This window comes from Desulfovibrio oxyclinae DSM 11498 (assembly GCF_000375485.1).
Classification (GTDB): Bacteria; Desulfobacterota; Desulfovibrionia; order Desulfovibrionales; family Desulfovibrionaceae; genus Pseudodesulfovibrio; species Pseudodesulfovibrio oxyclinae.
Window position 1 is genome coordinate 340,736 of sequence record NZ_AQXE01000001.1, and the last position, 112,732, is coordinate 453,467.

Annotated in this window: 110 protein-coding genes, 5 tRNA genes and 1 other RNA gene (2 of these 116 cut by a window edge); 71 read left to right on the forward strand and 45 right to left on the reverse strand. The window is 58.6% G+C overall.

The window, feature by feature from the left end; all coding sequences use genetic code 11:
- From B149_RS0101770 to B149_RS0101875, 22 genes are all read left to right on the forward strand, one after another.
- Positions 1 to 47, forward strand: the 3' portion of a protein-coding gene (locus B149_RS0101770) for an ArsR/SmtB family transcription factor (RefSeq protein WP_026167391.1). It extends 310 nt beyond the left edge of the window; only the last 47 of its 357 coding nucleotides appear in the window; the start codon falls outside the window, past its left edge; its stop codon occupies positions 45 to 47.
- A 105-nt stretch (positions 48 to 152) separates the two neighbouring features.
- Positions 153 to 1,211, forward strand: coding sequence for an SO_0444 family Cu/Zn efflux transporter (locus B149_RS0101775; protein ID WP_018123443.1), 1,059 nt, complete (start codon positions 153 to 155; stop codon positions 1,209 to 1,211).
- 81 nt (positions 1,212 to 1,292) lie between these two features.
- Positions 1,293 to 2,225 (forward strand): ABC transporter substrate-binding protein, encoded by a 933-nt coding sequence (locus tag B149_RS0101780; RefSeq protein ID WP_018123444.1) that lies wholly within the window; start codon positions 1,293 to 1,295, stop codon positions 2,223 to 2,225.
- Position 2,226: 1 nt separating this feature from the next.
- Positions 2,227 to 2,958, forward strand: coding sequence for an ABC transporter ATP-binding protein (locus tag B149_RS0101785; protein ID WP_018123445.1), 732 nt, complete (start codon positions 2,227 to 2,229; stop codon positions 2,956 to 2,958).
- Positions 2,955 to 3,707 carry an ABC transporter permease gene (locus B149_RS0101790; protein ID WP_018123446.1) on the forward strand — a complete coding sequence of 251 codons (753 nt, stop codon included), beginning with the start codon at positions 2,955 to 2,957 and terminating at the stop codon, positions 3,705 to 3,707. The genes B149_RS0101785 and B149_RS0101790 overlap by 4 nt, the downstream gene beginning before the upstream one ends.
- 15 nt (positions 3,708 to 3,722) lie before the next feature.
- The gene (locus B149_RS0101795; protein ID WP_018123447.1) at positions 3,723 to 4,706 is read left to right on the forward strand and encodes a PhoH family protein; all 984 of its coding nucleotides are present in this window, start codon (positions 3,723 to 3,725) and stop codon (positions 4,704 to 4,706) included.
- Positions 4,703 to 5,146, forward strand: a complete 444-nt coding sequence (gene ybeY, locus B149_RS0101800) for an rRNA maturation RNase YbeY (protein ID WP_018123448.1) — start codon at positions 4,703 to 4,705, stop codon at positions 5,144 to 5,146. Before B149_RS0101795 ends, ybeY begins: the two co-directional genes overlap by 4 nt.
- Positions 5,143 to 6,681 (forward strand): AlbA family DNA-binding domain-containing protein, encoded by a 1,539-nt coding sequence (locus tag B149_RS17695; protein WP_018123449.1) that lies wholly within the window; start codon positions 5,143 to 5,145, stop codon positions 6,679 to 6,681. The genes ybeY and B149_RS17695 overlap by 4 nt, the downstream gene beginning before the upstream one ends.
- A gap of 255 nt (positions 6,682 to 6,936) precedes the next feature.
- Complete coding sequence (argF, locus tag B149_RS0101810) at positions 6,937 to 7,836, forward strand: ornithine carbamoyltransferase (protein ID WP_018123450.1); 900 nt, start codon at positions 6,937 to 6,939, stop codon at positions 7,834 to 7,836.
- Positions 7,837 to 7,866: 30 nt separating this feature from the next.
- On the forward strand, positions 7,867 to 9,102 hold the full coding sequence (locus B149_RS0101815) for an argininosuccinate synthase (RefSeq protein WP_018123451.1): 1,236 nt from the start codon (positions 7,867 to 7,869) through the stop codon (positions 9,100 to 9,102).
- Position 9,103: 1 nt separating this feature from the next.
- Positions 9,104 to 10,489, forward strand: coding sequence for an argininosuccinate lyase (gene argH, locus B149_RS0101820; protein ID WP_018123452.1), 1,386 nt, complete (start codon positions 9,104 to 9,106; stop codon positions 10,487 to 10,489).
- An 8-nt stretch (positions 10,490 to 10,497) separates the two neighbouring features.
- The gene (locus B149_RS0101825) at positions 10,498 to 11,040 is read left to right on the forward strand and encodes a hypothetical protein (RefSeq protein ID WP_018123453.1); all 543 of its coding nucleotides are present in this window, start codon (positions 10,498 to 10,500) and stop codon (positions 11,038 to 11,040) included.
- A 200-nt stretch (positions 11,041 to 11,240) separates the two neighbouring features.
- Complete coding sequence (gene ftsH / locus B149_RS0101830) at positions 11,241 to 13,277, forward strand: ATP-dependent zinc metalloprotease FtsH (protein ID WP_018123454.1); 2,037 nt, start codon at positions 11,241 to 11,243, stop codon at positions 13,275 to 13,277.
- Positions 13,278 to 13,298: 21 nt separating this feature from the next.
- On the forward strand, positions 13,299 to 14,159 hold the full coding sequence (folP, locus tag B149_RS0101835; protein ID WP_018123455.1) for a dihydropteroate synthase: 861 nt from the start codon (positions 13,299 to 13,301) through the stop codon (positions 14,157 to 14,159).
- A gap of 9 nt (positions 14,160 to 14,168) precedes the next feature.
- Complete coding sequence (cdaA, locus tag B149_RS0101840; protein ID WP_018123456.1) at positions 14,169 to 14,924, forward strand: diadenylate cyclase CdaA; 756 nt, start codon at positions 14,169 to 14,171, stop codon at positions 14,922 to 14,924.
- 3 nt (positions 14,925 to 14,927) lie between these two features.
- On the forward strand, positions 14,928 to 15,833 hold the full coding sequence (locus B149_RS0101845; protein WP_018123457.1) for a CdaR family protein: 906 nt from the start codon (positions 14,928 to 14,930) through the stop codon (positions 15,831 to 15,833).
- A gap of 11 nt (positions 15,834 to 15,844) precedes the next feature.
- Entirely contained in the window at positions 15,845 to 17,197 is a 1,353-nt protein-coding gene (glmM, locus tag B149_RS0101850) for a phosphoglucosamine mutase (protein ID WP_018123458.1), read from the forward strand.
- A gap of 9 nt (positions 17,198 to 17,206) precedes the next feature.
- Positions 17,207 to 18,079 (forward strand): UTP--glucose-1-phosphate uridylyltransferase GalU, encoded by an 873-nt coding sequence (gene galU, locus B149_RS0101855; RefSeq protein WP_018123459.1) that lies wholly within the window; start codon positions 17,207 to 17,209, stop codon positions 18,077 to 18,079.
- A complete protein-coding gene (locus B149_RS16190) occupies positions 18,067 to 18,828 on the forward strand; it encodes a hypothetical protein (RefSeq protein WP_018123460.1) in 762 nt (253 codons plus the stop codon). Before galU ends, B149_RS16190 begins: the two co-directional genes overlap by 13 nt.
- Positions 18,829 to 18,831: 3 nt before the next feature.
- A complete protein-coding gene (gene priA / locus B149_RS0101865; RefSeq protein WP_018123461.1) occupies positions 18,832 to 21,171 on the forward strand; it encodes a replication restart helicase PriA in 2,340 nt (779 codons plus the stop codon).
- Positions 21,172 to 21,287: 116 nt separating this feature from the next.
- The gene (locus tag B149_RS0101870) at positions 21,288 to 21,788 is read left to right on the forward strand and encodes an OmpH/Skp family outer membrane protein (protein WP_169332893.1); all 501 of its coding nucleotides are present in this window, start codon (positions 21,288 to 21,290) and stop codon (positions 21,786 to 21,788) included.
- A 4-nt stretch (positions 21,789 to 21,792) separates the two neighbouring features.
- Positions 21,793 to 23,058 (forward strand): SH3 domain-containing protein, encoded by a 1,266-nt coding sequence (locus tag B149_RS0101875; RefSeq protein WP_018123463.1) that lies wholly within the window; start codon positions 21,793 to 21,795, stop codon positions 23,056 to 23,058.
- A gap of 6 nt (positions 23,059 to 23,064) precedes the next feature.
- Here B149_RS0101875 and B149_RS0101880 read toward each other — a convergent pair whose 3' ends face one another.
- From B149_RS0101880 to B149_RS0101920, 9 genes are all read right to left on the reverse strand, one after another.
- On the reverse strand, positions 23,065 to 23,487 hold the full coding sequence (locus B149_RS0101880; RefSeq protein WP_018123464.1) for a hypothetical protein: 423 nt from the start codon (positions 23,485 to 23,487) through the stop codon (positions 23,065 to 23,067).
- Positions 23,488 to 23,676: 189 nt separating this feature from the next.
- Positions 23,677 to 24,441, reverse strand: a complete 765-nt coding sequence (locus B149_RS0101885) for an amino acid ABC transporter ATP-binding protein (protein ID WP_018123465.1) — start codon at positions 24,439 to 24,441, stop codon at positions 23,677 to 23,679.
- A complete protein-coding gene (locus tag B149_RS0101890; RefSeq protein WP_018123466.1) occupies positions 24,441 to 25,460 on the reverse strand; it encodes an amino acid ABC transporter permease in 1,020 nt (339 codons plus the stop codon). Before B149_RS0101890 ends, B149_RS0101885 begins: the two co-directional genes overlap by 1 nt.
- 9 nt (positions 25,461 to 25,469) lie before the next feature.
- On the reverse strand, positions 25,470 to 26,261 hold the full coding sequence (locus B149_RS0101895) for an amino acid ABC transporter substrate-binding protein (RefSeq protein WP_018123467.1): 792 nt from the start codon (positions 26,259 to 26,261) through the stop codon (positions 25,470 to 25,472).
- Between the two features lie 220 nt (positions 26,262 to 26,481).
- The gene (gene trhA / locus B149_RS0101900) at positions 26,482 to 27,126 is read right to left on the reverse strand and encodes a PAQR family membrane homeostasis protein TrhA (RefSeq protein ID WP_018123468.1); all 645 of its coding nucleotides are present in this window, start codon (positions 27,124 to 27,126) and stop codon (positions 26,482 to 26,484) included.
- Between the two features lie 75 nt (positions 27,127 to 27,201).
- Positions 27,202 to 27,828 (reverse strand): Vat family streptogramin A O-acetyltransferase, encoded by a 627-nt coding sequence (locus B149_RS0101905; protein WP_018123469.1) that lies wholly within the window; start codon positions 27,826 to 27,828, stop codon positions 27,202 to 27,204.
- Between the two features lie 86 nt (positions 27,829 to 27,914).
- Positions 27,915 to 27,991, reverse strand: a tRNA-Met gene (locus tag B149_RS0101910).
- A gap of 65 nt (positions 27,992 to 28,056) precedes the next feature.
- A tRNA-Met gene (locus B149_RS0101915) sits at positions 28,057 to 28,133 on the reverse strand.
- A 95-nt stretch (positions 28,134 to 28,228) separates the two neighbouring features.
- Positions 28,229 to 28,305 (reverse strand) — tRNA-Met (locus B149_RS0101920).
- Positions 28,306 to 28,395: 90 nt separating this feature from the next.
- On the opposite strand from B149_RS0101920, the gene B149_RS0101925 reads away from it, so the two are divergent.
- The 3 genes from B149_RS0101925 to B149_RS0101935 are packed head-to-tail and all read left to right on the forward strand — an operon-like array spanning position 28,396 to position 30,069.
- Complete coding sequence (locus tag B149_RS0101925; protein WP_018123470.1) at positions 28,396 to 29,121, forward strand: glycosyltransferase family 2 protein; 726 nt, start codon at positions 28,396 to 28,398, stop codon at positions 29,119 to 29,121.
- A gap of 1 nt (position 29,122) precedes the next feature.
- On the forward strand, positions 29,123 to 29,368 hold the full coding sequence (locus B149_RS0101930) for a hypothetical protein (RefSeq protein WP_018123471.1): 246 nt from the start codon (positions 29,123 to 29,125) through the stop codon (positions 29,366 to 29,368).
- Positions 29,368 to 30,069 carry a TVP38/TMEM64 family protein gene (locus tag B149_RS0101935; protein ID WP_018123472.1) on the forward strand — a complete coding sequence of 234 codons (702 nt, stop codon included), beginning with the start codon at positions 29,368 to 29,370 and terminating at the stop codon, positions 30,067 to 30,069. Before B149_RS0101930 ends, B149_RS0101935 begins: the two co-directional genes overlap by 1 nt.
- A 57-nt stretch (positions 30,070 to 30,126) precedes the next feature.
- On the opposite strand, the gene B149_RS0101940 is transcribed toward B149_RS0101935, so the two are convergent.
- Positions 30,127 to 30,726, reverse strand: coding sequence for a phosphatase PAP2 family protein (locus tag B149_RS0101940; RefSeq protein ID WP_018123473.1), 600 nt, complete (start codon positions 30,724 to 30,726; stop codon positions 30,127 to 30,129).
- Positions 30,727 to 30,737: 11 nt separating this feature from the next.
- A complete protein-coding gene (locus tag B149_RS0101945; RefSeq protein WP_026167392.1) occupies positions 30,738 to 31,655 on the reverse strand; it encodes a DUF1848 domain-containing protein in 918 nt (305 codons plus the stop codon).
- Between the two features lie 109 nt (positions 31,656 to 31,764).
- On the opposite strand from B149_RS0101945, the gene B149_RS0101950 reads away from it, so the two are divergent.
- Both B149_RS0101950 and B149_RS0101955 read left to right on the forward strand, forming a co-directional pair.
- On the forward strand, positions 31,765 to 32,871 hold the full coding sequence (locus tag B149_RS0101950; protein ID WP_040372096.1) for a glycosyltransferase family 4 protein: 1,107 nt from the start codon (positions 31,765 to 31,767) through the stop codon (positions 32,869 to 32,871).
- Positions 32,868 to 33,857, forward strand: a complete 990-nt coding sequence (locus B149_RS0101955) for a glycosyltransferase family 4 protein (protein WP_018123476.1) — start codon at positions 32,868 to 32,870, stop codon at positions 33,855 to 33,857. The genes B149_RS0101950 and B149_RS0101955 overlap by 4 nt, the downstream gene beginning before the upstream one ends.
- Before the next feature lie 56 nt (positions 33,858 to 33,913).
- Here the strand turns inward: B149_RS0101955 and B149_RS0101960 are convergent, their stop codons facing one another.
- Positions 33,914 to 34,873 carry a UDP-glucuronic acid decarboxylase family protein gene (locus B149_RS0101960; RefSeq protein ID WP_018123477.1) on the reverse strand — a complete coding sequence of 320 codons (960 nt, stop codon included), beginning with the start codon at positions 34,871 to 34,873 and terminating at the stop codon, positions 33,914 to 33,916.
- Between the two features lie 141 nt (positions 34,874 to 35,014).
- Between B149_RS0101960 and B149_RS0101965 the strand changes: the two genes are divergently transcribed.
- The 4 genes from B149_RS0101965 to B149_RS17700 all read left to right on the forward strand — a co-directional run bounded on the left by B149_RS0101965 (position 35,015) and on the right by B149_RS17700 (position 38,866).
- Positions 35,015 to 35,722, forward strand: coding sequence for a 2-phosphosulfolactate phosphatase (locus tag B149_RS0101965; protein WP_018123478.1), 708 nt, complete (start codon positions 35,015 to 35,017; stop codon positions 35,720 to 35,722).
- Positions 35,715 to 37,040 carry a GGDEF domain-containing response regulator gene (locus B149_RS0101970; protein ID WP_018123479.1) on the forward strand — a complete coding sequence of 442 codons (1,326 nt, stop codon included), beginning with the start codon at positions 35,715 to 35,717 and terminating at the stop codon, positions 37,038 to 37,040. The genes B149_RS0101965 and B149_RS0101970 overlap by 8 nt, the downstream gene beginning before the upstream one ends.
- Positions 37,041 to 37,215: 175 nt before the next feature.
- The gene (locus tag B149_RS0101975; protein WP_018123480.1) at positions 37,216 to 38,415 is read left to right on the forward strand and encodes a GAK system CofD-like protein; all 1,200 of its coding nucleotides are present in this window, start codon (positions 37,216 to 37,218) and stop codon (positions 38,413 to 38,415) included.
- Positions 38,416 to 38,446: 31 nt separating this feature from the next.
- Positions 38,447 to 38,866, forward strand: a complete 420-nt coding sequence (locus tag B149_RS17700; RefSeq protein WP_018123481.1) for an amphi-Trp domain-containing protein — start codon at positions 38,447 to 38,449, stop codon at positions 38,864 to 38,866.
- Positions 38,867 to 39,075: 209 nt separating this feature from the next.
- Here B149_RS17700 and B149_RS0101985 read toward each other — a convergent pair.
- From B149_RS0101985 to B149_RS16200, 4 genes are all read right to left on the reverse strand, one after another.
- Positions 39,076 to 39,162 (reverse strand) — tRNA-Leu (locus tag B149_RS0101985).
- Positions 39,163 to 39,211: 49 nt separating this feature from the next.
- Entirely contained in the window at positions 39,212 to 40,231 is a 1,020-nt protein-coding gene (locus tag B149_RS0101990; protein ID WP_018123482.1) for an alpha-hydroxy-acid oxidizing protein, read from the reverse strand.
- A gap of 15 nt (positions 40,232 to 40,246) precedes the next feature.
- The gene (locus B149_RS0101995) at positions 40,247 to 41,044 is read right to left on the reverse strand and encodes a sulfite exporter TauE/SafE family protein (RefSeq protein ID WP_018123483.1); all 798 of its coding nucleotides are present in this window, start codon (positions 41,042 to 41,044) and stop codon (positions 40,247 to 40,249) included.
- Between the two features lie 13 nt (positions 41,045 to 41,057).
- Entirely contained in the window at positions 41,058 to 41,729 is a 672-nt protein-coding gene (locus B149_RS16200) for a FadR/GntR family transcriptional regulator (RefSeq protein WP_018123484.1), read from the reverse strand.
- A 140-nt stretch (positions 41,730 to 41,869) separates the two neighbouring features.
- Here B149_RS16200 and B149_RS0102005 point away from each other — a divergent pair, with 140 nt between their 5' ends.
- Positions 41,870 to 42,439 (forward strand): type I restriction enzyme HsdR N-terminal domain-containing protein, encoded by a 570-nt coding sequence (locus tag B149_RS0102005; protein ID WP_018123485.1) that lies wholly within the window; start codon positions 41,870 to 41,872, stop codon positions 42,437 to 42,439.
- Here the strand turns inward: B149_RS0102005 and B149_RS0102010 are convergent.
- On the reverse strand, positions 42,436 to 42,645 hold the full coding sequence (locus B149_RS0102010) for a ferredoxin (protein WP_018123486.1): 210 nt from the start codon (positions 42,643 to 42,645) through the stop codon (positions 42,436 to 42,438). The genes B149_RS0102005 and B149_RS0102010 overlap by 4 nt on opposite strands.
- A 50-nt stretch (positions 42,646 to 42,695) precedes the next feature.
- Here B149_RS0102010 and B149_RS0102015 point away from each other — a divergent pair, with 50 nt between their 5' ends.
- The 12 genes from B149_RS0102015 to B149_RS0102070 all read left to right on the forward strand — a co-directional run bounded on the left by B149_RS0102015 (position 42,696) and on the right by B149_RS0102070 (position 54,316).
- On the forward strand, positions 42,696 to 43,688 hold the full coding sequence (locus B149_RS0102015; RefSeq protein WP_018123487.1) for a phosphotransferase family protein: 993 nt from the start codon (positions 42,696 to 42,698) through the stop codon (positions 43,686 to 43,688).
- Positions 43,664 to 44,599: an ABC transporter ATP-binding protein gene (locus B149_RS0102020; RefSeq protein WP_018123488.1), complete on the forward strand. Its 936-nt coding sequence runs from the start codon at positions 43,664 to 43,666 to the stop codon at positions 44,597 to 44,599. The genes B149_RS0102015 and B149_RS0102020 overlap by 25 nt, the downstream gene beginning before the upstream one ends.
- Before the next feature lie 24 nt (positions 44,600 to 44,623).
- The gene (locus tag B149_RS0102025) at positions 44,624 to 45,844 is read left to right on the forward strand and encodes an ABC transporter substrate-binding protein (protein WP_018123489.1); all 1,221 of its coding nucleotides are present in this window, start codon (positions 44,624 to 44,626) and stop codon (positions 45,842 to 45,844) included.
- Positions 45,831 to 46,709 (forward strand): ABC transporter permease, encoded by an 879-nt coding sequence (locus tag B149_RS0102030; RefSeq protein ID WP_018123490.1) that lies wholly within the window; start codon positions 45,831 to 45,833, stop codon positions 46,707 to 46,709. Before B149_RS0102025 ends, B149_RS0102030 begins: the two co-directional genes overlap by 14 nt.
- Positions 46,709 to 47,491, forward strand: a complete 783-nt coding sequence (locus B149_RS0102035) for an ABC transporter permease (protein WP_018123491.1) — start codon at positions 46,709 to 46,711, stop codon at positions 47,489 to 47,491. Before B149_RS0102030 ends, B149_RS0102035 begins: the two co-directional genes overlap by 1 nt.
- A gap of 12 nt (positions 47,492 to 47,503) precedes the next feature.
- On the forward strand, positions 47,504 to 48,712 hold the full coding sequence (locus tag B149_RS0102040; protein ID WP_018123492.1) for a PAS domain S-box protein: 1,209 nt from the start codon (positions 47,504 to 47,506) through the stop codon (positions 48,710 to 48,712).
- 306 nt (positions 48,713 to 49,018) lie between these two features.
- A complete protein-coding gene (locus B149_RS0102045) occupies positions 49,019 to 49,804 on the forward strand; it encodes an ABC transporter substrate-binding protein (RefSeq protein WP_018123493.1) in 786 nt (261 codons plus the stop codon).
- An 83-nt stretch (positions 49,805 to 49,887) separates the two neighbouring features.
- Entirely contained in the window at positions 49,888 to 50,544 is a 657-nt protein-coding gene (locus tag B149_RS0102050; RefSeq protein WP_018123494.1) for an amino acid ABC transporter permease, read from the forward strand.
- A 9-nt stretch (positions 50,545 to 50,553) separates the two neighbouring features.
- Positions 50,554 to 51,291 carry an amino acid ABC transporter ATP-binding protein gene (locus B149_RS0102055; RefSeq protein ID WP_018123495.1) on the forward strand — a complete coding sequence of 246 codons (738 nt, stop codon included), beginning with the start codon at positions 50,554 to 50,556 and terminating at the stop codon, positions 51,289 to 51,291.
- 14 nt (positions 51,292 to 51,305) lie between these two features.
- Complete coding sequence (kamA, locus tag B149_RS0102060; RefSeq protein WP_018123496.1) at positions 51,306 to 52,619, forward strand: lysine 2,3-aminomutase; 1,314 nt, start codon at positions 51,306 to 51,308, stop codon at positions 52,617 to 52,619.
- A 7-nt stretch (positions 52,620 to 52,626) separates the two neighbouring features.
- A complete protein-coding gene (gene ablB / locus B149_RS0102065; protein WP_018123497.1) occupies positions 52,627 to 53,451 on the forward strand; it encodes a putative beta-lysine N-acetyltransferase in 825 nt (274 codons plus the stop codon).
- The gene (locus tag B149_RS0102070; RefSeq protein ID WP_018123498.1) at positions 53,420 to 54,316 is read left to right on the forward strand and encodes a YitT family protein; all 897 of its coding nucleotides are present in this window, start codon (positions 53,420 to 53,422) and stop codon (positions 54,314 to 54,316) included. Before ablB ends, B149_RS0102070 begins: the two co-directional genes overlap by 32 nt.
- 139 nt (positions 54,317 to 54,455) lie before the next feature.
- Here the strand turns inward: B149_RS0102070 and B149_RS0102075 are convergent, their stop codons facing one another.
- The 4 genes from B149_RS0102075 to B149_RS0102090 form a co-directional block, all read right to left on the reverse strand.
- Positions 54,456 to 56,702 (reverse strand): carboxyl transferase domain-containing protein, encoded by a 2,247-nt coding sequence (locus tag B149_RS0102075; protein WP_018123499.1) that lies wholly within the window; start codon positions 56,700 to 56,702, stop codon positions 54,456 to 54,458.
- A gap of 4 nt (positions 56,703 to 56,706) precedes the next feature.
- Complete coding sequence (locus tag B149_RS0102080; protein ID WP_018123500.1) at positions 56,707 to 58,122, reverse strand: biotin carboxylase N-terminal domain-containing protein; 1,416 nt, start codon at positions 58,120 to 58,122, stop codon at positions 56,707 to 56,709.
- Positions 58,123 to 58,495: 373 nt separating this feature from the next.
- A complete protein-coding gene (locus B149_RS0102085) occupies positions 58,496 to 59,317 on the reverse strand; it encodes an AsmA family protein (protein ID WP_018123501.1) in 822 nt (273 codons plus the stop codon).
- Between the two features lie 83 nt (positions 59,318 to 59,400).
- Positions 59,401 to 60,369, reverse strand: coding sequence for a zinc dependent phospholipase C family protein (locus B149_RS0102090; protein WP_018123502.1), 969 nt, complete (start codon positions 60,367 to 60,369; stop codon positions 59,401 to 59,403).
- A gap of 71 nt (positions 60,370 to 60,440) precedes the next feature.
- Between B149_RS0102090 and B149_RS0102095 the strand changes: the two genes are divergently transcribed.
- Positions 60,441 to 60,965: a hypothetical protein gene (locus tag B149_RS0102095; protein ID WP_018123503.1), complete on the forward strand. Its 525-nt coding sequence runs from the start codon at positions 60,441 to 60,443 to the stop codon at positions 60,963 to 60,965.
- A 1-nt stretch (position 60,966) separates the two neighbouring features.
- On the opposite strand, the gene B149_RS0102100 is transcribed toward B149_RS0102095, so the two are convergent.
- The gene (locus B149_RS0102100) at positions 60,967 to 61,407 is read right to left on the reverse strand and encodes a DUF2721 domain-containing protein (RefSeq protein ID WP_018123504.1); all 441 of its coding nucleotides are present in this window, start codon (positions 61,405 to 61,407) and stop codon (positions 60,967 to 60,969) included.
- Positions 61,408 to 61,557: 150 nt separating this feature from the next.
- Here B149_RS0102100 and thyX point away from each other — a divergent pair, with 150 nt between their 5' ends.
- Together thyX and dnaA are read left to right on the forward strand one after the other, a co-directional pair.
- Complete coding sequence (gene thyX / locus B149_RS0102105; RefSeq protein WP_026167395.1) at positions 61,558 to 62,298, forward strand: FAD-dependent thymidylate synthase; 741 nt, start codon at positions 61,558 to 61,560, stop codon at positions 62,296 to 62,298.
- Positions 62,299 to 62,877: 579 nt separating this feature from the next.
- Complete coding sequence (gene dnaA / locus B149_RS0102110) at positions 62,878 to 64,212, forward strand: chromosomal replication initiator protein DnaA (protein ID WP_018123506.1); 1,335 nt, start codon at positions 62,878 to 62,880, stop codon at positions 64,210 to 64,212.
- A gap of 16 nt (positions 64,213 to 64,228) precedes the next feature.
- Here dnaA and tsaB read toward each other — a convergent pair whose 3' ends face one another.
- The 16 genes from tsaB to B149_RS0102190 form a co-directional block, all read right to left on the reverse strand.
- A complete protein-coding gene (gene tsaB, locus B149_RS0102115) occupies positions 64,229 to 64,999 on the reverse strand; it encodes a tRNA (adenosine(37)-N6)-threonylcarbamoyltransferase complex dimerization subunit type 1 TsaB (RefSeq protein ID WP_018123507.1) in 771 nt (256 codons plus the stop codon).
- Positions 64,974 to 66,038 (reverse strand): RIP metalloprotease RseP, encoded by a 1,065-nt coding sequence (gene rseP, locus B149_RS0102120; protein ID WP_018123508.1) that lies wholly within the window; start codon positions 66,036 to 66,038, stop codon positions 64,974 to 64,976. Before rseP ends, tsaB begins: the two co-directional genes overlap by 26 nt.
- A 33-nt stretch (positions 66,039 to 66,071) precedes the next feature.
- Positions 66,072 to 67,274, reverse strand: coding sequence for a 1-deoxy-D-xylulose-5-phosphate reductoisomerase (locus tag B149_RS0102125; protein WP_018123509.1), 1,203 nt, complete (start codon positions 67,272 to 67,274; stop codon positions 66,072 to 66,074).
- Positions 67,275 to 67,292: 18 nt separating this feature from the next.
- Positions 67,293 to 68,099, reverse strand: a complete 807-nt coding sequence (locus tag B149_RS0102130) for a phosphatidate cytidylyltransferase (protein WP_018123510.1) — start codon at positions 68,097 to 68,099, stop codon at positions 67,293 to 67,295.
- A gap of 72 nt (positions 68,100 to 68,171) precedes the next feature.
- The gene (locus tag B149_RS0102135; RefSeq protein WP_018123511.1) at positions 68,172 to 68,894 is read right to left on the reverse strand and encodes an undecaprenyl pyrophosphate synthase; all 723 of its coding nucleotides are present in this window, start codon (positions 68,892 to 68,894) and stop codon (positions 68,172 to 68,174) included.
- Between the two features lie 7 nt (positions 68,895 to 68,901).
- A complete protein-coding gene (gene frr / locus B149_RS0102140) occupies positions 68,902 to 69,456 on the reverse strand; it encodes a ribosome recycling factor (RefSeq protein ID WP_018123512.1) in 555 nt (184 codons plus the stop codon).
- Between the two features lies 1 nt (position 69,457).
- The gene (gene pyrH, locus B149_RS0102145) at positions 69,458 to 70,180 is read right to left on the reverse strand and encodes a UMP kinase (RefSeq protein ID WP_018123513.1); all 723 of its coding nucleotides are present in this window, start codon (positions 70,178 to 70,180) and stop codon (positions 69,458 to 69,460) included.
- 85 nt (positions 70,181 to 70,265) lie between these two features.
- A complete protein-coding gene (gene tsf / locus B149_RS0102150; protein ID WP_018123514.1) occupies positions 70,266 to 71,087 on the reverse strand; it encodes a translation elongation factor Ts in 822 nt (273 codons plus the stop codon).
- Positions 71,088 to 71,115: 28 nt separating this feature from the next.
- Entirely contained in the window at positions 71,116 to 71,859 is a 744-nt protein-coding gene (rpsB, locus tag B149_RS0102155; protein WP_026167397.1) for a 30S ribosomal protein S2, read from the reverse strand.
- 150 nt (positions 71,860 to 72,009) lie between these two features.
- Positions 72,010 to 72,909, reverse strand: coding sequence for an isoaspartyl peptidase/L-asparaginase (locus B149_RS0102160; RefSeq protein ID WP_018123516.1), 900 nt, complete (start codon positions 72,907 to 72,909; stop codon positions 72,010 to 72,012).
- The gene (gene rarD / locus B149_RS16205; protein ID WP_018123517.1) at positions 72,909 to 73,820 is read right to left on the reverse strand and encodes an EamA family transporter RarD; all 912 of its coding nucleotides are present in this window, start codon (positions 73,818 to 73,820) and stop codon (positions 72,909 to 72,911) included. Before rarD ends, B149_RS0102160 begins: the two co-directional genes overlap by 1 nt.
- 240 nt (positions 73,821 to 74,060) lie before the next feature.
- Positions 74,061 to 74,873, reverse strand: coding sequence for a substrate-binding periplasmic protein (locus B149_RS0102170; protein ID WP_018123518.1), 813 nt, complete (start codon positions 74,871 to 74,873; stop codon positions 74,061 to 74,063).
- Between the two features lie 120 nt (positions 74,874 to 74,993).
- Positions 74,994 to 76,583 (reverse strand): sigma-54-dependent Fis family transcriptional regulator, encoded by a 1,590-nt coding sequence (locus B149_RS0102175; protein ID WP_018123519.1) that lies wholly within the window; start codon positions 76,581 to 76,583, stop codon positions 74,994 to 74,996.
- A gap of 11 nt (positions 76,584 to 76,594) precedes the next feature.
- Entirely contained in the window at positions 76,595 to 77,188 is a 594-nt protein-coding gene (locus B149_RS0102180) for an indolepyruvate oxidoreductase subunit beta (RefSeq protein WP_018123520.1), read from the reverse strand.
- Between the two features lies 1 nt (position 77,189).
- Entirely contained in the window at positions 77,190 to 79,028 is a 1,839-nt protein-coding gene (gene iorA, locus B149_RS0102185) for an indolepyruvate ferredoxin oxidoreductase subunit alpha (protein ID WP_018123521.1), read from the reverse strand.
- A gap of 25 nt (positions 79,029 to 79,053) precedes the next feature.
- Positions 79,054 to 79,704, reverse strand: a complete 651-nt coding sequence (locus B149_RS0102190) for a YfgM family protein (protein ID WP_018123522.1) — start codon at positions 79,702 to 79,704, stop codon at positions 79,054 to 79,056.
- A gap of 514 nt (positions 79,705 to 80,218) precedes the next feature.
- Between B149_RS0102190 and B149_RS0102195 the strand changes: the two genes are divergently transcribed.
- Both B149_RS0102195 and nadD read left to right on the forward strand, forming a co-directional pair.
- Positions 80,219 to 81,478, forward strand: coding sequence for a glutamate-5-semialdehyde dehydrogenase (locus B149_RS0102195; protein ID WP_018123523.1), 1,260 nt, complete (start codon positions 80,219 to 80,221; stop codon positions 81,476 to 81,478).
- Positions 81,479 to 81,610: 132 nt separating this feature from the next.
- Positions 81,611 to 82,261 carry a nicotinate (nicotinamide) nucleotide adenylyltransferase gene (gene nadD, locus B149_RS0102200; RefSeq protein ID WP_018123524.1) on the forward strand — a complete coding sequence of 217 codons (651 nt, stop codon included), beginning with the start codon at positions 81,611 to 81,613 and terminating at the stop codon, positions 82,259 to 82,261.
- A 421-nt stretch (positions 82,262 to 82,682) separates the two neighbouring features.
- Here the strand turns inward: nadD and B149_RS0102205 are convergent, their stop codons facing one another.
- From B149_RS0102205 to B149_RS0102220, 4 genes are all read right to left on the reverse strand, one after another.
- Complete coding sequence (locus tag B149_RS0102205) at positions 82,683 to 83,660, reverse strand: 4Fe-4S binding protein (protein ID WP_026167399.1); 978 nt, start codon at positions 83,658 to 83,660, stop codon at positions 82,683 to 82,685.
- A 148-nt stretch (positions 83,661 to 83,808) separates the two neighbouring features.
- Complete coding sequence (locus tag B149_RS0102210; RefSeq protein WP_018123526.1) at positions 83,809 to 84,099, reverse strand: hypothetical protein; 291 nt, start codon at positions 84,097 to 84,099, stop codon at positions 83,809 to 83,811.
- A 292-nt stretch (positions 84,100 to 84,391) separates the two neighbouring features.
- Positions 84,392 to 85,192 (reverse strand): nucleoside triphosphate pyrophosphohydrolase, encoded by an 801-nt coding sequence (gene mazG, locus B149_RS0102215; protein WP_018123527.1) that lies wholly within the window; start codon positions 85,190 to 85,192, stop codon positions 84,392 to 84,394.
- 14 nt (positions 85,193 to 85,206) lie between these two features.
- The gene (locus B149_RS0102220) at positions 85,207 to 85,797 is read right to left on the reverse strand and encodes a CvpA family protein (RefSeq protein WP_018123528.1); all 591 of its coding nucleotides are present in this window, start codon (positions 85,795 to 85,797) and stop codon (positions 85,207 to 85,209) included.
- 185 nt (positions 85,798 to 85,982) lie between these two features.
- On the opposite strand from B149_RS0102220, the gene rfbC reads away from it, so the two are divergent.
- From rfbC to qrcD, 6 genes are all read left to right on the forward strand, one after another.
- A complete protein-coding gene (gene rfbC / locus B149_RS0102225) occupies positions 85,983 to 86,558 on the forward strand; it encodes a dTDP-4-dehydrorhamnose 3,5-epimerase (RefSeq protein WP_026167401.1) in 576 nt (191 codons plus the stop codon).
- The gene (locus B149_RS0102230) at positions 86,555 to 88,003 is read left to right on the forward strand and encodes a mannose-1-phosphate guanylyltransferase/mannose-6-phosphate isomerase (protein WP_018123530.1); all 1,449 of its coding nucleotides are present in this window, start codon (positions 86,555 to 86,557) and stop codon (positions 88,001 to 88,003) included. Before rfbC ends, B149_RS0102230 begins: the two co-directional genes overlap by 4 nt.
- A 155-nt stretch (positions 88,004 to 88,158) precedes the next feature.
- On the forward strand, positions 88,159 to 88,917 hold the full coding sequence (locus B149_RS0102235) for a cytochrome c3 family protein (protein ID WP_018123531.1): 759 nt from the start codon (positions 88,159 to 88,161) through the stop codon (positions 88,915 to 88,917).
- 14 nt (positions 88,918 to 88,931) lie between these two features.
- Positions 88,932 to 90,959, forward strand: coding sequence for a menaquinone reductase molybdopterin-binding-like subunit QrcB (gene qrcB, locus B149_RS0102240; RefSeq protein ID WP_018123532.1), 2,028 nt, complete (start codon positions 88,932 to 88,934; stop codon positions 90,957 to 90,959).
- An 11-nt stretch (positions 90,960 to 90,970) separates the two neighbouring features.
- Entirely contained in the window at positions 90,971 to 91,777 is an 807-nt protein-coding gene (gene qrcC / locus B149_RS0102245) for a menaquinone reductase iron-sulfur cluster-binding subunit QrcC (protein ID WP_018123533.1), read from the forward strand.
- Between the two features lie 14 nt (positions 91,778 to 91,791).
- Positions 91,792 to 93,033, forward strand: coding sequence for a menaquinone reductase integral membrane subunit QrcD (gene qrcD / locus B149_RS0102250; protein ID WP_018123534.1), 1,242 nt, complete (start codon positions 91,792 to 91,794; stop codon positions 93,031 to 93,033).
- A 188-nt stretch (positions 93,034 to 93,221) separates the two neighbouring features.
- On the opposite strand, the gene B149_RS0102255 is transcribed toward qrcD, so the two are convergent.
- The gene (locus B149_RS0102255; protein ID WP_026167403.1) at positions 93,222 to 94,193 is read right to left on the reverse strand and encodes a YbgA family protein; all 972 of its coding nucleotides are present in this window, start codon (positions 94,191 to 94,193) and stop codon (positions 93,222 to 93,224) included.
- Positions 94,194 to 94,234: 41 nt separating this feature from the next.
- Positions 94,235 to 94,504: a FeoA family protein gene (locus B149_RS16210; protein WP_018123536.1), complete on the reverse strand. Its 270-nt coding sequence runs from the start codon at positions 94,502 to 94,504 to the stop codon at positions 94,235 to 94,237.
- Positions 94,505 to 94,718: 214 nt separating this feature from the next.
- Between B149_RS16210 and carB the strand changes: the two genes are divergently transcribed.
- The 8 genes from carB to B149_RS16215 are packed head-to-tail and all read left to right on the forward strand — an operon-like array spanning position 94,719 to position 105,273.
- A complete protein-coding gene (gene carB, locus B149_RS0102265; protein ID WP_018123537.1) occupies positions 94,719 to 97,952 on the forward strand; it encodes a carbamoyl-phosphate synthase large subunit in 3,234 nt (1,077 codons plus the stop codon).
- A 23-nt stretch (positions 97,953 to 97,975) separates the two neighbouring features.
- A complete protein-coding gene (purF, locus tag B149_RS0102270) occupies positions 97,976 to 99,397 on the forward strand; it encodes an amidophosphoribosyltransferase (protein ID WP_018123538.1) in 1,422 nt (473 codons plus the stop codon).
- Positions 99,398 to 99,405: 8 nt separating this feature from the next.
- Positions 99,406 to 100,416 carry a KpsF/GutQ family sugar-phosphate isomerase gene (locus B149_RS0102275; protein ID WP_018123539.1) on the forward strand — a complete coding sequence of 337 codons (1,011 nt, stop codon included), beginning with the start codon at positions 99,406 to 99,408 and terminating at the stop codon, positions 100,414 to 100,416.
- Between the two features lie 11 nt (positions 100,417 to 100,427).
- On the forward strand, positions 100,428 to 100,991 hold the full coding sequence (locus tag B149_RS0102280; protein ID WP_018123540.1) for a zinc/iron-chelating domain-containing protein: 564 nt from the start codon (positions 100,428 to 100,430) through the stop codon (positions 100,989 to 100,991).
- Positions 100,992 to 100,998: 7 nt separating this feature from the next.
- A complete protein-coding gene (locus tag B149_RS0102285; protein ID WP_018123541.1) occupies positions 100,999 to 103,344 on the forward strand; it encodes a penicillin-binding protein 1A in 2,346 nt (781 codons plus the stop codon).
- Between the two features lie 22 nt (positions 103,345 to 103,366).
- Positions 103,367 to 104,158, forward strand: a complete 792-nt coding sequence (locus B149_RS0102290; RefSeq protein ID WP_018123542.1) for a PhzF family phenazine biosynthesis protein — start codon at positions 103,367 to 103,369, stop codon at positions 104,156 to 104,158.
- Positions 104,159 to 104,161: 3 nt separating this feature from the next.
- The gene (locus B149_RS0102295) at positions 104,162 to 104,509 is read left to right on the forward strand and encodes a phenylpyruvate tautomerase MIF-related protein (protein ID WP_018123543.1); all 348 of its coding nucleotides are present in this window, start codon (positions 104,162 to 104,164) and stop codon (positions 104,507 to 104,509) included.
- Entirely contained in the window at positions 104,506 to 105,273 is a 768-nt protein-coding gene (locus B149_RS16215) for a substrate-binding periplasmic protein (protein ID WP_018123544.1), read from the forward strand. The genes B149_RS0102295 and B149_RS16215 overlap by 4 nt, the downstream gene beginning before the upstream one ends.
- A gap of 13 nt (positions 105,274 to 105,286) precedes the next feature.
- Here the strand turns inward: B149_RS16215 and B149_RS0102305 are convergent, their stop codons facing one another.
- Positions 105,287 to 107,266, reverse strand: coding sequence for a peptidase U32 family protein (locus B149_RS0102305; protein WP_018123545.1), 1,980 nt, complete (start codon positions 107,264 to 107,266; stop codon positions 105,287 to 105,289).
- A gap of 23 nt (positions 107,267 to 107,289) precedes the next feature.
- On the opposite strand from B149_RS0102305, the gene B149_RS0102310 reads away from it, so the two are divergent.
- The 8 genes from B149_RS0102310 to B149_RS16220 form a co-directional block, all read left to right on the forward strand.
- Positions 107,290 to 108,069, forward strand: a complete 780-nt coding sequence (locus B149_RS0102310) for an iron-sulfur cluster-binding protein (RefSeq protein ID WP_018123546.1) — start codon at positions 107,290 to 107,292, stop codon at positions 108,067 to 108,069.
- An 8-nt stretch (positions 108,070 to 108,077) separates the two neighbouring features.
- On the forward strand, positions 108,078 to 109,004 hold the full coding sequence (locus tag B149_RS0102315; RefSeq protein ID WP_018123547.1) for a dihydroorotate dehydrogenase: 927 nt from the start codon (positions 108,078 to 108,080) through the stop codon (positions 109,002 to 109,004).
- A gap of 89 nt (positions 109,005 to 109,093) precedes the next feature.
- Positions 109,094 to 109,183, forward strand: a tRNA-Ser gene (locus B149_RS0102320).
- A 302-nt stretch (positions 109,184 to 109,485) separates the two neighbouring features.
- Positions 109,486 to 109,581, forward strand: an RNA gene (gene ffs, locus B149_RS18190) — signal recognition particle sRNA small type.
- 61 nt (positions 109,582 to 109,642) lie between these two features.
- Positions 109,643 to 110,563, forward strand: coding sequence for a bile acid:sodium symporter family protein (locus tag B149_RS0102325; RefSeq protein ID WP_018123548.1), 921 nt, complete (start codon positions 109,643 to 109,645; stop codon positions 110,561 to 110,563).
- A 176-nt stretch (positions 110,564 to 110,739) separates the two neighbouring features.
- Complete coding sequence (locus B149_RS0102330) at positions 110,740 to 111,489, forward strand: DUF4198 domain-containing protein (protein ID WP_018123549.1); 750 nt, start codon at positions 110,740 to 110,742, stop codon at positions 111,487 to 111,489.
- Between the two features lie 202 nt (positions 111,490 to 111,691).
- Entirely contained in the window at positions 111,692 to 112,399 is a 708-nt protein-coding gene (locus tag B149_RS0102335; protein WP_018123550.1) for a TVP38/TMEM64 family protein, read from the forward strand.
- A 15-nt stretch (positions 112,400 to 112,414) separates the two neighbouring features.
- Positions 112,415 to 112,732, forward strand: the start of a protein-coding gene (locus B149_RS16220) for a (Fe-S)-binding protein (RefSeq protein ID WP_051069477.1). Its footprint extends 753 nt past the window's final position; 318 of the gene's 1,071 nt are visible here — the first part of the coding sequence; the start codon lies at positions 112,415 to 112,417; its stop codon lies off the right edge, out of view.

Genomic DNA, 112,732 nt, shown 5'->3' on the forward strand with positions numbered 1-112,732 from the left:
AAGCGCTGCTCAAGCAGGGCTTTGCCCACATTTCCGAGGAGGCGTAAGCCTCCTCGCCTTTTTTCACCCACGGAGACGTGGGTGATTTCAGTTTGACATCTGAGCATACGTGCATATATTGCCCTTAAAGACAGACCGAAAGGGTATAATTTATGTTGACAGAAATCATATTTGAATCGTGGCACGTTCTGGTGGAAGCAGCGCCGTTTGTGCTCCTTGGTTTTTTTGTGGCCGGGTTGCTCAAGGCTTATGTTCCCGATGCGTTCATGGCCAAACACCTCGGTGGCAAGGGGCCGGGCCCCGTGGTTAAAGCAGCGCTGTTCGGCATCCCGCTGCCGCTTTGCTCATGCGGAGTCCTTCCGGCTGCGCTCGGTCTGAGGCGTCAGGGCGCCAGCAAGGGGGCCGCCACATCGTTCATGATCTCCACACCGGAAACAGGCGTTGACTCCATCGCCGTAACCTACGCGCTGCTGGACCCGATCATGACCGTCATCAGGCCGGTGGGGGCCTTTTTTACCTCCATAGTTGCCGGGCTTTTGGTCAATATGGGTCCTGCCGAGGAGGAAAAGCCCGAGCCGCTGGAAAACCTCGTTCACAGCGGATGCGGGTGCAGTTCCGGCTGCTGCGATGATGAGCCGAAAAAGGCCGGATCATGGCAGCGTTTCCGAGGCGGAATGGATTATGCGTTCGGCGAGATGATCGCGGACATCGGGAAGTGGCTCATGATAGGCGTGGTGCTCGCCGGAATTATCGCCGCGCTCATTCCGGACGGATTCATCGAGAACAATATCGGCCACGGCCTGCTGCCGCTGTTCATCATGCTGCTGGTCGGCCTGCCTCTTTACGTATGTGCCACCGCATCCACCCCCATCGCCGCCTCGCTGGTGCTCAAAGGGCTTTCTCCCGGTGCCGCGCTGGTCTTTCTGCTGGCCGGTCCCGCCACCAACGGGGCGACGCTCACCGTCATGTTCAAGGCGCTCGGTCGCAGGGCGGCGTTCGCCTACCTGTTCGCCATCGCGGTTTGTTCCATTGCGCTGGGATGGCTGACCGACAGACTGTATGTGGGCCTCGGACTTGATATCACGGCTGTGCTGTCCGATGTGGACGAGGCAGTCCCCGAATGGCTCGGAACCGCCTCGGCAATCGCGCTGCTTCTGCTTATTGCGTGGAACATGCTGCCGAATCGGCGACACAGCCACGATTGTTGCTGATAGGGTACCGAACAGCCTCGGCTTTCTTTTCATTCGGCCACTTCCGTGCTACTGAACGTCAAATTGATACGGAGTGGCCGAATGAAAACGAAATTGCTGGTACTGCTTATCCTTCTGCTCACGGCGCTGCCTGCGCGGGCCGATGAATCCCTCACCAAGATACGTTTCGGTATCCTTCCGGTTCTCGATACGCTTCCGCTTCAGGTTGCCGCCGCCGAGGGCCTGTTTCACGAGAACGGACTTGACGTGGAGTTGGTGACCTTTGCTTCGGCACTTGAGCGGGATACCGCTTTGCAGGCCGGACAGCTCGACGGCTTCTTCGGCGACCTCATCGCCACTTACATGCTCATCGACAAAGGCGTGCCCATGCGCATCGCCTCCACCTCGTACAGCACCCGGCCGGGGCAGCCCATGTTTGCCATAGTCGCTTCGCCGGAGCGGAAAGGCGTGGGACTTGACGGGCTGAAAGGCGCGAAGATTGCCATTTCCAAGTCCACCATCATCGAATATCTGCTCGACAGGATTCTGGAGCGCAAGACGTTGCCGCGCGACTACTTCCGGCGTGTGGAAATCAAGAAGATTCCCATCCGGCTTCAGATGCTTCTTTCCAACGAAATCGATCTGGCATTGTTGCCGGAACCCCTCGTATCCCTGACACGATTCAAGGGCGGCAGCATGGTGGTCACCGCCGAAACGCTCGGCATTCCGCTGACGGTGCTGAATCTGCACCGTCGGTATTTCGAGGGAAAGGCAAAGCATTACTTGAGTTTTATGTCCGCTTACGTCGAGGCGCTGGTGTTGCTGCGCAAGCATCCTGAAAAGTACCGCGAGCTCATGGCGGTGAGCTGCCGCATTCCGCCGCCGCTGGCTCCCGATTTTCCCATTTACGATTACCCCATGCCCAGCCTGCCATCCGCGCAGCAGTTGGACTCGGTTCAGGACTGGATGATCGAGCATGATCTCCTCGACGAAAGGATTCCCAGAGACTGGGCCGTCTCGCCGGTCGCCCCCTGATATGCTTGAAGCCGATTCGCTGAGTAGACGCTTCGACGGCCGTACCGTTCTTGACAACGTCTCCTTTTCCCTCGGGGAAGAGGAGACGCTTGCCGTGGTCGGGCCGTCCGGCTGTGGCAAGACCACGCTTTTGTACATGCTCTGCGGCCTGAGTGCGCCGGACGCCGGGCAGGTGCTGCTTGACGGGAATCCGGTGAGCCGTCCCCGGAATGATATCTCCATCATTCTTCAGGACTACGGGCTGCTGCCGTGGAAGACCGTTCGCGACAACGTGGCCATGGGCCTCAAGGTGCAGGGAGTTTCCAAGGCGAAGCGCAGGCGCGAAGCCGAGGTCCGGCTTGATGAGCTGGGGATGCTTGAACGGGCCGATGACTATCCCGGCACCCTGTCCGGCGGTGAACAGCAGCGGGTGGCGATCGCCCGGGCCTTTGCCACGCGGCCGCGGCTCATGCTGCTGGACGAACCGTTTTCCTCTCTCGATGCCCTGACGCGCGAAAAGCTTCAGCAGACCATGCTCGACGTCTGGGAACGTCGGCGCGTTCCCTCCGTTCTGGTGACGCACAGCCTTGAGGAGGCAGTCACGCTTGGCAGGCGGATACTGGTGCTTGGCGGTTCACCGGCTACTCCGGTGGCCTGTCTCGACAACCCCGGTTTCGGTGATCCCGCACTCAAGACCACTCCAGAAGGGTTCGCGCTGCTTGGCGAGTTGCGTCGCACACTGGAGGGCATATGAAGGGAATGCTGCGTTACGCCGTGGTCCTGTTGGTGCTCGGGCTTCTCTGGAAGGGCGCGGCAATCGCTCTGGGCGGACGAATACTGCCCGATCCGCTGGAAGCCCTGTCGGCCTTTGTGCAGGCAGCTGGCACTGCCGCTTTCTGGAAGCACTTCGGCGCAAGCGCATGGCGGGTATTAGCTGCCATGGGGCTTGCGTGGATCACGGCCTTTCCGCTGGGACTGCTCATGGGCAGCGTCCGGCGCGTGGACGCCATGCTTGCTCCCTTCGTCTTTCTGACCTATCCGATTCCCAAGATCGTGCTGCTGCCGGTGTTCCTGCTGGTCCTGGGGCTCGGTGACGCGTCCAAGATCGTCATGATCTCTCTGATCCTCGGCTATCAGATTCTCGTGACGACCCGCGACGGCGTGCGAGCGATTCACCCGAGGTACTTCGATTCGATCCGTTCCATCGGCGGTGGAAAGCGGCATCTGTTGTTCGATGTGCTGGTCCCGGCCGCACTGCCGCATGGATTCACTTCGCTCCGGCTCGGGACGGGGGTGGCTGTGGCGGTGCTTTTTTTCGTTGAATCCTTTGCCACCACCAGCGGACTCGGTTATTTGATTATGGACGCGTGGGGCGCCATGGATTACGTGAGAATGTTTACGGGAATCATCGGCATGAGTCTTCTCGGCGCGGCCCTTTATGAAGCGGCCGATTGTCTGGAGAAAAAAGTCTGCCGCTGGATGTTCCTGAGAAAAAAGAGCTGATTTGGAGAGATTTACTTGACCACGAGAAAGCTGGAATTCGACGACAGCAACCGGGCCGCCATTCTTTTCGGCCCAGAAAACAACCATCTGCGCCTTGTTAGCGAACGTTTCAATGTACGCATCGAGTCGCGGGGCAGCATGGCCGTGATTTCCGCCAAGCCCGGCTCTGAAACGGCTGGAAGCGAGGTGGACACCGCGGCCCGCGTGCTCACGCAGCTTTACGGTATGCTTCGCAAGGGACGCAAGCTCGCACCGCAGGACGTGGACCTTGCCTGCCGCGTTATCGACCGTGATCCCTCCGCGGAACTGCACCGCGTCTTTCGGCAGGAAGTGGACGCCGGCTCGCCCAAGCGGCAGATCACGCCCAAAACCGTCAATCAGCGCAACTATCTGGACGCCATCCGCAACAGCGACCTGACCATAGCCGTGGGGCCCGCCGGAACCGGCAAGACGTATCTGGCCGTGGCCATGGCCGTGGGGGCGTTGCTCCGCAAGGAGGTCAAGCGCATCGTGCTGACCCGTCCGGCTGTGGAAGCGGGGGAGANACTCGGCTTCCTGCCCGGTGATCTGGCGGAGAAGGTCAACCCGTACCTGCGTCCGCTGTACGACGCTCTCAACGACATGCTCGACTTCGAAAAGGTGCAGGAGCATCTGGAAACCGGGGTGATCGAAGTCGCTCCGCTGGCCTTTATGCGCGGTCGCACCCTCAACGATGCCTTCATCATTCTCGACGAGGCCCAGAACACCACCTCGGAACAGATGAAAATGTTCCTGACGCGGCTGGGCTTCGGCTCCAAGGCGGTGGTCACGGGCGACCTGACGCAGATCGATCTGCCGCGCGACAGCCGTTCGGGACTCCTGCACGCCCGGTCGGTGCTCAAGGGCGTGGAGGGTATCGTGGTCTCCGAGTTCGATGACCGCGACGTGATCCGGCATCCGTTGGTGGGCCGCATCGTCAGCGCCTACGACAAGTCGGAAGCGGAGGAAGCCAAGCAGTGAGCGTGGATATAGTCCGCAATGCGCCCGCCGATCCGAGCTTTCCGCTGGGCAACGGCGAACTGCACGACCTGTGCGACGATATCCTTTCCTCGCTTGGGTTGGATGATGGTTTTTTCGAGTTGCGGCTTGTGGACGATTCGGAAGTGGCTGCCCTCAATTCCTCTTTTCTGGGCTGTGAAGGTCCTACCAATGTCCTGAGCTTTCCTGCACGGGAGGGGGCGGCGGAAGAAGGTGAAGACGGCGACCGGTACCTTGGCGAGGTGGCGCTTTCCGTGGATACGCTGGGCCGCGAAACCCGTCTGTACGGGCAGGATCCGCGCGAACACCTTTCCCGACTGCTGGCCCACGCAATTCTTCATCTTGCCGGATATGATCACGGCGAAGAGATGGAAGCGCTCACCGAGCTTGCGGTCGCCGCCGTTTCCGGGGAGGCCGCATGAAGTGGGCCGGAGGCAGGTCGCTTTACCGCACGCTGGTGATCTGCGTGATTCTCGCGGCGCTGGCCGTGGGCTTCCTCGCGGTATGGGGCGTCCGCTCGTTTCGCGAAGACGCGGCGGCAATGGCCGTCGAGAATTCTGTGAAGGGACTGGCCGGAACCGTCTCCGTGCTGGTGAATGTCCTCTCCGAGACCGGGGAGCGTCAGCAATTCAGCGGTCTCGACGATGATCAGGTACGCCGGCGCGTGATGAAGGTCATGCGTGACCGTACACTCATGTCGGGCATTCTCGTTTCCGACGAGTCCGGGCTGGAGATGGCGGTCCTGCGGGAAGGGGAGATGCTGGCTTCCGGTTACCCGCTTGACGGGACGTTCCGCTGGAATGTCTCGAAGGAGGACCGTCAGCGGTTGCCGGATATTAATCTGGACTCCCTTGAGCATCGTCTTCAATCCGAACGCGCCGCGCTGAAGCCCGGTCAGTTCAGCTGGACCAGTGCCTACACTTTTCATGGACACGGTGAATCGTGGATGACCGTTTCCTGGCTGCTGGGCGAAAAGGGCCGGATGCTCACATTCATCCTGCCGGTCTCAGTCGTTGTGGATCAACTCGCCCGGGCCGACAGGGGCGAAGCTCAGAAGCTTTTCCTTTTCTGGGAAACAGAGCGCTTCATGGACATCCCCAAGGTTGAGGATGGCGAAACCCCATCGCCCCAGGCTGCCGTGTCGCCGGATGAACTCAGAGATCCGGTGGCGGCAAAGGCCGCGGAAATGCTCATGCAGGACCATGGACTGCGCGGCAGCCCGTTCCGCTTTCGTGTGAGCGGGCAAGTATGGTGGGGTGGCTCAAGACCGCTCTCCGCGTTTGGCGACAGCATGTACCTCGGCGTCGCCATGCCTCAGAGCAGCGTCAATACCGAACTGTCCGGGGACCGCTTCATCTACGGCTTTGGCGGGGCCATCGTTTTGGCGGCCATGCTGGCTCTGTATCTTCTCAGGCGGTATCGGAGCCGCATTGAAGGGCTGGGACTCAGGCAGGCCTATGCCAGCCCGGAAGATGTACGGGCGTTGATCGACGGCGGGGAAAACGAGCGCGTTGAGTTCAAGCAGACCCTTCGCTTCAACGTCAAGGCCGGCAAGAACGGGCGGGAGATCGAGCTGGCTTCGGTCAAGACCGTCACCGCGTTTCTCAACTCGCGTGGCGGAACCCTGCTGATAGGCGTGAGTGACTCCGGCGAGGTGCTCGGGCTGGATGATGACAAGTTTGAGAATGATGATCGCGCGTTGCTGCATTTCAACAATCTTCTCGGGCAGCATGTGGGCGTGCACTTCCAGCCGTTCGTCAATGCTCGCGTGGTGCACTTGGATGGCAAGAGTGTTATCCGCGTCAACTGCGTGCGCGCGGACGCCCCGGCGTTTCTGGTCAACGGGCAGACCGAGGAATTCTATGCCCGGTCCGGTCCGGCCAGTCGCAAACTCACGGTTCGGCAGTTCTACGAATATCTCAGAAGTTCTCGCAGCAGATTTGGCGGCCATCGCTGATAAATAGGGCATATGCGCCATTTTGCGATTCGTTTTTGCGCAATCCGTTATCCATTTGAGCGAATACGCCTGTCGGTGGCGTCGCGGCAGTCAAAAATTCTGTCTCCGAGGCCGTATCTTCGCAGTCGCGGAAGTCCACGCGAGTCGCGGCTTTGCGGGCTTCTTTAGGATGTCTGGTCTTTACAATCGGACGTGATTGGGCCAGACTCCATCGTTTACGCACCACATACAGGTTTAGAACGACGGAGAGTACCAATGGCAAACCACTTTCTGACCATTCTTGATTTCCCGAGGGACGAAGCATTCGAAATGCTTAAACGCGCCCACGAGATGAAGCGCAATTCGTTGCGTCCCGATGTCCTTTCCGGGAAGACCATCCTGCTGATTTTCGAGAAGGCCTCCACGCGCACCCGCGTTTCCTTCGAGGTCGGCGTCCGTCATCTGGGTGGCAACGCGGTGTTCATCGCATCCCGCGACTCCCAGCTCGGCCGCAGTGAACCCCTTGAGGACACCGCGCGCGTGCTGGCCCGATACGCCGACGGTTTGGTGGTGCGAACCTTCGGTCAGCACAAGCTCGATGTGCTGGCCGAGTACGGCGACATCCCCATCATCAACGCCCTCACCGACGAGTATCATCCCTGTCAGGTGATGAGCGACATGCTGACCATGTACGAACGCACTCCCGATCTGGAGAAACTCAAGGTCGCATGGATCGGTGACGGCAACAACATGGCCCATTCCTTCATCAACGCCAGTGCCATGTTCGGCTTCGAGCTGGCTGTGGCCTGCCCGGAAGGGTACGACCCGGATCAGGAGATCGTGGACAAGGCCATGGATCTCGGCGCAAAGGTGACCTTCACCCGCGATCCGGCCAAGGCCGCCGAGGGCGCTCACTACATCAACACCGATGTGTGGGCCAGCATGGGACAGGAAGAAGAGCAGAAGCTTCGCGAAGTGGCCTTTGATGGCTTCATCGTGGATGAGTCGCTCATGGCCAAGGCCGCGCCGGACGCCAAGTTCATGCACTGCCTCCCCGCCCATCGCGGAGAAGAGGTCAGCGCCGAAGTGTTCGAATCGGCCGCATCCATCGTCTTCGATCAGGCGGAAAACCGCCTGCACATGCAGAAGGCGATCATGGAAAAGGTCTTCAGATAGCAAACAAGAGACGAATGGAGAAATATAGAAATGGGTAAGATCGATAAGGTCATTCTGGCCTACTCCGGAGGACTGGACACCTCCATCATCCTGAAATGGATCAAGAACGAGTACAACTGCGAAGTCATTACCATGACCGCCGACCTCGGTCAGGGCGAAGAGATGGACGGCATCGAAGAAAAGGCCGAGGCCACCGGCGCCTCCAAGGCCTATGTGGAAGACCTGCGCGAGGAATTCGTGCGCGACTATGTCTTCCCGTCCTTCCGCGCCGGTGCGCTTTATGAAGGTCGCTACCTGCTCGGAACCGCCATCGCCCGTCCGCTGATTTCCAAGCGTATGGTCGAGATCGCCGAACTCGAAGGCGCTCAGGCCGTGGCCCACGGCGCCACCGGCAAGGGGAACGACCAGGTTCGCTTCGAACTCGCCACCATGGCGCTGAATCCGCGTATCGGCACCATCGCCCCGTGGCGCGACTGGGACCTCAAGTCCCGCACGGACCTCATCGAGTACGCCAAGGCCAACGACATTCCCATTCCCGTGAGCCGCAAGAAGCCGTGGTCCATCGATGCCAACCTGCTGCACACCTCCTTCGAGGGCGGCGAGCTGGAAGACCCGTGGAACGCTCCCGGGCCGGATTGTTACCGCAATATCCTGCCCATCGAACAGTGCCCGGACGAGCCCGAGGAAATCACCATCGATTTCGAAAAGGGTGATCCGGTCGCCATCAACAACGTCAAGCATTCTCCCGCCGCGCTGCTGGCCAAGCTCAACGAGATCGGCGGCAGGCACGGCATCGGCCGCGTAGACATGGTCGAGAACCGTTTCGTGGGCATGAAGTCCCGCGGCGTGTACGAGACCCCGGGCGGCACCATCATGCATATCGCCCATCGCGACCTTGAAGGCCTGACCATGGACCGCGAAGTCATGCACATGCGTGACTCCATGATCCCCAAGTACGCCGAGATGGTCTACTACGGCTACTGGTTCAGTCCCGAGCGCGAGGCCATGCAGGCCATGATCGACAAGACGCAGGAGAAGGTCACCGGTACGGTGCGCCTGAAGCTCTACAAGGGCAACTGCATTCCCCTCGGCCGCAAGTCCCCGTACTCCCTGTACAACGCTGATCTGGCCACCTTTGAGGAAGACACCGTCTACGATCAGGCCGACGCTGCCGGTTTCATCAAGCTTGTGGGCCTGCGCCTGAAGGGTCGCATGCAGCAGAGCAAATGGGGCGGCCGGGAAACCGACGAATCCTGCGAGAGCTGAGATGGCTGAAAAGAAAATGTGGGGAGGCCGGTTCGCCGAGGCGACGGCCACCCTCATGGAAGAATATTCGGAATCCGTTTCCTTCGACTGGCAGCTCTTTGCCGGAGACATCCGCGGTTCTCAGGCCCATGCGCGCGTACTCGCCAAGCAGGGCTTCCTGACCGAGGACGAGGCGCAGGCCATTGTCGAAGGACTGGACAAGGTGCGCGAGGAAGTGGAATCCGGCGATTTCGAGTGGGACACCTCCATGGAGGACGTCCACATGAACGTGGAATCCCGCCTTACCGAAATCATCGGGCCCTTGGGCGGCAAACTGCACACCGCGCGCAGCCGCAACGATCAGGTCGTGCTTGATTTTCGCCTGCATGTATCCACCCGTCTTCGCGTGTGGCGCGATCTGCTCAGGCAGGTCGTCCGCGCCTTTGCGGACCAGGCGGAAGCGCATCAGAAGACCATCCTGCCGGGATGCACACATTTCCAGCCCGCGCAGCCGGTGGTTTTGGCGCATCATCTTCTGGCCTATTGTCAGATGTTTATGCGCGACGCCGAACGCATCGACGATTGCCTCAAGCGAACGGAAGTCTCACCGCTCGGTGCGGCGGCGCTGGCCGGGACCACGCATCCGGTCAATCCGCAGGCCGTGGCTGATGACCTCGGACTCGACGGTGTGTTCGCCAACAGCATGGACGCGGTTTCGGACCGCGACTTCGTGCTGGAGGCGCTCTTCACCGGTTCCGTGGTCATGGCGCACCTGTCGCGCTTTTGCGAAGAGATCATCATCTGGGCCAACCCCAACTTCGGCTTCGTGAAGCTGCCGGACGCCTACTCCACCGGCTCCTCGATCATGCCGCAGAAGAAGAACCCGGACGCCTGCGAGATCATGCGCGGCAAGACCGGGCGCGTGTTCGGCTCGCTCATGAGCCTGCTGACCGTGCTCAAGGGGCTGCCCATGACTTACAACCGTGACCTTCAGGAAGACAAGGAGCCTTTTTTCGATACGGACCGCACTGTGGCGACGTCGCTGGCGGTCATGGCCGACATGATGCCCGGATTCGTCTTCGTTCCCGAGCGCATGCGGGCCACCGTCGAGAAAGGCTTTCTCAACGCTACGGAACTGGCCGACTATCTGGCCGCCAAGGGCGTTCCTTTCCGCGAGGCGCATCACATCACAGGTGCGGCAGTGGCCCATGCCGAAAAGGCCGGGAAGGGACTGGAAGCTCTCACCCTTGACGAATTCCGCCAGTTTTCGGACAACATTGCTGAAGACGTTTTTGATGTGCTGGACTACGACGCGTGCATTCGTCGCCGGACCTCTCCGGGCGGAACCGGGCCGGAGTCGGTCTCCGGTCAGCTCGGCGCAGTGCGGGCATGGCTGCAAAGCGTCTAGGAGAAATGATGGCTCTCACCGACACCGACATCGGCATCCTGCGGGACATTCAGAACTACGCTCGAATAGAGCGGTATCTGGGAATGCTCCCGGCAAAGCTGGCTTCCGTGTATTCCGAAGGAGCGCTGGAAGGGCTGATGGAAGCCGGGTTGGTGGACGAAGGGACCATTTTCACCAATTGCGGATCCAATCCGAGTGGCTACCGGCTGACGGACGAGGGGCGGGCCGCCCTGTTCAACGAAGGCGGGCAGGATGCTGGCAAGCGTTGGCGCAAGCTGACCGAGGCCAAGCACCCCGATGCCGAAATGCTCGACGCCGAAACCCTCGACGTTCTCGTGGATATATACCATCTGAGCAAATTGCGTCGCTCGGGCGGGCTGGTTCGCAAGGAGCTTCTTGAGGATTACGAACGTGCCAGCCTCAGCGCGCTGTACGATCTGGGCCTGATCTTCTGGGTCAAGCTCAAGGGGCGCGGCGTCGAGAGCGGCAAGGGATACATCATATCAGACCGCGCCGTCCGCCTGCTCAAGCTCGTGGGAGAGATCGACTGACGCGGTTGCCCGTGGACACGAATTGCGATAGATACCTGATTGGGCGAAATGATCGCGCCGAAAGTGCCGTTTTTTGTCCGAACCTCTTGCAATTATGTGCAGGAGTCTTATGAAGGTCGTTGATAAACACACGACCGAACGCCCATAGGGCGAAACGCTTCAACGATAGCCAATCGCATCCGCTTACCGAGGAGTCATCCTTGAACAATTTCACCAAGAATCTCGCAATATGGCTGATCATCTCAGTGTTGATGGTCGTTCTCTTCAACCTGTTCAGCCAACAACCGTCGCCAAACGTCAAGATGAACTACACCGAGTTCCTCCAGCGCGTGAATTCCGGCGACATTCTTTCCGTCAAAATACAGGGACAGTCCATCACCGGCGTCACCTCGGCGGACAAGCGTTTCCAGACGTTTGCCCCGGATGACCCGAACCTCGTGAACAACCTGATCAATCAGGGCGTGCAGGTTGAGGCTGAACCGCCGGATGACGGACCGTGGTACATGACGCTGCTTGTGTCGTGGTTCCCCATGCTGCTTCTCATCGGGGTGTGGATTTTCTTCATGCGCCAGATGCAGGGCGGCGGCGGAGGTGGCCGGGGAGCAATGAGCTTCGGCCGATCACGGGCAAAACTCATCAATCAGGAAAGCGCCAAGGTCACCTTCGACGATGTGGCCGGCGTGGACGAGGCCAAGGAAGAGCTTTACGAAGTCGTTCAGTTCCTGAGCGACCCGCGCAAGTTCACCCGACTCGGCGGTCGCATCCCCAAGGGTGTGCTGCTCGTCGGTTCTCCGGGTACCGGTAAGACGCTCATGGCTCGTGCTGTGGCGGGTGAAGCGGGCGTGCCCTTCTTCTCCATCTCCGGTTCCGACTTTGTCGAGATGTTCGTCGGCGTGGGTGCATCCCGCGTGCGCGACCTTTTCGAGCAGGGCAAGAAGAACGCCCCGTGCCTCATCTTCATCGACGAAATCGACGCGGTCGGTCGTCAGCGTGGTGCCGGTCTCGGCGGCGGGCACGACGAACGTGAACAGACCCTGAACCAGCTTCTGGTCGAGATGGACGGCTTCGAGTCCAATGAAGGAGTCATCCTCGTTGCGGCCACCAACCGTCCCGACGTTCTGGACCCGGCCCTGCTGCGTCCCGGTCGTTTCGACAGGCAGGTGGTGGTGCCCACCCCGGACCTGCGCGGTCGCGAACGCATCCTTCAGGTGCACGCCCGCCGGACACCGTTGGCTCCCGAAGTCGATCTCGGCGTCGTGGCGCGCGGTACTCCCGGATTCTCCGGTGCCGACCTTGAGAACCTCGTGAACGAGGCGGCTCTGCACGCGGCCAAGAAAGACAAGGACCGCGTGGAGATGGAGGACTTCGAGGAAGCCAAGGACAAGGTCATGATGGGCAAGGAGCGCCGCAGCGTCATCCTTTCCGACGAGGAGAAGCGCATCACGGCCTATCACGAAGGTGGTCACGCGCTGGTGGCGAAGCTGCTGCCGGGCACCGACCCCGTCCACAAGGTTTCCATCATCCCGCGCGGTCAGGCCATGGGCGTGACCATGCAGTTGCCGGTGGACGACCGCCACAGCTACAACCGTGAATATCTCGAAAACCAGATTGCCATGCTTCTCGGCGGCCGCGTGGCCGAAGAGGTCGCCATCGGCTCCATCACCACCGGAGCCAGCAACGACATCGACCGCGCCACCAAGATCGCCCGCAACATGGTCTGCATGTGGGGCATGAGTGAAAAGCTCGGCCCCCTGAGCTTCGGCGACAATCAGGAGCAGGTTTTCCTCGGCAAGGAACTCATTCACGACAAGAACTATGGCGAGGAGACCGCAAAGGTCATCGACGCCGAAGTTCGTCGTTTCGTGGAAGAGGGGCACGACAAGGCCCGCTCCCTGCTGAAGGAAAAGCGCGATGTGCTGGACAAGATCGCTGACGCTCTGCTTGAGCGCGAAACCATCACCGGCGCTGACATCGATCTGCTCATGGAAGGCAAGGAACTGCCGCCCGCACCCATCATCAACGAGCCGAGCGACTTCGGGTCCGGCAAAAAGGATGGCGGTGCAGGATATACTCCGGTCAGCGAAAAGAGCTCCGGTTCCGATAACAGCGGTTCCGCAGACTCCGGTGACGATGAGTTCATTCTTGAGGACGCCGAAGACAAGGACGATTCCGGTTCCGGTGACTCCGGCTCTGGGGACGACTCCGGTGACTCCAATGGCGGCTCCAAGCTCCAGTAACAGCGCATCGTCGACGATCGTATGAAACAAACCGTTTGGACCATCAAGGGGGGCAGGGTCATAGGCCCTGCTCCCTTTTTCATTGCCGGGATAGTCAACGTCACTCCGGATTCCTTTTATGACGGCGGGCGCAGTGCCGTCGCGGAATCCGCGGTGGCGCACGGTGAGCGGCTGGCGACAGAGGGCGCGCATATTCTTGATGTAGGCGGGGAAAGCACACGCCCGTATTCGGACCGCGTGGAAACCGATCAGGAACTTGCGAGGGTTATCCCGGTTATCCGCGGGTTGGCGGGGCGGACCATGGCCGGTCCGGAAGGGGATTTCACCCCGATCATTTCCGTGGATACGTACAAGGCGGAAGTGGCCGCCCGGTCCCTTGAGGCCGGAGCCGACATCGTCAACGACGTCTCGGCCTTCGAGTTCGACCCGGAATTGCTTGACGTGCTGGCACAGTACAAGCCCGGATATGTGCTCATGCACAGCCTCGGAAGGCCCGAAGAGATGCAGGACGCACCCGCCTACGACGACCCGGTGGACGAAATCATATCCTTTTTCGAGAAGAAGCTTACGATACTGGATAAAGCCGGTGTTCCGTTTGATCGCATTGTTCTGGATCCGGGCATCGGCTTCGGCAAGCTTCTGGAGCACAATCTGGCCATTCTTGCAGACACTGAGCGTTTCCTGAAACTGGGGCTGCCGGTGTACATGGGGCTTTCCAACAAGTCTCTGTGGCAGGGGCTGCTCGGTCTCGACGTGGACGAACGGCAAAATGCGACGCAGGCCGGAACCGCCGTGACCGCCATGAAGGGCGCTGCCATCCACAGGGTGCACGAAGTGGCTGCCGCGAGGCAGACGTTGACCATTGTGCACGCTCTGACATAGGAATAAGTGATGTTCGAGCTTTTCGGGATTCAGTTCGCGTGGCAGGCCGCTCTCGACATCGGCATCGTCGCGTTCATCTACTACAACCTCATCCTGCTCGTGCGCGGTACCCGGGCAGTGGCGGTCGTTTACGGCCTGTTGCTGGTGTTGGTCATCTATTTCGTTTCCAGCAGGTTGAATCTCTTCACACTCAACACACTTCTGGGCGAGTTTCTGAACTCGTTCTTCCTCGTCATCATCATCCTGTTTCAGAAGGATATCCGAAAAGGCCTCTCGCAACTCGGTACCGGCCGTTTCTGGTTCATGAAGAGCCAGCAGATAGAGGAAAAGATCCTTGATGAACTGGTGTTGGCCGTCATCGGCATGGCCAAGGAGCGGGTCGGGGCCATAATCGTTCTCGAAAAAAACGTGCCGCTTGGAGATATCATCGAGCGCGGCGTAGAGATCGACTCGCGCATCAAGGCCGAGCTGCTGCGTACCATTTTTCATCACGACACGCCGCTGCACGACGGGGCCGTCGTCATCCGCGGGGGACGCATTAGCGCGGCATCCTGTATTCTGCCCCTGTCCGGTAAGCTCAGGGGCAACACCATGTTCGGGACGCGCCACCGCGCCGCCCTCGGCATCAGCGAAAGTTCGGACGCCATCACCATCGTGGTTTCCGAGGAGCGCGGCGAAATCTCCATCGCCATCGGCGGACGTCTGACAACCAGTCTTGACGAGGTGCGGCTGCGCCGGGTCGTCAAGAACGCTCTGGAGCGATAGTTCATGCGCAAGAACTGGCAATATATGCTGCTGGCTGTCGTCATGGCCGTGTTTTCCTGGTTTCTGGTCAACGGCCAGGAACGTGTCGAAACGGTGGTGGACATGTCGGTGATTATGAGTAATCCGCCCGAAGGGCTGATGGTGGACACCGGCTTCGTGGATACCATTCAGGTCAGGTTGCGCGGACCCAAGGGCCTGCTGCGCACCCTCGACAACAAAAGGCTTGTCTACGATGTGGATGCGCGTAACTTCCGCGCAGGGCAGAACGTGGTGGACATCAATGTGGACCGCATCCCGGTGCCGTCCTCGTTCGATATCGTCGAGCTGACGCCTAATCGATTGACCCTTGTGGTTGACCGCATCGCCACCAAGACCGTCGATGTGGAAGCCCAGTGGCGGGGCGAACTCAACAATTTCTATGTCTTTGACCGCATTGAGGTCACCCCGTCGCAAATCCGTTTGCGCGGCCCGGAAACGAGGCTGCGGAAAATCACGGATACCGAAGTGATCATGAAGGAAAATTTCCCGCGTGATGTGCCGACCTCATGGGTCGAGCATCTCGCGCTCGACCTGCCGGAAGAGGTGGAGGCCACGCCTTCGCAGGTCAAGGTGGAAGCGTTTTTCAAACCCAAGACCCGGGAGATATGGGTCAAGATGCCCCTTGAGGTTGAGTCGCCGCAGGGAATGACGCTGAGGCCGAGGCAGGATTACGTGCGGATGCTCATCGAAGGGCCGCTGATGATGTTCAGGGACAACGCGTTCCGCAAGGACATCCATGTGACCCTGGAGCCCGGTCAGGATCTGTCGCCCGGCGAAAGACAGATGGATTACACGGTCACCGTTCCCGAGGGCGTGGTGGTCAAGAAGCGCAACCCCGACAGGATTGGGGTCATCATAAAGAAGGATTGATTGGAGTACCCATGAACCAGAGACTTTTCGGAACCGACGGCCTGCGCGGACAGGTCAATATATTCCCCATGACCGCCGAGGTCGCGCTGCGTCTCGGCCTTGCCGCAGGCCAGTATTTCCGCAACGGCAACAAGCGTCATCGTGTTGTCATCGGCAAGGATACGCGCCTTTCGGGGTACGTCTTCGAAACCGCCCTGACCTCCGGATTCTGTGCCAACGGCATGGACGTCTTCCTCGTGGGTCCTATGCCCACGCCGGCCATTTCCTTTCTGACGCACAGCATGCGTGCGGATCTTGGCGTGGTCATTTCGGCTTCGCACAATCCGTTCATGGATAACGGAATCAAGTTCTTTGACCACAAGGGCTACAAGCTGCCTGATTCGGTGGAGGACGAGATCACCGCGCTGGTCATGAATCAGGACACGCAATGGGAGTACCCCGCAGCGGAACAGGTGGGCAAGGCACAGCGCATCAAGGACGCCGCCGGTCGCTACATCGTCTACCTCAAGCACAGCTTTTCCAATTCTCTTACGCTCGACGGCATGAAGATCGTGCTGGACTGTGCCAACGGGGCGGCCTACGGCGTGGCTCCTTCTGTTTTCGAGGAGCTAGGAGCAAAGGTCATCCGTGTGGGCGTGGACCCGGACGGGGTGAACATCAACAGCAAGTGCGGCTCACTTTATCCCGAGGTCATCTCGCAGAAGGTGCGAGAGGAGAAGGCCGACATCGGACTGGCGCTCGACGGCGACGCCGACAGACTCATCGTCTGTGACGAAAACGGCCGGATTCTGGACGGCGACCAGATCATGGCCCTTTGTGCGCACGAACTCATGAACAAGGACATGCTTCCAGGCGGAATGCTGGTGGCGACGGTCATGAGCAACATGGCGCTTGAACTTTTCATGCAGGACTGCGGTGGCTGCCTGCTGCGTACCCCCGTGGGCGACCGCTACGTCGTTGAAGCCATGCGCCGAAAGGGCGCAGTGCTTGGCGGGGAGCAGTCCGGGCATCTCATTTTCCGCGAATACAGCACAACGGGTGACGGGCTGCTTGCAGCGCTGCAATTGTTGCGTATAATGAGAGAGATGGACAAGCCTCTCTCAGATCTGGCGACATTGCTCGAACCGCTCCCTCAGATTCTCAAGAACGTGCACGTGGAGCGCAAGATTCCGTTCGACGAGGTCCCCAAGGTTCAGGAGGCCGTCCGCAAGGTTGAGGACGCGCTTGCCGGAAAGGGCCGTGTCCTGTTGCGCTACTCCGGCACCGAGGCCGTGGCTCGCGTCATGGTCGAGGGAGAGAATCCGGACAAGGTCGAAATGTACGCTGACGACATCGTCGAAGCACTCAAGAAGCATTTGCGTTAGGAGGCATCAATGCAGGTCAAGAAAGCTGTCATTCCCGTAGCAGGCTGGGGCACTCGCTCGCTGCCCGCCACCAAGAACATTCCCAAGGAAATGCTGCCCATCTTCCGCAAGCCCATTGTGCAGTACATCGTCGAAGAGGCCATCGGAGCGGGGCTTTCCGATGTCGTCTTCGTCAACAACCAGAACAAGAAGATCATTGAGGACCACTTCGACCGCAACTTCCTGCTTGAGCAGGTTCTGGAGCGCGGCGGCAAGGAAAAGCTGCTGAAGGAAGTTCGCGAGGTCGCCGAGATGGTCAATATCATTTCCGTCCGGCAGAAGCAGCAGCTCGGCCTTGGCCACGCCGTCCTGTGCGCCAAGGAAGTCTGCAAGACCGAGCCGTTCGCCGTCATGCTCGGCGACGACCTGATGTTCGGCATGAACGCTGGCATCTCCCAGCTGCTGGAAGCGGCCGAGACCGAAGGCAAGGCCGCGGTCGGCGTCATCGAGGTTCCGGAAAACAAGGTGCACCGTTACGGCATCATCTCCGGCGAAGAGTTCGCGCCCGGCGTGTTCAATGTGGACAAGCTGGTTGAGAAGCCCAAACCCGAGGATGCCCCGTCCAATTATGCCATCACCGGTCGTTACGTGCTGCTGCCCGAGATTTTCGATATTCTCGAAAAGCAGGGCGTCGGCGTCGGTGGCGAGATTCAGCTCACCGATGCGTTGCAGGGGCTTGCCGACCAGGGCAAGCTCATCGCGGTCAAGCTTCAGGGGCAGCGTTTCGACGCGGGCGACTGGATTGAATACCTCACCGCGAACATTTACTTCGCGTTGCATGACGAAGAATTGCACGACGAGCTGGTGACCCGGATTCAGGAGATCCTTCCGTGCAAAGAATAATCGCGTTCGTTCTGGCGGCGGTCATGGTGCTTTCCGCGACCGCCGCCTTTGCTTTCACCCCGGATGACAAGGAACTTACCTCGCGTCTGGGCAAAGCGTACGGCGCATTGCAGTCGTGGCGCGTTGAGATGAGTTTCCCCGAGTTTCCGGATGTTCGGGCCACTGTATGGCAGCACGGTCCGCGCTGGAGGCAGGAGTGGCGTTCTGCGTCAATGAGCGCAGAAGCCGTGGCGGTCGGCTCCGTTTCGGGTGTTGGCGCGGCCTGCCCTTCCGATTTTCCGCTGCCGCCGACACTTTTCTGGAACATGCCCGGTCAGGTAGCGTATTGGAAATCCGCAGGAGTGGATAACGCCACAGGCGGGTTCGGCTTTGCGGGCGACCATCCGAGCCTGATAATCGGGGCCGATCCGGGTGACGAGTCGAAGCCGCAGGTCTGGCTGGACAACGAGACCATGGCCCTGCTCAGGGTGCGCCTTGCGAGCTCGGGCGGATTCATGGACATCCGCTTCCGCCAGTACTCCTTCAAGGGTGGTTTTCAGGTCCCCGAGGCCGGAGAGGTGCAAGTCCCCTCAGGCCGTACTGTGGAATTTGCGCTTGAATGGACCGATCTCAACGGTGCAGCCGACCCGGCCCTGTACGATGCGTCAGCAATCCGTTCCGCCGCCATGACCGGCGACTGCCCCGCGCCTCCGGCTCCTTTCGATACGCTCGCGGTCGGGCTTTCCGCAGTACCTGTTCGGCAGGAGTAGGCCATGTCCGGCATGTGGCGGGTGGCAATCGTTTCGCCGCCGTATCAGACCCTTACCTATCTTGCGCCTGAACGACCCGGCGACGTCGAGACCGGGATGCGTGTCATCGTTCCCCTCGGAAGGATGCGCCGTGTCGGCGTGGTCATCGGACCTCAGGACGAAGCTCCCGAAGGCGTGAAGTTGCGCCGTATCATGTGGCCGTTGGAAATCTGTGCCATGTTTACCCATGACCATCTGGAAATGTGCGCCAGTCTTGGTGTGCGGCAGATGGAGCCGGTGGGGCGGATACTTGAAGCCTCGCTGCCTCGCGGACTTCGTACGGCTGATGTTGTTTTTCGGCTCGATTGCGGGCCGGGCGAGTCTTTTCCCGCTTCCATGCGTCCCGGCGATCTCTCCGGTTGCTCACCTTCGAATAAGGATCGCCTTGCGCAAATGTGGCGGGAAGGGCGTATGAGGGTTCGTCTCGATCCCAAACGCGAGGCCGAAGAGCGGTTCGCAAGACTTGCCGCCGACCCGCCATGGTCGGTGCGTCCCAACGCCAAGCGGCAGCTTTCGGTGCTGGAGTACCTGCACGATAATGGCGCCACAAGTATATCATGGCTCAAGCACTCGCTTGGCGACGGTGCGCCGCAGGCAGTTCGGGCGCTGGCCAAGTCCGGGCTGGTGAGCATCGGTGATGATGAACCGCCCGAGGAAGCTCCACTGTGCGCGGAACCGCCGAAATTGCATGACCCCACTCCACAGCAGGCCGAAGCCCTTGAACGCTTGATTCCCGCGCTTGATACCGGGGGGAGTCATTTGCTGCACGGCGTGACCGGCAGCGGCAAGACGCTTGTATACGTGAATCTCATCCGCAGTTGTCTGGAGAAGGGGCGCTCCGCGCTGATACTGGCTCCGGAAGTGGCTATCGCCTGTCAGCTGCATCGGGCGGTGAGCGACGCGCTGCCTGGTGTGACCGTACTGTACCATCACGGCTACCTCAGTCCGTCGGTGCGTGAGAATATCTTTCGGCAGGCGGCCAGCGCACCCGGACCCGTCTGCGTGGTCGGCACCCGTTCATCCCTTTTTGTGCCGCTGCGGAGCCTCGGTCTCGTGGTGGTGGACGAGGAGCACGACGAATCCTATAAGCAGGAAGAGCGGCTGGCCTATAATGCCAAGGAAGTGGCCCATTTTCTCACAAGCCGTTCAGGCGCGCTTCTGGTGCTTGGCTCGGCAACCCCGGATGTGAAGACCTTTCACGCGGGTGATCAGGGGCGTATCCCGGTCCATTCCATGGCCGACAGGGCCGGAGCCGGAGAGCTGCCCGCTGTGCAGCTGGTGAACATTGCGGGTATCAAGGATCCGTCGGTTCACTTCGCGCCCGAAGTGGTGGAAGCCATGCGCGAGACGGTGGAGAAGGGCGAGCAGGTCATCGTGATGCTCAACCGCCGCGGATACGCACCGGTCATGTATTGCACTGATTGCGCCGAAGCCATCCGCTGTCCCGAGTGCGAGGTGGGCATGACCTACCACAAGGGCAGGGAACGGGTGCTTTGCCATTATTGCGGTCTTTCGCTGGACTATCCCCTATTGTGCCGTAACTGCGGCGGCGCGAATTTCATTCCCATGGGCGAAGGCACGGAACGTCTTGAAGAAGCGCTGGAAAAGGCGCTGCCCGAAGAAACGGGCATCCTGCGCATGGACCGCGACACGGTCCGTCGGCAAGACGCCATGGAGCGGATCCTCGGCCAGTTTCGTGATGGCGAAGCGCAGGTGCTGGTCGGCACCCAGATGCTTTCCAAGGGCCACGATTTTCCAAGCGTCACGCTGGTTGTCGTCGTTGACGGCGATCTGGGGCTGAACCTGCCCGACTATCGCTGCACGGAACGCACGTTCCAGTTGCTGGTGCAGGTGTCCGGACGCGCCGGACGCGGTGAAAAGCCCGGCAGGGTCCTTATTCAGACACGAAACCCCGAGCACCCCGTTTGGAACGAGGTCGTCTCGGCGGACTATCACTCGTTTTTTGAGCGCGAGATCAAGCGGCGAAAGATGTTCAGCTATCCGCCGTTTGCCAACCTTGGGCTGATTCGCATGAGTTACCCTGACGGCTGGGATCAAGGCCCCGGGGCGCTGACCGCCGTGAGCGCGCTTATACGTGAGCGATCGGTGGAGCTTGGCATCACCGCCTTGGGCCCGGCTCCGGCACCCATGGGAAAGCTGCGTGGCAGGAAGCGGTTCAATTGCCTTCTCAAGGGCGGAACGTGGCAGGCCATGCGCGAGCTTTTCGCCATGGTCCGCAGCGCGGCCCGACCACACGCCGAGATGCGGGTGTCGCTGGATCTGGACCCGGTCAACATGCTCTGATGCTCTTTGCCGACAACCGTTTATTCGGCCCGGCGATGGCTCAACAAGCCTCTCGACAGCCGCAGGGCGAAGCGGTACAACCGGAACCCATGAAAAAACGCAACAACGGGGACGTCATGTCCAGAATCATATCATGCGCAGCGGCCTTACTGATCGTGCTGCTTCTTGCCGCTCCGGCCATGGCGCGGGTAGGCTTTGTCAATCCGCAGGTCATCGTCAGTGAATCCGAAATCGGCAAGCTGGCACAGGACGATTTGGCCCGTCTCGGCAGGCTCAAGGATACCCGCATCCGCGAAAGCGCCGAGCAGATCAACGCACTCAAGGCCCAGATCGATCAAGGGTTGCTCTCGGAGAAAGAGCGCGACATGCGAGAAGACCAGCTTAAGCGGCTGCTTCGCGAGCATGAGAAGCTGGTGACCGACAGCAATCTCGAACTGCGAGAGCAGGAGCGAAGGCTCATCGAGTTCATCATGAAGCGCGCGGACAAGATTCTGCGTTCGCTGGCCGAAAGCAGAGGGTTCACCATGATACTCACGGACCCGGAAGCCATCGGCTACATCAATCTTTCCGTGGATCTTACCGACGAAGTGCTCAAGGAACTGGACAAGGGGGATTAGGACTGTGGCAAAAAAGACTTTCGTACTTCCGGTTCTTGTGTCCTTGATTCTTTGTCTTTTTGCCGCCGAAGCACAGGCCTTCGGCGAAATCCGGTATCCTGACCGCCCTCTGAACCTGAGGCAGAAGCGTGACGCCGACTCCGGCTGGGTCGGCTTGCTTCGCGCCGGGCAGAAAGTCCGCATCGCATGGGTCAAGGACGGCTGGGCAGCCATTTTTGAGCCGTGGATGACGGACGGCGACACCGCTCGCGTGGCCGGATACGCCAACACGAAATATCTTAAGAAACGACGCGGCAAGGTGGAAGAAAAACCATGGGGTGAGTGGAGGCGGACCAAGACGAAGCTGAACTACCGTTCCGGTCCCGAGCGTGGCGCCAAACGGCTCGGCGTACTGGACAGTGGAGTGGTTCTGCGGACGGACTTTCCCGAAGACGGCTGGGTTGCGGTCTTTGAACCCAAAGCCACAATCCGCAGTCGGATGAACTCCTTCGGCTGGGTCAAGGAAGACTACCTTGCAACGGCTTCGCGTCCGAGTACGAAGGCAACATCCTCACAGATCGCCACCAAATCCACCTCCAAGGCGGACCAGAAGCCGGTTGCCGTTTCCCGTCCGGATACGTCCGAACCGTCTTCGGCCGATTGGGGACGCATCCTTCGGGCGCCCATGGAACTGAATCTGCGCAGAGAACGCGCCGGCGGTTCCAAGTATGCCACGACCATCCCCAAAGGGCAGGCCGTCAAAGTCGATTTTCTGAAAGAGGGCTGGTACGCGGTGTTTTCCCCGTCTGCCAAAGTCCGCAAGGAATCCAGAGCGTTGGGATATGTCCTGCGCCGCCTGATTGAACCGGAGGCCGCCGGTGCGCAGCCGACCATAACGAGCAAGGCCGACAGTGGCCGCAAGACCATCGTCATTCCGCGCAAGCCCACGGCCAAGGTGCACAAGGCCGCTCCCAAGGTGGACAAGCGCGCGCACGGATTCCGCTACGGTGTCATGGAGCGAGCCCAGTCAACCATGCTGGGCGTTCCTGTTGAGATCGTGAAAGTCTATCTTGAAGTGGATCGACTGCCCAAAGCGCAGTCCATGAGGGATTTTGCCAACACGCTTTGGAAGGAGTTCCGCACGAGCGGGCGTGAGCTTCGGCTGGAAATATACCTGCCGGAGATGAATCTGGACGGGCTGTCCTTCATTTCGGCGCGCTACACCTACCAGAAGGAAGTGGAGTTCTGGGCCCGGAAAGCAACGCTCTACGGGACCCGTTTCCTCGACTGATCCGCGTTAGGCGTACTCGTGGTCCGTAAAGAGCGGAAGTTCCTTCGCAGTATTGCGAGGGGCGGGCCTGTCTTCCTGAACGGTTTCAAGGAAGATGCTCTTGCAATGACAGCACTCCCAGCGCGGACCGCGCTCCTGAAGGTTGATGAGCAGTCCGTCCCGGTCGTAGCAGACCTGACAAAAGGGACCGGAGAGTTCTCCTTCCTCTTCCAGCCAGTACTTTCTGCCATCGAACTTGACCCGTTCCGAAAGGTCCAGAACTTCGGCGACTTCTCCCAGCTGTTTTTTCAGGGCGTCGTTTTCCTCGCAGACGGCGAGATATTCGTCCTGAAGGCTTTTGAGCAGCACTTCGGCCTCCCTGTAGCGACCGCCCTTGCAAAGGTCCAGTACGCGCTTGAAGCCGGTTGCATTCGCCAATTTGGTAACCATGTCTTATACCCCCGGATAAACCTTGTGTCGTCATTCCCTTGATCGGTTAACCCGCCGAAAACTTTAGGGTATGGAAGAGACGCATTTTTTGGTGGCCTGTTGAGGGTGCAACCGCTCGGTTTGATGAACTTTTTTTGGGACAAAAAAGGCGGGCTCCCGGAGGAGCCCGCCTGATTGAGCGTGATTGGTTCAAAAAATCTTGTCGATGAAGCTTTGCACGCGCGGATCCTTGCATTCTTCGCGGAAAAATTGATCCGGAGGTCCCTGGGCCAGAAATCCGCCGTCCTCCATGAAGACCACATTGTCGGCTATCTCGCGGGCAAAACCCATGTTGTGCGTCACGATGATCATGGTCATGCCCTCTCGTGCCAGCTGTTTGATGGCGTCGAAGACTTCTCCCACAAGTTCCGGGTCCAGCGCGGAGGTCGGTTCGTCGAAGAGCATGAGCTTGGGCTTCATGGAAAGGGCGCGGGCGATTGCGGCCCGTTGCTTCTGTCCGCCGGAAAGGGAGGCCGGGTGTCTGTCCGCAAATCCGGCCATGCCTACCTTGCCGAGCATGTCCATGGCAATCTCGCGTGCCTCGGACTTGCTGTTGCCCAGCACGGTGACCTGTCCTTCCATGGCGTTTTCAAGCACGGTCATGTGCGGAAACAGATTGAAATGCTGGAAGACCATGCCGATCTGGGTGCGCAGGCGGCAGATGTTCCGGGCACGGTCGAGGACTTTTTCGCCCTTGTGCTCGCGGTAGCCGACCTCTTCTCCCTCGAAGCGGATGGTTCCGGAGTCGATGGTTTCCAGAAAGTTGACCGTGCGCAGCAGGGTGGATTTTCCCGAACCGGAAGGGCCGATGATGACGGTCTTCTCGCCGGGATTCAGCGAAAGGCTGACGTTGTCCACGGCCCGGTGCGAGCCGAAGGCCTTGACGATATCGTTGAGTTCGAGCAGCGGTTGCATCAGCGTTTCTCGTAAGCGCCGACCTTGGCTTCGAGGCGCTCGAAGCCGAGGGTGAAGACGGTGGTGAAAAGAAGGTAGATTCCGGCGGCGAGGCCGAGAACCGTAATGTTGAACGAGGCGTTGAAGAGCTGGTCCGCAGTGCGCATCAGCTCGACCATGGCGATGGTGGAGACCAGTGCGGTGTCCTTGATGAGCGCGATGAACTCGTTGCCCACCGGCGGCAGGATGACCCGGTAGGTCTGCGGGATGATGACCCGTCGCATGGCCTGCCAGTAGGTCATGCCCATGGCTTCCGCGGCTTCCATCTGACCATGGTCGATGGACAGGATGCCGCTGCGGATGATCTCCGCAAGGTACGCCGAATAGTTCAGCCCGAGCCCGAGCAGGGCGGCAGTCACCGGCTTGAGGGTGATGCCCAGCGCAGGCAGGCCGTAATAGATGAAAAAGAGCTGCAGCAGCAGCGGAGTGCCCCGGAAGAGCCAGATGATGAACCAGCACAGGCGGCTGACGGACTTGACCGTGCCGATACGGCCCAGCGCAATGAGCAGCCCGCCGATGGGCGAGACGATCATCGTGCAGACCACCAGTAGCAGGGTCATGAGGCTGCCCTTGAGCAGGTGCGGGACAAATTTGGCGGTGTCCTTCAGGAACTGCCGCCATGCGGGCATCATGGCTTCCTCGACGGAACTGCGGAACTGCCGTGCCTCAATGTTGTCCGGGTAGACTTCCAGCAGTTCGTCTATGATGCGCAGGGCGGCGTCATAGTCCTTGGCGGCGTACTTCAGGCGGGCGGCCTGCATCCGGCTGGATACGAACTGGCCCTGATCCCCCTCCGGGCCGGGCGCGGGAATCTGAAGGTAAACCTCAACGGCGCCGTCGAGATCGCCGGTGACCATGATGTCGTTGGCCTTGCGCATGAGCGCGTCGGCATCCGCTGCCGGGGCGGCGGTGCCGAGGGAAAGAACGAGGAGCGCCGCCAGCGCGGCGCTCCCCAGTATTTGTGCGATGCGTGAGTTCACGGTGCGTGCTTACCAGTCTTCCGGGTTGGTGACGTCTTCGCCAAACCACTTGCGGGAGATTTCACCCATGGTTCCGTCGGCGATCATGGCGTCGATGGTTTCCTGAATCTTGGCGCGCAGGGCGTTGTCTTCCATGCGGAACGCCACGCCGAAGGCTTCCTTGGTGATGTATCCGGGCAGCGCGCGGAACTTACCGGGGCGGGAAGCCATATAGTAGCGGCCGGTTACGTTATCCACCACCACGGCGTCGAGGCGATCGGCTTCGAGGTCAAGGAAAGCCTTGGGGTTGGTGTCGTACTCGCGGATTTCAGAGGCAGCCTTGGGCAGCTTCTTCGCGGCTTCCAGAGCCGGGGAGCCGGCCTGCACGCCCACGATCTTTCCGCCGAGGTCTTCGTGCTTCTTGATGTCGGCCTCATCCATACGGACCGCGGCGATCTGGCCGTCCATGATGTAGGGCTTGGTGAAGGCGACCTTTTTCTGGCGTTCCGGCGTGATGGTCATGCCGTTCCAGATGCAGTCGAATTTCTTGGCGTAGAGGGAGTTGATCACACCCTTCCATTCGGTGGGCTGCCAGACGATGTCGATGCCGAGGCGCTTGCCGACTTCTTCGGCTGCGTCCACGTCAAACCCGACGATTTCGCCGTCATCGTTACGGAAACCCATGGGCGGGAACGCGTCGTCGAGACCGATGACGAGTTTTCCGGCGTCCTTGACGCGCTGCCAGGAGTTGTCCGCGGCAAACGCGGAGGCGGCGCTCAGGCACATGACCATGACCAGAACAGCAGTGATAAGACGTTTCATCCCAGTTCCTCTCCTGTGTTTCAAAAATGGTAAATATCAGTGGAATTGGGCTTACAGGAAAGATTGGAACTTGGCAATATGAAATAAAATCACATTATTTCAGGTGGTTGATGTAGTGAGGAGAAGGTTGAAATGTATAGTCATTCCGCATTTCGTGTGAAAACGCATGGATTTTTCGAAAAACGGTCTCGGAACCGGGGGGTGGCAAGGGATGTCGTAATCAGCTGATGTAGCGGTACATCACCACGTAATGGCAGGCGCTGCCAGCCATGACGAAGACGTGGAACAGTTCGTGGAATCCGAAAACCTTGGGGAACGGGTCGGGTCGCTTGAGGGCGTAGATGACCGCGCCGGTGCTGTAGGCAAGCCCCCCGGCCAGCAGCCAGAGCAGGGCGCCGAGTTGGAGGTTCTGCACCAGCGGATAAACGCCAAAGATGACCATCCAACCCATACCGAGGTAGAACCCGGTGGAGACCCAGCGCGGGGCGTGCATCCAGAAGAGCTTTACCGCTATGCCGAGTACGGCAAGCCCCCACACTGCGCCGAAGATGCTCCAACCCCACGGGCCGCGCAAGGGGATGAGGCAGATGGGCGTGTAGGTTGCTGCGATGTAGATGAAAATCATGCAGTGGTCGATCCGCCGCATCATCGCGAGGGCCTTATCCTTGAGCGGGAGCCAGTGATAAAGCGTGCTGGTGATGTACAACAGGATCATACCGCCGCCAAAGACGGAGAAGGTCACGATGTGCCACGGCTGGACAGGGGAAACGGAGCGCAGGATGAGCAGAACCGTTCCCCAAACGGCCAGAGCCGCACCGATGCAGTGCGTGAGTCCGCTGAGTGGGTCTCTGAGGATGTTGGTCATGAACTGCCTCCCTGATGCATGGATATATTGCTGTCGACGGGAGGCGTTGTCAAATGCCTGTTTGCCGTTTTTTCTTCATTCGGCAGATCGGAGCGCCTGCGGGTCGGCACCCGTTATTGCTTCGAGATTTCTGGTGATTTTTTCGATGTCCCATTCCCACCAGCGAATTTGCAGCAACTCTTCAACGACTTCCGGCGCGAAGCGTCTGCGAATCTCCTTGGCCGGGTTGCCCGCAACCACGCTGTATGGCTCCACATCCCTGGTCACCACAGCCTTGGCCGCCACGACGGCTCCGTGGCCGATTTTCACGCCCGGCATGATGGTGGCGTCGTGCCCGATCCAGACATCGCTTCCGATGATGGTGTCGCCCTTGTAGGGCAGTTTTTCCGGAGCGGTGTGTTCCCAGCCTGCGCCAAAAATGAAGAACGGATATGATGAGAAGCCGTCCATGGCATGATTGGCACCGTTCATAATGAAATGGGTCCCCCTTGCGATGGCGCAGAACTTTCCGATCTCAAGCCGGTCTCCGATGAAGTCGAAGTGGTAGAGGATATTTCGGAAGAAGTTTTCCGGGTCATCAGGATCATCGTAGTAGGTATATTCCCCGATCTCGATGTTCGGATTCGTGTTGAAGTTTTTTATGAACGTTATCTGAGGAAAGCGCTTTACCGGGTACTTGGAGTTGGGGGCTGGTCCATTCATCGTGAGAGGATACAGGAAGGAATGGTGAGCGGTAAACCAAAAGAAAGAGGCATTCGATGAAAATCGAATGCCGCTTTAATGAAATGTGGTAGCGGGGGCCAGATTTGAACTGACGACCTTCGGGTTATGAGCCCGACGAGCTACCGTACTGCTCCACCCCGCGTCACTATGAAAATTTCTGCTGAATCCGGAGATGTAGACCGTTCGGTCTCCCGGTTTGATGATCGATGGTAGCGGGGACAGGATTTGAACCTGCGACCTTCGGGTTATGAGCCCGACGAGCTACCGTACTGCTCCACCCCGCGTCATTTCGTGATGTATGTCTGCCGATTCAGCGTCGGCGATTCCCGTTTTTAGGGAAAAAAGAAACCCGCTTGGGGACGGGTCTCCGTAAATGCTATGGTAGCGGGGGCCAGATTTGAACTGACGACCTTCGGGTTATGAGCCCGACGAGCTACCGTACTGCTCCACCCCGCGTCACGTTGCGAAGAGGTAACTAGGCTTTCTGGTGCTTACTGTCAAGCCTCTATTTACAACTTTCTCCAAATTCCGTATTTCTTTCCGGCTATGCAAAACAACGATTCATTCACCGTGGTCCTGCCGGTTTTCAATGAGCAGGACAACCTCGATGCGCTTTTCCGTGAAATTCGAAACGCGGCGGAAAGCACCGGGAAGAAGTGGCAGGCCCTTTTTGTGGACGACTGCAGTTCCGACGGCAGCCTCGACGTCATAAAGAGAATAGCCGACGATAATCCCGAAACCGCACGGTACGTGACCTTCGCCGAGAACCGCGGCCAGTCTGCGGCCTTCTGTGCCGGGTTCGACACGGCCGAGACGCCCGTGGTCATCACCATGGACGCGGACGGACAGAACGATCCGGCGGACATTCCGGCCATGCTGGACGAGTTCTGCCGTGGGTATGACATGGTGGTGGGCTGGCGGGCCAACCGCAAGGATACGCTCTCCAAGCGCATCGCCTCCAAGCTCGCCAACAAGGTCCGCGACGCGTTCACGGCAGACGGCGTGCGCGACACGGGCTGTTCCCTCAAGGTCATGCGGCGGGAGATTCTGCTCAAGCTGCCGCGCTTCCGGAACATGCACCGCTTTCTTCCTGCGCTCATGCGGTTGCAGGGTGCGCGCATCTCCGAGGTCAAGGTCAACCATCGTCCCCGAATCACCGGCGTTTCCAAGTACAGCAACTGGGAGCGGGGCGTTCAGGGTATTTACGATCTGATCGGCGTGCGCTGGCTCATGAGTCGCAACCTCGAATACTCCATACGGGAACGCAGGTAATATGGCTCTGCCCGCGTACTGGTGGCTTCTGCTGCCTGCAGTTCTCGGGCAATGCGCATTTTTCCTGCTCTCCGGGGCTTTGCGGCCGGGCGAAAAAACGCTACAAGGCGGCCCGTGGCTGCTGACGGTCCTCGCCGCATCCCTTCTCTCGGGCCTTGCCTACGGAGCGGTGCAGAGCGACCCTGTGTTTATTGCCGCCCAGTGCTTTCTGGCGGCGACAGTGTTCCGGATATGGAGAAAACAGTGATGAAAAGTCCAGACCGCGCGGAGAGAAGCGGCATCCGATCTGCCGTCAAGGGCGTGATCATGCTCTGCATCTTCGGTGCGGGGGTATGGATGGCGAGGAGCTCCGGGCTGGAAGGCCTGTTGCGGGACACCGCGTGGTTCGATTCCCACGTGTTGGGCTCCGGCCCCATGTCCGGCCTCATATTCATGGGCATAACCGCCTGCCTTACGGCGCTCGGCCTTCCCAGACAGCTTTTCGGATTTCTCGGCGGTTTCGCGTTCGGTGCCATAGGCGGAACGCTGCTGACCACCGTCGGCTGCGGCCTCGGCTGTGCCACGGCATCCCTCTACGGTCGTTTTTCTGGGCGCGATTTCGTCGCCCGCAAGTTCGGTTCCCGTCTGGGCAGGCTCGATGCGTTCCTGAGCGGTCAGCCGTTCCTGATGGCGTTGGCCATCCGGCTTTTTCCGCTCGGCAGCAATCTGCTGACCAACCTCGCGGCCGGCGTGAGCAGCATCCCGCTGCTGCCGTTCGTGCTGGGATCGTCCCTCGGCTACATCCCGCAGAATTTCGTGTTCGCCCTTTTCGGCGCGGGCATGAACGCGGAATCCACACAGGGCGTGGTGATAGCGGTGAGTGTGAGCGTCGTGCTGCTCATGATTTCCGGCTGGCTCGGCGTGATCATGTATCGCCGCTACCGGGCCGAATCATTGCTTGAGGAATAGCCATTTGCGGAGCAGGGCGGTTTGCGCCGCGTGGCCGTTTTCCGGAAGGGGAGAGGGTCAGCCTCGTGAGCGGCGTTCAAGCGCAGGATTCACGAGTCGGCTCCAGATCAGCCACACGGTCAGGGCGATCGCGACACCGAAGAGCCAGCCCATGAGCACATCCAGCGGATAGTGCTTGCCCAAATACACCCTTGAGTAGCCCACGACGAGGGGCACCACGAAAATCCACCTGCGCGTGGCGGGCCAGAGCAGGCCTGCCAGAATTGCCAGACACATGGTGTTGGCCGCATGCGCGGAAGGGTAGGATGAGCCGTGCTCCTTGGTTTGCACGAACTTCGGGCCGCGCTGCTGCCACTTCCCGTCTTCCACGAAATGGGTTCCTGCGATGGCGTTGAGCGGCCGCACGCGTCCCACACCGTCCTTCACGAAGTTGGTGGTGAAGTCGGCCATTCCCAATCCCGCCACGAGCACGAGGAAAAGCATCAGCTGCCTCGGTCCGCGTCGATATACGAGCACAGCGATGATCGGAATCAGGATGATGACGAGGGTCTTCATGTCGGAAACGATCGGCATGAGCACATCGAGGAACTCATTTCGCCACTGGACGTTGATGAGTCTTTGCAGGGTCAGGTCGAATTGCGGGGTTTGGAAGAACATCAGGGACTCCGTCAGGTGTATTTCAGAAGCGGCAACTGCGCCTGTGGCGAGCCTGTCAGGCTGGTGGCTTCCGGATCGTGTTCTCGGCGGTTCCCGGCGGAACGGCCGAAATCCGCGTTGGCGTAGCAGTAAAGGCACCCGTGAGTGCAGGTGTCATAGGCGCCGATGTCCCTGGAGCGGGTACAGCGGCATCTCGCCCTCTGACCGCCGTCCTTATTGCATGGAACCGAAGTCTTGAAAAGGCGGTTGATGCGCTCCCCGTCGATACACGGGGCGTTTTCGATGCCCAATGCAGTGACTTCCTCCGGCTGGGAGCAGCAGGAAATCTCCATGCCGTGCCGTGAGGCAGTCTTTGCGAACCCTTCCATGATCTCATGCAGCCCCGGTGCACTGAAGTCCGGCGCGAGACCGTGTGTTTCAAGTCGTGCAAGCCTGCTGCGGTTGCCGGGGTAGTCTTCGGCAACGCTGATGATGCAGCGATTTGTTGCCCCTTCCAGCCTGTTCGCCAGCCTCGCAAAACTTTTCAGCTGCTGTTTCGCGTCAAAGGTCCGGGAAATAACGATTGGGTCATACCGCCAGACGACGCGCTCGGGGCCGATGCGAGACGCGAGTTCCCGAAAAGTGCGGATGCGTACATCTATAGGCGGAAGCCCCGGTTCCATGATTTCGGGATAATCCAGCAGGGTGAACAGGAACATGAAGTTGCCCAGCCCCTGCCGTTCAAGTTCGCCCAGATGCGGAAGCAGCGGAGCCGGGTTGCGTGTCCAGAAAACCACGGCATCCACGTCTGCCGGACGCAGGGAGACGGTGTCGTGCACTTTGCGGTCCCGCGGTCTGGGCACGGTGCAGAATCCGGCCCGGACCCTGTTCATGAACCATTCGGGGTACAGGGCCGGGATGTCGGTCCTGCGGCTTGCGCTTATGATCAAGGTAAAGTTCTCCCGTTCGTGTCGGTTTGCCGCAAAAAATCTTGCGGTCTCCCGCGATGCCTGTCAATCTTCCTCCGTGACTGACAAAACTGCAAGAATTGCCGTCGTCATGCCCCGTCTGAGCCGCTACGGCGGCGCCGAGAGCTTTGCCTGGAGATTCTCCGCTGCTCTTGCCGGGAGAGGGTATGACGTCGATTTCATATGTTCCAGATGCGAGACCGAGCCGCCTGAGGGTGTGCGTCCTGTCGTGCTGGGGCGGTTCGGACCGTTCAAGTGGTTCAAGGTGCTGCACTTCGCCCTGAAGGCCGACGCTGCGAGAAAACGCGGCGGGTACGACCTGAGTTTCGGGTTGGGCAAGAGCCTTGGTCACGATATCATCCGCGTGGGCGGTGGGCCACAGCGAAATTTCTGGAATCTTTCCATAAAGGCGTGGCCGCCGGGACCGCAGCGTTTTCTGAAGTGTCTGCGGCGCAGGCTCTCGCCCGCCAACCGCATTATCCAGTGGCTGGAACGTAAACGGCTGGAAAGCGATCCGCTCATCATCTGCGTTTCCGATCTCGTGAAGGGCTGGATGTGCCGGTCGTTTCCGCAGCTTGATCCTGAACGTATCAAGGTCATTTACAACAAGCCGGATCTGGAGCGGTTCAGCCCCGCCACTCATGACGAGCGGGCGGAGCTCCGGCGTGCTGCCGGGGTCGCTCCGGACGAGGTGCTTGTTTCCACGGCGGGAACCAACTTCGCGCTCAAGGGCGTGCGCACGCTGGTGCGGATGATGCCTCTTTTGCCTGCCCACTTTCGTCTGAAGGTGGCGGGTGGTCGCAATCCCGAAAAGTACGTGAAGCTTGCAAAAGAGCTCGGTGTAGCGGACAGGGTGGAGTTTCTCGGCAAGGTGGAGGACATGCCTTCGCTGTACCGGGCCTCGGACATCTTCGTGCTCCCGACCTTCTATGATGCGTGCTCGAACGCCGTGGTCGAAGCTCTGGCCTGCGGGTGCCGTGTCATTTCCACCACCAGCAACGGAAGTTCCATTTTTCTTCCCGATGACATGATTCTTGAGGATCCGGGTGACGAGCATGGTTTGGCCCAGAAAGTGTTGAAGGCTGCCGGGGAACCGAGGACGGACGGTTTCCGGTGGCCCGACGATGTTGAATGCGGCATGGAGCCGTATATGGACGTCGTTGAGGATATGATCAGGAAAAAGCCCCGTCAGACATGAAGATACTTTTTCTCACCCCGTCGGACGAAACGCTTCCGTGCGTCCGTTTCCGGGCTCGTCCGTTTGCCGCACGCGGTACGGCCAGAGGCCATGAGACCCTCCAGATCGGCCTTTCATCAAATGTTGCCCTGCGTTTGCCGGTGCTGGCAACCATTCCGGCCGCTGACATCTGCGTCGTGCACCAACATCTGCTTTCCCCATGGGAACTGAGCATGATCAGACGTCGCTGCGGCGCGGTGGTGTTCGATTTCGACGAGGCCGTTTGGACATTGCCGGAACACGAAACCGCCCGGCGGATTGCAAAAACGAAAGCCCTTGCGCAACGCTTTGCAACGCAGGCCGGTGAAGCGGACCTTTGCGTGGCGGGCAACAGAGGGCTTGCCGCCAAGGCGTGCGAGTACTCCGAGAACGTGCGCATGGTCTCCACCGGGCTGGATACATCCGTGTTCACCTTCGGCCCCAGAAGCGCGGAGCCGGACTGTTTTCAGGTGGGCTGGATGGGCGCCGATACGAACATGAAGCCTTTTGAATACTGTATGGAGCAGCTTCACAGGCACGCCGGAATTCTTCAGTTCGCCGTGGTCTCGGAAAGCCAGTATCACGGTTGTGGGGAGAATTACGTGTTCTGGTCCAAATGGGCGCCCGAGCAGGAGATTCGGCAGCTGCAGTCCATGGATGTGGGGCTCGTGCCGCTGGAAAGCGACGAGTTCTCTCTTGGTCGCTGTGGGTCCACCATCCTGCGCTATATGGCGTGTGGCGTTGTGCCTGTGGCTTCGGCCGCCGGAGTCAATGAAGAGATTGTCGAGCACGGGCGCAATGGATTTCTCGTGTCGAACCCGCAGGAATGGAGCGAATGTGTCATGCGCTTGGCATCCGACAGAGAGCTTCACAATTCCATGCGCCGTGCGGCGCGCGAAACCGTCACCTCGCAGTTTGACCACGGGGTGGTGGGGCAGCAGTTCTGGGAAGCGCTCGAAAGCCTGTAGTGCTGATGCTCGGCGGGGCCGGCATGGCGCACCTGTCCGGCCCTTTGTTCTTTTGATTAGATGCTTGCGGTAAAGGCCTTGAAGTATTCGATGGTCTTCCTGAGGCCATCGTGCAGGCGGATCGTGGGTTCCCAGCCGATGGTGCTTTTGGCGAGCGAAATGTCCGGCTTGCGCTGCATGGGGTCGTTCTCCGGCAGGGGGCGGAACACGATTTCCGACTTGGAGCCGGTCAGTTCCAGCACCGTTTCCGCCAACTCCATGATGGTGAACTCTCCGGGGTTGCCGAGGTTCATGGGGCCGGTGAAGTCGCCGGGCGTATCATTCATCAGACGGATCATCCCTTCCACCAGATCGTCAACATAGCAGAAGCTGCGCGTTTGCTGCCCCTCGCCGTAGATCGTGATAGGTTCGCCGCGCAGTGCCTGAAGGATGAAGTTGGATACCACGCGGCCGTCGTCAAGAGCCATGCGCGGGCCATAGGTATTGAATATCCTTGCGACCTTGATCTCAAGTCCGTGTTGGCGGTGATAGTCGAAGAAAAGCGTTTCGGCGCAGCGTTTGCCCTCGTCGTAGCAGGAGCGCGGGCCGATGGGATTGACATTGCCCCAGTATTCCTCGCGCTGCGGGTGCATCTCCGGGTCGCCGTAGACCTCGGATGTGGATGCCTGAAGAATTTTGGCTTTGATCCGTTTGGCCAGCCCCAGCATGTTGATGGCGCCGTGCACCGAGGTCTTGGTGGTCTGCACCGGGTCGAACTGGTAGTGGACCGGGGATGCCGGGCAGGCGAGGTTGTATATTTCATCCACCTCGACATAGAGGGGAAACGTCACGTCGTGACGCAGAATCTCGAAATGCGGCGACTCCAGAAGATGCAGGATGTTCTGCTTGCGACCGGTGAAGTAGTTGTCGACGCAAAGCACCTCGTTGCCCTGCTCAAGCAGGCGTTCGCACAGGTGCGAGCCAAGAAATCCGGCGCCGCCGGTGACGAGAACGGTTTTTTCTTTCATCAAAGGCATGTAACCCGTCCATTAACAAACCGTCAACTGTCGGGAAGAACTGTTGAAATGTGGATGTAGACCTTGCACTCCCCTTTTCCGCAGAGTAAAGTCCAAATTGCGGGACACGTTACTCAGTGTTATTTTTGGGGAGTTTTTTAGATGAAAATTCAAATATTGGAAGGTCTTGACGGGGCAGAGGCCGCAGAGGGTCTCACCGTTGTCATAGACGTGTTTCGTGCGTTCTCCGTGGCCTGCATGGCTGTGGATAACGGTGCCGGAGAGTATCTCGCAGTCGGTTCGGAAGATACGGCCCGCCGTTTGGCTGGGGAAAAAGGCTCCGTTCTCATGGGGGAGCGGGATGCCGTGATGCTTCCCGGCTTCGACTTCGGCAATTCGCCCACCGAGATCGAGAACGAGGATTTTGCAGGCCGTGGAATCGTGCACACCACCAGCGCCGGAACGCAGGGGCTTCTTGCCGCTTCGGGGGCGGATGAAATAATCACCGGCTCCTTTGTCAATGCGACCGCCGTGGCCCGCTACATCGAATCCGCCGGATACGACCTGGTAAGTCTTGTGGCTCTGGGGACAGCGGGACGCGAACGCAGCATGGAGGACACCATGTGCGCCATGTTCATCAAGAACGAAGTGGAAGGGTATCCCAACAGCTTCGACGCACTCAGGACGTATCTGGCCACCATTCCTTCCGCCGCCAAATTCTTCGACCCCGAAATGACGCACGCTCCCGAAAGGGATTTCGAACTTTGCACCGAGTTGGATCGCTACGGATTCGTGCTGCGCGCCGAGCCCGAAGAAGCTGATGCCGTCAGTCTGACGCGACTGGAGCCTTCGGAGGTGGACCATGCCTGATGGGATCATGAAAGTACTGGTGGTTGACGACTCCGAGACCAACCGCGTTCTTCTGAATCATCTGCTGGCCATGGAGGAATGCGAAGTTGTGCAGGCCTCCGACGGCATTGAGGCCATTGAACTGGTCAAGAAAAACGATTTCGCGCTTATCCTGCTGGATATCCAGATGCCTCAGATGGACGGGTACGAGACCGCGCTGGCCATCAAGGAGGTCGATCGGGCTCGCCACGTCCCCATTATCTTCATCACGGCCATTTTTCAGGATCAGGAGAACGTCAATCAGGGATATGCTTCCGGTGCGGTGGATTACCTGTTCCGTCCCGTGGATGTTCAGGCGCTCAAAAGCAAGGTGAACATTTTTCTTGAACTGCACCGTCAGAAGAAGCTGCTTGAAAAAGAGATCGAGGAGCATCGCCGCACCGAGGAAAAGCTTCGTCGCGCCGAAGAGAAATATCGCTCCATTTTTGAGCGCGCTGTGGAGGGAATCTTCCGTTCCACGGTGGATGGGCGCTTTCTCGAAGCGAACCCGGCACTGGTCAAGCTGTTGGGATATGAATCCCTCGATGAACTGCTCAGTGTCGAAAACCGGGCCGACAGCATCATGGTGGACCGCCAGCAGCGAAGGCTCTATCTGGAAAACATCCGGCGCGACGGCGTGGTCACCAACTATGAATTTCAGGCCATGCGTCGTAACGGCCAGATCATCTGGTGCTCCGAAAGTTCCCGGCTGGTGCGTGACGAGGATGGCAACGAGACCATCGTCGGCGTGGTCGAGGATGTGACCGCACGTAAAAAGGAAGAGAAGGAATTGCAGGTGCTGGCAACCATGGACAGCCTCACCCGCATCCCCAACCGCCACGTATTTTTCGACCGTCTAGAACATGCCATCAATTCCGCGCAGCGCTACGACACGCGGCTTGCCGTGCTGTTTGTCGATCTCGATGACTTCAAGAGCATCAACGACAGTAACGGGCATCAAACGGGCGATGTGGTCCTGCGGCTGGTGGCAGAGCGTATTCAGAAACGCATCCGGGCCGCAGACACGCTCGCCCGCATCGGCGGGGATGAATTCGGCATCCTGCTGGAGCGGCTCGAAGACTCCGGTCATGCCGGGGATGTGGCAGCCGGACTCATCGAAATCGTCTCACGGCCGTACATCATCGCGGGAAGGGAGTTTCATGTGGGAGCCACTGTCGGCATCAGCGTGTACCCTGAAGACGGAGATGACCCGGCGACCCTTCTGGGCAAGGCAGACGAGGCCATGTACGGTTGCAAACGCCGGGGAGAATGCCCCTACGGTTTCTACGGAGAAATTTGAATCCTGCGTTCGCATCCGACCACCCCATTATCTGTGCTGATTTCGGAAAACCTTTGCTGCTGCCCCGGTGAGTCTATGCTAGCTGGGGCAAGCTGTGTTACGCTCCTTGGACGTGAGATAAGTGGAGTGTGCGTCTTGTTGCGCACCAAAGGGCTGACCAGCGGAGATTTGCAGCATGAGTGATCTTCAATGCAGACGGGTGAGCATTTCGCGTGAAGTCGCCATACCGGATCATCTCAAGGTGGAGCGGTATCGGCGCGCTCCCGAGGTGGGACCGCGAATCCTTTTTTTCAGCGGCGGCACGGCATTGCGTGATACGTCGCGTGAACTCATACGCTATACACACAACTCCGTTCACATCATAACCCCTTTCGACTCCGGCGGCAGCTCGGCTGTGCTGCGGGATGCGTTCGCAATGCCTGCGGTGGGTGATATCCGCAACCGCCTCATGGCGCTTTCCGACCAGACGGTGCACGGCAATCCCGAGATATATCGTCTCTTTACCTACCGTCTGTCAGAGGATGCGGAGCAGGATAAGCTCAAAGCGGAATTGGCCGAAATGGCTTCCGGCAAGCACCGGTATGTATGTTCCGTTCCCGATCCCATGCGCAAGATCATCCTCAATCATTTTCAGGATTTTCTGGAACGCATGCCGGCTGACTTCGACCTTCGCGGGGCGAGTGTGGGCAACCTCGTCCTTGCGGCGGGATACCTCACGAGTCGGCGACAGATGGACCCGGTGGTCTACTTGTTTTCCAAGCTCGTGCAGGTTTGCGGTACGGTAATGCCTGTGGTGAACCGGGACCTGCACCTTGCTGCGCGGCTTCGTGATGACCGGGTCATCGTGGGGCAGCATTTGCTTACTGGCAAAGAATCGGCGCCGCTTGACAGCCCGGTGGAGTCCCTCTGGCTGGCCGAGTCCTTACAGGATGAAGATCCGGTCGAACCCGCAGTGGATGAAAATGTCCTTGAAGCTTTGGCGCAGGCCGAGCTGATATGTTATCCTGTTGGCAGTTTTTATACGAGCGTGGTGGCCAACCTGTTGCCGCGTGGGGTCGGAAATGCCGTTGCCGACAACCCGTGCCCCAAGGTCTTCGTACCCAATATGGGACGCGACCCCGAGGCTATCGGCATGACCGTGGCCGATCAGGTCGCGTTGTTGGGCGAATGCCTGCGCGCCGACGGGGTCACTGAGCGAACCGTGCCGGATCTGGTGATTGTTGACACATGTCGTGGCGACTACAGGATCCCTTTCGCCGCAGAGGAAGTGGAAGCACTCGGAGCAAGGGTAGTGGATTGCGATCTGGTGAGCGATGAGAGTGAGCCGTATATTGATGGAAGACTTCTTTCGCAGGTGCTTCTCTCACTGACTTGATATACTCCCCGAAGATAAAAGGAGGGTTCCCATGGAAAAGAGCAAAGTGAAGATCAAACAGGTTCTTTCCCGCGAGGAAGTGGTGACCTATCTGGAAGACCTGCTGGACGGCCTGAAATCCGGAAGCATCGTTGTCAGCAGGGATGACGAGCAGGTGGCGCTGGAACCTGCCGAACGCATGAATGTCGAGGTCGAGGCCAAGGTCAAGAAGGATAAACGGAAATTCTCCCTTGAACTGTCATGGTACGACGATCAGGAGTCGGATGTTTCCATTTCCTCTGAAGAGGAGGAAAGCGGAGATGTCGAAACGGTCCCGGCTGAAGCGTATGAAGATGCGCTTGTTAAGCAGGAGGAGGGCGAGACTCCGGCCGTACGCGACGAGGCGAAGACTCCGGCCAAAAGCGAGAAGACACCCCCTGCCACCACGTCGCCCGCCACGCGCAGTAGCTAGCGAGGAGAGTGACCGTTTCAATTGGCAGTGATACAATCACTAAAAGGGCTCCGGTTGAAAGACCGGAGCCCTTGCTTTTGAAATAGTGGGAATCACGACGGAGCCCCGCAGGGTCAATCGCGGGATGTCGGGCATCACGTTACTTGGGATGGGATTAAGAATGCAAAAAGAAAAGGTTGCGGCTTGAGCCGCAACCTTTGTTCTTTTTATGGTGCCGAAGAGAAGACTCGAACTTCCACGGGATTGCTCCCACTAGACCCTGAACCTAGCGTGTCTACCAATTCCACCACTTCGGCAGGCGAGAGAAGTGTTTATCTGTTCACTGTCTCTTATGCAAGCATTTTTTTATCCGTAAAGGATTTTCGGCCCTGCATCCGCGATGGTGGCGCAACCCGTGAGCACCATGGCCTGCATGAGTTGAGCCTTGATGGCGTCGGCGTAGGTTTCCACGCCTTCCTGAAGTCCACCGAGGGCGGCCACGGAGAAGGGACGACCGATCATGACGCCGTCCGCGCCGAGGGCGATGAGCTTGAGCACGTCCACGCCGTCGCGTACGCCGCCGTCGGCGAGCACGGTCAGGCGGCCCTTGACCTGTGCGGCGATGTCGGGGAGCACCTCGGCAGTGCCGGGACAGTGGTCCAGCACGCGTCCGCCGTGGTTGGAGATGACGATGGCGTCGGCGCCGAGGTCCGCGGCCTGAAGCGCTTCATCCGGGGTCATGACGCCCTTGAGGATGAATTTGAGACCCCAGTCATGCACCGCATCAACGATGGTGTGAATCTCGTCGGCGGTCTTGGGCGAGACCGGGCGGCCCATCTTGCGCAGGGTGATCAGCCCGGCCGCGTCGATGTCCATACCGATGGCGGGACAGCCTGTGGCGTGGGCCTTTTCGAGTTTTTCGTGCAGCTCGCCGCCGTCCCACGGTTTGACGAACGGAATGCCGTGACCGTCGTTGGCGCGGATGGACTCGTTGCCGGACTCGTGGATGAGCGGCGGAACGCCGTCGCCGGTGCAGCCGATAATGCCCTTGCTGCGACAGCCGCCCACGATGGCGTCGGTGTATTCGTTTTCCTCGATCTCACCGCCCATGTTGAAGGACACGCCGCCGATGGGTGCGGCCATGACGGGCATGTCGAGGTCCAGTCCCAGCAGGGTGGTGCTGGTGTCGGGCTCCACGGCGTCGTGAATCAGGCGCATGTTCAGGCGGACCTGTCTCAGGGCCGTCACGTTGTTCATGAACGACGAGCCAGTGCCGAGGCCGCCCATTCCGGGGACTTCGCCAGCGCAGGCTTTCCCGTCGCACACCTTGCAGACGCGGCAGTACCCTTTCATCAGTCCACGCGCCTTGTCTCGAATTTCCTTCATGGCTGTCTCCTTGGTTTAGAAAAGGCTCCAGAGCATCTTGCTGCCCACGAGAAAGAGCAGCAGTGCGAAGATCTTCTTGAGTTTGTCAACTGGCAGGCTGTGTGCCAGTCTTGCCCCGAGTGGGGCGGTGAAAATGCTCATGCTGACGATGCCGAGCAGGGCGGGAAGGTAAATGAATCCCGCCGAAAAATCCGGAAGGTCCGGGTTGCCGAGGCCGCGAACGAGGAAGCCAGCAGACCCGGCTATGGCGATGGGCAGTCCTATGGCTGCCGCGGTTCCGATGGCCTGATGAATCTTGACGTTGCACCAGGTGAGGAACGGCACCGAGAGCGTTCCGCCGCCAATACCCACCAGCGCGGAAAAAATGCCAATACCGTTGCCCGCACCGAACATGCCTGCTGCACCGGGAATGGTTCTCCCGGGCTTGGGCTTTTTGCCTGTGAGCATCTGGAAGGATACATAGTACAGGAAAACACCGAAAAAGCCCTTGAGAAATTCCGTGGGAAGCGAGGTCGCGATGACCGAGCCCAGAAATGTTCCGGTCAGGATGCCCGGTGTAATGGTTTTGAAAACGTTCCAGAGAACCGCGCCCCGCCGGTTGTGGGCCATGAAACTGGAGATGGATGTGAAGATGATGGTGGCGAGCGAAGTGCCGAGCGCCAGATGCATCATCACGTCGTGGGGCACTCCCTGCGCAGTGAAGCAGAAGTAGAGGATCGGGACGATGACGAGTCCGCCGCCGATTCCGAGCAGTCCTGCCAGCACTCCGGCCAGCGCGCCCATGAGCATGTAGGTGAGGAAGACGGTGAGCATTGGGGGCCTCCGGTTATTTCATGACGGTCTGTTCAATTCTGGACAGGTGATTTTCCATGGCCTTGCGTGCGCCTTCCGAGTCGCCGTGCTCCAGCGCCTCGATGATGCTGTGGTGCCCCTGAACCGAGGCGAGGCCGCGTTCCCGGTCTCTTAGCGGCGCGCTTCTGGTGTCACACAGTAGCTCGTGGACAGCGTCGAGCACTTCCAGCACGGCGCGGTTGCCCACTGCTTCCGCAAGGATGCGGTGGAATTGGTCGTCGATGCCGGATTCGTCCTCGCCTGCCAGCACGGCCCGGTGCTGGTCGCAGACCATGGCCTTGAGCTTTTGCAGGTCTTCGGCCCCGATGCGTTTTGCGGCAAGCCCGGCTATCTGCGGTTCCAGCATGTGCCGCAACTCGAATATCTCCGAGATGCGTTGCTTGTGGCGGTTCACGGCCTTGCCGATGTGTTCGGAAGCCTTAGCGATGTCCGGCCCTTCGAAATAGGTCCCATCACCCCGGCGGCTGCGGATGATGCCGGATTCGGTCAGCGAACGAAGCGCCTCCCGGATGCAGTTGCGTGACACCCGGAAGCGTTCTGCGAGAGCGCGTTCGGGAGGCAGCTTGTCTCCCGGCTCGAAACCCTTGTCGCGGATGAGTTCGAGTATCCGCTCGGCAATCAGTTCATATTGAGGAAAGTGCGGCATATTGGTCCAACCAATTTAAAGTTTGGCAGTACCAATACTGTAGGACGTTTCTCATCGCAACCCCTTTTTTCATGGGCCATGGTTGCGTAGAGTGGAAAAAAAGGTGATATAGCGCAGGATACTTGCCATGGGAGGATGTCATGCATGAAACCAGTCTGGGCGGAACGCTCAGGGATTACCTGACTGGCGAAGAGATCGAGGAGACCACCTACGAGGAATTCCGTCAGGCGCTGGCCAAGCTGCTGGTGGAGGAAAAGGGATACCCGAAGGACCGGCTCAGGGCCAAGGTCAATCTCGAATATGTCATTGATGGTGAGAAGTATGACCGCCCTATTGATCTGGTGGTCTACGACGAGGACGACAACCCGATTTTCGTGATCATCTTCTGTTCGGGCGACATTGGAAGCTATGAGCGGGAAACCGTATGCGCCGCGAGGCTCATCGGCGAGATGCCCGCTCCGAACGCATTGGTCACGGACACCATGGACGCCTCTCTGATGGATGTGAAAACTGGCGACTGCATTGCTGGCGGCATGCAGGCGGTTCCTTCATGGGAGGAATTGAAGAAGATGGCCGCCGAAGCGGAACGCACCGCGCTTACCGAGGAGCAGCGGGAGCGTCAGACCCGCATTTTCCATACATACAATGGATTCCTCTTTGGCAGCTGCTGTAGTGAATCCTGTCCGGCACCTAAGAAGTCCGGGGACTAGTCCTCGTCTTCGAGAAAGATGCAATCCCCGGGGCAGCAGGCTATTGCCTCCGCGATCTCGTCGCGCGTGGCTTCTTGCCTGATGAGGAATGGTCGCTCGGAATCGTCGTCCCATCCGAATATTTCGGGGTTGAGGTCCACGCATCCGTAGCAGCCGTTGCATGCTCCGAGGTCTAGGCCGATGTCGTGTTTCTTGCTTTCGGTCATGCATCGATAATAAGCCCGGAACGGGGCTTGGCAATGATTCGGTTAAAGAAATGAGCAGAAACTCTCAGATATACGATTATCTCCAATCATCCGGATGGCTGGAAGTGTCCGGACCCGAGTCCGTGACGTTTCTCGCCGCGGGTGAATACAATGAGAATCATCTTGTGCGGTCCGCGGGCGGTGATTTGTATGTCTTTCGCATCAATCACGGCTCACAGCTCGGTCTTGAGAATCAGGTTGGGTATGAATTCCGGGTGCTTCGCGCGGTGGAAGCGTCCGGCGTGACACCGAAACCCCTTCACGTGGACCCGGCCGGTACGGATGTGTTTCCCAATGGCGTTCTACTCATGGAATATCTGCCGGGAGGGCCACTGGATTACGCTGAGGACTGGCAGGGGGCAGCTCAGGTCTTTTCGGCTGTCCATGCGGTGCCGGTGCCTGAAGGGCTGGTCGTGCAGGCTGACCCGGTGCGGGACATCGCCGCTGAAAGCCTTGAACTGGTGCACCGCTACCCGGATCATCCCAGAAAGCGTGAACGGGACATGATCCTGCGATACCGGGATACTGTGCTTGAATTGGCCGACGAGTCTGCGGACCTGTTCGCCTCGGATCCGTTCTGCGTTGTCAACACGGAGGTGAATTCGGGGAACTTCATAGTGGACCGGGACGGTGAAGGGGCCGGGCCCCGGGTCAAGCTCGTGGACTGGGAAAAGGCAGTGGTCTCAAGCCGTTTTCAGGATATCGGGCATTTCCTCGTGCCCACCACGACCCTCTGGAAGACAGACTTTCGTTTCGACGACGAGGGCAAGCGCGCCTTTGTGAGCGAGTATCGTCAATTCGCCGGGCTGGACATGTCCCTGAGCGACTGTCTTCGTGGGGCGGATGTCATGGAGCGGACCATCCTGCTGCGTGCCATGAGCTGGTGCTTCATGGCCTGGTACGAATACACCCGTCCGGGGAGACTGCTTAAAAACGAGTTCACCTTTGGACGCATTGAACGCTATCTGGATGAAATGGAATGTTTTTTGGCGTTGAAGGGCTGACAAAGACTTATGAGGCGGCACCGGTGCTGGAGGATGTGACCTTCGGCATGGAAAAGGGGGAGATGGTCTCGATCATCGGCCCGAGCGGGGCGGGCAAGACCACGCTGCTCAAGCTGGTGGCGGGGCTGGATAGGCCGACGTCCGGCAGGGTGATCTTTCAGAATGAGCCCTCCCGGGAGAACCCGGTGATCATGGTTTTTCAGGACTATGTGCTTTTCCCATCCATGACGGTCTGCGAAAACGTGGCCTTCGGGCTTCGGGCCAGACGTCTGTCTGGGGACGAAGTCCGGCGCAGAGTCATGGAGGTGTTGGACTACTTCGGGCTTGTCTCCAAGGCCGATGCCTACCCGGAGCATCTTTCCGGTGGTCAGCGGCAGCGCGTTGCCATTGCGCGTGGGCTGGTGGTGAATCCCATGATGCTCCTGCTCGACGAGCCTTTTGCCAACCTTGACCGGAATCTCAAGCTTCAGACCGCCGAATTCATACGGGAAACACAAAGGAATTTCGGAGTGACCACATTGAGTGTCACCCATGATCTGGAGGAGGCCTTTGTCATGTCCGACCGCATCGGGCTGGTCATGGACGGGCGGCTGGTGCAGTTCGGTGAAGCTCGCGACGTCTATTTCAATCCGGTTCACGAAGATGCTGCGCGGTTTCTCGGGCCGCTCAACGTGCTTGAGGGAGAGGTGCTGACCTTGATGGGATGCGAGGGAACACAACGTCGGGCAGTACGGCCGGAATCCCTGCTTCTCCATCCGCGTGAGGACGGCGCGGGGCGGGTGCTGTGCGCGGATTTTGCCGGGCACTTCACGAAATATCTTGTCGAGGTTGGCGATACTGTTATAACCGTTTACGGTACCGATTCCGCCCTGCGCCATGGAGACAGGGTGGCAATTGAAATCATTGAATGAAATTTTTTTTGGGGGGGGGAGTTGATGGCACGGCGTCTGTTAACGGCGGTTTTCGCCGTTCTGCTTATATGCATGGCGGGGTGCGGAGGGCCCGACATCGCGGACGAGGACTGGCTGGAGAAAGATTTCTCCGCAGCCCGGGCAGCCGCGGAGGGCAGTACCGTTCGGTTTTACATGTGGGGCGGGTCGGCCCAGATAAATGAATGGGTGGATACCTATCTGGCCGGAGAAGTTCGTGAAAAGTACGGCATTACGCTGGTGCGGGTGCCCATGGACGCTTCGGTCTTCGTCAACAAGTTGCTGACGGAGAAGGCGGCAGGACGGGAAAAGGGCACCATCGACCTGCTCTGGATAAACGGCGAGAATTTCAAGGCATGCAGGGAAGCGGAAGCGCTCTTTGGGCCCTACGCGGAAAAACTGCCCAACTATAATCAGTACGTCGATAAGGAACTGGCCGCGTATGATTTCGGCTTTCCGGTGGATGGATACGAAACCCCCTACGGCAAGGCACAGTTCGTTTTCGAGTTTGATCCCGAGCGCGACAACGGTCGGCCCGGCAGCTTCGCCGAACTGGAGCAGTGGGTCAAAGAGCATCCCGGAAAGTTCACCTATCCCCAGCCGCCGGATTTCACCGGGTCGGCCTTCATCCGTCAGGCCTTCTACGCCGTCACGGGCGGGGTGGACCAATATCTGAAAGGCTGGGACCAGGACCTCTTTGAACGAAACGCTCCCAAGTTGTGGGAGTACCTGAACCGCCTCGAACCCTATCTGTGGCAGGGAGGCCAGAGCTATCCCAAGGATGTCGCCGCGCTGGACACTCTTTTTGCCCGCGGTGAGGTGGACATCAACATGAGTTACCACCCGATGCATGCGCAGAACAAGATCATGGAAGGGCTGTACCCCGAGTCGGTTAGGACGTTCGTCATGAAAGAAGGGGCGATCTTCAACCTTCATTTCAACGCGATTCCCTTCAACGCTTCGAACAAGGCCGGAGCTATGGTGGTGGCGAACTTTCTCATGAGCCCGGAAGCCCAGTTTTCCAAACTTCGTCCGGAAAACTGGGGCGATTTCCCTGGAATCGACGTGAGCCGGTTGAGTCAGGAACAGCGTGAAGCCTTTGAAAAAGTGGATCTTGGCGAGGCCACCCTCGGCGCCGAGGTGTTGAGCAATGCCGCCGTACCGGAAGTGGCGGCCGAATACGTCGAGGCACTGGAAAAGGGCTGGGAGGAGAATGTCCTGCGCTAGCGCCGGGGCTGGGCGAACGCTTTTCAAGCTTTCGCCGTTGCTCCTGCCGCTTATTGTGCTTTTTGCCGGAGGACTGGCGCTGGCCGCAGCCCAGTCCTTCGGTTTTTTTCTGCCTTTTCCGTATGAAGGCGGGACACTGGATGCCTACCGGAAGCTGCTGGAGCCGCATTACCTCGCCTCGGCAGGGCTGTCCTTCTTCGTGGCCCTGACCTCAGCGGTGATTTCGGTTGCTGTCGGCGCGGTGGTCGCCTACCTGATCTGGCGGCTGCCTGACAGGTTTGAGAGGGCTGTAGTGATCTACAAGGTGCCCCTTATCCTGCCGCACATAGCCGTTGCCTTCATCGTGCTCGTTTTCTGGAGCAAGTCTGGCGTCATAAGTTCCATCGGGTATCACCTCGGACTGGTCGAGACTGTTTCCGAGTTCCCCTCAGTGCTGTTCTCCGGCAATGGCTTCGGGATGATACTGGCCTACATCTACAAGGAAATACCTTTCACAATCCTTCTGACGTACGCTGTGCTGAAGCGAATGAATCCGCAGCAGATCCAGACCGCGCGGATGCTCGGCGCCGGAGAAGGGCGTGTCTTCACCCGTATCGTCCTGCCGCACATGGCCCGTACGCTGCACACCGCTTTCATCATACTGTTTCTATACTCCTTCGGCGCGTTCGACATCCCGTTCCTGCTCGGGGAGAGTTCGCCGGGAATGCTGTCTATCGAGGCTTATAATCTGTATTTCAGGCGAGAGCTTGCCGACCGGCCTGCGGCCATGGCGATCCTGACCTGCATGTTCCTGTTCTCTTTAGGATTCATTTGGCTGTACACCAGAGTTGCCGCGTCCATGAAGTCGAGGGAGCGCAAGCTGTGATGAATCGGGTGGTCTTTCTGCTCATCGGGGTTTTTTCGCTGCTCCCGCTGGCCGTGCTGGGCGTCTACACAGTTGCTCCGGGCTGGTCCTGGCCGCAGTTGATACCGGATGAACTGTCGTACAGGGGCGCGATCTACCTCACGGACCACGCTTTGGATATCGGTTCCAAGCTGCTGTCTTCCATGGCCTACTCACTCTGCACCGTGATGCTTTCCCTGGTTCTCTGCATCATGCCCGCGCATCATTTTGCACGCTGCCGGTTCACCGGGAAGCGGTTTCTGGAAGGGCTGCTGCTGGCGCCTGCGCTGGTCCCGTCCATGACATTCTCCATGGGGGTGCACGTCATGTTCATCCACGCGGGACTCGCCGACACGTTTCCGGGCGTGGTGCTGGTGCTGACGCTTTTCAGCTACCCCTATATGCTCAGGGCGTTGGTGGCGGGGTTTCAGGCCGTGGGGCCCGAATACGAGCAGTGCGCGGCCAATCTCGGTGCCTCGCCGCTACGTATATTCCTGAAGGTCGAACTGCCGCTGTTGATCCCTGCGGTTGTCGCCGGAGCCTCCATTGTATTTCTCGTGGCCTTTTCCGAATACTTCCTCGTTTTCCTGATCGGCGGTGGAGCCGTGGATTCGTATACCGGGTACCTATTCCCCTTCCTCAACTCCTCAGACCGCAGCGTGGGATCTGCGCTGACGCTGCTGTTCCTTGTAGTACCCATCTCCCTGTTTTTCGTGGTTGAATACCTGACGACTCGGGTATATCGTGGTCGCGGAATATATTAGCAGGAAGAATCCATGACTGAAGATACCTACAATATTACACCTCTTTCAGACACTGCCGACGTTGTTCAGGCATGGAGAGACCTTGTGCTGTTCACCGATGCATCGGGGATAGTCACCTGGGTGGAAGGTGAGGGATTGGATTACCTTCCGCGCTCGGGGGAGTCGGGCATTCCCTTCTGGGAGGCTTTGGCTCTCAAGGGGCGTAATCTTGAAGAGGTGCTTGATCGCTTTCCCCCGCAGACCATTCACGAGATATCCTGTTGTGACGGCAGGAGTTTCGTGCTTCGTGTCATAGGGCTGGGCATGGAGCGGGGCGGTGGGTTTATCATCATCGCCACGGACAACCGCCCCATGGAAACGCTTTACGAAAGTTACGAAGAGCGTCTTGAGGACAATATTTCGGCCTGGTCCGATTCCATCACGCTCTTTAACGCCCTGTTTGAAACCGCCAAGGATGCGACATTTCTCATAGACGAGCAGGGGGTTATCCTCGCTGCCAACGCCGCTGCCGCGGATCAGCACGGTGCGGGAGAGCGCAGCTTGACCGGTCGCGACTGTCTTGATCTGGTTGGCAACCGGTACCGCTCGGACCTGAAGCAGGCCATGCAGAACGTCAAGGCGCGTCAGGTATGGACCGAGAAACTCGCGGGAGTGGATGGCGATGGAGACAGCTTTCCGGCCGAGGCTATCCTGCGAAAAGTTCAGTTTTCCGATTACAGCCTGTACCAGCTCATTCTGCATGATCTCTCCAAACAGATGGAGTTGCGGGAGGACCTGCGCGACAAGGAAGCCGAAATTGAAAAAATGGGCATTGCACTGCGTCAGGTCATACGCAGTGTGGAAGAAGAGCGGCAGGAACTGCGCGATCAGATCACCAGTCAGGTCAAGAAGCAGGTACTGCCAGCGCTGGAGCGAATCGCCCGGGAAAAGGCCCCGGAAATACGAGAAGGCTATAGATCCGTTATCGAAGAGCAACTCGTGGACATGACAGGCGATAGTTCAGGCGAACTCGACGCCGAACTGCTGCGATTGTCTCCACGCGAGATGGAAGTCTGCCAGCTTGTGCAGATTGGTAAAAGCGGTAAGGAAATCGCTGAGTTGCTTAATATGTCCTTTGAGACCGTCCAGACCCATCGCAAGAACATTCGCCGCAAGCTCGGCCTTCGCGGAAGCCGCACGACCCTCTCCGGATACCTCCGTCACAAGCCCTCCCTGATGTAAAAATCGGGTATACCCGACTCCCCGACGTATCCCCCTAGTACCCCCTTGTGGGTCGCCGCAAATACTGCTCTTTTGTTTACGCATCGGGCGTAGGGTCCGTTCTGCAGAAATAGGCAGTGAAAAAACGCCCGTAATGCAGAATTTGATGTTTGGAAAGATGCTTTGAATGCATCTTTCATATGAACGGACTCTCCATGCTTCTTTCCCCAAGGGGTCATATCGTTCACCGCTGACAAAGACTTGATTTTCAGTCCAGAGGTCATTCAAAGGTGAAAAGGGAAACCCCTTAAATAATCCGGAGTTGTTATGAAGTATCGTCTTCGCTTTCTGGCCGCTATGCTGGCCTCTCTTTTTGTACTCTCTCTTGTTGGCTGTTCCGAAGAAAAGGTTGATTCCCTGAGCCGCGTCGAAAAGGCGGGTGAGGTGAGCTTTGCCATGAGCGGCGGATATCCCCCGTTCAACTTCTACAATACCGAAAATCAGCTTGTCGGATTTGACGTGGACGTGGCCAAGGAAGTCGCCAAGCGCATGGGCGTGGAGCTCAACCCAGTGACCACCGAATGGAGCGGCATCATCGAAGGCCTGCGCTCCGGCGCCTATGACGGCATCCTGGGTAGTATGGCGGTTACCCCCGAACGACAGAAGGTCGTGAATTTTTCCGATCCTTACTATTACTCCGGCGCGCAGCTGGTGGTTAAGGAAGGATCCCCGTTTGAATCTGCCGAAGATATCAAGGGCAAGATCGTCGGTGTCGTGACCGGCACCACCTTCGCGAATGACGCTGAGAAACTCGGTGCAGGCGAAGTGAAGCTGTACAAGGACGACACTCAGACCCTGACCGAATTGGCCAGCGGCGTTGTTGATGCCGTCATCACCGACCGCGTGGTGGGCGTCAATGCCATGAACTCCGGCAAATTCGACATTGAACTGCTGGGCGCTCCGCTTCGCAGCGAAGACATTGCCGTGGCATTCAAGAAGGAAGACGACACGCTGCTGAAGAAGGTCAACGAAGTTCTCGCCGAGATGCATGAGGACGGCACCCTGACGCACTTCAGCCGCAAGTGGCTCAACACCGACATCACCACCAAGTAGTTCCGACCTCTTTACGACGATATGCGCGGGTGCGGCTACGGCCGCACCCGACTCACACTACCTGACACACACGGATAACAACCATGTACTTCGACATCACCGTGCTTCCGAAGTACCTGCCCTACTTCCTGCCCGCCGCATGGATGACCCTCAAGGTCACGACGCTGGGCATCCTGCTGGGGCTGGGACTCGGACTCGGAACATCGTTTCTGCGGATATCCGACAAGCGGATACTGAACCTTCCCGCAAGGGCCTATATTTACCTGATCCGCGGAACGCCGCTCCTGCTGCAGCTGCTTTTCATCTACTTCGGACTTCGCAGCCTTGCGGGACTGAGCGCCATGACCTCGGCGGTGCTGGCACTCGGCGTTCACAACGGCGCCTATATCGCGGAAATCTTCCGCGGTGCGATCGTCTCGGTTTCAGGCGGCCAGATGGAGGCGGCCCGCAGTCTCGGAATGCCGTACTCGAAGGCCATGATCCGCATCGTGCTGCCGCAGGCTTTCAAACGCGCCATTCCGTCACTGGGCAACCAGTTCATCATCGCGCTGAAGGATTCCTCGCTGGCCAGTACCATCACCATCAACGAGCTGTTGCTCAAGTCCCAGCAGCTGGCTTCGTCCAACTTCATGATGATGGAAATGCTGTTCATCGCGGCGCTGTTCTACCTTTTATACACCGCCATCTTCAGCTGGCTCTTCAGCCGTATGGAAGCCAAGCTGGATGTGAGCAACGCATAGGAGAATATGATGCAGGAATCTCCGGTCATAGAAATATCAGGCCTGAACAAGTGGTTCGGTGAAAATCATGTGCTTAAGGGTATCGATCTGGATGTGAACCCGTCCGACGTGGTCGTGGTTATCGGCGCCAGTGGATCCGGCAAGAGTACGCTGCTTCGCTGCGTCAACCACCTCGAGACCTTTCAGGAAGGGCAGATTCAGGTCAGCGGAGAGCTGGTCCGCGACGATGAACGTTTCATCAACGCCTTGCGCGCCAAAGTGGGCATGGTGTTCCAGCACTTCAATCTTTTCCCGCACATGACCGTGCTGGGAAACGTCATAGAAGGCCCGACGCAGGTTCGCGGCATCTCCAGAAAGAAGGCCAAGGAAGTTGGCCGCTACTATCTGGATAAGGTGGGGATGGCGGAAATGGAAGATGTCTATCCCGAAACCCTCTCGGGCGGTCAGAAACAGCGCGTGGCCATCGCCCGCGCACTGGCCATGGAGCCTGAAGTGATGCTCTTCGACGAACCCACCTCGGCGCTCGACCCCGAACTGGTCGGGGAAGTGCTGTCCGTCATGCGACAGCTCGCCGAGGACGGCATGACCATGATGGTCGTCACCCATGAGATGGGATTCGCCCGTGAAGTGGCGGACTCCGTGGCATTCATGGAAGAAGGCGTCATCCTGGAGAAGGATTCCCCGGAAAGGATCTTCGACGCACCTGTTGAGGAACGCACGCGGGAATTCCTGGGCCAAATCTTATAACAGGAGGAAATACTATGAAAATATTCACTAAACATCAGCAGGAACTCGCAGAGAACCTCGGTGAGAACGCTTCCAGGTCCGACTGGACCGATTGGAAGTGGCATATCCGCCATTCCATCAATAACGCGGACGATTTTGAGCGCGTGCTCGGCATCACTTTTAGCGACAAGGAAAAGCGCATCTACGAAAGAACGCTGCGCAAGTTTCCCATGTCCGTGACGCCGTACTATCTCTCGCTCATCGATGCGAACGACTACAAGAACGACCCCGTTTTCCTCCAGTCCTTTCCGTCCCCGGACGAACTGAAGATCGGCCGCTACGACATGTCCGATCCTCTGCACGAGGACGAGGACAGTCCGGCGCCGGGTATCACGCACCGGTATCCGGACCGCGTGCTGCTGCATGTGAGTAATACCTGTTCCATGTACTGCCGCCACTGCACCAGAAAGCGCAAGGTCGGCGACGTGGACTCCATTCCCTGCCGCGACGAATTGGAGCAGGGCATTGAATACATCCGCAACACGCCGCAGGTGCGCGACGTGCTGCTCTCCGGCGGTGACCCGCTCATGCTCTCCGACAAGCGTCTGGACTGGATCCTGACCCAGATCGGCGAAATCGAGCACGTGGACGTGATCCGCATTGGCACCCGTATGCCCGTCGTGTTGCCTTACCGCATCACCAACGAGCTGGTGGAAATGCTCAAAAAGCATCATCCGCTGTGGATCAACACCCACTTCAACCACCCGCGCGAACTGACGGCTTCCTCCCGCCGTGCTCTCAAGCGTCTGGCGGATGCCGGTATCCCGCTCGGTAACCAGACCGTGCTGCTGGCCGGCGTGAACGACTGTCAGCGTCTGATCAAGACCCTGAACCAGAAGCTGGTCAAGAACCGCGTGCGCCCGTACTATATCTATCAGTGTGACATGTCCGAAGGACTGACACACTTCCGTACGCCGGTGGGCAAGGGCATTGAGATCGTGGAAAGCCTGCGCGGCCACACCAGCGGGTTCTCCGTGCCCACCTACGTTGTGGACGCGCCGGGAGGCGGCGGCAAGATCCCCGTCATGCCCAACTACGTGGTATCCTGGGGCGCCAACAAGGTGGTTCTCAGGAACTATGAAGGTGTCATCACCACATACAACGAACCGGAGTCCTACGAGGCGAACTACTGCGACCGCGAGTGCGCCAAGTGCAATCTCCAGCTCAAGGAAGAGGATGCCGAAGAAAAGGCCATCGGTATCGAAAAGCTCCTTTCGGACTGGGACGATACCACCAGCCTGACTCCGGAGAACAACGAACGCATGGAGCGTCGTGACGATGTTGCCTGATTCAATAATGAAGATCGGTTCCTCGCAGGTCCAGCACGGGCCTGCGAGTGACCGGGTCTACCTCATGAAACTCGACGATGCCGATATGCCCGGTATCGTGGACCGGCTGGACGAGCTGGCCAGCGAAATGGGGTACACCAAGATATTCGCCAAGATTCCGGCCGCAGCCCTGCCGTGGTTCCGCACGGGCGGTTTCGTGACTGAAGCCTATGTGCCGCGCATGTACCGCGGTGAATCCGCAGGCTGTTTCATGAGCCGCTATCTGGCCAAGGACCGCGCCGTGCCGGGCAATGAAAAGCTCATCTGCGACGTACTCGACGTGGCCGAGGACAAGGCCTGCTCGCCGCTGGCTCCGGCTGTGGACTGCTCGGAGGTGCGCAGAATGGGACCGGAGGATGCGGAAAAGATGGCCGAGGTCTATGCCGCGGTCTTTGAATCCTATCCGTTCCCCATCACCGATCCCGGCTTCATTCGGGAGTCCATGGAAGATGACGTGGCGTTTTATGGCGTCATGTCGGAGCGGGGCATCGAGGCGCTTGCTTCGGCGGAAAAGGATCCGTCATGGCTTTGCGCGGAAATGACCGACTTTGCGACCCTGCCGGGCAACCGGGGCAAGGGGCTCGCAGGAAAACTGCTGGCGCGAATGGAAAGTGATCTTGCCGAAGAGGGATACTGTACCGCCTATACTATCGCACGCGCCTGGAGCTTCGGGATGAACGCCGTTTTCGCCCGAGCCGGATATCGACACGCAGGGGTTTTGCCCAACAACACGCAGATCGGCGGTACGCTGGAGAGCATGAATGTCTGGCACAAGCAGATCTCCGCTCGGTAAAGGGCCAACCTTTCGGTTTGACTACACCTACTCGGTATGGTGGAACCTGCTGCTCATCTCAGTGGGTTCCGCCATTGTTTCGTGGGGCGTCAAGAGCCTTGCCAACCCGCATGAATTCATCCCCGGCGGCATGTTCGGTCTGTCCTCGCTCATGTACTACTGGACGGGCTGGCTCAACCCGGGCCTGCTGTTCTTCATCCTGAGCGTCCCCATCTTTCTTTTGGCGTGGGTGAAGGTCAGCAAGCGTTTTTTTCTTTATAGTGCCTACGCGACGTTTGCCGCCACGGCGTTCTACGAGATCATCAATATCCCCATTCCGGTGCAGAATCATGTCTATGCGTGCGTTTCGGCGGGGGTGATGATCGGTTTCGGGGCGGGGATAGTGCTGCGTTCGCTCGGCTCCAACGGCGGGCTGGACGTGGTGGCAGTCTACCTTTACCAGCGCTACAACATCGGCATCGGGAAGGTCTACCTGACCTTCAACTCCATTCTGTTTGCCACCAGTCTGGCGCGCGTTTCGCTGGATACCATCGTGGCCTCCATCATCATGGTCTTCATTACGGCCATGACCGTGGATCAGACCCTGTCCATGTTCAACCAGAGAAAGGTCGTGTTCATCATTTCGGACATGGCCAACGAGATCAGCGACTGCATCCTGACCGAACTGAGGCAGAGCGCTACGTTCCTCTATGGCTTCGGTGCCTATACCCGCAAAGAGAAGAACGTGCTCATGACCGTGGTCAACAACGTGCAGCTCAAGAAACTTGAGGAAATCACTTTTTCCAACGACCAGAACGCGCTGTTCATCGTGGAAAACACCTTCTCCGTACTCGGGTCCAGTTTCTCGCGACGCAAGATTTACTGATCCGCCCGGTCGAGGGTGTGCAAAAGAGCCATTGCGGTCCGGCTGCCGATGAACCGCTCCTGAGTCGGTACCGGACCAAAATGATAAGGGCGATCCCCATGGGGATCGCCCTTTCTTTTCTTCTTATGGCTTCGACGCGTTAGCGGTAGTACAGGTTGCGTCCACCGATGGTCAGGAAGGCCTGATGCAGGTTCTTCCGTGCGTCGCGGCGGTCCCAGATGCCCTGAATGTGGCCGCGGGAGAGCGCCCTGAAGCAGTTATGATAGTCCGGCGGGATGTCGAGGCCGGTGGTCTCCTTGATGACGCCGGGACCCGCAAAGCCGAGGCGCGAGGAACGCACGGCGTATTGGTAGGGCGAGCAGCCGAGGAAGCTGGCCACCGGTCCGGCGTATGAGTTGGTGTCGTAAAGGACGATGTACAGGCCACCTGCCTCGATGTAGTTGCGGACCGCCATGGTCACGCGCGGCATCTGGATGAGGCCGTTGACCCCTTCCTGAATGCGGATGCCTGCCGTGCCATGCACGTAGGCGAGGAAGGGCTGGTGCTTTTTCTGCGCCAGTTCCAGTGCACGGATGAGTTTTTCACCCTCGGCCGCGCCCACGGAACCGCCACGGAAGGGGGCGGTCAGCATGCCGCAGGTCAGGCGCATGCCTTCCAGCTTGGCGTGGAAGGTCACGCAGGAGCTCTGCTGGCCGGTCTTTTCCTTTGCGGCGTCAATGCGTTCGTCGAAGTTGGGGAATCCGGTGGGGTTGCCTGCCGAGATGTTCTCGTTGAATTCCACAATGGAGTTTTCATCAAAAACGTTGGCAAGGAACCACTGGTATTCCATGGGGAAGTGGTATCCGCAGTGCGGGCAGACGCCGCCGTAGTCGTTGAACAGGTCTCGGGCCCAGATGTCGAGGCAGCCGCGTTTGGCAGCGTGCGGACAGGTGACCTCTCGGTCGCTCTTGGCCTGCGGGCTGATGTATTCCCGGGTGGTCTCGATTATGGCGGCGGGCTTTCCGGGAGCGGAGAGGCCGGTAAGCTCTTTCTCAACTTGACTGTCTCCGCTCTTGCCCATTCCGGCCAGCCCCTTCACACGGTTTCCGATGGAGGTGAGCTTGCCGGTGACCACGTGCACTTCGTCGGTGACTTCGTCCACGAGACGCGCGACCCTGTCCTGCAACGGCTTGACGATGCCGTAGCGCATGACGGAGTAGGTGTTGGATATAAAGCCCGAGCGCGCGGCGCTGAGTTTCTCCAGCATGGTGCGCTGGTCCTTGAATGCGTGCTGCGCCATGCGGCGGTACTTCTTGTGGCGGCGTTGAACCAGACGGTGCCGGGCGCGTTCGCTGAGATCCCAGCGGACGATGATGTCCGGGTCCTTGCGATACAGGCGCATGGCCAATCCGCGAAGCAGGCGGATGCCGCGGACGCTCAGGGCCACTTCGTCAGTGGCGCGAATCACGCGCTGGCGAAGGGACTTGTAGAAGTCGAAGCTTTCCGCACGGGCGCCCAGCGGCGGTTCCTGGATGATCTCGTCAATGTATCCGTTGCGCAGGTTGTCCTGCGCGGTGATCTGCTGGGCGGAGGCGCATTTTTCGATGAGTTCGCGGCTTGCGCGCTGGGGCGGGCGAATGCGTCCTTCGATGGCGGCGGCGCCTTCGGGCGAGATGACCGAGTAGTAACCGTGGGAGAACATCAGGCGCTTGTCGGCCATGCCGATGGCTTCCGCACCGCCGGAGCCGCCTTCGGAGAAGATGGCGACCACCGGGACGGTGAGACCGCACATTTCATAGATGTTCTCGGCGATCTGCTGGGCCGCTCCGGGGAAGTCTTCCACGGGATAGGAGCCGGGCGTGTTCACGTAGGCGTGCACGGGGATGTTTTCCCGCGCGGCGACTTCCATGTACTTGAGCGCCTTGTAGTTGCCCCACGGTTTGATGGAGCCGCCGTTGCGGAACTCCTCGCCGTGGCCTTTTTCCTGCCCCACGACCATTACGGGCTGGTTGATCACCTTCTTGCCCTTGCGTCTGGTGACGTAGGCTCGGGCGATGACCATGCCGGGGTCGATGGAGTGCTCGTCCTGCCCGCCGATCTCGTTGTAGTTGTCGTAGACGTTCTCAAGAATATCCTTGAGGCTCACGCGTTGTGGATGGCGCACTATGCGCACCTTGTCCATGGCGGTGAGCTTGCCGTCGTTGAGCTCCTCGAAAGCGCCAAGACGCCGTTCGAACCCTTCCAGCGTTTCCACGGCCTTTTCCTCGGACAGTCCGGGATTCAGCTCGTTGAAGCGGGTGATTTTGTCCAGTAGGGCGTCGAGCTCCGGCAGGTTCCTGCCTTCGAGTATTTCTCTTGCGTAACTGGCGCGCTGCTGCAGCGCCTCGCGTTTCTTCTCTGCGTTCATCGGATCAGAATTCCAGAAGGTTTTCCGTCTTCCTGAGCAGGAAGGGGATGTTTGTCTTCATGGGCTGGCCGGATGCGTCGACACCTTCAAGGGTCAGATTCTTCAGGAACTCAACGCCGCGTTTCTTGGCGTGCTCAAGGTCCTCGCCCCAGATGATGGCCAGCGCGAGGTTCGGGTCGTATTCCGTGGGAATCTGGTAGTGCCGGTCGCGGGGAACGTGGGTGTGCATTTCCACCCAGTCGGCCTCCTTCCAGTCGAATTTTTCAATGCGGCCCACCCATGGGGCGAAGCCGTTTTCGGTGTCCTCGGCGATGATTCGGTACTCGATGCCGACGCCGTCAAAGCCGACGTTGTCCTGAGAGTATCCGAGCGCTTCGCCGAGCCCGACGCGGACCTGTTCGCGGATGAGGTTCACGTCGGCGTTGCCGTTTACGTCGGCAATACAGGCGGATACGCCGTTCTCGACCTGAATCCGTGTGTTGACTTCCATCAGGAAGGGTTCACCTGCCGGGGTGACGATCCACTCCCATGTTCCGACGTTGTCGTAGCGGACTTCCTTGGCGATGCTGAGGGAGTGGCGCACGATGTCGTCGAGAACCTTGTCCGCGTCGAAGGCATAACCGATGTCCGCGGAACGGAAGCCGGGCGCCACCTCGATGCGCTTCTGCAATCCCGGGCTCTGCACGGAGCAGTTGCGGGTGCCGAAGTGGACCGGGTCTTTCCCGTCGCGGTCCGCGATGACCTGAACTTCAAGGTGGTTGAAGTCGAAGATTCGCTGCTCGATGAGTACGCCTTCGTCATTGAAGGTTCTCAGCGAGTAGTTGCGAATGCGGCGATAGGTCTGGCGGAAGCGGGCCATGTCTTCGACTTCGTCGATGCCCATTCCGCCGCCGCCCGCGGAGGCCTTGACCAGAACAACCGGACGCTTGACGCCCATCTTTTCCTGAAAATCGAACAGGCTCTGGGCGATGGTCTCGGCTTCCAGCTCGTCGTAGATGGGGCGGTCGGAACCGGGAACCGTCGGGACGCCGAGCTTTCTGGCGATGCGTTTGGTGTTGATCTTGTCGCCCAGATCGCGAATGACATGCCAGCTTGGGCCGATGAAGATCATGGGCCTGTCGCGTTCGGTCACTCGGCGGGCGAAGCGGTAGTTTTCCGAGAAAAAGCCGTAGCCCGGATGGATTGCCGTGGCACCGGCCTTGTCGGCGACGGAGAGAATGTCGCCGGCATCGTTGTAGTTCTGAATGCGATAGGCCGCATCGTCGCCGCCCAGCTTGCGGGCCATTTCCACGTGGCCGGAATCCTTGTCCTCGGCAGTGTAGACAGCCACGCAGGGTATTCCCAGGTCGTTGCAGGCCTGCATGATCCTGACGGCGATTTCGCCTCTGTTGGCTATGAGTACTTTATGCTTGTCTTCCATAATCTCAAGGGGATTGGGTTCATGATGCCCGTTCGGGGATTGACGAGCTTGATTTGATAGCTCTTATCAAAGCTTCTGGCAAACTTTTTTGTGGTTTGAAACAGTCATTTCATTCAACTTTTTCCAAACGGTAAATACTGGGTCTGCTGAAATCGTTGACGAAAGGGAGCTATGTTGCAGTTGTGAATCGCAGGGGTGGGGAATGTCTTTAAAACGTGAAAAAGTCAAGCGGACTGGATGCCGCAAAAGGTGAACAAGTGTTGGAAAACAGGTGCTCAGGACAGAGAATTGAATGGAAAGAGCTTTTTGCCGGTGACGAATGAAAAGGCCGCTCCGGAGGGAGCGGCCTTGAATCATGCGGCTGACGTTTGAATTAGTTGAACATTCCTTCAAGGCCTTCCTTGGCGTCCTTCATGAGGTTGCCGCCCTGCTCGGATCCGCTCTTGAGGGCGTCGCTACCCTTCTTGAAGGCTTCGGCGCCGCGCTTGAGCGCTTCCTGCGCCTTCTTGCCGATTTCCTGTGCCGCTCCGCTCACGGAACCGCTCACGTTCTGGCTGAGTTCCCTGAGGATGCGCTGTACCGCTTCCGCGGGGGTGGTGCGCTTCTCCTTGCCGATGTCGCGCATTTCAATGTCCGGCACCGGGATGGAGACGCCCTTGTCACCGAATATCTTGGTCAGATTGCCTCCCACGGTGACGGTGGCGTTCTTGACCAGCAGATGGTTGATCTGGATGGCCTTGGAGGGTTTCTTTTCGCCTTCTTCCGTCTTGGCAGGCTCCTGTTTGTCTTCGCTGGCCACAGCCTTCTTCACGTTGGCGATGATGGCCTTGAAGTTGTCGGTCTTGCCCTGCTTTTCATAGGTAATGTGCGGCGAAAGAATCACAACGTCTTCAATGATGATCTTGTCCTTGGTCAGGGACTCCTTTTTCACCTTGATCTTGATGGTATCCACCGAGAATGCTTCGTCGGTTTTGAAGCCCTTGGGATTACCAAGGAGGAAATCGTTCAGCTCGCCGGAGCCCGAAAGGAAGGAGATGTCGGCCGACCCGAGGCGAACTTCGGTTCCGGTGAATTTCGGCCCGAACTCCTCGGTGGCGGTCTTGATCAGCGTGCCGAGGTTGAGGATCGCGAGGACCACGAGAACGATGATGGCGAGCACCGCTCCCGCTGCGCCGTAAGTGATGAATTTTTTCATGGGGACTCCTTTTGCTGCGAATTGGTTGCGATATCATAGCCCGTGCCAATGATCTTGGCAATATGGGTTTGAAAAAAAGAGGGTTACTTTTCGTCGGGCAGGCGAATGAGCGGCGGATCGCGAAAATGAACCAGTGACTGCGGCGCGTCCGATGGTAGACCAGTGTCGAGATTTGGTCCGATGCGATCCGTAAGCGCGCTGTCCTGTTCCAATGCGTTCCACAACTTCTGCGTGTCCTTGCGGGCCTTATCCAACAGGTCGGAAAAGCGGTGAATGCGAGCCTGTCCGCTTACCGGATGCACATACCCAACGGCACCGGACACGGTTTCGCGTTGTTGCAGCCACTGGGGTGAGCGGAGCAGGGTGGTTACTTCGCGCACGGTGTCCGGCAGTAGTTTCCAAAACGTGTATGTCAGTCGAGGAAGCAGAGGGGCTACTGTCATTCGCTGGATCAGCGCATAGGTCTTCAGGCAGTCGTCGAACCAGCCGCGAAGCATTTCTCCACTGACACCGCACCACCCGGCAAGGGTGTCCGAGGCCCATGTATGATGGAATCCCGAGTTAAACGATGCGGAGAGTCTGCCGACCATATCCGAGCTACGGGGCGTGCGGGCGAAGTTCATGTCCAGAAGTGTTTCAAGCGCGCGGTGCCGTTGACGTGCCTTGGAGCGGCGTTTCGGGTCCCGGCTGTCGTAGTTGCCGGTGACGCTCCAGATGAAAGGATGCGTGGCCGCATCCAGACAGATATGAGAGGCCATACCCGCCATAAGCGCAAGGCCTTCCGGGGTACCGACCCGCTGCACATGGGCGGCCTGCACCCTGAGAAGCTCATAGGAGTCCGCACCGTCCTTGCCATGCAGCATTCCGGCCAGACGGGTGGCTTTCTCATGCGAGTCCTCGTCAGGACTTTTGCGCATATAATACAATATATCATGAAAGACGCTGCCGAGCATGAGGGCTTCGGGGTGCGAGCGCGCGGCCTCGGCAATGGGGCCTGATCCGGATTCGGCAGCATCAACAGCCAGTTGGAAATGAAGCATTTCTTTGGGCATTCAAACTCCTCTTTACGTAGGCACTGTAGCTGTTTACAAAAAATGTCGCAAAGAGAACAAGGAGGATCATCATGGTCGATTTCATCAAGAAAAAATACGAAGTGGAAGCGCCGGACGAGAAAAAGGTATACGGCAAGGGCGAGCGTCGAGAAGATTACGATGCGGCCTGGAAGAGTTCATCCCGCCATTTCCTCGTGGGACTCCCCGGTTCAGGACGACGTGAACTGGCCGGATTGATGGGGGAAAAGCTGGAACTGCCCGTGGCCCATGCGGCGGACGCCGCAGCCGCGAAACAGGTGTGCGAAGGTGGTTCAGCAGTGGTGGTCGTGGATGCCGCCGTGTTTGACGATCCTGAAACGGCGGCAATCATAAACCGCAGCGGCAAGGTCTTTTATCTCATGACGGACGCGAATACCTTGGCGCGGCGGCTGGTGGCACGCGGTGAGGCGGCTGACGAAGAGACCGTCTGGCAGGACCTTTGTTCGAAGCTCGAAAAATACGAACCTCTGTTCATGGGCAGCCTGCATTTCATCCTGCAGGGCGTGGCCGACCCCGCCGATCTTCTGGACGATGCGCTGGAAAAGGTGGCGTGGTAGCCTAGTTCTGGTGACGCTCGATTTCGATATCCAGCGAGCGCAGGGTGATGCGCATGTCTTCAAGCAACCAGAACAGGGACATGATGATCGCAATCAGGCCGCCGATGAAGCATATCTCCACAAGGGTGGTCAGGCCAAGGCCGAAGATCTGTTCCGCGAAAAGAAGCAGTGTTACGGCGCAGATGAGGCTGATGGCGAGCAGGGCCAGTGCGATGGCGCGGCGTAGAATCGTGCAGCGACGTCGCAGGACCGTGATCTGGCTTTTGAGGAAGTCGCGGTCTTCACCTTCGGCTCTGTCCATTTCGGCCAGCAGCTTTCGGATGAGGTCCGTGGGGCGGCCGATGCGGTTTGTCATGGAGAGTACCAGCAGGCCGATGCCGGAGATGAGCACGAAGGGTGCTATGGAAGCCTGAAGAATCGGAATGAGTGTCGTAATGTCCATGGCCGAGGTAGTTATGCCCGGCCCGCTTGTTCGTCAAGAAATAAAGAGCCTCTGAACCATGTCTGTTTTTCAGGCCCGGCTGTGGGGGGGTGACGGGCAGGGGCTTTTCGGTGTATTGGACGCGGATACAAATACCAAGTGAGGTCGTAAATGCCCCAGAAACCGTTGCGTGTGGAGTTACTGTCGCACACGCCTGACCCATTATCATTAATATATGCCTCTTTCCGCCAATGTTACCACGCCGGGTTCGTGGCCGACATGTGGCCCAAGCTGCTTGCCGGTGAAATTGAGCGTGAGAAGCAGGCGCAGTTTGTGAGTTCCGTGCTGGAATCCGGCCATGACAGCCCGGTGGAGCACGTCAGCTTCACCTTTGCGGTGGAAGGGATCTCCCGTGCCTGTTCACATCAGATAGTGCGGCATCGCATTGCTTCGTATTCTCAGCAGAGCCAGCGATACGTGACGGATACCATGGATTACGTGATTCCGCCCGCCATCGAGAAGATTCCAGAAGCCAAGGCCCGGTTCGAGAAGTTCATGGAGGACGTCTCTGAAGCGTATGGCGATCTTCGCGATATTCTGGTCGAACATGGGCGCGAGTCCAAGGCTAACGAGGATGCGCGTTTCGTATTGCCTCAGGCTGCCGAAACAAAGATCGTGATCACCATGAATTGCCGTTCCCTGCTGCACTTCTTCAACCTTCGCTGCTGCACTCGGGCGCAGTGGGAGGTCCGCAAGGTGGCCGACGCCATGCTGCGTGAATGCCGGAAGGCGCTCCCCGCCATCTTCGACGCGGCTGGCGCCCGGTGTGAACAGCTTGGCTATTGCCCTGAGTCCGAGCGCTTTGCCTGCGGCCGGTATCCAACTCGGGCAGAGTTGCTGAACAAGGCTTAGTGAGTTTCCTTTGAATGCGCGCATTGCGGCTTTCCCATACGGGAGAGCCGCTTTTTTATGGCGGTTCAAATCAGGGCAGGTTGTTGAAATTTGCAGTAAGAAACAGGTTTGAACATGGAATGTAGACAGTTTAAGGGTTTAGAGTTTCTGTGCCGTAGATAGGAATCCAATCGTGAAAAAAGATTAAGTGTTTTATTACGAGTAGTTATGGATTTAAAAATATTTTAGAAAATTGGCTGTCAAGGGGGTTGTGTCCATAAAAAGTTTTCGTGCTATGAGAAAAAGAATCTGAGAGTGAGAAATTCGAAGAAAATCAATTTTACCCCTGTGGAAAAAATCTCCCAACACTGTGAGAGGCGGTTAGGGTTTTTTCCCGTTCAATTGCGAAAACCCTTGCGCTCAGGGCGTTTCACGGGGTTGTCACAAAAGCCTTGAGCCACAAGGGTTGAGTACTTTTATTTATTTATTTCAATGGTTTGATTTTATGGCCCCAGCTGTAGATAATCTTTTTCCGTTCCAGTGCTGGGCGATGCTCACTGTGATTGCCCGAACATGGTGTCTAGCCTATTAACCATCTCCATGATGAAGACTGCGTGCAATCAAATCCTTCACAATCTCGAAAAGAACCTCGCTCCGAGCGTATATGAGCTATGGGTGAAGCCTCTGTCCTGCGAAGTGGAGGGCAAGAAGCTGAGCCTGACCGCTCCCAACGCCTTCGTGGCCAACTGGGTGCGTGACAAGCTGATGAAGGATGTCCGGATTGCTGCCGTCGATGTGCTCGGCGATGAAGCCGACGTGGAGGTTCTGGTCCGCAAGAAAGCGGATAAGCCCAAAGCCGAGACCAAGCCCAAGCAGCTCGGTCTTCCCATTGTGCACGTGCCGGAGACGAAAAAGACTCAGGCGCACAATTGGCGTTTTTCCTTCGACGAATTCGTAACCGGACCATCCAACCAGCTTGCCTGTGCCGCCAGCCAGACCCTGTGCGACACCTCGTTCGACGCTGAGAATCTTTTCCTGCATTCCGGTCCCGGCCTTGGCAAGACCCACCTGCTTCAGTCCATAGGCAGGCGTCTTTGCGAGGTCTCCAACAAGAAATCCGTGAACATCGCCTGCCTGTCGGGTGAAGAGTTCGCCAACCGACTCGTTCTCGCTCTGCGCGCCAAGCGCATGGACGAGTTCAAGGCCCGTTTCCGCGAAAAGGCCGACGTGCTGTTGCTTGAGGACGTGCATTTCTTCCAGAATAAGGAGAAGATGCAGAACGAGCTGCTCGGCACCGTCAAGGCGCTTCGCGAGCGTGGTTGCAAAGTGGTGCTTACCAGCTCCTTCCGTCCCCGGGAGATGAGCAATATCGACGATCAGCTGCTTTCCCGGTTCACTTCAGGATTCGTGGCCTCCATCGACAAGCCCGACTTCGAGACCCGCCGCCGCATCGTTGAGCACAAGGCCCGCAAGATGAGCGTGCAGGTGCCGGACGATGTCTCCGAGTTGCTTGCCGAGCGCATCGTGTCCGACATCCGCCAGCTTGAGAGTGCGCTGAACAACCTCGTGTTCAAGGCTCGCCTGCTCAACACCGGCGTGAGCACCGACATGGCCTGGGAAGTTCTCGAAAACTACGCTATTGAGAATCCGTCCCCGGACTATGATTCCATCATCAATTTCGTGTGCCGCTACTACGGTTTGTCCGACCTGCAGCTCAAATCCCGCAGCAGGAAGCGCCAGATCGTGACCGCGCGCAACACCGCGTTCTACCTTGCCCGAAAACACACCGAAATGTCTCTCAAGGACATCGGCGAACGTCTTGGGCGCAGGCACTCCACGGTGCTTAAAGGTATCACCAACGTTGAACGCGAAATATCCGTCCAGACCCCTCTGGGCCGCCAGATCGAAAAGGCGGTCACCACCCTGACCAACTAGGCTGAAAGGCCCCTCTCTACTCGTAACGGTGAAGGCGCTTGCGTGCCTGATCCGGGTCCATGCCGCGTTTTGTCGCGATGATTTCGAGGTTCTCCTCGGCATCGGATTCACGGATGTAGAGGGGGGCTATGTCTTTGGTGGAGAAGAGTGCTTTTGCTGACGCTTCAAGCATGGAATGCCCTGTAGGGGTGTCGTGGACAGGGGGTAGAATCGAGATGCCTTCCTGTGAAAGCTGCTCGAAAACCTCCGGGTTTTTCCTGACACCGCTTCCGCATACATGCGCCGGACCGGAAGATGCGATGAGAGCCGCCGCCTCCGTAGCCCTGCAGGCTGCAACAGGCGCGATGGGCTGTCCGTTGTCGAAGCTTTGCAGATACACCTGACCCCGGCGGGCATAGGTCGTTACGTAAAGCGTCCCCGTCAGGATGGGGGAGAGGGGGGCCGCGATCAGTGGAAGCAGTTTCAGACCAGCAACAGGCAGGGCATTGCCTGCGGCGAATCCGGCTGCCGCGGCGATGGTGAGCCGCAGGCCTGTGAAGCTTCCCGGTCCCCGCACGCAGGCTACTCCCGTGATGTTGTCCGGAGTCAGTTCCAGCCCTTTGAGCATGGAATCGATGGACGGGGCGATGAAGCCCACGGAGCGTCCGGGCACCGTCCACTCCTGAGAAGCCAGAAGGGTGGTACCGCTTTCTTCGACCTTTCCAATGGCCAGCTGAAGGCGTTCCTCGCACCCGTTGAGGACGAGGATGTGGCCCTTGAGATTATGAGAGCAGTCTGCGGATGTCATTGAATATCGCGAAAGCCATGAGGGTCAGCAGGAGAAGCAGCCCCACCCGGGTCGCTGCGGCGCGCCAGCGCTCATCAACGGGCTTGCCTTTGATGATCTCCAGAATGAAATACACGATGTGTCCGCCGTCCAGGACGGGAATGGGCAGCAGGTTGATGATGCCGAGGTTGATGCTGATGAAGGCCGTCAGGTAGAGCAGATATTCCAGCCCGGCCTTGGTGCCTTCGTGCACTGCCTGAACGAGGAAGATGGGACCGCCAATGGTCTCCGCGGGCAGAATCCGCTCCACAAGCTTCACGAAGCTGGTGACCACGAGGTTCATCTGGTCCCATGTGATCTCGGCGGCCTGTATGGCACCGGTTCCTTCCACCGGGAGGTACATCTGCTCACCGGCCGCGGCAACGCCCACAAGCGGTACGCTGACCTCTTCGCCGAACATGGTCTTGATGGTCCGGACCTTCGGGGTCATGGTGAACTGAAGCTGTTCGCCTTCGCGTTCGACCGTGAGCGTAACGGGTTTCACACCGGTTTCGCGGATATGACCGGGCAACTCGTCCCACGTGCGGATTTCATTGCCGTTGATGGAAAGTACGCGGTCACCTGCCTCCAGACCGGCGACCTTGGCGGGCGTGTCGTCCATGACCTGTCCGATGACAGGGGCCATCGCAGGTTCGCCTTTTGCGAGAAGCAGGGCCCAGAAAATCAGGAATGCCAGTACGAAGTTGAAAAACGGCCCGGCTCCGACCACGAGGATCCGTTGCCACGCGGGGCGTTCTCCAAAAAGGGTTTCCTCGGGAAACTCCTCTTCATCCTCTTCTTCCTCGGATTCACCCGCAAGCTGCACGTAGCCGCCAAGCGGCAGGGCGGAGAGTTTGTATTCGGTCAGCCCTTTACGAAAGCCGAACAGCTTGGGGCCGAAGCCAAGCGAAAAGGTCTTCACGCCCATGCCGAAAAGGCGGGCGGTGAGAAAGTGGCCGAGTTCGTGAAAGAAGATCAGGCCGCCTAGAATGACGATGACTGCTATGAAACTGGTTGCCATAATAGTAATGATAGCCGTTTCGTAAGCCGGGGGCTAGTCCCGGGCGAGGAGTTTCTTGCGGATTTCCTCGTCGAGCCCGAGTGCCGCCTCGGGGGTGGACACGTCCACGGGCTCGTGCGCTTCGAGCGAACGCTCGATGAGCGAAGGAATGTCCAGATAGCTGATTCGTTCGTTCAGGAAAAGGGAAACCGCCACTTCATTGGCGGCGTTGAGAACGATGGGATGGCTTTCTCCTGCCGCGAATGCGTCAAAGGCCAGTTTCAGGCAGGGGAAGGCGTCGAAATCCGGTTTTTCGAAGTCGAGGCTGCCCACGTCGGCGAGGTTCAGGCTCGGAAGCTCAAGGGGAACCCGGTCGGGGAAGCACAGGCAGTGAGCAATCGGAACGCGCATGTCCGGCAGGCCCATGTGAGCCAGTTGCGAGCCGTCAACGTATTCCACCAGCGAATGAACAATGCTTTGCGGGTGGACCACCACGTCCACCTGTTCCGCTGGTAGGCCATAGAGGTGACAGGCTTCTATGACCTCAAGCCCTTTGTTCATAAGCGTCGAACTGTCGATGGTGATCTTGGCGCCCATGTCCCAGTTGGGGTGGTCGAGAGCCTGTGCCAGCGTAACCTTCTCCAATTCAGCCCGGCTTTTGCCGCGAAAAGGGCCGCCGGAGGCCGTGAGGATCAACCGGCTTATCTCGCGGCTGTCGCCGTGGCCCAGCAGACCTTGAAAAAGTGCGTTGTGTTCGGAGTCCACCGGCAGAATCAGGGCACCGGATTCGCGGCACGCCTGTCGAATGATATGCCCGCCGAGAACAAGAGATTCCTTGTTGGCCAGCGCGATCATCTTCCCGGCGCGGGCGGCTTCGAGGGTCGGACGAAACCCTGCCGCTCCGACGATGGTGGAGAGCACGAGATCGACTTCGGAGAGTGCCGCCAGTTCTCGGTATGCTTCCGGCCCGCTGAGAATCTGCGGTTCGTACCCGGAAGGCAGCATTTTCTTCAGTTCATCCGCAGTGGGAGCGTCGATAACGGCGAGAAAGGGCGGACGAAATTCCGCGGCTTGTTCGGCAAGTTTGGCAGCATTGGTCGCGCCGGCGAGCACTTTGACGTCGAAACGATCGGGATGCTTGCGCACTACGTCCAGCGCGCTCACACCGATGGAGCCGGTGGAACCGAGAATGCAGAGTTTGCGGGGTGTTGCCGGAAGCTGGGCGTCTGAGGGCCACTGGGAAATATAGGTGTGCACGTGGATAGTCCTGAGGCCTTAGTTGAAGAAGGGGAGCAGCATTCTGGCCAGACCGTAGACCGGCAGGACGAACAGCAGGCTGTCGATGCGGTCGAGCAGGCCGCCGTGTCCGGGGAGGATCGCCCCCGAATCCTTGACGCCGAGCGTGCGCTTGAGCGCGGACTCGAAGAAGTCACCAAGCTGGGCGGCGACATTCAGTGCCGCGCCAAGCAGCACCCATGCCCAAATGGGCGCATTCCCGAAAGACAGGCCGTAGGAGGTTGTCACGAGGATGCACGCACCGAGACCGCCGAGGCTTCCTGCCCAGGATTTTTTGGGGCTGACGGTGGGCCATATCTTGCGCTTGCCGAACATGGATCCCGTGTAGAATGCCGCCGTATCGGAGATGGCGGCCGCAAGGATGACCAGTGCACATTCAAACCTGTTGAATTGCAGGAAGAAATGCAGGTTCAGCGGGATGTAGGCCATGCCGAGCAGAAAAATGAGCGGTTCGCGCGGTTTGACCTCTTCGGGATGACGGCCATAGCTGAACAGAAAAGTCATGGCGGCGGCCCAGAAGGCACCGATGAGAGCCATTGCGGTCCACTGGCTGTTTGGGGCCACGTGAAAGCTCAGGAGCAGCAGCAGAGTGAAGGCGCATGCAAGAAGCTTGTAGGCCCCGGCGTCGCGCATGGGCCGGAACATGTCCAGATATTCCATGAAAGCCAGAGCGCCGAATATCGTCAGCGCCAGAAAGAGAACCCAGCCTCCGAGCAGAATGCCGAGAGCGGGAATGAGTGCCAGCGCCAGTCCTGTGGCGATCCGTTTTTTATGCGTGCTTTCCATGTATTTCGTGCGTGATTGTAGGTCTTCCGCCTAGTGTTACCCGATTGGGAGGCTGCGGGCAACCAAAGTGGATCAGGATTGGCTCTCGATCTGTTCGCCGGTTTTCCCGAAGCGTCGTTGGCGTCCGGAGTAGTGCTCCAAAGCCTTGTCCAGCTCTTCGGGGGTGAAGTCGGGCCAGAATACGTCGGTAAAGTAGAATTCGCTGTAGGCAGCCTGCCAGAGCAGGTAATTGGAAAGGCGAAGCTCACCGCTGGTGCGGATGATCAGATCCGGATCGGGCTGGCCTGCGGTGTAGAGCCGGGCGGCCATGGCTTCTTCGGTGATGTCGTCGGGGCTCAATCCGTCGCGGACCATACTTTTGCAGGCGCTCAGAATTTCGTCCCGGCTCGAATAGTTCAGCGCGAGGTTCACCGTCAGACTGGTGCAGTCGGCGCTTTTCTTCATGGCGTGTTCCAGTGCCTTTCTGGAAGCCATGGGCAGTCCCTTGATGTCTCCGAGCACCTTGAGTCTGATGTCCTGCTCGACAAGCTGGCCGAGCTCCCTGTTAAGAAAGTTGACCAACAAGTCGAAGATGGTGCTGATTTCTTCTTTGGGACGGGACCAGTTCTCGCGGGAAAAGGTGTACAGGGTGAGGTGGCGGACGCCAATCTCGCGGCAGTGCCGTACTATGGCGCGGGCCGCCTCGGTACCGGCCTTGTGGCCTTTGCTCCGGGACAGCCCGCGCTTTTTCGCCCATCTTCCGTTGCCGTCCATGATGACGGCGATATGAGCGGGAATGATGAAGTCGGAGGACATGCGGTCCCTATATCTCCATGATTTCCTTTTCCTTGGCTTCGAGCAGTGCGTCGCACTTCTTCACGAAGTCATCGGTCAGGGACTGGACGTCGTCCTGCCCTTTGCGCAGGTCGTCCTCGGAGATTTCCTTGTCCTTTTCAAGCTTCTTGAGCTGGTCGTTCAGGTCGCGGCGGACGTTGCGGATGGCGACCTTGGAGTCTTCGGTGTACTTTTTGGCAACCTTGACCAGTTCCTTGCGGCGTTCTTCGGTGAGCGGCGGAATGGAGATGCGGATGATCTTGCCGTCGTTCACGGGATTCAGGCCCAGGTCGGATTTCTGGATGGCCTTTTCCACGTCAGAGAAAGCGCCTTTGTCCCAGGGCTGGATAGTAAGGGTCCGGGCATCGGGAACGGAGACCGAAGCGAGCTGGTTGAGCGGGGTCGGAGCGCCGTAGTATTCCACGGTCAGCTCGTCCACCAGAGAGGTGCTCGCGCGTCCGGTGCGCAGCTTGGCAAAGTCATTCTCCAGGTTGGAGATGGTTGCACCCATGCGTTTCTTGCCGTCTTCCAGAACCGTTTTCATCCTAGTCTCCTCCTTGAACGGTGGTACCGATGTTTTCGCCTTCTGCCACACGCTTCATGTTGCCTTTCTTGAAAAGGTCGAAGACAACGATGGGCAGTTCATTGTCGCGTGCCATGGAAATGGCGGTGGAGTCCATGACTCCGAGCCTTTTTTCCAGTGCCTCAAGGTAGGTGACGTTCTCGTACTTGACGGCATCGTCGAATTTTGCGGGGTCTTTGTCGTAAACCCCGTCCACCTTGGTGGCTTTCAAAATGGCATCGCACTTGAGTTCCAGCGCACGCAGCGCGGCGGCGGAGTCCGTTGTGAAATACGGGTTGCCGGTGCCTGCGGCGCAGATGACGACACGGCCCTTTTCCAGATGGCGAACGGCCCGCCTGCGAATATACGGCTCGGCCACTTCCTTCATGGTGAAGGCGGTCATCACGCGGGTGTCGCATTCATTTTTCTCAAGCGAGTCCTGAACGGCAAGTCCGTTCATGACGGTGGCCAGCATCCCCATGTAATCGGCCTGAGCGCGATCCATGCCTTTGGCGCTGCCCGCGACACCCCTGAAAATGTTACCTCCGCCGATGACCAGAACGACCTGGACCCCGGCGCTTACTACAGAAGCGATTTCCTTGCTGAATCTGTCGATAGCCTCCGGATCGATTCCGAACTGCTGATCGCCCGCGAGGGCTTCGCCACTGAGCTTGATGAGTACCCGCGAAAACCGCACTTTGTCCATATTCTCCTCATTCTGTCAATAGGTTGTGACCATGGGGACGTACCCCGCCCAAAAAAAACGGGCCGTGCGGCCCGTTTTTGTTTTCCTAGTCTTCGGCGTCATCCCCGAGTTCGAGTCGGACAAAGTCACCGACTGTGCCGGCGCCTGCGTCCTTCAGGTATTGTTTGACGCTCTTCTTGTCTTCCTTGATGAAGGGCTGCTCCACAAGGCAGACTTCCTTGTAGTACTTGTTGATGCGGCCCATGACGATCTTTTCGGCAATCTCTTCGGGCTTGCCTTCGTCCATGGCCTGCTTCAGGTAGATGGCCTTTTCCTTGTCGATGTTGTCCTGCGGGAGCTGATCGGGGGTGGTGCACACCGGGTTGGCGGCGGCGACCTGCATGGCCACGTCCTTGGCGGCTTCCGCGTTGTCGGAGCCGTTGATGGACACGAGAGTGCCGATCTTGCCGTTGGAGTGGATGTACAGACCGATCACGCCGTCGGCGTTCAGCTTGGCGAAGCGGCCGACCTGCATGTTCTCGCCCAGCTTGGCGATGAGGTCGGCGACGTCTACCATGTCTTCGGGCAGGTCTTCGGCATTACCGGCGGTCACGTCGAGACCAGCGACCTTTTCAGCCAGAGCATCGGCAAAAGCCTGGAATTCTTCGTTCTTGGCCACGAAGTCGGTTTCGCACTTGAGTTCCACGAGCACGGCGTGCTTGCCGTCGGCGCTCACGTAGGAACCGATGCGACCTTCGGAGGTGGCGCGGCCGGCCTTCTTGGCGGCCTTGGCGAGACCTTTCTCGCGCAGGTAGATGATGGCCTTTTCTTCGTCACCGTCGGACTCGACCAGAGCTTTCTTGCAGTCCATCATTCCTGCGCCGGTTTTCTCGCGCAGGTCTTTGACCATGGAAGCGGTAATAGACATATCTCAATTCCTCCTGGAAAGCCTAGCCTTAGGCTTCGGCCTTTTCTTCAACTTTTTCCACAGCTTCTTCCTTGTCGCCGCCGTCCTTGGCACGGGCGGCGCCTTCGATGCAGGCTTCGGCCATGTGGGTGGAGAAGAGCTTGATGGCGCGGATGGCGTCATCGTTGCCCGGAATCACGTAGTCGATCAGGTCGGGGTCGCAGTTGGAGTCGGTAACGGCGACTATAGGGATGCCGAGGCAGCGGCATTCCTTGACGGCAATGTGCTCGCGCTTGGGATCGATGATGAAGGCTGCCGCCGGGGGCTCGGTCATGTCCTTGATACCGCCCAGGGACAGGTTCAGCTTGTTCACTTCGCGGCTCATCTTCACGATTTCCTTTTTGGGGAACTTGTTGATGGAGCCGTCTTCGAACATGGTTTCCAGGTTCTTCAGGCGGTCGATGGAGCGCTTGATGGTCTGGAAGTTGGTCAGGGTGCCGCCCATCCAGCGGTTGGTCAGGTAGAACATTCCGGCGCGCTCGGCTTCCTGCTTGATGGAATCCTGAGCCTGGCGCTTGGTGCCGATGAAGAGCACCTTGCCGCCGTTGGCGACGGTGTCGGAAATGAAGTCATGGGCCTTGCGGTAGAGTTTGACGGTCTGCTGCAGGTCCATGATGTGGATGCCGTTGCGGGAGCCGAAGATGTACGGACGCATTTTCGGGTTCCAGCGGCGGGTCTGGTGACCGAAGTGAACACCGGTCTCCAGCATCTGTTTCATAGTAACGTAAGACATAGTTCCTCCAGGTTTTTTTCCTCCATCCCTCTTCCGAACCCCGATCGCGGGGCACCCGGACACCGAGGGATGTGTGATATTGAAGTCGGGGGTCAATACGTCATTTTCGGCCGCTTGGCAAGTTTGACGGCTCGAAAAATTCGCAGGAAATCATTTTACGCTGATGTCGGCCCGTACGTCGTGCCCTTGCGCCAAGGCATAGGCCATTCTCGGCGTGTTGTGCGCAAATCCGTAATTGCCTTCCGGCGATATGCAAATGAGCCCGCCGTACCCTTTTCCTTTCCTGTGCAGGATTTCAAGGGCCCGGTTTGCGGCCTCGGCTGGACCCCGGTCCGGGATCAGGTCGAAGGCTGTTTTGCAAAGCACAACGCGCATGATGGTTTCCCCGTAGCCGGTGGATGATGCCGCGCCGGTTTCATTGTCCGCATAACCGCCGGATCCGATCACGGGGGAGTCGCCCACGCGGCCGGGGTGCTTGCGCGGTGTTCCGCCGGTGCTTGTGGCGCACGCGAGGTTGCCGTTTTCATCCAGCGCCACGGCGCCGACCGTGTCGGAACGTCCGGAGAAGGCTTCGATCTGGCTGAAGGACTGGTCGTTCTTGATGGAATGAAAGAATGTGAGCTCCCGTTCCGTCAGCAGTTCCTCGGGCGGGAGTTCCCTAAAACCGTTGTTCATGGCAAAGCGCATGGCACCCTCGCCGACAAGAAAACGAAAATCCTTTGAATCCATAACCTTTCTTGCCACGGAGACGGGATGCAGCAGGTTGCGCATGGCAGCCACGCAGCCGAAATCGAGCGACTCTCCGTCCATGATCATGGCATCCAACTCGATATTTCCTTCTGCGTTCAGGAAGGCCCCGCGTCCGGCATCGAATGTCGGATCTTCTTCCAGCAGATTCACGGCGCGTTCCACGGCTTCAAGAGCGGTCATGCCTTGTCTGAGAAGCGGAGCGACCGTTTCGACTGCATGGTGAACGCCTTTGACGTGCTCGGAAACGTGTTCATCGGGAATATCCCATGCGCCGCCATGGACGATGATTCTGGGTTCCATCAGGCCACTCCTTTTCCGTTCGCTATTCTCTGGGCCCGTCGCAACCGCCGGATGCTGTCGAACGTGTATACCGCCAGAGCGGTCCAGATGCACAGGAACGTGATAATGGTATTGGTCGTCAGCGGTTCGTCGTAGACAAAGGCCCCAACGACGAAGGCAAGACTCGGTGCGAGGTATTGCAGGATGCCGAGCGTTGCAAGATTCAGCTTGCGGGCGCCATTGGCAAAACCCATGAGCGGCAGGGAAGTGGCCGCTCCGGCGCCAATGAGCAGCAGGTCGATGCGCCACCCGGAGTTCAGGAAGGACGCTTCCCCGTTCCAGCCCAGCCAGAGCAGAAATCCTCCGGCCAGCGGGGTGAGTACAGCGGTCTCTATGAACAGGCCGGGGATGGAGTTGACGGAGGCGGTTTTGCGCAACAGGCCGTAGAAGCCGAAGGAAATCGCCAGCGTTAGTCCGATCCATGGCAGTTCGCCGTACCCGATGAGGGACCAGAGCACGCCGATGGCGGCGATGGTTACCGCCAGAATCTGCATTGGCCGCAATCTTTCACGCAGGAAGACGAACCCCAGCAGCACGTTCATGAGCGGTGTCATGTAGTAGCCGAGGCTGGTTTCCAGAATACGGTCGGTATTGACGGCCCAGATATAAATCAGCCAGTTGCAGCCGATGAGGCAACCAGTCAGGCAACACACGCCGAAAACACGCGGCTTGGAGAACGGTTCGAGCGTTTCCCGCCAGCGTCCCTGAAGGGTGATGACGAGGGCCACGAAAACCATGGACCAGACGATGCGGTGGCAGAGTATCTCGACGGGCCAGACGGACTGGACGGATTTCCAGTAGACGGGCAGCAGACCCCAGCCGGTGAATGCGGCCAGAGCGGAAAGCAGTCCTGAGGCGGTTTTTTTGTTCAATTCGTGTTCCTTCCTCGACCTTGACGGTACGGCTGGAAGAATAGTGATTTATGTCGGGAAGTAAAGTGCGGCGTGTTTTACGGCAGAAATGGCTGTGGCGACCCCGGGAGGGCCGCCACATCTTGAGGGGTGAGGTAACGGAGAATGTTCTCTCGTCAATCCCGAAGAGTGGTGCGGAAACTTCGGAACAGTATTTACTTACCACACCCATGTGGGCGGTCAATATGAAGCACGTTATAATCACTTCTCGAGGATGTGATTCGCGGTCTGCTTTGGGGCGGTGATGGTGTAGCCGAATGTGTCCCATTCCCGTTCCAGCTTCTTCAGCAGTCCGTTGCGCCGGCTTTCGAGAATAAAGCGGTCAAGTTTGTCGAGGAGCCGCTGCTGGTTTTTCTGCACGAGAATGGAAAGATCGAATTCGTACAGCGGGTCTGGAAGAACCCGGACATCCTCTTTGCCGAGTCCGGCGCGTCTGAGGTGGTAAGGAAGCGAGTGGCGGTTGATGACCACTGCGTCCAGGCGGCCGTGATGCATCATTTGCAAAAGAGTGTGTGAGTAGATGGCGTAATATTGGCGGAAAAGACCTTCCTCTGCAGCCGTGTCCAGATATGAATAGTCATTGCCATGGAGGAATCCGATGGTTTTTCCGCGGAGCCCTTCAAGATCCGTCGAGCTGATTTTTGAATCTCTTGGAACCACAAGATGGTCTGAAGTGGTCCAAATCGTCGGTGAAAATGCATAGTTCTGACGCTCGCGAGGGGTAAAGAACAGAGGAGAACTGAGAGAGAACGCCTGTGCCCGTCCGTCATCTATCCAGGCATCCATGCGTTTGCGCGGCAAACTGACCATGCGTAAGTCAATTTCCGGGTGCTCTTTGCGAAACGCTTGAAGCAGATCGATAAACATGCCGTGTCCCTTGGCTTCCGTGGTGTCGGTTTGCGACATCCAGTAAAAGGGAGGGTAGCTGGCTCCGAAAACCATGACATATTCTTTGGCCGCTGCATTTGAAGCCAGTATGAATACTATGGAGACCACGGTGAGTATTCGTTTCATTGATTGACCAGTGCAGAATTAATAGTAATCGTTTTACATCAGTATCGAGTTGTCTATAAGCCTACGCATGCAGGTGGTTCAGGTCAAATAAAAACCCCCTGCCGAGGCAGGGGGCTTTCGTTATTCCTGAGTAACGCCTTTGCGCTTGCGTTTGGATTTGCTTCCGGAGAATCGCTTGACGTCGATGCCGTACTTTTTGACCTTGTAGTTGACGATCCTGTACGACACCCGAAGGTCTCTTGCGGACTGGAGCATGTTGCCCCCGGTTTTCTTCAGCGAATCAACGAGCAGCTCCTGCTCGAATTTTGCAACCGCCTCGCCGAAGCTGAGGTTGGTGCCGGTGGCCGAGCTTTCGGCAGTCTGCAGTGTGGGAGGCAGGTGATACGTGCGTATGACTTCCTCTTCACAGAGCAGCACGGCGCGTTCCATGCAGTTTCGCAGCTCACGTACGTTGCCGGGCCAATGATACATGGTCAGCAACTCGATGGCCGGGGTGGAGATGCGTTTGACCTGCTTGTTGTACTCCCTCGTGAAATCCATGAGGAAGTGTTCGGATAACGGAAGGATATCCTCGCGGCGTTCCTTGAGGGGCGGTATGAAGACCGGAAACACGTTGATGCGGTAATAGAGGTCTTCCCGGAACATGCCTTTTTCAAGCAGCTCTTCCAACGGCTGGTGGGTGGCGCAGATCAGGCGGACGTCTACCGTGATGGTCTGCTCGCTGCCCACCCGCTGTATTTCCTTTTCCTGAATGGCGCGAAGCACCTTGGCCTGCGCGTCGAGGGAAAGCTCGCCGATTTCGTCGAGGAACAGGGTTCCCTGATCCGCTATCTCGAAAAGGCCGCGCTTGGTCTGGAATGCTCCGGTAAATGCGCCCTTTTGATGGCCGAACAGTTCGGACTCGATCAGCTCCGACGGCAGGGCCGCGCAGTTGAGCTTGATCAGCGGCTTGTCGCCGCGCGGGCTGGCGGAGTGGATGAACTCGGCCAGCAATTCCTTACCAGTGCCGGATTCACCGCGAAGCAGGACCGTGGCACGGCTCGGGGCGACCTGCGTTCCCTGACGCAGAACCATGCGCATGGCCTTGCTGGCCGCAACGAAGTTTGCCGGGGGGATGGGCTCCCCGCTGGAAGAAACGCCCTGCGCCAGCATGTGATTCTGCATGGCCATTTCTTCCTGAAGCCGGGCAACGTGATAGGCGATGAACCCAGCGACCACTTCGAGAAACTGCCGGTGTCCTTCCATGTCGTCCATGGGGATGAGCGGCACGTCAACGGAAAGTGCGCCGATGACTTCGGTGCCGTCCCCCTCCATGGCTCTGTTGAGCACGGGAACGCAGATGAAGCCGAGCTTCTTGAGTTCTTCCTCACTTCTTCCAAAGGCCTTGTTGAGAAACGCCGGATCGTCAGACATGCGCGGGACTATTTCAGGGCTTCCCGACTCGAAAACGCGGCCCACGATGCCCTTGCCGGGCGCGTAGGTCACTTCGTCGGCCATGGCCGGGCTGTACGTCAGGGAGAGCTTCAGGTTTTCGGACTTGGGGTCCATGATGACCAGAAACGCCCTGACGTAGCCCATGTCCTCGGCCAGCGTCTTGAGCAGGGCGTTGAGGCTCTCTTCGAGAGGAGCCTCGCTGCCCAGCACATCCTGAATCTGTTTCAGTGTAGTCAGGTACGCCACATCGGGCGCATCCTGATGGTGAATCGCCATGTTGTTCCTCGCTAGGCGCTTTTGGCGGCGCCGAGTTCGAGTGCTTTAAGGTTGACGTCTACAATCTTCGGTTTCATGGACTTGCGGATGGTATCCGCAAGCGCCTCCACGGTGATCGGGGTCTTGCCGGAAGCGGCCATGGCGCCCAGCAGTGCGATGTTGCCTGCCTGTACGGCACCGGCCTCAATGCCCAGCGTCTGGCAGGGCAGGAAGAGGTAGTCCTCGGTGCAGGCTTTCACTGCTTCTTCAATGGTGGAGAGCTCGGGACAGCTTTCGCGGCCGGTGGCCACGGAGAGCGGCAAAAGGTATTCCGAGCTGGAGAAGATGCTGCCGCCGGACTTCAGGTACGGCAGGGCACGCATGGTTTCCGTCGGCTCGAAACCGAGCATCACGTCGGCTTCACCGTGTCCGATCTTGGGGCTCTTGCAGCCGATGAGGACGGTGGACTCAACCACGCCGCCGCGCTGGGCCATTCCATGGATTTCCCCGGAGGTGACGGGCAGTCCGAGGGAGAGCACGGTGTTAGCCAGCAGGGTGGTGGCGGTCAGGGTCCCCTGTCCGCCGACACCGGTCATGAATATGCGGATGGGCTTGATATCGCTCATGTTAGCCCCTCTTCTTCGCTTTGATGTTGGGACAGACCTGCAGGCAGAGCATGCAGCCGGAACACAGAATCTCGTTTACCGCGGCCTTGTTGTCGCCGTCCTTGTAGATGGCGGGGCAGGCCAGCTTGTCCAGACATTCGAAACGTCCGGTGCAGCTTTCCGCAACGTAGGCCACCTGCGGCTTCACCTTGCGGGTGATGCGGCGGGTGTGCAGCGGGCAGGGCTCTTCGGCGATGAGGACGCGTACACCCTTCATTTCCTTGAGTTCTTCCAGAGCGGCGGTCATCTTTTTGCGGTTGAGCGGGTTGACTCTGCGGATGGTTTCCACACCCACGCCTTCGCAGGATTTTTCCAGATCCACGCGCGAGTCGTTCTCGCCGAGGATGGTCTGGTGTACACCCGGGTTGGGCTGGTGCCCGGTCATGGCGGTGGTGTAGTTATCCAGAATGACAAGCAGCAGGTCGTGCTTGTTGAACACGGCATTGGCCAGACCGGTCAGTCCGGAGTGGAAGAACGTGGAGTCGCCGATGAAGGCGACGACGGTCTGTCCTGCTGCCAGTGCGGCCCCGCCGCCTGCGGACACGGATGAGCCCATGCACAGCAGGAAGTCGGCGCAGGACAGGGGTGGAAGCAGACCGAGAGTGTAGCAGCCGATGTCCGAGGAGTAGATGGCGTCGTCACCGAAGACCTGACGGGTGGCGAAGTACGCACCGCGGTGCGGGCAACCGGCGCAGAGGTTCGGCGGACGGTTGGGCAGTCCTTCGCCGCCAGCGCAACCGCACTCTTCGACGGCTGCTTCGCCCACGGCGGAGCGGATGGCGTTTTCCACCATGGTCACCGTGAATTCCCCGTGCGGCGGCAGTTCGCCTTTGCCGAGGATTTCGATTTCCACACCATTTTTCTGAGCAAGGGCACGCAGTTCGTTTTCAAGCACGGGTTCGAGCTCTTCCACGACCAGCAGCTTCTTGATGCCCTTCATGAAATCCAGCGCCATCTTTTCCGGCAGCGGGTAGCTCATGCCGAGGTCAAAGACCTTGACGCGGTTGCCGAGGCCGGAGTTTTCAAGCGCGTCGGACACGTAGGCCCGGCTGATGCCGCTGGCGATGATGCCGGTCTCACCGGAACCGGAGATGGTGTTGTACGGGCTGTTCTCCGCTTCTTCGCGCAGAGCGTCGAGGCGGTCCAGCAGCTCGAGATGCATGCGGCGGGAGAAGGCCGGGATCGGGACGAAGCGAGACGGATTCTTTTTGAATCCTGAAGGCTTGCCGGGATCTGAGGCCGGACCGAATTCCACCGGGCCGCGCAGGTGGTTCACGCGAGTGGTGGTGCGCAGCAGGATGGGTGCTTCATGCTTCTTCGACATGAGCAGCGCGTCGCGGGCCATGTCCTTGGCTTCCTGCGCAGTGGCAGGCTCGAAGACCGGCATCCCTGCGATGCGTGCGTAAATGCGGTTGTCCTGTTCGTTCTGGCTGGAGTGGCAGCCCGGGTCGTCTGCGGAAAGCAGCACAAAACCGCCGGGAGAGCCGGTATAGCACAGTGTCATGAGCGGGTCGGCCGCCACATTGACGCCCACGTGCTTCATTGTGGTCAGGGTTAGTGCTCCAGCCAGTGTGGCGCCGCCGCCCACTTCAAGGGCGACTTTCTCGTTGACCGAGTATTCGAAGTAATACTTACCTTCCGGGGAAATGCGGAAGAAGGTGTCCGGGACCTCCGAGGAAGGGGTGCCGGGGTAGCATGTGACGACCTGAATGCCCGCCTCCACAGCGCCGCGCACGATGGCCTCGTTGCCGAGGAGCAGGTGCGTATCGCCGGAAGCTTGGGTCAGCAGGGGGTTCGACATTGACTTTCTCCGTGCTTGATCCGTTTTACTTGTTGAGCTGCTGGAGCTTGTATTCAATGAAGTTCTTGTCGGCGGTGGGCTTTTCCATGAGCTTTTCCCACGCCGCAAGAGCGGCTTCATCCTTTCCGGCTGCCTCGGCTGCGAGAGCGAGTTGCCGGTAAACTGCGGCGGTGAAGGTCTCGGGAGCGTCCTCGGCGATTTCGTCGAGCACATCATATGCTTCCTGAGCCTTTCCGGACATGATAAGGGCCTTGGACTGACCGAGCGCGGCGATCAGCGCAACGGCGTCGTCGTCAGAGTCGGACAGGCGTCCATAATAGTCGGCGGCCTTTTCATGCAGATCATTCTTCATGCAGGTCTCAGCCAGTTCGAGGAGCACTGCCGGACGAACGGCGGAAGGGACGTCTTCGAGCATGGTTTCCAGTGCCGTGATGCGCGCTTCGCCCTTGTTTTCGAGCAGGATGGTGCCAAGGCGTTCCTGTGCGCTGCTCACTGCGCTGGCGCGCTGCCAGCGGATGCCGCCGATCACCAGTCCCAGCACCAGAATGGCACCGATGCCCATGAGGATCTGCTTCTTGTACTTGAGTGCCGTTTCAAAGGCCGGATGCATGCCGCCCGACGCATTTTGTTCAGAAGTGGAAAAATCGTTGCTCTGATTGGTTTCGTGTTCGCTCATGGGAGCCTGTTCCTCCGATTCGAAGATGGTATTGAACGCAAATTGAAAACGCGCCGGGAGTTGGGCTCCCGGACGCTCATTGCAAATAATCAAAATTGTAAAAACAGTCAAAGGGTAAATGATAAAAAAGTAAGCCTCAAATGCTGGCAGGCCTCGCCGAACATGGTAGATAGAGGGCATGCCTGTCTATAACCGCGTCGAAACCTGTTGAAAAAAGCCTGTTTAATCAAGCCTCCCGCATGTATAAGCACGAATGGAGGGCAAAGGCGTATTCCACAAATGACATGATGGTACATTTTTCGGCCCTGCACGCAGGATGCTTTGGCATGATTCTTTTGATGAAAGGTTCGGCTTGCAGCGAAGCAGGCGATTCTTTTGTTCGCAAATGAGTTTTCCTCCAAATCATATTCAGCACAGGTGAAAGCATACCGTATGATCCTCGGTTTGACAGCTGGGGGCAAGGGTGAATACATTCCCGTATTCCTTCAAGAATACAATGCATCGGAGGTTTTGCATGACCATACAGAATGAAATGACCGAAATGGGGCGCAAGGCGCGCAAGGCGTCCCGTACACTCGCCAACTCTTCCGGCAAGGCCAGGGCCGAAGCGCTCGACCGTCTTGCCGATCTGCTGGAGAGCGAGGCGGATGTGGTTCGCGAGGCCAACGCCAAAGATCTTCAGGCCGCCGAAGAGCGCGGTCTTGACAAGGCTCGCACGCAGCGCCTCACCATCAGCGACAAGGTGCTGAATTCCATGATCGCCGGCTGCAGGGAGGTCGCGGCCATGTCCGATCCGGTGGGGGAAATCGAGAACATGGTCAAGCGCCCCAACGGAATGCTTGTCGGGCGTATGCGCACGCCGCTTGGCGTCATCGCCATGATTTACGAGTCCCGCCCCAATGCCACGGTTGATGCAGGAATCCTTTGTCTCAAAGCAGGCAACGCCGTCATCCTGCGCGGCGGATCGGAAGCCTTTCATTCCAACAGTTGCCTCGTAAAGCTCATGCATCGTGCCCTGGAAGAGGCCGGACTGCCCAAGGATGCCGTGCAGGCACCCGCCACCACGGATCGCGAAGCCGTATCCGAACTGCTCAAGCTCGACGAATACATTGACGTGGTCATCCCGCGCGGCGGCGAAGGCCTCATCCGTGCCGTCACGCAACAGGCACGGATGCCGGTGCTCAAGCACTACAAAGGCGTCTGTCACATTTTTGTGGACGAAAGCGCGGATCTCGAAAAATCCCTGCCCATCGTCGAAAACGCCAAAATGCAGTATCCTAGCGGCTGCAACGCTCTGGAGTGCCTCCTTGTGCATCGCTCGGTAGCAAGGGATTTTCTGCCGAAAGTTGCCGAACAACTCGGCGGCAAAGGCGTGAAGTTCCGGGCCTGCCCCGAGAGTCTCCCGTTCATGGGCGAGAACGCCGAAGCCGCTAGCGATGAGGATTGGGGCAAGGAATATCTCGATCTGATAATGGCCGTTCGCGTTGTCTCCGATATGGAAGAGGCTATGGATTTCATTGATGAATACGGTTCCAATCATACCGAATCCATTCTCACCGAAAGCCAGTCGAATGCCATGCGGTTCATTAATGAAGTGGACGCTTCGCTGGTCGTATCCAACGCATCGACCCGCTTTAACGATGGCGGACAGCTCGGCCTCGGTGCCGAAATCGGCATCTCCACCTCGAAGCTGCATGCCTACGGCCCCATGGGCGTCAAGGAACTGACCTCTGCCAAATTCGTCCTGCTCGGCGATTGGCAGATTCGCGAATAAGCGCCCCCTCTCGACATTTACGGGCCGGTGCCATTTGTGGCATCGGTCCGTTTTTCACGTCTCAACGCTTGCCGCAAGATTCATGACGTATTATCCTGCAATTCTGAAGAGATCACACAAGGAGTCAGTACCATGAAGCTCGGCATTCTCGGAGGCACCTTCAACCCCCTCCACATAGGACACGTTCGCATGGCCATCGAAGCAAGAGAGGCCCTCGAACTCGACATGGTGGAGCTCGTCCCCACCGGCCAGCCCCCGCATAAAAATGCCAAACGGCTGCTGCCCTTCGAACTGCGCATGGAAATGGTCGAACGCTCCGTCAAGGATATTCCCGGACTCAACGGAAACCCCATAGAAGGTCAACGATCCGGACCGTCCTTCACCTGCGATACCCTTACCTGCTATCAGGAAGAAAAACCCGAATCGGAGCTGCACTTCATTATGGGTGCCGCCACTTTTCTCGAAATCCCGACCTGGAACCGCGGACTGGAGATCCCCTCCATGGCGAATCTCGCCGTCGTCAGCCGTTGGGATGCAGCAGACCGCGCAGAAGATTATATCAAACGTACCTGGCCCGAAGCCGAAAGCGTCTCGGAAAACGAATGGATCATGCCCACCGGCAACCATATCCGAATTATCGAAATCCCCAGACTGGACGTCAAAGCATCCTACCTGCGCGAGCGCTGGCTCAAACAAAGAAGCATCCATCTGCTCGTCCCCGATCAGGTAGAAGCGATGCTTGAAGAAAAACGACAGGAAGTCACTGACTGCTGGAACGATTAGGCCTTAGGCGAGCGGGACTGCCTTTTTGCCTCCGGCGGGCCTTTCAGGCGGACCAAAGGGGCGGGCCCCCTTTGGAATCCCTGAGTTGTCAGCGGGGTTGCAGCTGCTGGGTTCATGCGGCCGCTTAAGTCGCGTCCAAACTGCAACCCCGCTGACGGGGATTGGGGCAGTACGTCTTGGATGAACTGCTTGGAGTCGCCTGTACCGGTATATTCCTCACCCCTTAAAAATCGCCGTCAGCTCAGCCGCCAAGCCGCAAACAAATTGTGGCTTTCGGAAAGTCCCAAGCGCGGCTCGGCAACCCAAAAGATTTTGGAGATTCTTAAGAACCTTTTGCAAAAGGTTCTTGAGCCGCCGGAGGCAAAAAAAAAGCGGGGTGGACGCAATGCGTCCACCCCGCTTTTGAATAGCAGTCCAAATCCTATCCGCCGAAGCGTCCGTATAGCATCCGTGCCATGTTGTCCGGCAGGTTGGCGTTCCAGTGTCCGGTGGCATCTGCAATGAGGTAGCCTATGAGCAAAAGAGCGACGGTTCCGAGTGCGATGCTCCAGAAGGGGAGTTTCTTTTTGCCTGCGGTCACGGACAGGCAGCCGTCAACGGGGCAGGCTTCGATGCAGGCGGTGCAACCGATGCATTGGGTGGAGTTGACGGTCAGTTTGTCTTCTACGTTGATGGCTCCGGGGCAGGCCTTGGTGCATTTGCTACAGTGGATGCAGAGTTTTTTCTTCCGGTTGATGGAAAGCGGGCTGAGCAGCGAGACGAGTCCGAGCAGGGCGCCATAGGGACAGAGGTAGCGGCACCAGAAGTTTCTGATGACGACGCCGGCTATGGCGAGTGCGGTGAGGACGACGGCGGCTGTGGCGCTCATGTCGAGGAAAAATTGCATCATGCGTGCGTCGGCTGTCATGTTGTATGGTGAGCGCAGGAACTGCTCAATGGCTGGCAGCGGCATGGCCACGAAGGTCGTGTAGATAAAAAATCCGAGCAGGGCGTATTTGATGCTTCCGAGGGCACGGTCAGCCGGTTTTGGCGGGACTTTGTCAAGTCCGAGGTGGCTCCCGAGGGAAGAGAGGGTGTTGGAGATCAGGCCGATGGGGCAGATATAGCCACAGAAGCCTTTGCGAAAGAGCCATGCGATGAGCAGGGCGATGATCAGGAAGGCGAGTCCTGCCGGATGGATGGGATCCCAGTTGCCGCTCAGGAGCAGGCGCTTGAAGCTCATGAGGGCGCTGATCGGCAGAAACGCTTCCACGGAAGCGGGGCGGGCTGCTTCTGGGCTGTTTCCGGCGGCCCATTGTAAAAAGGCGTGAAAGCGCCAGCCGATGAAGAGACAGTATGCTGCGAAAGCGGATTGGATTATTCTTCGAAGTGTCGTGGGAGAGGGGGTGTTTATTTTCATGGCGGACCGACAGAATCAGAATGTCGGGGTTGCGTCAACCTTGTGCAATTATGTGCCGTTGCTGGATGGAAAGGGTGATCCATGGCCCTGTCCGAACGGACAAAAGCCCCCGGGCGGGGGCTTTTGGCGATGCGTCCATTCCGACGTGTCAGCCGATTTTGTCAGTCAGCGCACCCACGGGATTGAGTGCGGATGAAAGCACGCTTTTTTGAAAGCCGAAACTCTGGGACATGCGTTCCTGCATCGAGTTTCCGGCATTCATGGTGTCGAGGGTCCCGGAGACCACTGCGGCACCGAAGGTCTGTTTGTCGAACGGGGCGGGCCCCATCATGGAGCCGCCCGAATTGTTCAGGTAGTCCAGCGTCTTGCTGACGACCCGGGCACCGAACAACTGCTTGTCCTGATTCAGCCCGAGGCCGCCGTCAATCATTATGCTCATAGGCGGTGCCTCCTCCGGCCGCAGGACGGAATGGACGCTTATCCGTATGATCGGATTTTTTCGTGATATCTTTAGGTGGGGCTGATAAAAAGGATTCGAAGACAGGAAAAAGAGAGTTGTTTCAATGCCCGAAGTTTTTTTGATGATCGCTGCTGTGATAGCCGGTGGCGGTGCTGCGTGGTTGGTGGCCAAAAAAATGCGCACCGGATGCCCGCCGTGAATGTTGCTCTACGGAGGCATCGGCGCGGGATTCGCCGTATACTGGCTATTGAAAAGGCTCTTTTCGTAACGCCTATTCGGACTGTTTGGCCTCGTCCCAGAGTTGGTTCATGGCATCAAGGTCCATATCGTCCAAGGATTGGCCGCGTTCTTCGGCCATTTTTTCCATTTGAGCGAAGCGTCGTAGAAATTTCTGGTTGGCGAAATCGAGAGCCGCGTTGGCCTTGATGCCCTTACGGCGACCGAGTTCGACGAGGGTGAAAAGCAGGTCGCCGAACTCCTTTTCGGATGCGTCGGTGTCGCCGGCTTCAAGGGCTTGCTGCCATTCCGTCCATTCCGACTCGTATTGGCGCTGCACTTCTTCGTCGCTGTCCCATGTAAAGCCGTTGCGGGCAGCTTTGGAGTTGATGCGGTATGAGCGAAGCAGCGGCGGAAGCCCTTTGGGCAGGGAGTCGAATACGCCTTTGCTGCCTTCTGATTCCTTTTCCTGCTTCTTGGTCTTTTCCCAATTGTCCCAGAGCTGTTCCTGCGTGTCGAAGCGCTTTTTGCCGAAGACGTGCGGGTGGCGGCGGATCATCTTGGCGGCACTGTGCCGCAGGGCGTCAGACATGGAAAAATCGCCGCTCTGTTCGTGAAGGGTGTTCATGAAAAGGAGGATGAACAGGACGTCGCCCATCTCCTCCATGGTTTCCCGGGTGTCACCTGCTCGGATGCCTTCGATGAGTTCGAAGGTTTCTTCGGCAAGGTAGTCGCAGAGACTGGCAGGAGTCTGGTCCTTATCCCACGGGCAGCCTTCCGGCCCGAGCAGGGAGTTCAGGACGTCGCGAAGTTCCGCCAGAGCCTCGGCTCCGTCGTCGAAAGTGCGTTCAGACATGAAATCGCTCCGTATCAGTTGTTTTGCGGGTTGGTCACGGTGCCTTCGATGATGCCCTCACCCTCGGGGTGATCCGGCATGATCTCAGGTTGCTCGGAGGATTCCGGCACCACGAGCCCTCTTTGACGCAGGGTTTCCTTGAGGGATTCCGGCGCGAGATGCATGGTGTACGCGATGACAGGCTGTGCGCGTGGCGCCACTGCGGATTCCCGGAGAAAGTCGGAGTCCTCGAAAAACGAGTTCAGTACCAACAGGGTCATCATCACGACCACGGCCCCTTCGAGCATTCCGAAAAATGCTCCAGCAATGCGGTCGAGCCAGCCGAGCAGGGCGATCTCCAGCATTTCGCGAAGCAGGCGCGCGATGAGCCAGCAGGCCACAAGGACACCCACGAACACGGCGACGTAGCTGATGCCCCGGATGGTCGCTTCGTTGGAGATGTATACGCTCAGATGCGGCGCAAGCACGTCGTGGTAGCGGGAGGCCACTGCAAAGGCCAGAAATATGGACGCCAGAGCTATGGCCTCGCGGACGAACCCGCGGAAAAAGCCGCGGGCAACCAGCAGGCCGAAAGCCAGAACGAGCAGTATATCGAGAAAATTCATTTCACTTTCCGGGGTTTCACGGTGACGCGTTCCGCACTCATTAACAGAGCATACTCCGAATGTGAACTGGGTATGCGGAAATGTCTTTTTCCATGCAGGGATTGCTCTCCACGGGGTTGTTATCCATCCTGATCTCGGATAATTGAGAGCACAGTGTTCACCGCATGAAAAAGGAAATCGATTTGCTGAACGTCATTGAAACCGGCCTGCCGGGCCTTCTGGTGATCGAACCGCGCGTTTTTGCCGACCAGAGAGGGTTCTTTTTGGAATCCTACAACCGGGAACGATTCCGGGCGGTGGGCGTGAACGCCGATTTCATCCAGGACAACCATGCATTCTCGGCCGAACCGGGCGTTCTCAGGGGATTCCATTTTCAGCGCCCTCCGGCGGCGCAGGCCAAACTGGTCTGGGTTGTTGCGGGCAAAGTACTCGATGTGGTCGTAGATCTCCGGGTAGGGTCTCCCACCTATGGGCGAACCTTCACCGGAGAACTCAGTGGCAGAAATCAGCGCAGGATGTTCATCCCCAAGGGGTTTGGCCATGCCTACGCCGTTTTGGAGCCCGGCACCCATTTCATGTATAAGGTGGACGCTCCCTACGCTCCCGATCTCGAAGGCGGCATCGCCTGGGACGATCCGCAGCTTGCCGTGGACTGGCAGAACGCCTTTGGCGAGGAAGGGCCGATCCTTTCCGCCAAAGACCGGGAGCTGCCGGGAATGACCGATTTCGAATCCCCCTTCAGCTACGAGGAGAAAGCATGACCGAACAGGAATCCGTGGGCGAAAAGACGGGCGAACGCCCCGAGTGCCATGCGGTGATACTGGCTGGCGGGTCCGGGACCCGGCTCTGGCCGTTGTCGCGAAACCTGCTGCCCAAGCAGCTCATGGCATTGGATGGCGAGACGACCCTGCTGCAGCAGACCGTCGAACGCGTCGCAACCGTTTTTCCGCCGGAGCGGATCTGGATCGTCACCAATGAGGATCATGTTTTCGAGGTCCGCAAGCAGGTGACGTCCGTTGCCAAGGAGCTCGATGGCCATGTTCTGGCCGAGCCCATGGGACGCAACACGCTTCCGGCGATCATGCTTGCTCTGGAAAAGGTTCTTGAAGGGGACGGAGAAAAGCAGGTGGCGGTTTTCCCCTCCGACCATCTGGTGCGTGACGCCGAGAAATGGGGGCACGCCGTCGAAGGCGGCAGCGAGCTGGCATCCCAGGGCCACTTTGTCACGTTCGGCGTCAAGGCCGTCAAGCCGGAAACGGGGTATGGGTACATCACGGTTGGTGAGCCTCTGGGCGACAACACCTATACCGTGGAAGGCTTCGTGGAGAAGCCTGACTTCGAGACCGCGCAGCGTTTCGTGGCCGATGGCAGCCATCTCTGGAACAGCGGCATGTTTCTTTTCGACTGCCGTCAGTTCCTACGGGCGGTTGCAAGACACCAGCCCGTTCTCTGGGACTGGTGGCTGGCACGGGAAGAGCGGCCGCTTGTGGATGGGTACGGAAAACTGCCCGACGTTTCGGTGGACTATGGCATCGTCGAGCATATCGACAACATTGCCGTGGTGGCCGCGAACTTCGGATGGGACGACCTCGGCAGCTGGGAGGCAATGTACCGCCTTGGTGACAAAGATGCCGACGGCAACGTGATTCAGGGCGATGTCCTGGCCATGGACTGCGAGAACTGCCTGCTCATTTCCAAGGGTGGCAAGCTTGCGGTGGTCGGGCTTCGCGACATGATCATGGTGCAGACCCGCGACGCCACGCTCTCCTGCCCGCTGCCCAAGGTGCAGCGTGTCAAGGAGCTGGTGGACCGGCTCAAGATGCAGGGGAGCCAGCTCGTCGAGAGCCATCCCATGGTTCACAGGCCGTGGGGCAGCTACATCGTGCTGGAGGAAGGGGACAACTACAAGATCAAGCGTCTGGTGGTGACCCCCGGGGCCAACCTGAGTTCGCAGATGCATCATCATCGCAGCGAGCACTGGGCGGTCATCAAGGGTACGGCGCGCGTGGAGATCGACCACGAGCCGCTTCTGCTCGTGGAAAACCAGACGGTGGACATCCCCAAGGCGTCCCAGCACAGGCTTGGGAATCCGGGGCGTGTGCCGCTGGAAATCATCGAAATTCAAAGCGGTCCGTATCTGGAAGAGGACGACATCGTCCGCTTCGACGACGTGTACGGCAGGGTGAAGCCCCGCAAAGAGGGGTAGTGCTTTTTCGTCCTGAAATTGCAGTCTTTTTTGTCCTACGAGAGATAGTGAAAATATTCATTATGTCTTGACACACAAAAGAGATGTGCCGTATGCATGCGTAGTTAATTTGTGCGTTTTTTTCACAAAAACATTAGGAGTGATGGGGCGAGGTTATGGAGGAAAGAAAAGCATCGAAACGGTGTGGTGGAGTCCTTCCGTTCTTCATCGGCTTCCTTCTTAGCTGCATCATTGGCTGGGCCGTGATTCCGCCGCTGTTCTACACTGAAGTGGAACAGCCGGTCAGGTTCAGCCATCAGGTGCACGTGGAGGGACAGGGGATGTACTGTGACAGCTGCCACTATTTCCGGGATGACGGCTCCTACGCCGGTTTCCCGAGCAACGAGCAGTGTGCCCAGTGCCATATGGTCGATGACCCCGAGGGTGTCATGCAGGCCATCAAGGACAAGGTCGGTGACGACTACGAAAAGGTTCTCGATCTCAGCGAAGAGGAAATGCCGGAAGATCTCACCTGGCTTGTCCTGAGCGGAGACGAGGAAGATCGCAAAGCCGAACTGGAGTACCTGGTCAAGTATGCGATTCCCGGCAAACAGGTTCCCTGGATCAATTACCAGTACCAGCCCGACAACGTCTTCTACTCGCATGTTGCGCATCGCGACATCAGCATCGCCGAGTTGAAGGAGTCGGAAATGGACCTCGACGGCGTCACCGTTACGCCCATCGAGGAACTTGAGGATTCGGAGCAGAACTGCGACCTCTGCCATGTGAAGGGAATCGCCACCAACGACACGCCGCCGCCGTTTGAGCGGAACATCATCAGCGGTTACAGCAAGATGACCATGAAGATGTGGCAGTGCGAGCGTTGCCATGCCCAGATGGGCCAGAGCAATGCCTGTTACGTATGTCATAAATAATGAGGGGTGCTGCAATGGGTTTTGATCGCAGAGCTTTTATCCAGCTGATCACTGGAGGCACCGTCGGCATCCTCTTCACGCCGGTGGTGTGGAAACTTCTTGATGACGTGTCCATCTGGACACAGAACTGGCCGTGGATTCCCACGCTCAAATACGGTGAGAAGACCGACAGGCCCACCGTTTCGAAAATCTGTAATTCCGGTTGTGCCGTGAATGTGCGCACCGTGGCAGGAAAAGCCTTCGGAACCGAAGGCAATCCGGAAAACCCCTTGAGCCGCGGCGGTATCTGCCCCATGTGCTCCAACGGGGTCCAGCTGATGCGCAGCCCGAACCGCATCAAGACGCCCATGGTCAAGGGCGCCGACGGTTCGCACAAGGCCGTATCCTGGGATGAAGCCATGGACGCGCTCACCGGCAAGCTTCAGGCTGCCGGCAACAGCGTCGGATTCATCTCCGGCGACCTTACCGGCACCGCCAATGAAGTCTATTCCGCATTCGTCAAGGGCGCGGGAAGCGACGACTTCTTCAAACTGCCCGGTTCCAATCAGGCTGCAAGCCGCGCCTGGAACGGCCTCATGGGTGGCAATGGCCAGATCGGTTACGATCTGCCGAATGCCGACCTCGCGCTTCTCGTCGGAGCCGACGCCTTTGAATCCTGGGGACCGACCGTCTGGAACCAGAAGGCATTCTCCGACGCTCGTCCGATGGGCGAGAAGCCGTCCTGCAAGTATATCTTCGCCGGACCGTCCCAGCAGAACACTGCTTCGGTTTGCGACGAATGGATTCCGCTGGCTCCCGAAGGCGAGGCAGCCTTCATGCTGGGCGTTGCCCACACCCTGCTGCAGACGGGCATGACCGCCGACGCTTCTGACTTCAACGCGTTCAAGACCATGGTTATGAAGGACTTCAATCCTTCCAAGGTCGAAGCCGCCATCAAGGTGCCGGCCGCTTCCATGGCTTCCGCAGCCAAGCAGCTTCGAGCCGCATCCCGCCCCGTCGTTATTCCCTCCGGGAATTCGGTGGCGGCGCACGCGGCGGCGTTTGCCCTGAACATGCTTCTGGGCAACCTCAACCGCAAGGGCGGCATGACCACCGTGGCGGAATTCCCGCTGGTGGTGGAAGGTGCGATGACTCCGGCCGAAACGTACGAGAAGGATGTCGTCAGCTGGTTCGCCAAGGGCGCCAATCCCGATGTGCTTATCACCGCCGACTGCAACCCGGTCTATTCCCTCCCCGTCGAGGTCAAAGCCGGATTCATGGTCGCGATTGCCACTGAAATGAACGAGACCGCTGCTGCTGCAGACTTGATTCTGCCCGCCGCGCACCCCTACGAGCGTTTCGACGATCTGCAGACTCCGTACGGCGTATCCAGCGCGGTTTACACCGCCAGCGTCCCGGTGACCGACCCCGCGTTCGACTCCATGGCTCCGGCGGACATCGTGCTGAAGCTCGCTGACGCAGCCGGTTCCGGACTCGGCGTGGAGAGCTTCTCCGAAGTGCTCATGGCCAAGGCCGAAATGATCGGCGCCGAGTGGGACGACTACTTCGGCGTTCCGTCCTTCGAAACCGAAGCCGTCGCCGAGCAGAACGGACCGAGCCTCGCCGCCAGGACTCTGGCCAAGGCCGCCGCTCCTGTTCGTGGAACCGGCGCGGTCGCTCTTGCCCCTTACACCATGCTTACCGTCGGCACGGACCGTCAGGCCACCACGCCCAACGCTCCCTGCGTGGTCAGCAGGAATCAGATCATCGGCGACACCATGGTCGTGATGATGAACTCCGCCACCGCTCGCAAGATCGGTGTCGGGGAGGGCTCCAAGATCAAGATGGCCGGAGGCACCGGCAGCGCCGAAGCTCTGGTCCACATCTACGAGGGTGTCCTGCCCGGAGTGGTTGCCGCTCCGTTCGGCTTCGGACATACCGTCGGCGACGAGTTCTCGAAAGGCAAGGGTGATAATGTCTACAAGATCCTCACGGTGACTTCTGAGGCCGCCACCGGCGCGTCCGTCTGGAACGGTTCCACCGTGAACGTCACCAAACTGTAGGGGGAACCGTCATGCAGACAAAAGAATTCAAAATCAAATGGGGGATGGTCATTGACATCGACAAATGTACGGGCTGCGGCGCGTGCATGGTCGGTTGTCAGGTCGAGAACAACATCGCCCCCATGACCAAGAAAGATCCGTATAACTACCTTCAGTCCATCACCAAGGACAGGGACGACGCTTCCAACAAGCTGCGTACCCTGACCTGGATGACCGTATATGAGCTGTCCAACGGGGAGAAGTTCCCCAACCACGAAGTGGCCTACCTGCCGCGCCCCTGCATGCAGTGCGGCAACCCGGCCTGCGTGCCTGTTTGTCCGGTCATCGCGACCGACAAGAACGAAGAGGGCGGCATCGTCAGCCAAATCTACCCGCGCTGCATCGGCTGCCGGTACTGCATGGCTGCCTGCCCGTATCACGCACGGTACTTCAACTGGTGGGATCCGCTCTGGCCGGAAGGCATGGATAAGGTCCTCAGCCCGGATGCTTCCGTTCGCCCGCGTGGCGTGGTCGAAAAGTGCAACTTCTGCCACACCCGTTTCATGAACGCCAAGGAAGAAGCCCGGTTGAACGGTGAAGATCCCGAGAAGCTGGCGGAAGACGCTTACATCCCGGCCTGTGCCGAGATCTGTCCGTCCGGCGCCATCGTCTTCGGCGATCTGAACAATCCCGATCACAAGGTTCACCAGCTGGCCAAGAGCCCGTACTCTTTCCGTCTGCTCGAAAAGCTCGGCCTCGATCCGCAGGTCTACTACATGAGCAAACGCGAATGGGTGCGCATGCAGGGTGACAACCACGCCGCCAAGGCCAAGCACTAAGGGAGGTCACCAAAATGGATAGCAAACTCTTCCCTGAAGGTGTCCAGCGTTGCTCTTTTGGCAAGTTCGCCGTTTGGATGGCAGTCATCACGGCCTTCTTCCTCTGGGGCGTCTACGCAGCCGTGCTCGTGCTCTACAACGGAATCGGCACCACCGGACTGGACAACTACTTCGGATTCGGACTCTGGATTACGTTTGACCTCGCGGTCATCGCTTTGGGCGCCGGTGCCTTTTTCACCGGATTCCTCAAATACATCCTTAAAATCAAGCAGCTTGAAAAGATCATCAACCTCACGGTTATCGTTGGCTTCATCTGCTACTCGGGCGCCATGCTGGTGCTCACTCTGGACATCGGGCAGCCCGGCCGGGCCTGGTTCGGCTACTGGCATCCCAACGTCCACTCCATGCTGACGGAAGTTATCTTCTGCATCACCTGCTACTGCACCGTGCTGATCATCGAGTACATCCCGCTGATCCTTGAGCAGAAGCAGCTGAACAAGATTCCGTTCCTCCATGCTCTGGCCCACAACTTCCACGTGAACATGGCGCTGTTTGCCGGTATCGGCACATTCCTGTCCACGTTCCACCAGGGCTCTCTGGGCGGCATGTACGGTGTCCTGATCGGTCGTCCCTACGCCTTCCGCGACGGTTTCTTCATCTGGCCGTGGACCTTCTTCCTGTTCGTCATTTCCGCGGTTGCCTCCGGTCCGGTTTTCACCGTTCTGGTCTGCACCTTCATGGAAAAACTGACCGGCAAGAAGCTCGTTGAATACAAGGTCAAAGCCCTGATGGGCAAAATCGCCGGCTCCATGCTCTGCGTGTACATGTTCTTCAAGATCCTGGACACCTACGCCTGGGCTGTGGGCTACCTGCCCTCCGTCGGTCTGACCTTCGATCAGATGTTCTACGGCCTTGCTTACGGCAAGTGGATGCTCTTCACCGAGATCATCCTCTGCGGCGTGGTTCCGGCCATCATGCTGATCGTTCCTTCGATCCGCAACAAGCCCTCGCTGCTCTACACCGCTGCGATTCTCAACTGCATCGGCGTGACCATCAACCGTTACGTCTTCACGGTTCAGACCCTCGCATTCCCGGCCATGCCGTTCGACGAATGGTTCGTCTACTACCCGAACTGGGTTGAGTGGGCTTCCTCCATCATGATCGTCGCCTACGGCTTCCTCGTGCTGAGCCTGTCCTACCGTTACCTGCCGGTCTTCCCCCAGGAGCGGAAGCTCAACTACAGCACCGAATCCTAGCCGGATCGGTCACTCGCAATAAGAAGGCCCGAAGCGTTTGCTTCGGGCCTTTTTTGTTCCCTACCTCTATTTAGGTAATATGTTGGCTTCACTATCTGGGTTTGTTCTACAACGCCGGAGGGACTGAAAGAGGACAGAAAAAAGCCCCGCCGTGAGCGGAGCCTTGAAAGTCTATAGACAGGACTTGCTTATACCTGATTTCTAAGTTTGAGTTCCAGTGGATGCGGATGCATGTACACTTGGTCCTTCAGGTATTCCTTGTCGTACTTGCGAATGAAATGATTCAGGAGCGTCACCGGGACGATGAGCGGAACCAGTCCGTTGCGGTAGGCATCGACCAGTTCAAGTATTTCCTGCTTTTCATCGGAGGTCAGGTCCTTCTTGAAGTATCCCATGACATGCATCAGCACGTTTGCGTGTTTTTTGGGAGTCGCCTTGAGTTGAAGCGCCCTGAAGAGGTTTTCCCCGTATTCTTTGAGGACTTCTTCGAAAGGGCGCTCCTTGGCGTGGGCCACGAGCTTTCCGAGCTTTCGGTATTCTTCCACGCTGTTGGACATGAGCTGGAGTTTGTGGCGGGTGTGGAAGTCCACCAGAGCTCCAACAGTCTGCGGACCGTCCTGAAGTTCATGCCAGCGGTGAAAGGTGAACAGGCGGGAGATGAAATTTTCACGGATGACCGCATCGTTCAGCCTTCCGTCGTCTTCAACGGGAAGCACGGGGAAACGATCCATGAATCGTCGCGCAAAGAAGCCGACGCCAGCGGTGCTGCGGGGTTGACCACCTTCCGGAGGATAGATTTTTACGCCGCGCATCCCACTGGATGGGGATTTCATCTTGAAAATGAAGGCGCATAGGCGTTCATCTTCAAGGCGCGACAATTCCTTGCGACTCCATTCTTCCATGCGCTCGGACCAGTCTTCACCGGTCTTGCTGCCGACAAGTCGCGGGTTGTCCACGTCGCCCGCAAGCCGAACCGCTTCACGGGGGATACCCATGCCGGTCCCAACCTCCGGGCATACCGGAACGAAGTCAACGAACTGGGCCAGCGTGTCACAGATATACCGGTCGCGCTGATGGCCGCCGTTGTACCGTACATTTTCCCCGAGCAGGCATGCGCTGATGCCTACACGGGGTTTGTCAGTGGTGTGGTGAGTATTCATGCGTCGATTGTACGACAACATGAAAAAAAGGGAAGGAAATTTCAGTTATTGTTTTCAACGCACTGGCGAATGGGGCATCCGCCGTCGCCGGAGAGGGCCAGAACCTTTTCACATTCACCATGTCCCATGACCAGGTCGCAACCGCGTACACGGATTTTCACTGGCCCTCCGCCGTGGGAGAGCACTTCCACGGGGCAGCCGGGGGTGATGCCGAGCGCAAGCAGGCGTGATCTGGCGCGACAACCGCCGCAGATTTCGGAAACGGTGACCGTGGATCCGGCCGGATATTCGGTAAGGGGCTTTGCTGTCATTCTGTATCACCTCGGTGAGACTGAAAGTAGTTCTCAGCTTCGATGTTGTCAATGTTAAATCCTAGTAGAGAGGGTGACAATCGCGGCTTGGTCCGTTAGAAATCCGGGACGCATTGCCCGTTGCGTTTACAGGCATAAGACGATATGAAACGCCCACCCGCCCGCTGGGGTGCGGCCCCGCCAGTGCCTAACCTTCAACCGCTTTGGTGAGTCCATGCCCAAACGTTCCGACCTGAAAAAGATCATGCTCATAGGCTCCGGACCGATCGTTATCGGTCAGGCCTGTGAATTCGACTACTCCGGCACCCAGGCCCTCAAGGCCCTCAAGGAAGAGGGATACGAGGTCGTGCTGGTCAACTCTAACCCGGCGTCCATCATGACGGACCCCGAGCTAGCCGACCGTACGTATATCGAGCCCATCGAACCGGAAACCGTCGCGAGGATCATCGAGAAGGAACGGCCCGATGCGCTGCTTCCGACTCTCGGCGGCCAGACCGGCCTGAACACGGCGCTTGCCGTTGCCGAAATGGGTGTGCTGGACAAGTTCGGCGTCGAACTCATCGGTGCCGATCTTGATGCCATCCAGAAGGCCGAAAGCCGCGAACTATTCCGAAAGGCCATGGAAAACATCGGCCTTACCGTCCCCCTGAGCGGCATTGCCCGCAATCAGGACGACATCCGCGAATGGGGCGAAAAGCTGAGCTTCCCCATCATTATCCGACCCGCGTTCACCCTTGGTGGAACCGGCGGCGGCGTTGCCTATAACATGGAGGAGCTCATCGAAATCGCCTCCAAAGGGATCGCGGCCAGCATGCAAAGCGAAGTCATGCTTGAAGAATCCATCCTCGGATGGAAAGAGTATGAGCTCGAAGTCATGCGCGACAGCAAGGACAACTGCGTCATCATCTGTTCCATCGAGAACCTCGACCCCATGGGCGTCCACACGGGCGACTCCGTGACCGTGGCTCCGGCCCAGACCCTGACCGATGACGAATACCAGAAGATGCGCGACGCATCGCTGGCCATCATGCGCGAGATCGGTGTCGAAACCGGCGGCTCCAATGTGCAGTTCGCTGTCAATCCTGAGAACGGCGACCTCGTGGTCATTGAAATGAACCCCCGTGTTTCGCGTTCGTCCGCGCTGGCGTCCAAGGCCACCGGCTTTCCCATCGCCAAAATCGCGGCCAAACTCGCCGTGGGATACACCCTCGACGAGATTCCCAACGATATCACACGCGAGACCATGGCGAGCTTCGAGCCTGCCATCGACTACTGCGTCATCAAGATTCCGCGCTTCACTTTCGAGAAGTTCCCGGGCGCAGAGGACTACCTCTCCACGGCCATGAAGTCGGTGGGTGAGACCATGGCCATCGGCCGTACCTTCAAGGAAGCCCTGCAGAAGGGGTTGCGTTCGCTCGAAACCGGGCACGTCGGCCTCGGCAAGCGCTTCGAGAAGTGCGAGATCGAGCGCGACGAGTTGCTTCAGCTTCTGAGAAAGCCCAACTCTCAGCGCCTGTTCGCGCTCAGGAACGCCATGCGCTGCGGAATGAGCCTCGAAGAGGTACACGACGCCACCTGGATCGACCCCTGGTTCCTCGGCCAGTTCCGCGACGTGCTGGACATGGAGGAGCGCCTCATTGAGTTCGGCATCAAGGAAGGCATCGAAGAGAGCACGCCCGAACTGCCGGCCATCCTGAGGAAAGCAAAGGAATACGGCTACTCAGACGCACAGCTTGCCACCATGTGGAAGACCTCTGAGGATGCTGTCCGGAATCTGCGCCTCAAGCTGGGCATCAGGCCTACCTACTATCTGGTGGATACCTGCGCAGCCGAGTTCGAAGCCTATACTCCGTATTATTACTCCACATATGAAGGCGGGGACGAGATCGAGCCTGCCGAGGGACGCAAGATAGTCATTCTCGGCGGCGGTCCCAACCGTATCGGGCAGGGCATCGAGTTTGATTACTGCTGCTGCCACTCTTCCTTCATGCTCCGGGAGATGGGTATCAAATCCATCATGGTAAACTCCAACCCGGAGACCGTCTCCACCGACTACGACACGTCCGACAGGCTCTACTTCGAGCCGCTGACCTTCGAGGACGTGATGAATATCATCGACTTCGAAAAGCCAGACGGCGTTGTGGTCCAGTTCGGCGGACAGACTCCGCTGAACCTTGCCATCAGGCTCATGAACGCGGGCGTGCCGCTCATCGGTACCTCGCCGGACGCCATCGACCGCGCCGAAGACCGCGAACGCTTCAAGCAGCTGTTGAACAAGCTGCACCTGAAGCAGCCGCCGAACGGCACCGCCATGAGCATGGTCGAAGCCCGGGAGATCGCCGAGAAGCTCGGTTTCCCGCTGGTGCTTCGCCCCTCTTACGTGCTTGGCGGACGCGGCATGGACATCGTTTACAGCATGGAAGACTTCGAGCGTTACTTCCGCGAATCCGCGCTGGTTTCGCCCGAGCATCCGACCCTCATAGATAAATTCCTCGAGTATGCCGTCGAGGTCGATGTGGACGCCCTGTGCGACGGGGAGCAGGTCTACATCGGCGGCGTCATGGAACACATCGAGGAAGCGGGCATTCACTCAGGCGACTCTGCCTCGGTTCTGCCGCCGTACAGCCTTTCTCCGGAGATGGTGCGCGAGATTGAGCGCCAGACCACCGCCATGGCCATTGAGCTGGGCGTGGTCGGGCTGATGAACGTGCAGTATGCCATCAAGGACGACGAAGTGTACGTCATTGAGGTGAACCCGCGGGCTTCCCGGACCGTTCCGTTCGTGTCCAAGGCCACCGCCGTGCCCATGGCCAAGCTCGCCACCCGCGTGATGATGGGTGAAAAGATCAAGGATCTCAAACCTTGGTCCATGCGCAAGAAAGGGCACATCTCCATCAAGGAATCCGTTTTTCCCTTCAACCGCTTCCCGAACGTGGACGTACTGCTCGGACCCGAGATGCGCTCCACCGGAGAAGTCATGGGAATCGACGAGTCTTTCGGGCTGGCATACATGAAGTCTCAGCTTGCGGCCGGACAGAAGCTGCCCAAGGGTGGCAATGTCTTCGTTTCCGTCAACGACTGGGACAAGAACAAGGTGCTCCTGCCGGTGCGCGATTTCCAGGACATGGGTTTCTCCATTCTGGCCACCGGCGGAACCGCGGATTATCTCGAAGAGAAGGGCGTCAAGGTTCAGCGCGTCTACAAGGTGCACGAAGGGCAGCGTCCCAACGTCGTGGACCTGATCAAGAACGGCGACATCGACCTCGTGCTCAACACTCCCTCCGGCAAGAAAACGGTGGGTGACTCCAAGATGATCCGTCAGGCCACGTTGCTGTACAACATTCCGTACACCACCACCATCTCGGGTGCGCGGGCGGTCGCGCAGGCCATCTACGAGCTTCGCGAGACCGGTCTCGTGGTCAAGAGCATTCAGGAATACTACGGCTAACAAGCCGGGGGAAAATTGGCGTTATGAAGAAAGAGTATTGCGGACTGTTCGGCATTTACGGCCATACCGAGGCCGCTCGCATGACCTACTTCGGGCTGTACGCCATGCAGCACCGGGGTCAGGAGTCGGCGGGCATCGTGACCTGGGATGGCGCGAAAATCCGTGAACAGAAAGGCATGGGGCTGGTGCCCGACGTCTTCAACGAACGTCACATCGGCAAGGAACTCAAGGGCGATATCGCCATGGGCCATATCCGCTATTCCACCACGGGCGCCTCGCTGATCCGCAACGCCCAGCCGTTCATCGTGCGCCACGGCGACCTGCGTCTGGCCGTGGCTCATAACGGCAACCTCGTGAACACCTACGAGCTTCGTCGCGAACTTGAAGAGCAGGGTAGCATCTTCCAGACCACCATGGATACGGAAGTGTTCGTGCACCTGATCATCAAGAACCTCAACGGCAGCAACAGCATCGAGGAAGCGGTCAAGAAGGCCTGCGCCAAGATCAAGGGTGCCTACTGCCTGCTGATCATGGCCAACGACAAGTTGATCGCGGTCAAGGACCCCAACGGGTTCCGGCCGCTTTCGCTCGGCCGCCTCGGCGACCGTTACGTACTTGCCTCCGAGACCTGCGCCTTCGACCTTATCGAGGCCGAATACCTGCGCCCACTGTCTCCGGGTGAAATGCTGGTCATCGAAAACAACAAGATCACCAGCCATCAGGCCGTGGAGCCGGGCGAGAAAAAGCAGTGCATCTTTGAGCTGATCTACTTTGCGCGTCCCGACTCCTACGTCTTCGGCGAGGTGGTTTATGAACGCCGCAAGGAGATGGGCAAGGTGCTCGCGCGGGAAGCTCCGGTGGACGCAGACATAGTCATGCCGTTTCCGGACTCGGGCAACTACGCCGCAGTAGGCTATTCTCAGGAATCCGGCCTGCCGCTGGAGCTGGTCATGATCCGCAACCACTACGTTGGCCGGACCTTCATCCAGCCTTCGCAGGATATGCGCGACTTCTCCGTGCGGGTGAAGCTCAATCCGGTGCAGAGCATGATTCAGGGCAAGCGTATCCTCATCGTCGAGGACTCCATTGTCCGCGGCACCACGACGCGTACGAGGGTCAAGAAGCTGCGCGAACTTGGTGCCCGCGAAATTCACATGCGCGTGAGCTGTCCGCCCATCGCACACCCCTGCTTCTACGGCATCGATTTCTCCTCCAAGGGCGAGCTGCTTGCGGCCAACACCTCGGTGGAGGACATTCGCCGCTACCTCGGGCTGGATTCTCTGCATTATCTGAGCATCCCCGGGCTGCTCAGCTCCGTTTCCCAGGGTGACGATTACTGTCTGGCCTGCTTTGACGGCAACTACCCGATCCCCATTGATGGAGAGGCGGGCAAGCTCTGCCTTGAGGATCAGGGCGCGCCGGGCTTCATCAAGCCGTGCTGCTAGGAGCCGACATGGTGGATGCCGAAAAGTGGATCAGCATCGCACGCCGGGTGCTGGATACGGAGATCGAAGGGCTTCAGGCCGTCCGGCATCAGCTGGACGGCGGGTTCTCTCAGGCCGTGGAGGCCATGGCTGCCTGTACTGGCCGTGTGGTGATCACGGGCGTTGGCAAGTCCGGACTTGTCGGCCGCAAGATTGCGGCCACGCTTTCCAGCACCGGGACTCCCTCGTTCTTCCTGCATCCGGTTGAAGGGGCTCATGGTGACATGGGCATGATCCGCGACGAGGACGTGGTGCTCGCCATTTCCAATAGCGGCAACACTGACGAGGTCAACGCCATTCTCCCGACGATGCGCTCTCTCGGGGCCACCATCGTCTGTCTGGTCGGGCGCTGCGGCTCCCGAATGGCGGAACTTTCCGACATCGTTATCGAGGCGGCCGTACCGCGCGAGGCGTGCCCCATGGGGCTTGCGCCCACCGCCAGCACCACGGCGCACCTTGCCGTGGGCGATGCCATGGCCGTCTGCCTTATGGAGCACAAGGCCTTCAAGGAGAGCGACTTCCAGCGTTTTCATCCCGGCGGCTCCCTCGGGCAGCGGCTTTCCCTGTGCGTTGACAACCTCATGCATACGGCTAATATCCCTGTTGTCGAGACCGGAACCGCGCTGGAGCGGGCTCTTTCGGTTCTCAATGACGGCAAGCTTGGGCTGGTTGGTGTGATCGACGGCGATCAGCGGCTTCTGGGCGTGCTTTCGGACGGCGACGTGCGGAGGCTCTTTTGCGCGAACGGGCTGGATCGTGCTGCCCCTATAGACGGTGTCATGACCGCCGATCCCAAGCGTGCGCGTCTGGGCGACAGCGCGGCGCAGGTGCTGGATATCATGGAGTTGCATCAGATAACCGTCCTGCCGGTCGTCGGGGATGATGAACGGCTGGCCGGGCTTGTGCATCTGCACGACCTTCTCGGCAAAGGGCAGCTCAGTTTTTCCAAACCGGAGTCTGACGGGGGAAAACCCGCCTGAACTGGAGTTTTGTGACGGATACAATCGTCAAGGACCCTCACGTATGCGTTCGATGCGCGGAGCACGGTCCCACCTGCTGCCGGATTACCCCGGGGCAGGAGGAGGTCTGTTTTCCGCTCTCGACCGCCGAATGGGAGCGCATCCGCGACTTCCAGCCCGACAAGGGCGGCTTTGTGAAGCAAGCCAACTCGCAGGCCTTCATCGACAACGTCAAACGTCTTTTCCCCGGTGAGGACGAGGCCGTGGCCGAGCTTTTCCCGGAACGTGGAGAGCATGTCAGGCTTGCCCTGCGCTCCGACGGTTCCTGTCGGTTTCTCGGTTCAAAAGGGTGCGTGCTGCCCCGTGAATCGCGGCCGTACTACTGCCGCCTCTATCCTTTCTGGATTGCCGGAGGCGAGATACTCGTCTTCGAATCCCCCACATGCCTAGCGCGGCGCGAATGTCGCAGTCTCAATTGCATGATGAGGACCCTGAAAACCAATGCGGCCACCGTACGCGACCTGTACGGGCGGCTGCGTCTGGCATGGGGCCTGCCCCCGGCCAGAGGAATGCGCAAGGTCAAACGCACCTTCTGATCTGCTTATGAAGATTCTCAAATATCTCGGTATATCGTTCATCGTCTGCGCCCTTCTCGGCGTTATCGGGGCCGTTGTCCTCTACAATTGGGCCGCCAAGGATCTGCCCGGGTTCAAGAACATCACGGACTACAACCCGCCGCTGGTGACCACCGTTTATGCCAAGAATGACGAAATTCTGGGGTATTTCTATAAGGAAAAGCGCTTCCTCGTGACGCTGGACCAGATGAGCCACTGGATTCCCAAGGCGTTTCTGGCTGCGGAGGATGCCTCGTTCTACCAGCATGAGGGGGTGGATCTTACCGCTATTTCCCGCGCGTTCGTCATCAACATGAAGGCGGGCAAGGTGAAGCAGGGTGGCAGCACCATCACCCAGCAGATCATCAAGCGGCTGCTGCTGACCAACGAGCGCAGTTACGAGCGCAAGCTCAAGGAAGCGATTCTTGCGTATCGCCTTGAACGGTATCTGACCAAGGACGAAATTCTTACCATTTATCTCAACGAGATATACCTCGGAGCCCATTCCTTTGGCGTGGAAGCCGCGGCACGAAGCTACTTCGGCAAACATGCAAAGGATCTGACCATTGCCGAGGCCGCGCTTCTGGCGGGACTGCCCAAGGCGCCGAGCCGATACAATCCCTACGAGAATCCGCATCTTGCCCGTAAGCGTCAGATGTACGTCCTCGGCCAGATGCTGGTCCACGGCTGGATTACGCAGGAACAGTACGACGAGGCTGTTGCCGAAGAGCTGGAATTCACCAGTATGCCCGAGCCTTCATGGAAGGTCGGTCCGTATTATCTTGAGGAAGTTCGCCGCTGGCTCATCGACCGTTTCGGCGAGGATGTCACGTACAACGGCGGCCTGACCGTCACCACGTCCTGCGACATCAAGCATCAGAAGGCCGCAGACGCGGCCCTTAAGCGTGGGCTGGAGAACTCCGCCCAGCGTCGCGGCTGGACCGGGCCCATCGACAACATCTCTCTCGGCAATGCGGATGAGATTCTGAAAGACGGACCGCAGGAGCGCGAAGAACTTTCCAAGGGCCAGTGGGTCAAGTCCGTCGTGACGGGAGTGAAGAAGAACGGCGCTTCGGTCCGCTTCGGTAAATTCGAAGGCTTCATGCCACTGGAGAGCATGTGGTGGGTGCGTGAGCCGAACTCGGACAAGTCGCACGAGCAGGTTCCCAACCCGACCGATGCCCGCAAGGTGCTCAAAAAGGGGGACGTGATCTGGGCATCCATCCTCAAGGTGCCGGAGAAGGAATCCAAGCCTGTGGATCTGGCGCTCGAACGCAGGCCGGAAGTGGAGGGGGCCATCGTTTCCATGGATCCCAAGTCCGGCGAAGTGCTCGCGCTGTCCGGCGGGTATTCATTCTCGCGCAGTCAGTTCAACCGCGCCACGCAGGCTCGCAGGCAGTGCGGTTCGGCCTTCAAGCCGTTCGTTTACTCCACGGCCATCGATAACGGTTTCACTCCGGCCTCCATCGTCATGGATTCGCCCATCGTCTTCGCCAACGAGGAAGAGGGCAAGCTCTGGCGTCCGGAGAACTTCGCCAACACCTTCAAGGGGCCGACTCTGTTGCGTACAGCGCTGGTCAAGTCCAAGAACACCTGCACCATCCGCGTGGCGCAGGAGCTGGGCATCCGCAAGATCATCGAGCGCGCCAGAAGTATGGGGCTCGACTCAGAATTCCCGGCCGACCTTTCGGTGGCGCTTGGCTCGGCGTCCGTCACGCTCATGAACATGGTGCAGGCATACTCGGCCTTTGCCCGTGACGGCTCCTACATCAAGCCGCGCATGGTGCTCTCGGTCAAGAGCGCGTGGGGCGACGAGATGTACACCTCCGAACCCGAGGCCGTTGAGGCCATCAGCCCGCAGACCGCATATATCATGGCCTCGCTCATGAAGCAGGTGGTCAGCGACGGAACCGGCTGGCGCGCCCGTGCCCTGAAGCGTCCCATCGCAGGCAAGACCGGAACCACGAACAACGAGCAGGACGCGTGGTTCATGGGATATACTCCCTACCTCGTCACCGGTGTGTTCGTAGGCTTTGACGAAATCCGCCCCATGGGCAGATGGGAGACCGGCTCGCGCGCCGCAAGCCCCATCTGGGTCCAGTACCGTAAGGAAGTGGAAGAGGATTATCCGTATCAGGACTTCCCACAGCCGCAGGGAATCGTTATGGCTAAGGTAGATGCCAAAACCGGTAAGCTGGCCGGTCCCAACTCGGAAGAGAGTTATTTCCTGCCCTTCAAGGAAGGCACCCAACCTACCGAGATGGCGGGCGGCACTTCCGAATCAGGCGAGGAAGGGACTACGGCCGGAGATGACCTGTTCAAGCAGATATTCTAACCAAAACCGTAAAGGGGGCCCCATGCGGCTGGATATGTTTCAGGTGGACGCGTTCGCCTCGACCCTGTTTTCCGGAAACCCGGCAGCCGTCGTACCTCTTTACGAGTGGTTGAGCGACGAGCTCATGCAGTCCATTGCGGCCGAGAACAATCTGGCCGAGACCGCGTTCATCGTGCGAAAGGGCGAATATTACGAACTGCGCTGGTTCACGCCCGAAGAGGAAATGGACCTTTGCGGCCATGCGACGCTGGCCACGGCGCATGTTCTGTATGAATTCCTCGGCTACCGAGATCCCGTCGTGGTTTTCGAGACCAAGAGCGGGCGCCTGCTGGTGGAGCGCGAACCGGACGGCTCCTATGCCATGGATTTTCCGTCCTGGCCGCCCAAGGAAATGCAGGTTACCGAGCGCGTTACCAAGGCTCTGGGTGTTCGTCCCGAGGAACTGTACGCCAATCATCGCGACATGGTCGCAGTCTTTTCGACCCGCGAAGAGGTCGAGGCGCTGCGCCCCGACTCCCGACTTGTGGCGCAACTTGACTGTATGTGTCTCATCTGCACCGCGCCGGGGCTGGATTATGACTTCGTTTCCCGCGTTTTCGTGCCGGAGGAGGGCATTCCGGAGGACCCCGTCACCGGTTCGGCCCACTGCGCGCTGGTGCCGTTCTGGGCGGAGCGTCTGGGCAAGGAAACCCTTAACGCCTATCAGGCTTCCAAACGCGGCGGCGAGCTGCGTTGCAGAATGCTCGGTGATCGTGTCAAGATAGCGGGCAAAGCCGTGAGCTACCTAGTGGGAACCATTCTGCTGGAGGACTGATTCATGCCCTTCGTTAACGTCACCACCAATATCGAACTGGATAAACAGCGGCTGGATGAGACGCTCGGCGCCTTGTCCCGCTTCATCTCGGATATTCTCGGAAAGCCGGAGAGCTACGTCATGGCGCAGATGCAGCCCGGAGCGCAGCTCGTTTTCGGCGGCTCCGCAGATGCGGCGGCTTACGTGCAGCTTGCCAGCATCGGACTCCCGACGGAGAAGACCGCTGACCTTTCACGTGAGCTTTGCACGTTTCTGGAAAGCGCACTCGATATTCCTTCGGACCGGGTCTACATCGCATTTGCCGACCTAGAACGAACCATGTTCGGCTGGGACAAGAGGACCTTTGGATGATGCTTCGAAGCGTTGTCCTGACCATGCTGGTGTTGGGGCTGACAGCTTTCGCCCGCCCTGCTTTTTCCCTGACCATCATAACCGAGCACGGCATCCCGGCCGCTTTCTACGACGAAGAGGGCGAACTGACTGGTCTGTGTGTGGAGGCCGTGCGCGATATCCAGCGCAGAATCGGTGACGAAACGCCCATTCGCGTGCTCCCGTGGGCGCGAGGGTATGATATTGCACAGACCACTTCCGAAGTCTTGCTCTTTCCCACCACACGCACTTCGGCTCGCGAGCGATTGTTTCATTGGGTGGGCCCCATGCTTCGTATCACCTGGGTCTTGTACGGCATGGAAGGGCGCTTTGATTTGGAGACGCTTGATGATGCCAGAAACCTGCGGCGCATCGGAGGCATACGTGGCGACGCCAAGATGGAATTCTTGAAGAGCAAGGGCTTTGACAATCTTCAGGAAGTCAGTTCCGGCAAGATAAACATCGACAAATTGCGACATGGTCGTTTGGACGCATTTTTTACAAGCAATGTGGGCATGTTCGGTGCGGCTGAGGTAAGCGGAGTCTCCACGGAAGGCATTGTGCCGCTCCTGACGGTGCGCGAGGTGGACCTGTATCTGGCGTTTTCCAAAGAAACGTCGGAAAAGCTGGTGGAAAAGTGGCGACGGGCGCATCTGGAGCAACGCCGGGACGGCACGTTCAAACGGCTTTATGAAAAGTGGCTGCCCGGAGAGTCCGTTCCCGAACTCCCCGGGGCGAGCCAATAGCTTTTTCGTGTGATTAGAGCAGGTCGATCTTCCAGTTGAAGGTGCTGGTCCGGCTTGGCTTGGGCACGGCCTTGGGCCAGAACTCGCGCATGGTCGCGAACATGCGGAAGCCCGCTTTTTCCAGCGCTCGCCGTTCCTCGGTGAGGTCCAGCTCCCAGCCCGGATAAATCCAGTAGTTCTCACCATGTTTGCGAATCCACGCCACCTCGTTCATGGGGCTGCGCAGCGGTTCTTCCACCCGGATTCCCTCCGCCAGAATACGAGATATGCCGAAAGGCCACAGCCCTCGGATGACCATGCCGAGCGGCAGGGGAGTGCCCTTCAGCATGGCGAAGGTTTCCTCGCGGTTGAGTTCCGGGCTGACGTAGGCGGCCTTGAATCCCATGTCCTTGAGGGTCCCAAGCGCCATGCGGTTGCTTACGTTACAGAACGGGCCTGCGGTCAGCTCAACGTTGTGGTCCGTGAACAGCGAGACCTGCCACGGAGCGTTGAGCACGAAGCGTTTGGCTCCCTTGCGTACGGCCTCGCGGATGATGGAACGCCACTTTTTTTCTTCGTCGGGCCAGATGACCGGCGGCATCCACCAGCCGATCTTGGCGGCGGACTTGGAAGAAGCGCTTTGCAGCGAACTGCGGTCCAGCCAGAGAGCCGGGTCGCCGAACACGCGGCCATTGGGCGGTGTGCGGAAGACGGAAATGTCACGGGCCTTGCCCTGCTTTTCCTTGACCTGTTTGGGATACTTCGGCTTGAAAACAGGAGCCTCCCGTTCCTTGTCGGACGGTTCGGGCAGGTTCGCCCCAAGTTCCTTAATGAGCGTTTCCAGCTCTTTTTCCCGGCGATCCACCAGAAAGACCTTTGCATCAAACGGTGCGGCTGGTCCTTTCACGCCCTTGGCGGGCATGATGTCGAAGCGGCCGCGTCTGGGGATGCGTTTGCGCACCCTGATGGTGCGGTGCCCCTTCTGGTCCTCGTACCCCACGCGAAGCATGTCGCCCGGCAGAAGTTCCTCGCGGGTCTGGAAATACATGCGTTTGCCTTCGCGTTTGACCTGCCCGACAAAGCGTCCCGAGGCGGTCTCCTGTCCCGGCGTCACCGGCACGAACGGGCGTTGCGGCAGGAAAACCGAGTGGCTTGTGGGTCTGCCCAGCGCCATTTCGAGCAGTTCCTGCGCCATCTTCTTGCCCTGTGCGTCCGGATTGTCGCGCAGCATGGTGTAGGCTTTGGTGGTGTAAAAAACATAATGCGGCCCCTTCTTGCGGCCTTCGATCTTCCACGAACCCACCTTGGGGACGTCAAGCAGGGGCTTGGTCAGCACATCCAGGCTCAGGTCCATGCAGGAGAAGAGGCGGTCTGGCTTGGCCTGCTTTTCCGTGCGGCGGTACAGGCGGCGACAGGGCTGCACACAGCGGCCGCGCAGGCCGCTTTTGCCGCCGAGGAAGCTCGACCAGTAGCAGCGGCCGGAAACACAGTGGCACAGCGCGCCGTGCACGAACACTTCAAGATCCATGGACTTGGGGCAAGCTGCGGCCATTTGCTTGATTTCGTCGAGATTCAGCTCTCTGGGCAGAACGGCGCGGTCAATGCCGATCTTGGCGGCAGCCGCGAGTCCTGCGGGGTTGGACAGGTTCGCGAGGGTGGAAAGGTGCAGCTCGCCCTTGAATCCGGTCTGTTTCGCCAGCGTCGGCATGGCCAGGTCCTGAAAGATCAGGGCATCGGGCTTCACATCGGCGGCAAGGCGCATGATCAGGCGGCCTGCGGATTCCACATCTCCGGGCTTGACCAGCGTGTTCATTGCGACGTAGGTCTTGACCCCGCGCTCGCGGCCGAGACTTGCCAGCGCGGCAAGCTCGCTGATAGAGAAGTTTTTCGCCTGCATGCGGGCCGAGAAGTGTTTCAGGCCCACGTAGACCGCGTCCGCCCCGGCCGCCACTGCGGCGAGGTATGAATCGCGGTCGCCCGCCGGAGCGAGTATCTCTGGTTTGTTTTTCGTCATGTATCTTTTCCAAGGATGGTTGAATGGCCCTCAGGAACTGCCGGAATGTAAAGGTATTGGATATCACCCCGGTCGGTCAATCGCCCAGACCGGATGAGTTTTTCGAACTCAGGCTGGAACGCCCGGACTGGGATGACTGGAAACCGGGGCAGTTCGTCATGATCCGCCCCGTGGACTGGCCCATGGATCTGCTCTGGGGCCGTCCCTTTTCCATCTGTTCCGGCGATGCGGAGTCCGTCACGCTCTTCGTGCAGAAGATCGGACGCGGCACCACCCGGTTGAGCGAGCTGAAGAAGGGCGACACGGTCGCCATGTGGGGACCGCTCGGCAATTCGTTCGCCGTCGATGCCACAAGGCCCACGCTCATGCTTGCCGGGGGCATCGGCATAGCCCCCTTTCGCGGATATGTCGAGCAACATCCGCTTCCCGAGAATCTCAAGCTTTTCTTCGCACACCGCATGGCCATCGGCTGTTACCCGTACCAACGCCTGTCCGATGCTGTGGACGCCGAATGCATGATGGAGGCCCGGCGTGAGGATCTGGCCGCAATCATTGAACGAATGGGCGAACTGGTGGGCCAGTACCGCGACGGACTGATTCTGTGCTGCGGGCCGACGCCGTTCATGAAGACCGCGCAGAAATTCGCGCTGGAAGCCGGGGCAGAATTGTATGTCTCCCTTGAAAACCGCATGGCATGCGGTGTGGGAGCCTGCCTTGGCTGTGTCTGCAAGGACGGGAAGGGGCATCATACGCAGGTGTGCACCAAGGGTCCCATCTTCAGGGCCGACAACGTGGAACTGTAGGAGGGGACATGGAAGCCAGGGATCTTCAGGTATCGTTTGCGGGACTGAGCATGTCCAATCCGGTCATGACCGCTTCCGGCACGTTCGGCTTCGGGCTGGAATTCGCTCCTTACGGCGATCTTTCCAAGCTTGGAGGCATCGTTGCCAAGGGGCTTTCGTTGAGACCGCGCGAGGGCAACCCCATGCCCCGCATCGCGGAAACACCCTGCGGGATGCTCAATGCCATCGGTATCCAGAATCCGGGCGTCGAGGCTTTCGTGAAGCAGGCGCTGCCCGCGCTCAAGCGTCAGGATACGGCGGTGGTCGCCAACCTCTATGCCTGCGACCCGGAAGAGTTCGGCGAGCTGGGCGGCATCCTCGCGGCGGAGGAGGGCGTGCACGCGCTTGAGGTCAACGTGTCGTGTCCCAATGTGAAGGAAGGCGGCGCGGCGTTCGGGCAGGACCCGATTCAGATCGCCCGGGTGACCGAGTCCGTGAAGAAACGTTCCGGCGATACCCCGGTCATCGTCAAGCTGTCCCCCAACGTGAGCGACATCGCCACCTGCGCACGCGCCGCAGTGGACGGCGGGGCCAACGCGCTTTCGCTCATCAACACTCTCATCGGCATGAGTGTGGACGTGCGCAACCGCAAGCCTCGGCTTGCCAACGTGGTGGGCGGCCTCTCCGGTCCCGCCATCAAGCCTGTGGCGCTTCGCTGCGTGCATCAGGTCTGCCGGGCCGTGGACGTTCCGGTCATCGGCATCGGCGGCATTGCCTCGGCCAAGGACGCGCTGGAGTTCATCATGGTTGGCGCGCACGCGGTTCAGGTGGGCACGGCCAACTTCCTGCGCCCGGATTTCGCCTTTGATCTGCCGGAGCAGATGGTTGCACTGCTGACCGAGCTGGGCGTGGAGCGGCTTGAAGACTTCCGCGGAAGCCTAGAAATCCCCCTCTAACCGGGCTTAATTGCAAAAAATTTAAATTTCTTTGCGATTAGGGGTTGCCAGCAGTTTTGAATTTGGGTAAACACCCTTTCTCACGACGCGGAGAGGTGTCCGAGTCCGGCTTAAGGAGCACGCCTGGAAAGCGTGTGTGGTTACGGCCACCGGAGGTTCAAATCCTCTCCTCTCCGCCATATTTCCCAAGGGGTTACGCTACAGCGTAGCCCCTTATTTTTTGCCGCTTTTAGCTCTTGGGGGCGACTTTGGGGGCGACTTTTCAGCGACTCGGCTAGAGCGTCCAATTTTTCGCCCGTCCGCGCAGCGCGAGGGCGGTACTTTTGGAGGTGCTGTTCTGTGGTGCTGATGTTACTGTCCAAGGGTCAGGGAATTTTTCTCTGGCAGAGAGTCTTTCTGAACAGGGAATCATTGAGAAACGCTTGACATCGGGGCGGGGTCGAGCGTAAGAACTAGCTCCTTCGCGGCCGATGCCGCGTGTGTAGGGAAGCCGGACGGCGGTTTCGTCGTGAAACCCGTCAGGCCCGAAAGGGAGCAGCGGTAGCGGTTGTTGCCGGGTGTCCGGTTTCCCTGGCAGGGGCGTCCAGAAGGACGTCCCTGCCTTTTTTTGTATCCAACGTACAAAAACGGTTGTTTCAATGAGCCTCGCCACCATTCCGGCCTTCATAGAACGCAATTTTCTTCCCCTCGCCGTTGTGCTTTCGGCGGCTGCACTGATTGACCCTGACTGGTTCACCTGGATAAAGGCCTACATCCCGCACGGCCTCGGCGTGATCATGTTCGGCATGGGGTTGACGCTGACCTTTGAGGATTTTCGGGACATCGCCCGCAAATGGAAAATCGTCGGTGCCGGGGTGCTGGTGCAGTATACGGTTATGCCGCTGCTGGCTTTTGGCATCGGAATGGCCCTCGATCTGCCCGAGGAGGCGCTTATCGGGCTCGTGGTGGTGGGAGCCTGTCCCGGTGGCACGGCGTCCAACGTCATCGCGCTGCTGGCCCGCGCAAACGTGGCCCTTTCGGTGACCCTGACGCTGGCAGCGACCTGCATTGCGCCTTTGGTGACACCGTTTGTGACATGGGCTCTGCTCGACGCCCGCGTTCACATCGACGTGGCCGGGATGATGGAATCCGTGTTCTGGATCGTAGCCTTTCCGCTCTTCGACGGCCTTGTCCTCAGGCAGTTGCTCAAGAAGCGTCTCGATCCGATCCTGCACTGGTTTCCGTCCGTTTCCATTGTCACCATTTCTTTGCTCATTGCCTGCATCATTGGGTTGAACCGCGACATGCTGCTGGAATTCCCCGCTCTGGTCGCGCTGGCTGTAGCGCTGCACAACGCCGGGGGCTTGTTGGCCGGATACGGCGCGGGCCGCTTCATGGGCTGCTCCGCCCGGGATCGACGCGCTTTGGCCATCGAAGTGGGAATGCAGAATTCCGGGCTCGGCGTAGCACTGGCCGTGAAGCATTTCGGTGCTGCATCGGCGCTGCCGGGCGCCCTGTTCAGCCTCTGGCATAACGTTACAGGCATGATCCTGGCCCGCCGTTGGTCGAAAAACTCCTGATTTCCCCGAAAAAAATCAAAGCAAGACCATTCTTTCTCTGTGTGTGCGGCAATGTTTGTCTGACACAAATCAGTAATATTGTCTTGACGTGTGTCACTGTATTGGTATGAGTATGCATCAAGTGAGGATGAATTTTTCTACATGACAACCTGATGCACATTTTGGGGAGATTTTTCATGAAGCGCCTTATGATCTTTCTTGTTGCGGCCCTGATGACCATCGCCTTCTCTGTTTCGGCTTATGCTCACTTCGGCATGCTCATTCCCGATACCGACGAATTGACGCAAGACAACCGTTCCGTGGAGATGGAACTTTCCTTCTCGCATCCCATGGAGATGGTGGGTATGGAGCTGGTCAAGCCCGATGAATTTTTCGTCGTGGCCAACGGTGAAGAGCGGATCGACCTCAAGGGCGAACTGAAGCCCGCCGAGATAATGGGCCACGACGCATGGAAGGCGTCCTTCACCCCCAAGGCTCCCGGCCTGTACGCATTCGTCATGAATCCCGTTCCTTATAAGGAAGACGCGGAAAACAATTATATCCAGCATATTACCAAGGTCTACGTGGACGCATACGGTGAAGGCGAGAACTGGAACAAGCCGGTTGGCCTCAAGACCGAAATCGTCCCGCTGACCCGTCCCTTCGGCAACTATGCAGGCAACGTGTTTCAGGGAATCGTTCTCGTGGATGGCGAGCCTGCTCCCTTCACACGCGTGGAAGTCGAGTACTACAACCGCAAGGGCGACAAGCAGGCTCCCAACGACCGCATGATCACGCAGGAAGTGCTCGCCGATCAGGACGGCGTCTTTACCTTTGCCTGCCCCTGGAAGGGCTGGTGGGGTTTTGCAGGACTGACCACTGCGGACGAGGAGTACAAAGGCCGTGAACTGGAACTCGGTGCGGTGCTCTGGGTGAACATGCAGTAATCGGGCTTGATATATTTCAAGGCTACAGGCCGTCGGGCTTCCGGCGGCCTGTTTTTTTTGTGATAGTGGTCATGCCTTGCCAGTGGCTTCCATAGAGGGCACCTATGGAATTGTGCTAAGTATATGCCGTGTGGCGATTGGACATGCGTCAGTAACCGGGTATCCTGTAAGAATGGCAAGTTTCGTCCGGAAGGGGTACTGAATGAACGATGCGGCGAAAAAGATTCTGCTGATTGTGGTGTTGGCGCTGGCCGTCGCCGCATTCTTCTATTTCGACCTCGACAAGAAGCTGACGCTTGAGAACATCAAGCAGTCGCAGGCCGAATTGAAACGCCTCTACGAGCAGCGGCCCTTCATGCTTATAGCCGCGTTCGTCGCGGTATATATCCCCATGGTGACCCTCAGCCTGCCCGGTGCCACAGTGCTTGCCCTGGCGGCAGGGGCTATGTTCGGCGCCCTGGTGGGAACCATCGTGGTGTCGTTCGCCAGCACCATCGGTGCGACCTTTGCCTGCACAATTTCCCGGTACCTGTTGCGCGACTGGGTGCAAAGGCACTTTGGAGACCGGCTGGTAAAGATCAACGAGGGCATCCACCGTGAAGGGGCCTTTTATCTGTTTTCCATGCGCCTTATCCCGATATTCCCATTTTTCGTGATCAATCTGGTCATGGGATTGACCGGTATGCCGCTGCGTACCTTTTACTGGGTCTCGCAGGTGGGGATGCTGGCCGGAACCTTTGTCTTCGTGAACGCAGGCAGCCAGATCGCGCAGATCGACAGCCTTGGTGGGATTCTCTCGCCGCAGTTGCTGCTTTCTTTCGCGCTGCTCGGAATTTTTCCACTTGCGGCAAAAAAGGGCATGGCGTTTTATCGGAAAAAAACCGGACGCAAGCCGGTACAGCCCCAATAATAGCGGGTCCTTGGCATGTCGATGAATACCGGTAGTGCGGAGGAAATCTCCGAGTCCTGCACAAGCTGCGGTGCGTGCGTGGCGTCATGCGCATTTCTCAAAAAATATGGCGACCCGAGCGAGCTGGCGAAGAGGGCCAATACTGCCGAAGGCAGGAGCATTGCCTATGAATGCAGCCTTTGCGGATTGTGTGATGCCGTTTGCCCGGAATCGCTTCGACCGTCGCACATGCTCCTCGATTATCGCAGACAGGCGGTGAAGGGTAGGGAAATCGACCTACGGCCATATAAACCGGTTTTGAATTATGAGCGGATCGGCCGCTCCGCCTTATTC

Bases quoted from the DNA above. Each gene is read 5' to 3' on its own strand.
- B149_RS0101815 (WP_018123451.1), top strand. From the start codon at position 7,867: ATGGGTAAGATCGATAAGGTCATTCTGGCCTACTCCGGAGGACTGGAC.
- B149_RS0102090 (WP_018123502.1), bottom strand. From the start codon at position 60,369: ATGCCCAAAGAAATGCTTCATTTCCAACTGGCTGTTGATGCTGCCGAA.
- B149_RS0102290 (WP_018123542.1), top strand. From the start codon at position 103,367: ATGCGGCTGGATATGTTTCAGGTGGACGCGTTCGCCTCGACCCTGTTT.
- B149_RS0101925 (WP_018123470.1), top strand. From the start codon at position 28,396: ATGCAAAACAACGATTCATTCACCGTGGTCCTGCCGGTTTTCAATGAG.
- B149_RS0102080 (WP_018123500.1), bottom strand. From the start codon at position 58,122: ATGGAAGACAAGCATAAAGTACTCATAGCCAACAGAGGCGAAATCGCC.
- B149_RS0102170 (WP_018123518.1), bottom strand. From the start codon at position 74,873: ATGAAACGAATACTCACCGTGGTCTCCATAGTATTCATACTGGCTTCA.
- B149_RS0101905 (WP_018123469.1), bottom strand. From the start codon at position 27,828: ATGAATGGACCAGCCCCCAACTCCAAGTACCCGGTAAAGCGCTTTCCT.
- B149_RS0101935 (WP_018123472.1), top strand. From the start codon at position 29,368: ATGAAAAGTCCAGACCGCGCGGAGAGAAGCGGCATCCGATCTGCCGTC.
- B149_RS0102305 (WP_018123545.1), bottom strand. From the start codon at position 107,266: ATGACGAAAAACAAACCAGAGATACTCGCTCCGGCGGGCGACCGCGAT.
- B149_RS0102190 (WP_018123522.1), bottom strand. From the start codon at position 79,704: ATGAGCGAACACGAAACCAATCAGAGCAACGATTTTTCCACTTCTGAA.
- B149_RS16200 (WP_018123484.1), bottom strand. From the start codon at position 41,729: ATGCCGCACTTTCCTCAATATGAACTGATTGCCGAGCGGATACTCGAA.
- mazG (WP_018123527.1), bottom strand. From the start codon at position 85,192: ATGTCTGAACGCACTTTCGACGACGGAGCCGAGGCTCTGGCGGAACTT.
- B149_RS0102020 (WP_018123488.1), top strand. From the start codon at position 43,664: ATGTTTTTTGGCGTTGAAGGGCTGACAAAGACTTATGAGGCGGCACCG.
- pyrH (WP_018123513.1), bottom strand. From the start codon at position 70,180: ATGGACAAAGTGCGGTTTTCGCGGGTACTCATCAAGCTCAGTGGCGAA.
- B149_RS0101785 (WP_018123445.1), top strand. From the start codon at position 2,227: ATGCTTGAAGCCGATTCGCTGAGTAGACGCTTCGACGGCCGTACCGTT.
- B149_RS0101995 (WP_018123483.1), bottom strand. From the start codon at position 41,044: ATGCTCACCGTCTTCCTCACCTACATGCTCATGGGCGCGCTGGCCGGA.
- B149_RS0101885 (WP_018123465.1), bottom strand. From the start codon at position 24,441: ATGCAACCGCTGCTCGAACTCAACGATATCGTCAAGGCCTTCGGCTCG.
- B149_RS17700 (WP_018123481.1), top strand. From the start codon at position 38,447: ATGGAAAAGAGCAAAGTGAAGATCAAACAGGTTCTTTCCCGCGAGGAA.
- rpsB (WP_026167397.1), bottom strand. From the start codon at position 71,859: ATGTCTTACGTTACTATGAAACAGATGCTGGAGACCGGTGTTCACTTC.
- argH (WP_018123452.1), top strand. From the start codon at position 9,104: ATGGCTGAAAAGAAAATGTGGGGAGGCCGGTTCGCCGAGGCGACGGCC.
- B149_RS0101790 (WP_018123446.1), top strand. From the start codon at position 2,955: ATGAAGGGAATGCTGCGTTACGCCGTGGTCCTGTTGGTGCTCGGGCTT.
- B149_RS0102210 (WP_018123526.1), bottom strand. From the start codon at position 84,099: ATGAGCATAATGATTGACGGCGGCCTCGGGCTGAATCAGGACAAGCAG.
- B149_RS0102160 (WP_018123516.1), bottom strand. From the start codon at position 72,909: ATGGAACCCAGAATCATCGTCCATGGCGGCGCATGGGATATTCCCGAT.
- qrcD (WP_018123534.1), top strand. From the start codon at position 91,792: ATGGATAGCAAACTCTTCCCTGAAGGTGTCCAGCGTTGCTCTTTTGGC.
- galU (WP_018123459.1), top strand. From the start codon at position 17,207: ATGCAGGTCAAGAAAGCTGTCATTCCCGTAGCAGGCTGGGGCACTCGC.
- qrcB (WP_018123532.1), top strand. From the start codon at position 88,932: ATGGGTTTTGATCGCAGAGCTTTTATCCAGCTGATCACTGGAGGCACC.
- B149_RS0102050 (WP_018123494.1), top strand. From the start codon at position 49,888: ATGTACTTCGACATCACCGTGCTTCCGAAGTACCTGCCCTACTTCCTG.
- B149_RS0102180 (WP_018123520.1), bottom strand. From the start codon at position 77,188: ATGAGCGATATCAAGCCCATCCGCATATTCATGACCGGTGTCGGCGGA.
- B149_RS0101940 (WP_018123473.1), bottom strand. From the start codon at position 30,726: ATGTTCTTCCAAACCCCGCAATTCGACCTGACCCTGCAAAGACTCATC.
- B149_RS0102100 (WP_018123504.1), bottom strand. From the start codon at position 61,407: ATGGACATTACGACACTCATTCCGATTCTTCAGGCTTCCATAGCACCC.
- B149_RS0102315 (WP_018123547.1), top strand. From the start codon at position 108,078: ATGGAAGCCAGGGATCTTCAGGTATCGTTTGCGGGACTGAGCATGTCC.
- dnaA (WP_018123506.1), top strand. From the start codon at position 62,878: ATGATGAAGACTGCGTGCAATCAAATCCTTCACAATCTCGAAAAGAAC.
- glmM (WP_018123458.1), top strand. From the start codon at position 15,845: ATGAACCAGAGACTTTTCGGAACCGACGGCCTGCGCGGACAGGTCAAT.
- qrcC (WP_018123533.1), top strand. From the start codon at position 90,971: ATGCAGACAAAAGAATTCAAAATCAAATGGGGGATGGTCATTGACATC.
- B149_RS0102330 (WP_018123549.1), top strand. From the start codon at position 110,740: ATGAAGCGCCTTATGATCTTTCTTGTTGCGGCCCTGATGACCATCGCC.
- B149_RS0101845 (WP_018123457.1), top strand. From the start codon at position 14,928: ATGCGCAAGAACTGGCAATATATGCTGCTGGCTGTCGTCATGGCCGTG.
- B149_RS0102310 (WP_018123546.1), top strand. From the start codon at position 107,290: ATGGCCCTCAGGAACTGCCGGAATGTAAAGGTATTGGATATCACCCCG.
- B149_RS0102175 (WP_018123519.1), bottom strand. From the start codon at position 76,583: ATGGCGATTCACCATCAGGATGCGCCCGATGTGGCGTACCTGACTACA.
- B149_RS0102075 (WP_018123499.1), bottom strand. From the start codon at position 56,702: ATGAACGCAGAGAAGAAACGCGAGGCGCTGCAGCAGCGCGCCAGTTAC.
- B149_RS0102220 (WP_018123528.1), bottom strand. From the start codon at position 85,797: ATGAATTTTCTCGATATACTGCTCGTTCTGGCTTTCGGCCTGCTGGTT.
- B149_RS0101990 (WP_018123482.1), bottom strand. From the start codon at position 40,231: ATGAAGGAAATTCGAGACAAGGCGCGTGGACTGATGAAAGGGTACTGC.
- B149_RS16215 (WP_018123544.1), top strand. From the start codon at position 104,506: ATGATGCTTCGAAGCGTTGTCCTGACCATGCTGGTGTTGGGGCTGACA.
- B149_RS0101970 (WP_018123479.1), top strand. From the start codon at position 35,715: ATGCCTGATGGGATCATGAAAGTACTGGTGGTTGACGACTCCGAGACC.
- B149_RS0102070 (WP_018123498.1), top strand. From the start codon at position 53,420: ATGTCTGGCACAAGCAGATCTCCGCTCGGTAAAGGGCCAACCTTTCGG.
- B149_RS0101895 (WP_018123467.1), bottom strand. From the start codon at position 26,261: ATGAAACGTCTTATCACTGCTGTTCTGGTCATGGTCATGTGCCTGAGC.
- B149_RS0102295 (WP_018123543.1), top strand. From the start codon at position 104,162: ATGCCCTTCGTTAACGTCACCACCAATATCGAACTGGATAAACAGCGG.
- B149_RS0102275 (WP_018123539.1), top strand. From the start codon at position 99,406: ATGGTGGATGCCGAAAAGTGGATCAGCATCGCACGCCGGGTGCTGGAT.
- B149_RS16210 (WP_018123536.1), bottom strand. From the start codon at position 94,504: ATGACAGCAAAGCCCCTTACCGAATATCCGGCCGGATCCACGGTCACC.
- B149_RS0102205 (WP_026167399.1), bottom strand. From the start codon at position 83,660: ATGAAAATAAACACCCCCTCTCCCACGACACTTCGAAGAATAATCCAA.
- trhA (WP_018123468.1), bottom strand. From the start codon at position 27,126: ATGACCAACATCCTCAGAGACCCACTCAGCGGACTCACGCACTGCATC.
- B149_RS0102055 (WP_018123495.1), top strand. From the start codon at position 50,554: ATGCAGGAATCTCCGGTCATAGAAATATCAGGCCTGAACAAGTGGTTC.
- B149_RS0102030 (WP_018123490.1), top strand. From the start codon at position 45,831: ATGTCCTGCGCTAGCGCCGGGGCTGGGCGAACGCTTTTCAAGCTTTCG.
- iorA (WP_018123521.1), bottom strand. From the start codon at position 79,028: ATGTCGAACCCCCTGCTGACCCAAGCTTCCGGCGATACGCACCTGCTC.
- B149_RS0101950 (WP_040372096.1), top strand. From the start codon at position 31,765: ATGCCCCGTCTGAGCCGCTACGGCGGCGCCGAGAGCTTTGCCTGGAGA.
- tsf (WP_018123514.1), bottom strand. From the start codon at position 71,087: ATGTCTATTACCGCTTCCATGGTCAAAGACCTGCGCGAGAAAACCGGC.
- folP (WP_018123455.1), top strand. From the start codon at position 13,299: ATGAAACAAACCGTTTGGACCATCAAGGGGGGCAGGGTCATAGGCCCT.
- B149_RS0101870 (WP_169332893.1), top strand. From the start codon at position 21,288: ATGTCCAGAATCATATCATGCGCAGCGGCCTTACTGATCGTGCTGCTT.
- B149_RS0101825 (WP_018123453.1), top strand. From the start codon at position 10,498: ATGGCTCTCACCGACACCGACATCGGCATCCTGCGGGACATTCAGAAC.
- B149_RS17695 (WP_018123449.1), top strand. From the start codon at position 5,143: ATGAAGTGGGCCGGAGGCAGGTCGCTTTACCGCACGCTGGTGATCTGC.
- B149_RS0102135 (WP_018123511.1), bottom strand. From the start codon at position 68,894: ATGTCCTCCGACTTCATCATTCCCGCTCATATCGCCGTCATCATGGAC.
- B149_RS0102045 (WP_018123493.1), top strand. From the start codon at position 49,019: ATGAAGTATCGTCTTCGCTTTCTGGCCGCTATGCTGGCCTCTCTTTTT.
- priA (WP_018123461.1), top strand. From the start codon at position 18,832: ATGTCCGGCATGTGGCGGGTGGCAATCGTTTCGCCGCCGTATCAGACC.
- B149_RS0102040 (WP_018123492.1), top strand. From the start codon at position 47,504: ATGACTGAAGATACCTACAATATTACACCTCTTTCAGACACTGCCGAC.
- ablB (WP_018123497.1), top strand. From the start codon at position 52,627: ATGAAGATCGGTTCCTCGCAGGTCCAGCACGGGCCTGCGAGTGACCGG.
- B149_RS0101965 (WP_018123478.1), top strand. From the start codon at position 35,015: ATGAAAATTCAAATATTGGAAGGTCTTGACGGGGCAGAGGCCGCAGAG.
- kamA (WP_018123496.1), top strand. From the start codon at position 51,306: ATGAAAATATTCACTAAACATCAGCAGGAACTCGCAGAGAACCTCGGT.
- B149_RS0102255 (WP_026167403.1), bottom strand. From the start codon at position 94,193: ATGAATACTCACCACACCACTGACAAACCCCGTGTAGGCATCAGCGCA.
- thyX (WP_026167395.1), top strand. From the start codon at position 61,558: ATGCCCCAGAAACCGTTGCGTGTGGAGTTACTGTCGCACACGCCTGAC.
- argF (WP_018123450.1), top strand. From the start codon at position 6,937: ATGGCAAACCACTTTCTGACCATTCTTGATTTCCCGAGGGACGAAGCA.
- B149_RS0101780 (WP_018123444.1), top strand. From the start codon at position 1,293: ATGAAAACGAAATTGCTGGTACTGCTTATCCTTCTGCTCACGGCGCTG.
- B149_RS0101930 (WP_018123471.1), top strand. From the start codon at position 29,123: ATGGCTCTGCCCGCGTACTGGTGGCTTCTGCTGCCTGCAGTTCTCGGG.
- B149_RS0102235 (WP_018123531.1), top strand. From the start codon at position 88,159: ATGGAGGAAAGAAAAGCATCGAAACGGTGTGGTGGAGTCCTTCCGTTC.
- tsaB (WP_018123507.1), bottom strand. From the start codon at position 64,999: ATGACATCCGCAGACTGCTCTCATAATCTCAAGGGCCACATCCTCGTC.
- B149_RS0102195 (WP_018123523.1), top strand. From the start codon at position 80,219: ATGACCATACAGAATGAAATGACCGAAATGGGGCGCAAGGCGCGCAAG.
- B149_RS0102335 (WP_018123550.1), top strand. From the start codon at position 111,692: ATGAACGATGCGGCGAAAAAGATTCTGCTGATTGTGGTGTTGGCGCTG.
- B149_RS0101975 (WP_018123480.1), top strand. From the start codon at position 37,216: ATGAGTGATCTTCAATGCAGACGGGTGAGCATTTCGCGTGAAGTCGCC.
- B149_RS0102025 (WP_018123489.1), top strand. From the start codon at position 44,624: ATGGCACGGCGTCTGTTAACGGCGGTTTTCGCCGTTCTGCTTATATGC.
- B149_RS0102015 (WP_018123487.1), top strand. From the start codon at position 42,696: ATGAGCAGAAACTCTCAGATATACGATTATCTCCAATCATCCGGATGG.
- nadD (WP_018123524.1), top strand. From the start codon at position 81,611: ATGAAGCTCGGCATTCTCGGAGGCACCTTCAACCCCCTCCACATAGGA.
- B149_RS0101960 (WP_018123477.1), bottom strand. From the start codon at position 34,873: ATGCCTTTGATGAAAGAAAAAACCGTTCTCGTCACCGGCGGCGCCGGA.
- B149_RS0102230 (WP_018123530.1), top strand. From the start codon at position 86,555: ATGACCGAACAGGAATCCGTGGGCGAAAAGACGGGCGAACGCCCCGAG.
- B149_RS0102095 (WP_018123503.1), top strand. From the start codon at position 60,441: ATGGTCGATTTCATCAAGAAAAAATACGAAGTGGAAGCGCCGGACGAG.
- B149_RS0101880 (WP_018123464.1), bottom strand. From the start codon at position 23,487: ATGGTTACCAAATTGGCGAATGCAACCGGCTTCAAGCGCGTACTGGAC.
- purF (WP_018123538.1), top strand. From the start codon at position 97,976: ATGAAGAAAGAGTATTGCGGACTGTTCGGCATTTACGGCCATACCGAG.
- B149_RS0102130 (WP_018123510.1), bottom strand. From the start codon at position 68,099: ATGGAAAGCACGCATAAAAAACGGATCGCCACAGGACTGGCGCTGGCA.
- rseP (WP_018123508.1), bottom strand. From the start codon at position 66,038: ATGGCAACCAGTTTCATAGCAGTCATCGTCATTCTAGGCGGCCTGATC.
- B149_RS0101955 (WP_018123476.1), top strand. From the start codon at position 32,868: ATGAAGATACTTTTTCTCACCCCGTCGGACGAAACGCTTCCGTGCGTC.
- B149_RS0102005 (WP_018123485.1), top strand. From the start codon at position 41,870: ATGCATGAAACCAGTCTGGGCGGAACGCTCAGGGATTACCTGACTGGC.
- cdaA (WP_018123456.1), top strand. From the start codon at position 14,169: ATGTTCGAGCTTTTCGGGATTCAGTTCGCGTGGCAGGCCGCTCTCGAC.
- frr (WP_018123512.1), bottom strand. From the start codon at position 69,456: ATGAAAACGGTTCTGGAAGACGGCAAGAAACGCATGGGTGCAACCATC.
- carB (WP_018123537.1), top strand. From the start codon at position 94,719: ATGCCCAAACGTTCCGACCTGAAAAAGATCATGCTCATAGGCTCCGGA.
- B149_RS0102325 (WP_018123548.1), top strand. From the start codon at position 109,643: ATGAGCCTCGCCACCATTCCGGCCTTCATAGAACGCAATTTTCTTCCC.
- B149_RS0102035 (WP_018123491.1), top strand. From the start codon at position 46,709: ATGAATCGGGTGGTCTTTCTGCTCATCGGGGTTTTTTCGCTGCTCCCG.
- B149_RS0102010 (WP_018123486.1), bottom strand. From the start codon at position 42,645: ATGACCGAAAGCAAGAAACACGACATCGGCCTAGACCTCGGAGCATGC.
- B149_RS0101775 (WP_018123443.1), top strand. From the start codon at position 153: ATGTTGACAGAAATCATATTTGAATCGTGGCACGTTCTGGTGGAAGCA.
- B149_RS0102285 (WP_018123541.1), top strand. From the start codon at position 100,999: ATGAAGATTCTCAAATATCTCGGTATATCGTTCATCGTCTGCGCCCTT.
- B149_RS0102085 (WP_018123501.1), bottom strand. From the start codon at position 59,317: ATGAAAAAATTCATCACTTACGGCGCAGCGGGAGCGGTGCTCGCCATC.